We start from the raw sequence: 93,868 nt of genomic DNA, 5'->3' as shown, positions 1-93,868 counted from the left end.
AAGGTCAGCGGAGTGGTCCTTTCACCGGTCCAAGCGCCCGAACGGGCGCCGCGGCAAATGCCGCGAAGCCAGGCAAACCGGAGGCTTCGGCCCGGCGTTTCGGAGCCCGAACCGGATCAGTCCTTCGCCATCACCTTCACATAGGTCCCCGGCGCGTCGCCCAGCCCCGGATCGGCGGCTTGGCGGGCCGGGACCATCGCCTTGTCCTGCGCCAGGACCCAGCGCTGCCAATCCGGCCACCAGGACCCCGCCAGTTCCGTGGCCCCGGCGAACCATTCATCCGGCTCCGGCGGCAGGCTGGTGTTCACCCAGTGGCTGTACTTGCCCGAATCGGGCGGGTTCACCACGCCGGCGATGTGGCCGGACGCCGCCAGCACGAAGCGGGTCTTGCCACCGTAGATCTGGGTGCCGCGATAGGTGGATTTCCATGGGGCGATGTGGTCCTCCCGCGTCGAGATCATGTAGGTCGGCACCTTGATCTTCCGCAGGTCGAGCGGCACGCCGGCGAGCTCGATCGCACCCGGCTTCACCAGGTCGTTCTGCTGGTACATCCGCCGCAGGTAGAAGCTGTGCATCTTCGCCGGCATGCGGGTGCTGTCGTCGTTCCAGTACAGCAGGTCGAAGGGAAACGGCTCCTGCCCCATCAGGTAGTTGTTCACCACGAAGGACCAGATCAGGTCGTTGGCGCGCAGCATGTTGAAGGTGGTCGCCATCTCCCGGCCCTCGAGAAAGCCCTTCTTCGACATCTTCTCCTCGATGCCGAGCAGCTGTTCCTCGTCGATGAAGACGCCGAGTTCGCCGGCTTCCTCGAAATCCGTCATGGTGACGAAGTAGGTCGCGGTCTTGATCCGCGTGTCGCGCTTGCTGGCCATGTGCGCCAGCGTGCAGGCCAGCAGCGTGCCGCCCAGGCAATAGCCGATGGCGTTGACGGATTTCTCCCCCGTCGCGGCCTCGATTGCCTCCAGCGCCGCATAGGGGCCTTCGAGCATGTAGTCCTCGAACCCCTTGTCGGCGAGCGTCTCGTCCGGGTTGACCCAGGACACCACGAAGACGGTGTGGCCCTGTTCCACCGCCCAGCGGATGAAACTGTTCTTCGGGCGCAGGTCGAGGATGTAGAACTTGTTGATCCAGGGCGGCAGGATCAGCAGCGGCCGCTTCAGCACCTTCTCGGTGGTCGGCGTGTACTGGATCAGCTCCATCAGCGCGTTGCGGAACACCACCTTGCCCGGTGTCACCGCGATATTCTCGCCGACCTTGAACTTGCTGTCGTCGGTCATGCGGATGCGCAGGTTGCCCTTGCCGCGCTCGAGGTCCGCCAGCAGGTTGGACAGGCCCTTCAGCAGGTTCTCGCCACCTGTCTCCGCGGTGCGGCGCAGCACTTCCGGGTTGGTCATCAGGAAGTTGGAGGGGCTCATCGCGTCGACGAATTGCCGCGTGTAGAAATCCACCTTCTGCGCCGTCTTGTTGTCCAGGCCCTCCGCGCCCTGCACCACGTTGGTGAAGTAGCGGGCGGACAACAGGTAGGATTGGCGGATGAAGTCGAAGACCTCGTTCTCCCGCCACGCCTCATGCTTGAAGCGCTTGTCGCCCTTGGGCTCGTGGATCACCGGGTCGGTTGTCTCGCCGCCCATCATCCGGCGCGCGGTGTTCTGCCACAGCGTCAGGTAGTCCTGCCAGAAGCCGATCTGCGCCTGCACCAGACGGGCCGGATTCGCCATCAGGCGGGTGGTCATGTCGAGGAAGGCAGAGCCGATCTGCAACGGGTCCGGCCCGGTGGCGGGCGCGCCATCCGCCTGGCGCTTCAGGAAGTCACCGACGATGCGCTGGCCGCGTTCCGCGACGTCCGCCATGGTGCGGGAGACCATCTCAGGGTCGGGCAGGCGGAAAGCAGCCTTTTCGGGCTCGGCGCGGGCGCCGGTCGCCGCCTGCGCCGCCCTGGCGCGGGCCGAGCGAACATCCTCGGCGGCGGCATCCTGCCCCGCAGTCCTGTCCCGCTGTTCTGAACCCTGATCCTGCGCCATGCGCTTCCTGCCCCGCCCCATGCTGCCGTTCGTCGCCGGTCCGGGTGATCCTTCCCCCCGTTCCGACCGCCCGGGACGCTTTCGCCGGCGGGTGGTTCGGGGTAACCCCCTTGCGCAGACATTGGCGCGAAGGATTGGGAAGCCATGCACCCGCGCGTCGGACGCCACGGGAATTTGCTCGAGAGTAGGGTCCGCAGTCCTGCGGATCAAGCGGCCGGGGCGCTGCGGCGCAACGCAGGCCCGGTGCTGCTGGGCCCGGTGCTTCTGGGCCAGGTGCTGCTGGGCCAGGTGCTGCTGGGGCTGATGCTGGCCGGGTGCAGCGACGGCGTGCCGAGGGACGCCGACCCGCGCATCTGGTGGCGCAACCTGAGCGGCGGCTACCTGGATGGGCGGGAGCCGCCGCCGGGCCGCGACGCGCCCTATCCGAATCTGGCAACCGTGCCGCCGCGGCCGGTGCCACCGGATGCGGCGACGCGGGCCGCCATCACCGAGGCCCTGGCGGCGGACCGCCAGGGCTCGAGCGATGCGCTGATCGTGGCGCCCGTCGGCGCGCCGCAGGCCGGCACTGGCCTGCCCGGGGGCACCCGGCCGCCGGCGCCGCCGCGCCTGGCTGCCGTGCCGCCGATCCGGCTCGACCCGGAGCCGGCGCCTCGCCCCCAGGCCGCGCCGCGCGCGGTGCCGGCAGTGGTCGCGCCGGCCGCCGAGGCCGCGCCACCCCTGGCCGGCCCGCCCGCCGCCCCGGCGCCGAGCCTGCTGGCGCCACCCGCCGCCGCCCCGGACCTGTCCGGCCCACCGCCGGCGCCGGGGTCGGACCTGCTGGCGCCTCGCCGCGACTGAACCCTTGCGCTATCCTCAACACCCGCACCCAGCCCACGGACCCTGAGACCATGACCGAGGAGTTCCACCGCATCCGGCGCCTACCGCCCTACGTCTTCGCCGAGGTCAACTCGGCCAAGGCCAAGGCCCGCGCGGCGGCCGAGGACATCGTGGATCTCGGCATGGGCAATCCGGATTGCCCGACGCCGCCGCACATCGTGGCCAAGCTGGTGGAGGCGGTGGCCGACCCGCGCACGCATCGCTACAGCGCCTCCAAGGGCATCCCCGGACTGCGGAAGGCCCTCGCCGGCTACTACGACCGCCGCTTCAACGTGAAGCTGGATCCCGAGACGGAGGTGGTGGCGACGCTGGGCAGCAAGGAGGGCCTGGCGAACCTGGCCGCGGCCATCACCTCCCCGGGTGATACCATCCTGGTGCCGAACCCGTCCTACCCGATCCACCAGTTCGGCTTCGTGCTCGCCGGTGCTTCCGTGCGGTCGGTGCCCTGCACGCCGGATGACGAGATGCTGGCGGCGCTCGACCGTGCGGTGCGCCATTCCGTGCCGAAGCCGACGGCGCTGATCGTGAATTTCCCGTCGAACCCGACGGCGATGCTGGCGGACCTGTATTTCTACCGGAAGATCGTTGAGTTCGCGCGCAAGCACGAGATCTTCATCCTGTCCGACCTCGCCTATGCCGAAATCTACTTCGGCAGCAACGTGCCGCCTTCCATCCTGGAAGTGCCGGGGGCCAAGGACGTGGCGGTGGAATTCACCTCCATGTCGAAGACCTACAACATGCCGGGCTGGCGCATGGGCTTCGCCGCCGGCAATCCGCGGCTGGTCTCGGCGCTGACGCGGGTGAAGTCCTACCTGGACTATGGTGCCTTCGCGCCGATCCAGATCGCCGCCGCCGCCGCGCTGAACGGGCCACAGGATTGCGTGCAGGAGATGCGCGACCTGTACCGGGAGCGCCGGGACGTGATGGTGAAGGGTTTGGCCAGCGCAGGCTGGAAGGTGCCATCCCCGGAAGGGTCCATGTTCCTCTGGGCGCCGATCCCGGAGCGGTTCGCGCATCTCGGCAGCGTTGATTTCTCGAAGCTGCTGCTGGCCAAGGCGAAGGTCGCCGTGGCGCCCGGCATCGGCTTCGGCGAACACGGCGACGGCCATGTCCGCATTGCCCTGGTCGAGAACAGCCAGCGCATCCGGCAGGCCATGCGTGGTATCCGCAGCTTCCTGGCAGCCGACAATGCCGGCCCGGTGGATGCGCCCGCAGGTGCCGTGGACGCGGCCTAGTTCCTCCCCGACGCACCCCGCCGCGAAAGCCCTCTCCCCCGCCTGGGGGAGACGGTTGGGTGCGGGGGCCGCGCCGCCGTACATGGATGCAACTTTAATGACCAAGCCCCTCTCCATCGCCGTCGCCGGCCTCGGTACCGTCGGTGCCGGCGTCCTCGCGCTGCTGCGCGACAACGCCGCCACCATCACCGCCCGTGCAGGCCGCCCGCTGGCCGTCACTGCCGTATCCGCCCGCGACCGCACGCGCGACCGCGGCGTCTCGCTGTCCGGCCTCCGCTGGTACGAGGATCCGGTGGCGCTGGCGCATGACCCGCATGTGGATGTGGTGGTCGAGGCGATCGGCGGCAGCGAGGGCCAGGCGGCGGCCCTGGTGCGCGCGGCACTGGCAGCCGGCAAGCCGGTGGTCACCGCCAACAAGGCGCTGCTGGCGCTGCACGGCGCCGAACTGGCTGCAACCGCCGAGGCGCAGGGCGTGGCGCTGGGCTTCGAGGCGGCGGTGGCCGGCGGCATCCCGGTGATCAAGGCGATCCGCGAGGGTCTCGCCGCCAACGATATCTCCCGAATCACCGGCATCCTGAACGGCACCTGCAACTACATCCTGACCACGATGCGCGAGCGCGGCCGCGAATTCGCCGAGGCGCTGACCGAGGCGCAGAAGCTCGGCTACGCCGAGGCCGATCCGGCCTTCGACATCGACGGTGTCGATGCCGCGCACAAGCTGGCGATCCTGGCGGCGCTGGCCTTCGGCCGGCCGGTGGATTTCGCCGCCGTGCATGTGGAGGGCATACGGGAGATCTCCGCGCTGGACATCAAGCTGGCGGAGGAACTCGGCTACCGCATCAAGCTGCTCGGCATCGCGCGCCGCACGGATGCCGGGGTCGAGACGCGGGTGCATCCCTGCATGGTGCCGATCGCGCATCCCATCGCCCGCGTCGACGGCGTGTTCAACGCTGTGGTGGCGGAGGGTGATTTCTGCGGCCGCATCGTGCTGGAAGGCCGCGGTGCCGGGGCCGGGCCGACCGCCAGCGCGGTGGTCGCCGACCTGATCGACATCGCCCGCGACCGCCGCACGCCGGTCTGGGGCGTTGCGGGTGCGGCGCTGTCCCAGGTGCCGTCGGTGCCGATGGGCAAGCGGGTCGGCGCCTACTACCTGCGGCTGATGGTGGTGGACCGCCCCGGCGTCATCGCCGACGTCACCGCGGCACTTCGCGACCACCACATCAGCCTGGAATCCATGCTGCAGCGCGGCCGGGCGCCGGGCGAGGCGGTGCCGGTGGTGGTGACGACGCATGATTGCGAGGAGCAGCAGATGCGCGCCGCCATCGCCCGCATCCAGTCGCTGGAGGCGGTGGTGGAAAAGCCGGCGCTGATCCGGATCGAGGCGCTGTAGCTTTACAGCCGCGATGGGGCGGCCAGATGCGGGGGCATGATCCTGCGCCGCATCCTGTTCGCCATCCTCCTGCTCGGCCTTGCCGCCCCAGCCCGGGCGGAGCCCGCCTGGGACGTTCTGCGGGAGGGCGGCATCGTGCTGTTCCGGCATGCCCTGGCGCCGGGCGGCGGCGATCCGCCGGGCATGCGGCTCGGGGATTGCGCGACGCAACGCAACCTGAGCCCGGAGGGGCGCGCCCAGGCGGCGCGGATCGGGCAGGCATTCCGGGAGCGGGGCATCGTGGTGGGCGCCGTGCTCGCCTCCGGCTGGTGCCGGGCGCTGGAGACGGCGGACCTGGCCTTTCCGGGTCGCGCCGCCCGCGAACCCGACTTCGATTCCTTCTTCGCCGACCGCACCGCCGGCCCGGCGCAGACCGAGGCGGCGCGGCGACGGCTGCTGGCCTGGTCCGGCCCGGGGGCGCTGTTCGTCAGCACCCACCAGGTGAACATCACCGCCCTGACTGGCATCTTTCCGGCCTCCGGCGAGGGAATCGTCCTGGACCGGCGCGATGGTGCGTTGGTGGTGGTCGGCCGGATCAGGCCCTGACCGGGCCGCCGGTCACCACCCTGGTACCGCCAAGCCCCTTCCCGCCGGGCCTCGTTCCGGGCAACAAGACCCAGACGAACACGCCCGCCCGGAAGGAACGCCCGCCATGCCCGAGACCGATGCCCAGATGGACCGCCAGGTGCATGTCGACCGCAACCTGGCGCTGGAGCTGGTGCGGGTGACGGAGGCGGCGGGGCTGGCCGCCAGCCGCTGGATGGGCCGTGGCGACAAGAACGCCGCCGACGGCGCGGCGGTGGAGGCCATGCGCCGCGCCTTCGACACCGTCGCCATCTCCGGCACCGTGGTGATCGGCGAGGGTGAAATGGACGAGGCGCCGATGCTTTATATCGGCGAGAAGGTCGGGCTGTATGCCAACGCCCAGGGGCCGAACATCCCGGAGGTCGATATCGCGGTGGACCCGCTGGAGGGCACCACCATCACCGCCAAGGGCGGCCCCAACGCGATGGCCTGCGTTGCGCTGGCGCAGAAGGGCGGCTTCCTGCACGCTCCCGACGTCTACATGGACAAGATCGCGGTCGGACCGGGGCTGCCGGAGGGCGTGGTCCACCTGGATGCCTCGGTGGAGGAAAACCTGGCGAACCTGGCGAAGGCCAAGGGGCGCAGCATCAACGACCTGGTCGTCTGCCTGCTCGATCGCGACCGCCACAAGGAAATCGTCAAGCGCTGCCGCGCCGCCGGCGCCCGCATCATGATGATCCCGGATGGCGACGTCTCCGGCGTGGTGGCGGTGTCCCAGCTGGACACCGGCGTCGACATCTACCTCGGCAGCGGCGGTGCGCCGGAGGGCGTGCTGGCGGCCGCGGCGCTGCGCTGCATCGGCGGCCAGATGCAGGGCCGCCTGATCTTCGAAAGCGAGGACCAGATCCTGCGCGCCAGGGAAATGGGCATCACCGACGCCAGCCGGATCTACTCGATGACCGACATGGCGCAGGGCGACGTGATGTTCGCCGCCACCGGCGTCACCACCGGGCCGATGCTGCGCGGCGTGCGCGACTTCGGGAAGGGTGCCATCACCCATTCGATCGTCATGCGGTCCAAGTCCGGCACGGTCCGCTATGTCGAGGGGCACCACAACTTCGCGCTGAAGCCCGCGGCCTTCGCGGGGTGAGCGAAGCGGCGCTCATCCTGGGGGCACCTGGCGCGGAGGTTGCGCTGGGCGTGCAGCGCAGTGCGCTCGGCCGGCGCTGGATCTGGCGCCAGGGTGACGCGCGCACCGGCCTCGGCATCGCGCAGCGGCTGGAACTGCCGGAACTGGTCGGGCGGCTGCTGGCCGCGCGTGGCGTCGGGGTGGATGCGGCGGCGACGTTCCTGGAGCCGACGCTGCGGGCGCTGATGCCTGACCCCAGCACCCTGCGCGACATGGATGCGGCGGCCGCCCGCCTCGCCGATGCGGCGCAGCGTGGCGAACAGGTGGTGGTCTATGGCGACTACGATGTGGACGGGGCGTGCTCCGGCGCGCTGACCGTGCGCTTCCTGCGCGAACTCGGCGCGCAGGTGGTGCACTACGTGCCGGACCGGCTTTCCGAAGGCTACGGCCCCAACGCCGCTGCCATTGCGAAGCTGTGCGAGCGCGGCGCCACGCTGATCGTGACCGTGGATTGCGGTATCGCGGCGGAGGTGGCGCTGGAGGCGGCGGCGGGCCGCGCCGACATCGTCATCCTGGACCACCACAAGGCGGAAGGCCCGGTGCCACGGGTGCGGGCGGCGGTGAACCCGAACCGGCTGGATTGCAGCAGCGGCCTCGGCCATTTGTGCGCCGCCGGAGTCGCTTTCCTTGCCGCCGTCGCCACGGTGCGGGAGATGCGGCGGCGCGGCGCTTTCGCGACCCGCCCCGAGCCGAAGCTGCTGGAGTTGCTGGACCTGGTGGCGCTGGCGACCGTCTGCGACGTGATGCCGCTGGTCGGGCTGAACCGGGCGCTGGTGGCGCAGGGGCTGAAGGTGATGGCGCGGCGTGGCCGGGCCGGCATCGCCGCGCTGCTGGAAGTCGCGATGGCAAAGGACGCGCCGACGGCGCACACGCTGGGCTTCCTGCTCGGCCCGCGCATCAACGCGTCCGGCCGCATCGACGAGAGCGACCTCGGCCTGCGGCTGCTGCTGGAGGACGACCCGCTGGAGGCGCGCGCCATGGCGGAGCGACTCGATGCCGTGAACAAGCGCCGGCAGGAGGTGGAGGCGGATGTGCTGGCCGCGGCGCTCGCCGAATGCGAACGCCAGGCGCTGCACGGCCACCCGGTGCTGCTCGTGGTTGGCGAGGGCTGGCATCCCGGCGTGGTCGGCATTGTCGCCGGCCGGATGAAGGAGAAGTACAACCGCCCGGCCTGCGTCGCCGGCGCGGCGGCGGGCATCGCCAAGGGCTCCGGGCGCTCTGTCGCCGGGGTCGACCTCGGCGCCGCCATCATCGCGGCACGCCAGGCGGGGCTGCTGGAGACCGGTGGCGGGCACGCCATGGCGGCGGGATTTTCCTTCAAGGTGGCGCGGGAAGGGGAGTTTCATTCGTTCCTGGACGAGCGCCTGTCGCATGCGGCGGACCTGCCGGGGGCGGCGGATCTGGCGGTGGAGGGTGCGCTCGCGGTGCAGGGTGCGACGGTGGACGTCGCGTCCCAGATCGCGCGGCTGGCGCCCTTCGGGGCGGGCAACGAGGAACCTGTCTTCGTCGTCTCCCGTGCCCGGGTGGTGCGGGCGGACCGGGTGGGGAAGGAGGGCGGCACGATCCGCGCCTTCCTGGAAGGCGAGGGCGGCGGCGGCCGGCTGAAGGCGATCTGTTTCCGGGCGAAGGAAGGCCCGCTGGCAGCGGCGCTGCTGGGCGGCGGCTCGCTGCACCTGGCGGGGCATCTGCGGGCGGAAAGCTGGAACGACAGCGTGACGGCCAGCTTCCATGTGGTGGACGCCGCCCCGGTTGCGTGAAACCGGGCGGTAACAATGCCGGCCTTGAATGGCAGCCCCGCGGGGGCAACATCACGTCCCATGGAAACGCACCGATCCCCGCCCGTCCTCGACATGACGCCCGAGGGCGATTTCCGCCAGCCGCCGACCCCGCCGCGTCCCGGCAAGCTGGACCGCTTCCTGGGCCGCGTCGGCGGCGTGGCGATCCTGGTGGCGCTGGTCGCCGGCGGGCTGCTGCTGGCTTCGCTGGCCGTGGTGTTCGTCGGGTTGATCCTGCCGGTGCTGCTGGTGGCCGGGCTGATCGGCGCCGGGTCGCTGTGGTGGCGCATGCGCCGGGCGAAGCAGCAGGGCCGGCCTGTCTTCGTCGTGATGCGCCGCTGACGCGGGCGCCGTTCCGGGTCCAACCGGCCCGGCTCTACGAGGTTTCCGCGCGCGGCACGGCCTGGACCGAGGGTGACCCGGCCGAGGCCGCCGCGCGCCTGCGCCGGATGCGCTGGCTGTTCGGCATCGGCATCGTGGTGAACACGTTGACCTGGACGGCGGCCGGCGCGGCGCTGGTGGTGGGCGGCCAAGCCTGGGGCGCCGGCTTTGGGCTGCTGGCTGTGCTGACGGCGCCGCTGCTGGCCTTGCCGGCCTTGTCCGAGGCGGCGGCGCGGCACCGCGCGCGGCGGTCGCATCGGAACCGCCCGACCAATTTTCCGATGCGGTAGGGTCTCGTCAGGCGGCCGCCGCCATTGGCAGCGCGGCGTGTGCCTCCGCCAGCAGCCGGTAGGAGTCGCGGCGCGCCTCGGCATCGTGGCAGGGCGTTAGCACCGCGACCTCCTCCACTCCCTGCGCCGCGGCCATCTCCCGCAGCCGGGCCACCACCTGTTCCGGGGCGCCGACCAGGGCGCGGGCGCGCATGCGCTCGATGCGGGCGAGGTCGTCCGGCGTGTAGGGGTAGGCCTCGGCCTCCTCCAGGCTCGGCAGCGGCGGGTAGATGCCGCGGTCGCGCGACAGGCGCCAAAGGGCGCGGGACTGGAACTGGCGGATCGCCTCGGCTTCGGTCGAGGCGGTCAGGGCGAAGACGGCCAACGCACCCTTCGGCGCGGCGAGGCGGCCTGGCATGGCGGGATGCGGGCGGAAGCCTTCGCGGTACAGCGCCATGGCCTCCGCGCTGCCGCGGCCATCGGTGATGAAGTGGGCGAAGCAGTAGGGCAGGCCGAAATAGGCGGCGAGCTGCGCGCCGAAATCGGAACTGCCGAGGATCCAGACCTCCGGCCGCGTCGGGATCGCCGGGTTGGCGGTGACCATGCGGAAGGGGTGGCTTTCCGGCAGGCTATCGCCGAGCCAGCCCATCAGGTCCTGCACCAGTTGCGGGAAGCGGTCGGCCGCCTGCGCCGCATCCGGGTTCAGCGCATAGGCGGTGCGGCCATCCGAGCCCGGGGCGCGGCCGACGCCGAGGTCGATGCGGCCGGGCGCGATCGCCTCCAGCACCCGGAACTGCTCGGCGATCTTCAGGGCGGAGTAGTGCGGCAGCATGATGCCGGCCGTGCCGATTCGGATCCGCTGCGTGGTGGCGGCGATGGCGGCGACCAGGATTTCGGGCGCGGTGCCGGCATGGGAGGCGCTGTTGTGGTGTTCCGCCAGCCAGTAGCGGCGGTAGCCCCATTCATCAGCGAGCTTCGCCAGCGCCAGCGTTTCCCGGATCGCCTCGTCGGCGCCGCGGCCGGAGGCGATGGTGGACTGGTCGAGAATGGACAGGCTGAGCGGCATGATGGACCCTCCGAACCACCAAGGTGGGGCCTTCGCCCCATCGCGTCGAGGCTTTGGGTCGAGGTTCCGGATGACAGACGAGGACTTCATGCGCCACGCCATCGAGCTGTCCCGCCAGGGGATGGCGGATGGCGCCGGCGGGCCATTCGGCGCGGTGGTGGTACTGGACGGGCGGGTGGTGGCGGAGGGGTGGAACCAGGTCACCTCCACCAATGATCCGACCGCGCATGCGGAGGTGGTGGCGATCCGGCGGGCCTGCACCGCACTCGGGCGCTTCGACCTGCGCGGGGCCACGGTCTACACGAGCTGCGAGCCCTGCCCGATGTGCCTGGCGGCGCTGTACTGGTCGCGCTGCGACGCGGTGGTCTACGCGAATGACCGACAGCAGGCGGCGGCGATCGGCTTCGACGATGAGTTTCTGTACCGGGAAGTCGCAAAACCGATCGCAGCGCGCAGCTTGTCGATGAAGCGGCTGCTGGGGGCGGAGGCGGCGGAGGTTTTCGTCGAGTGGACCGAAAAGGCGGACCGCGTGGCCTACTGACGGGCGGACCTACCCCGCCACCCGCCCGAACACCGCCGTCAGCACCGCATACAGCACCCCGCCCACCAGGAAGCCTACCAGCGTCCCGTTCATCCGGACATACTGAAGGTCCTTGCCGACCCGCAGCTCGATCTTCTCCGTCACCGTCGCAGTATCCCAGTTCCGCACCACCCCCGCGATGAACTCCGAAAGTTGGCTGCGGGCGCGCGGCAGCAGGGCGATGAGGGCGCGTTCGGCGCCGCGGTTCAGGCGCAGGCGGGCGGCCTCGTCGCCCTCCAGCATGCTGCCGATATTGGCCAGCGCGGATTGCAGCGCCTGCACGGTGCGGCCGTTGGGGTTGGTGGCGTCGGCTTCCAGCGCGGTGCGCAGGCGGCCCCAGATGTCCATCAGCCAGCCGGCGACGGCGGGGTGGGCCACGGCCTCCCGCAGCGCGCGGCCGACGGCGGCGGCGCGTTCCGGGTCGGTTTCCAGCCGGTGGATCTCGGCACGGATCCAGGCCTCGAAGGCAGCGCGCAGGTCGCTGTCGCCGGGCTGCACGCGGTCCAGCTCCGCGTTCAGGGCGGACAGCACGCGGCGCGCGATGCCGGCACCGGCGAACCAGCCGACCAGGGCGCCGCCTTCCGCCCGCACCCGTGCGGCGATGGCGGCCTGCAACTGGTCCTCCTTCGCCGCCAGCACGGCCTTGAGCTGGCCGACGGCGAGGTCGAACACCTCCTGGTGCCGGCCGCCCTCGATCAGCGCTGTCATGGCACGGGCCAGGACGCGGGCGGCGCCGGGGCCGCCGGCTAGGCGCGGCAGCAGGCGGGCGAGCAGGCGCCGGGCGCGGCCATCCTCCAGGCTCGCCAGGATGCGGGGCAGCGAATTGGCCAGCGCCGCGGCGGCCGGCTGCACCGCCTCGGGGTCCGAGAAGAAGTCGCCCAGCACCCGGGCGAGATCCACCTTGGACAGCACCCGCGAGACCTCGGCCTCGGTGAAGACGTGGTTGGCGACGAAGCGGCCGAGCCCGGCGCCCAGCCGTTCCTTCTGCATCGGGATGATGGCGGTGTGCGGGATGGGCAGGCCGAGCGGGTGGCGGAACAGGGCCGTCACCGCGAACCAGTCGGCGATGCCGCCGACCACGCCGGCCTTGGCGGCGGCCTGCAACAGATCCGTGCCGTAGCCCGGCGGCAGGGCGTAGCTGCCCAGCAGCAGGCCGCCCATGCCGGCCAGCAGGCCGGTGGCAGCGGTACGGTGGCGGCGGAGGCCCCGGCGCAGGGCGTCGTCGGGGTCGAGTGGCGAGGGGGGAGGGGGGCTGTCCTGCATCAGGCGCGCAGGTAGTCCGCCGGGAGGGCTTTGCCCAGCACCTTCTCAACCGCTATAGGGATGCGACGTTATAAGGTAACCATGCGCATTCCGCTCTCTGATCCCCTCGCCCTGTCCTCCGGTGCCGGCGCCCGGCTTTTGCTGGCGCTCGGCGTGCTGGCGGGGCTGTGGGCGGCCGTTGCCTGGGCGTTGGCGGCATGAGGGGGCCTGGTTTGAGGGGACCGGCGGTCGAGCTTGCCGACCTGACGGCGACGCATCAGCGGCATCCGGCGGTGCATCACGTCTCCGCAAGCTTCGCTCCGGGTAGCCTGGCAGCGATCGTCGGGCCGAACGGGGCGGGCAAGACCACGCTGCTGCGCACCATCGCCGGGCTGCACAAGGTGGATGAAGGGCGGGTCGCCATTTCCGGCGTGAAGCCGCGCATCGCCCTGCTGCCGCAGCAATCCGGCATGGACCGGGGCTTTCCGATCCTGTGCCTGGATGTGGTGCTGCAGGGGCTGTGGTCCCGGCTCGGCGCCTTCCGCGGCACCGGCGCGGCGGACCGCGACCGGGCGCTGGCGGCGCTGGAGGCGGTGGGGTTGGGCGGATTTGCCCGACGCCCGGTCGGGGCGATGTCCGCCGGGCAGTTCCAGCGGCTGCTGTTCGCCCGGCTGCTGGTGCAGGACGCCGACCTGATCCTGCTGGATGAGCCGTTCAACGCCGTCGATGCCCGCACCGCCGCGGACCTGTTGGCCGTGCTGCGGCGCTGGCATGGCGAGGGCCGCACCGTGCTGGCGGTGCTGCACGACCTCGACCTGGTGCAGCGCGAATTCCCCGACTGCCTGCTGCTGGCGCGGGAGGCGATCGCCTGTGGACCGACGGCGGAGGTGCTGTCCGCCAGCAACCGCCTGCGCGCCCGCATGATGGCCGAGGCCTGGGACGAAGCCGCCCCCGCCTGCGCTGCCTGAGCCATGGATTGGCTGTTCGGCCCGTTCGTGGAATTCGGCTTCATGCGCCGGGCGCTGGTGGGCTGCCTGGCGCTGGCCGTGGCGGCGCCGCTGCTCGGCGTGTTCCTGATGCTGCGGCGCACCTCCCTGACGGCCGAGGTCCTGGCGCATGGTGTGACGCCGGGGATCGCGGCGGGGTTTCTCATCGCTGGGCTGTCGGTGCCGGCCATGTCGCTCGGTGGGCTGGTCGCAGGCCTGGCGGTGGCCGTGGGCGCCGGGGCGCTGTCGCGCGCGACGGGAGGCCGGGAGGATGCCTCCCTGACGGCGCTATACCTCATCGCGCTCGCGCTCGGCGTCACGCTGGTGTCGCTGCGCGGCGATACGGCGGACCTCACGCATCTGCTGTTCGGCCAGGTTCTCGGGGTGGATGATCCGGCGCTGCTGCTGATGGCGGGGGTGGCCACGCTGACCCTGCCGCTGCTGGCGCTGGCGTGGCGGCCGCTGGCGCTGGAATGCTTCGACCCGGGCTTCGCGCAGGCCGAGGGTGTGCGCGGCGGGCTGTGGCACGCGCTGTTCCTGGTGCTGGTGGTGCTGAACGTACTGGCCGCCTTCCAGGCCATGGGCACGCTGATGGCGGTGGGGCTGATGATGCTGCCGGCGGTGGCGTCGCGGCATTGGGCGCGGGAATTGTCTGGCCTGGCCTATGCCTCGGTCGGGCTGGCGGTGCTGTCCGCCGTGTTCGGGCTGCTGGCGAGCTACCACCTGGACCTGCCCTCCGGCCCCGCCATCGTGCTGACCGCGGGGGTGCTGTGGGTGGTGTCCGTGGTCGCGGGGCCGGTCGATGGGCTGCTGGTGCGCTGGCTGGCCCGGCCGCATCTGGCAGGCTGAGGCGTTCAGGCGGGTTGGGCTACGTCCCAATGTTCGGCGATGCGGCCATCGGTGACCCGGAAGACATCCACGATCGTGCTGCCGGCGGCGTCCGGCGCCGGAATCGCATGGACCTGCAACCAGACCAGGTCGCCCTCTGCCGCGCTGCGGACGATCCGGCTGCGTGCCTCGGGTCCCGTCGCGAGGATGCGGTTGAACAGGGTGGCGAATCGGGCGCGGCCATCCTCGGCCAGCAGGCGCCGGACCACGCCGAAGTCGCGGTGGATGAACGCGCCCTCATAGAATTCCACGACGAGCCGCCGGTTGCGTTCCTCCTGCACCGGGTCGCGGCCGGGCGCTGCGGCCTGGGCACGGGTGCCGGGGGCGGCGAGCAGGAAGGCCAGGGTGGCGAAGGCGGCGCGGCGGGGAAGGGTCATCACGAAAGGCTCCGGGCCAAGGGGCCCTGACCAATCGGTAGCATGGTCCAGCCCGCGTGCAGCGTAGCGCCGCGTGACCAATCGTAACGTCGCCTATTTCTTGGTCAGCCGGTCGAGCACGCCAAGCGCCACCGCGCCGGCCAGGAACATGCCGTGGATCGCCAGGCCCCACATCACCGCGCGGTCGTCGTAGTTGCCGATCTCCATGAAGATCTGCAGCAGGTGGATGGAGGAGATGGCAATGAGTGCCGAGGCCAGCTTGATCTTGAGGTTGCCGCGATCGATGTTCGCGACCCAGTTCACCCCCTCCGCATCCTCATGCCGGCCGAGGCGCGACACCAGGCTGTCGTAGGAGGAGATCATCACGGTGACGACCAGGGATGCGACCAGCGCCGCATCCAGCAGGTGCAGCAGCCCGAGCAGTTGCTGGTTGTCCGACCCGTCCAGCGCATTGCCGGCGTATTTCCAGAGCTTGACCACGAAGCCCACGCCGTAGATCGCCAGCGCGACCGCCAGGCCGAGGAAGAACAGCACCAGCATATGGCGGCTGGCGAGGATGGCTTTGTCGATGATGGACTGCATGTCACGCTCCACGATCGGCACGATTTGCCCCGTTGCGGGGCCGGAGGAAAGCATGACGATTCGTCGCATCGCGGAGGAACAGCGCCTGTCGGGCGCGGTGGTCGGGGGCGGGCTGGTCTGGCTGGCCGGGCAGGTGGCGGATGATCCCTCATTGGATGCCGAGGGCCAGACGGCGGACATCCTGGCGCAGATCGATGCGCTGCTGGCGGAGGCGGGGACGGACAAGCGGGCGCTGCTGAGCGTCACCATCGTGCTGGCGGATATCCGCGACGCGCCGGCGATGAACCGGGCCTGGGATGCGTGGCTGGATGCCGCGGCCAAGCCGGCGCGGATGACGATCGAGGCGGCGCTGGTCGATCCGCGCTGGAGGGTGGAGATCACCGGGGTGGCGCAGGCGCCGGGCTGAAGCATTTCAAGTCCGGCGTGCAACACGCCGCACGAGTCGGAAAACGCGCTCAACAGATCCCCCTCGACCGCGGCGGCCGGGGCAGGCATTTAGCGGGCAGCCTTGCCAGTGCCCGAGGGTGGCCGCGCGGCCGCCGCAATCGAGCGCAACAATTGCGACGAACGAGGAGTGCGCATGAACATCCTGCTGACCGGCGGCCTGGGTTTCATCGGTTCGGCCGTGGTCCGCCGCCTGATCGCCACCACGGATCATGTGGTGGTGAACGTGGACAAGGAGACCTACGCGGCGAGCCACGAGGCGCTGGACGGCGCGCGCGGCCATGCCCGCCATGTCCATGTGAAGGCCGACATCTGCGATGCGGAGGCGATGTCCGCGGTGCTCGCGCAATGGCAGCCGGAGGTGGTGATGCACCTGGCCGCCGAGAGCCATGTCGACCGCAGCATCGATGGCCCGGCCGAGTTCATCCGCACCAACGTGGTCGGCACCCAGGTGCTGCTGGAGGCGGCGCGGGCCTACTGGTCCGCCCTGCCGGAGGCCGCGAAGGCCAGGTTCCGGTTCCACCACATCTCGACCGACGAGGTGTTCGGCAGCCTGGAATCGGCGGAGGACAAGCCGTTCGACGAGCACACGCCGTACGACCCGCGCAGCCCCTATAGCGCGTCCAAGGCAGCGTCCGACCATCTGGTGCGGGCCTGGCAGCATACCTACGGGTTTCCGTCCTTCGTCTCCAACACCACGAACAACTACGGGCCGTGGCAATTTCCGGAGAAGCTGATCCCGCTGGTGTCGCTGAACGCGCTGCACGGGCAGCCACTGCCGGTGTACGGCGACGGGTCCAACATCCGCGACTGGATCCATGTGGAGGATCATGCGGAGGCGCTGTGCCTCGCCGCGCTGCACGCCGGCAAGCCCGGCGGCACCTACTGCATCGGGCCGCGGCAGGAACGCAGCAACCTTCAGGTCGTGCGCGCCATCTGCGCCGTGCTGGACCGGCTGCGGCCGGACCCGGCGGGGTCGCGGGAGCGGCTGATCACCTATGTGAAGGACCGGCCCGGCCACGATTTCCGCTACGCCATGGACCCGTCCGGCGCCGAAAAGGTCCTGGGCTGGACGGCGAAGTATGATTTCGAGAGCGGGCTGGAACACACGCTGCGCTGGTACCTGGACCACGAGGCCTGGTGGGGACCGATCCGGGCTGCGCGCTATTCCGGGCAGCGGCTCGGCAAGTCTGGCTAGACAAGACCGGCTAGGAAAGCAGAAGACCATGGACGGCTGGCGCGGCAAGCGCGTGTTGGTGACGGGCGGGGCGGGGTTCCTCGGCAGCGGGTTGTGCCATGCCCTGGCCGCGGAAGGCGCGCGCGTCGTCGCGCTGGACGTGATGGAGCCGGAGGGTGGCGCCAGCCCGCTGAACCTGGAGGGCAGCAACGTCATGCTGGTGCGCGGCGACATCCGCGACGCCGAACTGCACAGCCTGTGCCAGGGCATCGACGTGCTGTTCAACATGGCGGCGCAGACCAGCCACATGGGCGGCCAGCGCGACCCGGTCTCCGACATCGCGATCAACGCCGTGGCGCAGGTGCGGCTGATCGGCGTGATGCGGGAGGCGGCGCCGAAGGCGACCGTCGTGCATGCCTCCACAAGGCAGTTCTACGGCCGGCCGCAATACCTGCCGGTGGATGAGAAGCACACGGTGAACCCGCCGGACGCCAATGGCGTGTCGAAATGGGCCGGCGAACAGTACTGGCTGCTGGAGAACCGCGTGCATGGCCGCCCGGTGGTCTCCCTGCGGCTGACCAATTGCTACGGGCCGCGGCTGCGCATCAAGGATGCCAAGCAGACCTTCCTCGGCATCTGGATCCGCCGGGTGCTGGAGGGCGAGCCCTTCGAGGTCTGGGGCGGCGAGCAGCTGCGCGACCTGACCTACCTGGACGACGTGACCGACGCTTTCCTGCGCGCCGGCCTGCAGGCGAGCCGGCCGGAGGTGAATGGCCGCGTCTTCAACATCGGCGGCCCGCCGCCACTTTCGCTGACGGAACTGGCGGAGCGGCTGATCGCGGCCAATGGCGGCCAGGGCAGCTACGTGACCAGGACCTTCCCGGCGGACCGGGCGCAGATCGACATCGGCAGCTATGCCGCCGATGACCGTGCCTTCCGCGCCGCCACCGGCTGGTGGCCGCGCGTCGATGTGGATGAAGGGCTGCGTCGGTCGCTGGAATGGTACCGGCCGCGCCTTGCCGAATACGTGGCCTGAGGGAGGGCCGACAGATGAACGCGACCACCATCACCGTGCCGCAGGCCGACCCCGGCGCCGGCTACCGCGCCCATAAGGCGGAGATCGACGCCGCGGCGCTGCGCGCGCTCGGCTCCGGCTGGTACATCCTGGGCCAGGAAGGCGCTGCCTTCGAGAAGGAGTTTGCTGCCTGGCAGGGCGCGGCCCGCGCCGTCGGCTGCGCCAATGGCACGGACGCCCTGATGCTGACCCTGCGCGGCATGGGCATCGGCGCGGGCTGCACCGTCGTCACCGTGTCCCACACCGCGGTAGCCACCGTGGCGGCCATCGAGATGACGGGCGCGACCCCGCTGCTGGTCGATATCGACCCGGACACCATGACGATGGACCCGGACGAGCTTGTCGCGGTCCTGAACGACCCGCCGCCCGGCCTGCCGCCGATCCGCGCGATCATCCCGGTGCATCTGTACGGTCAGTCCTGTGACCTCGAACCCATGCTGGCGGCCTGCCGCGAGCACGGTGTGATGGTGATCGAGGATTGCTCGCAGGCGCATGGCGCGACGCTGGGCGGGCGCAAGGTCGGCACGATGGGGGATGCGGCGTGCTTTTCGCTGTACCCGACCAAGAACCTGGGCGCGCTCGGCGATGGCGGCGTGATGTCGACCGATGACGCGGCGCTGGCCGACCGCATCGGCGCCATCCGGCAATATGGCTGGAAGGAGCGCTACATCAGCGACACTGTCGGCGTGAACAGCCGGCTGGACGAGGTGCAGGCGGCCATCCTGCGGGTGCGGCTGACACATCTGGACGCCGCCAATGCGCGGCGTGGAGAAATCGCGGCACGCTACGACGCTGCGCTGGCCGATGGGCCCTATACGCCGCCGGTACGCCGGGCCGAGGCCGGCCATGTGTTCCACCAGTATGTGCTGCGCGTGACGGACCGCGCCGGGCTGATGGCGCGGCTGCGGGCGGAGGGGGTGGCGACCGCCATCCACTACCCGGCGCCGGTGCACCTGCAGCCGGCCTATCGCGGCCGCACGCCACTCGGCCCGGCCGGCTGCGCCGAGACGGCGCGGGCGGCGGGGGAGGTGATGAGCCTGCCGATGTTCCCGGAACTGACCGAGGCGCAGATCGACCACGTCTGCCGGGTACTGCGCGCGCTTTAGCGCAGGCTATCCGCCGCGCACGGGCACATCCTCCGGGCGCGGCGGCATCCATTCCATGTCCGGGTCCAGTGGATGGATCGGCCGCGGCACCTGCCGCCACGGCACGCGGGCGAGCACTACCGTGGTCAGGCCTGGCACATCGACCTCGATGATGCGGTCGTTGGGGAAAATGTCGTCGAAGCCGGCACGGAAATGGCCGCGCGACTTCACCACCAGGCTCCGCGCCGCGCGCAGGTCGACGCCCAACATCTCCAGCATCGCCGGTTCCGCCAGCTGCTTGCGCTGCGTCACCACGGCGACGCGCAGCCCGCCGATGCGCAGCAGCGCGGTGGGGCCGAGCGGGACCTGTCGGCCGGCATAGATGCCGCGGCGACCGATGCAATCGCCCTCCGACAATGCCTCCACCACCGCCTCAGCCTCCAGCCGGTGTGACAGGGGGTGGGTCTCGTCCCGGTTGAAGCGGGCGGTGAAACGGGCGCCGACGCCGAGCGCATGCGCCTCCGCCGCCAGGGCCGGGTCGTTGTGCATGCCGAGCACGGCACCCTGCACGCCGGCCTTCAGGAAGCCGTCGAGAATATAGGTGGTGTTGCCGCGGCCGCCGCCGCCGGGATTGTCGGCGACATCGGCGAACAGCAGCGACGGCCTCGCCGGGTCGCGCCCGGCCGCCAGGGCCATCGCCGTCGCGTCGGACAGGCTGGTGAGGTCGGTGACCCAGCGATGTCGGCTGTCCCAGATCCAGCCGGCGATCTCCGCCACCACCGCCTGCGCCCGGGCGGCATCCGTGCGGGTGGTGACAATGACGGAGAGTCCGTTCTTCGGCGTATCGCCGAGGGAGAAGCCGGACAGGATGGAGACGTTCAGGACCTCGTGGTCCAGGAAGCGCTGGCCGTAGGCGATGGCGTCGGCATAGGGGCCGGCGGCGGTGTTCTGGCTCGTCGCCGGCGGGATGAAGGGCAGTTTCGCGAAGGCCATCCGTGGCCGCATCCCGCCGAGCATGGCGCGCATCACCCCGGCGCATTCGGCCCCGCGCTCGGCCATGTCGACGTGCGGGTTGGTCAGGAACGACGAAAACATGTCGGCGTGCTGGGTCATGCGCCAGGAGATGTTGCCGTGCAGGTCCAGCGTCGCCAGCACCGGCACGCCTGGCCCGACGACGCCGCGCACCAGCTCCAGCACCGTGCCGTCCGGGTCCGCATCCTCCGTCGCCGTGGCGGCGCCGTGCAGGGCCAGGAACACGCCATCCAGCGGCAGCGCCGCGCGCAGCAGCGCCTCCAGCCGCGCCAGGTAGTCCTGGAACACCGGCTGGTCGATGGGGCCGGAGGCGCCGGCGCCGGCGGCGATGGTACAGATCGGCTGCCAGGGGCGGCCGGCATCCATGGCCCGGATGAAGCCGGTCAGGCCGGTCGGTCCGCGCGGGGCAGGCAGGGCGAGGTCCGCGGCAAGCGCGTCGCCCTCCAGCCAGCAGGTCGCCTCGAACTCCGCACGGCTGGCGACAGGGGCGTGGCCGTTGCTTTCCAGCATGAAGCCGCCCAGCGCGATGCGGGGGCCGTTCGCGGCTGAGGCGGTCATGCACGAATCCCTTGATGGTCCGGCGCCAGCATGGGGCGGCGTGGGCGCATTGCAAAACTCTGCTGGCGCGGGCGCCCTTCGCAGATGCAGCATGGCCGGCATGAACGATGCCTCCCCCGCCGCGCCCGCGGCCGATGCCACCGGCGATACCATCGCCGACCTGATGCTGCGCTTGCGTGAGGCGCGGGAGGCGGCGGCGACAGATCCCTTCGGCGATCCCGTCCTGCTGATCGCACTGGCGATCAGCCGGCGGCTGGATGATGGAAGGCTGGATGCGGGGTCGGTGGCGGCGCTGATCGCGCGCATCGCCGACACGGCGGCAGGGGAGCGCGCGCGCCGGCTGGCCGCCTATGTCGGGCTAGACCGCGGTGCCGGAACCCTGGATGCGCTGGCGGCGCGGCTGGTGCGGCCGGACCCGCAGGACAGCCCGGTGCCCTTCGCGACCTATCGCCAGGTGGTGGAGCGGCCGCGCTTCGCCGCGGTGTTCACGGCGCACCCTACCTTCTCGCTGCCACCGGCCACCGGGGCCGCGGTTGCCGCCGCGGCCGCCGGCGCCGAATTTCCCGCCGGGCTTTCGCACCGCCCTGCGACGCCGACCTTGACCGAGGAATTTGTCCAGGCCGTCGCCGCCATCGAGCGCGGGCGGGATGCGCTGGACGCGCTGAACGGCGCGCTGCTGCGGGCGGCGCGCGGCGTCTGGGGGGATCGGTGGCAGGCGCTGCTGCCGGCGCCGGTGATCCTGTCGAGTTGGGTCGGCTACGACACGGATGGCCGCACCGATATCGGCTGGTGGGACACGATCGGGCTGCGCCTGACCATGAAGCGGCTGCAGTTGCAGCGGCTGGCCACGCAGCTTGCTGCCATCGGCGACTGCGCCGCGCCGGTCGCCGCCCGCGTCGCGCAGGCGGAATCAGCCGTGGCGCGGCAGTTGGAGGCGCTGCCGCAGCAGCCGGCGCCGGAGGCGGTGCAGGCCTTCGCCGCCGTGCTGGTGGGCCAGCGCGACGCGGCGCTGACCTCGCCGCGGCCGGTGCTCGACCTGTTCCCGGAGGCGATGGCGCGGGCGCCCGACGAGGCGGCGCGCCTGGCGCTCGCCGTGGCGCGGGCGGGGCTTGCGGCACATGGGCTGGCCCTGGCGCATACCCATACCCGCCTCAACGCCTCGCAGATCCACAATGCGCTGCGGCAGCGGCTGGGGCTGACGGCATCGCCCGACGACATGGCGAGCCGGCGCGGGCTGCTGGCGGCGATGAACGCGGCGCTGGCTGAGGTTGTGACACAGCCGGTGGATTTCGGCGCGCTGCTGGCCGAGCAGGCCTCCGCCGTGCGGCTGATGATGACCGTGGCGCAGATCACCAAGCATGTGGATGCCAGCCAGCCGGTGCGCTTCCTGATCGCGGAGACCGAAAGCGGCTACACGCTGCTCGGCGCCCTGTGGCTGGCGAAGCGGCTCGGCATCGACCGGCTGATCGAGATCTCGCCGCTGTTCGAGACGGCGGAGGCGCTGGAGCGTGGCGACAAGGTGGTTGAGGAGGCGCTTCGAAGCCCCTTCTTCCGCGACTATCTGCGCGGTCAGGGCCGGCTGTGCCTGCAGTTCGGCTATTCCGACTCCGGCCGCTACGTCGGCCAGCTTCCGGCCAGCTACCTGGCGGAGCGCCTGAAGCTGCGGCTGGCGGACCAGTTGAAGCGGCACGGCCTGTCCGACATCGAGCTGGTGCTGTTCGATACGCATGGTGAGAGCATCGGCCGCGGCGGGCATCCGGACAGCCTGGCGGACCGGCTGGACTACCTCTCGCCGCCGCAGGCGCGGGCGGCGTTGCAGAAGGCCGGGCTGCGGCTGCGGGAGGAAAGCAGCTTCCAGGGCGGCGACGGCTACCTGCTGTTCGGCACGCCGGACCTGGCGGCGGCAACGGTGGCCCGCATCGCTGAGCACGCCTTCGCCACGCCATCGGCCGAGCCCGACCCGATCTATGCCGAGAGCGACTACGGCGCCGATTTCTTCGCCACGATCCGGCGGGAGATGCAGGTGCTGGTGGAGGACCCCGGCTACGCCGCGCTGCTCGGCGCCTTCGGGCCAGGGCTGCTGGACCGTACCGGGTCACGGCCGGCGGCGCGGCAATCCGACATGGGCGGGCCGGCGCGGATCACGCATCCCTCCCAGCTTCGTGCCATCCCGAACAACGCGATCCTGCACCAGATGGGCTGGCTGGCGAACACGCTGCACGGCATGGGCGCCGCGGCCGCAGCCAACCCGGACGCCTTCGCGGACATGCTGGCGCGCAGCCCGCGCTTCGCTCGCGCGGTGGCGATGGCGGCGCGGGCGGCGGCGAGTTCGGATCTCGGCGTGCTGAGGGCCGGGGTGGATACGCTGGATCCCGGCCCCTGGCTCGACCGCGCAGGCGCAACGACGCGGCCGGGGCGGCGGGAGGAGTTGATGGATGTGGCGGCGGCGCTGGAGCGGCTGGACCTGTCATCCGCCGTGCGCCGCATGTTCCGCCGGCTGCAGGCCGACCACCTGGCGCTGCGCGCAGCCTGGCCGGATCTGCCGAGGATGCCGGACCGCCTGGTGCTGCTGCACGCGCTACGCCTGGCGCTGATCCATCGCATCTGGCTGCTGGCCGTGCAGATCCCGGAATTCAGCCCGCGCCACGGCGCGACGCGGGAGGCGCTGGTGCGCGGCATTCTGCAACTGGATGTGGAGCGCGCGCTGGCGCTGCTGGCCGAGGTCTTCCCGGCGCGGCCTGACCCGGCGACGGGGCTGGACTTCCACGAGCCGGCGCCGGGCCCCGGGGCGGAGGGCGGTGGCGCCTCCTACGCCGCCGAGCATGCGGCGCTGTTCAAGCCGATGGCGGGGTTCTTCCAACTGGTGCGGGAATGCTCGGCGGCGATCGTGCACGAGGTCGGCGCCTTCGGGTGAACCGGCTGCGCCGCAGCCCGTTGAGGCCGCGGCAGGAGGGGCGGCCGCGATGAGCTATCTCCGCTTCGGCGCGATGATCCTGACATCGACTGTGGTGATGTTCGGGTTGATGTACCTGAACACCTACGCCATGGACCACGTCACCTTCAGCGAGACGCGGGCCTGGATGGCGCTGGTGATGGGCGGCGCCATGGCCATCATCATGCTGGCGTTCATGTGGGGCATGTACCGCAACCTCGCCGCCAACATCGGCATCCTGCTGGGCGGCGCGCTGGTCTTCGCCGGCGCGCTATGGCTGGTGCGGAGCCAGGCGACGGTGGACGAGGTCGCCTGGCTGCGCGCGATGATCCCGCACCATTCCATTGCCATCCTGACCAGCGAGCGGGCCGATTTGCGCGACCCACGGGTGCGCCGCCTGGCCGACACCATCATCGAGACGCAGCGGCGCGAGATCGAGGAGATGCGGGCGCTGATTGCGGAGCTGGAAGCGCGTGGCTGAGGTCAGGCGTTCTCGACCTCGCCGCCGCCCTCGACCCAGTCCTTGAAGCCGCCGAGGTTGCGGACATCGGCATAGCCCATGTCTTTCAGCGTCTTGCCGGCCAGGGCGGAGCGGCCGCCGGAGGCGCAGTAGACAATGATGGTCTTGGCGCGGTCGAACGCGGCGTCATGCAACGGCGAGTCCGGGTCGGCGCGGAACTCCAACAGCCCGCGGGAGACGGCCAGCGCGCCCTTGGCCTTGCCGGAGGCCTTCACCTCCGCCGCGTCGCGTACATCCAGCAGCACGGTCTGCGGCTGGGCGGCGAGGGTCTGGGCCTCGGCGGCGGAAATCCGCGGCACGGCGGCGTTGGCAGTGGCGAGCATGTCCTTGACGGTGGTGGGCATGGGCTGGTCCTCCGTTGGTGTGGCGGAAGCCGACAGTAGCGCGTCCGCCGTGGGTCAAAAGCCCAGGCAGGCGGGCGCCGTGGTCACCATCACGCTTTCCTGTCCGAAGCGGGACCGGTAGGCGGCGATGACCGGGGCCAGGCGGGCGTGGGCCTGGGCGGCGTCGGTGCCGGGGATGGCCACCACCAGCAGCTTGCTCCGCTCCCGCGCCACGGTGCCGGTGCGGCCGCGCCACTGGCCGGCGGCGTCCAGCACGGTGAGGCCATCGGGAAAGGCGGGCGTTACCACCTCGTCCAGGAAGCGGGTCCAGGCCGCGTCCGTCACCACCTCCGCGCCGTTGGCGTTGCGGCCGAAATAGCCCTCCAGCCTCGTCGCGCTGGCGAGGCCGGGCGGGCAGGCGGGGGGCGTGGCGGCGCAGGCGGCAGCCAGCAGGACCAGGGGCAGGTAGACAAGGCGCATGCCCACAGCCTACGCCGACCGTGCCGCGATGCGCAGCAGGGCGAAGGCGCCGAGCACGCCGACCGCCGCGATCGAAAGCGCCGCCTCCGCCCCCAGGGTCAGCAGCAGCGGCGCGAAGGCGGCAGGCGCCACGGCCATTGCGGTGGTGACCGGGGCCATGACCCGGCCGGCGACGACGGCGTAGCCATCCGTGCCGTGCAGCTCGATCAGGCAGGCCGGGCGCATCACGCTCATCAAGCCGGAGGCCAGGCCGTAGGCGAGCACGAAGACCGGTGCGGCGTAGACAATCCCCATCGGCACGACCAGCGGCAGCAGCAGCGCCAGCGGCATCAGCAGCAGGGCGGCGGAACAGACCGTCATCGCACGCAGCTTCGCGCCACCCAGCACATCCAGCGCCCGCGCGGCCACCTGCGCCGGCCCGACCAGCGCTGCCCACCAGATGGCGCTGGCGCGGTCGAGGCCCAGCGACTCCACCAGCAGCACCATGTTGGCCAGGATGGCGCTGCCGATCAGCACCTGGAGCGTGAATGCGGCCGACAGCCACCGCAGCCGCGGCGGCAGCTTCTGGGAGGGTGGCCGGGCCGGGCGCGGGCCACGCGGCTGGGCGGGGATGCAGAACAGGTGCAGCGGCAAAGCCACCAGGAGGTGGATGCCGGCGGAGGCCAGCACCGCGCCGCGCCAGCCATACGCCGCCTCCAGCGCCGCCAGCCCCGGCCAGGCGACGGCCGAGGCCATGCCGGACGCCAGCGCGAGCAACCCGAGGCGGCGACGCGCGCGGTCCGCGCCCATCGCGGCGAGGGCGGCGTTGGCGGCCTCGGTCAGGGCCAGGGCGCCGGCCACGCCCATGATCAGGCAGGCGACCAGCGCCTGGATCGCGGTGTGCGAGAAGGCCAGCAGCACCAGCCCCGCGGCGAATGCGGCGGACCCTGTCGCCATGGCGGGCCGCGCCCCGTGCCGGTCGATTGCCCGCCCGACCATCGGCGCCAGCAACCCGGCCAGGCCGAGCAGGATGGCGATGCCCGCGAAGCTGGTGCCGGGCGCCAGGCGCAGGTCGCGCTCCATCGCCGGGCCCAACACGCCGGGCAGGAAATAGGCGGTGCCCCAGCCGAGGATCTGCGTCGCGCCCAGCACCGCGACGACGACCCCGGGCGGCAGGATCACGCCGTGGTGGCCAGCAGCACCACCCCTGCCGAGATCAGGCCGATCGCCATGATCTTCGCGAGACCCAGGCTTTCGCCGAACATGCCCCAGCCGATCAGCGCGATGACGACATAGCTCGCCGCCGTGCAGGGCAGCGCGACGCTCATCGGGATCTTCCTCAGCGCGATGATGTAGAGCAGCGCCGCGCCGCCGTAGCAGCCGAGGCCGACGATGGTCTGCCAGCGGAAGAGTTGGTCGATGAACCCCGCCTCCGCCGCGACGGAACCGGAGGCGCCCGCCTTCAGCAGGATCTGCCCGACCAGGGAGGTGGTGATGGCCGCGGCCAGGGTGGCCCAGGCGGCGATCATGACCTTCGGCCTTCTGATGTCACGATATCCCGCACCACGCCCTGCGGCTTGCCGTTGGCCGAGAGGAAGGCGCGGCCGACGTATTCACCGAGCACGCCGAGGATCAGGAACTGCACGCCCGCGACCAGCAGCGTGACCGTCATCATCGAGGCCCAGCCAGAGGGGGTCTCGCCGCTCAACCCCTCGAACATCACGTAGCCGGCGGCGAAGATGCCCATGACGCCCATCACCGCCCCGGCCAGGATCGCCAGGCGCAGCGGCAGGACCGAGAAGTTGGTGGCGAGGTTCAGCCACAGCAGCACCAGGCGCTTCAGCGTGTAGTTGGAACGGCCCTCCGCGCGCGGCAGGTGCTTCACCTCGATGCTGTCGAGGCGCTGCGTCACCTGCATCAGCAGGCCGTCGACGTAAGGGTAGGGGCCGCTGTACTTCGCGACCTCCCGCACCGCCAGCGCGCTCATGCAGCGGAAGGAGGACAGGTACAGCCCCTTCGGCTTGTCCAGCAGCATGTCCGCCACGCCATTGGCGAAGCGGCTGCCGAGGTTGCGCCAGCCGTCGTGTTCCTTCACCGCGTAGCGTGTATAGACCACGTCCCAGCCGCCGAGGCGGGCGTGGTCGTACAGCCGCAGCACTTCCTCGGGCGGGTTCTGCAGATCGTCGTCCATGGTGATGACGAAGGCGCCGCGGGCCTGGCGCAGGCCGGACATGACCGCGTTGTGCTCGCCGAAATTCCGCGCATGCTCGATGTAGACCAGCGGCACGGTGGCGGTGGCGGCGAGCGCGCGGCAGACCTCGGCGGAATTGTCCGGGCTGCCGTCGTTCACCAGGATGATCTCGAGCCCGCCAGCCGGGCGGAGCACGGACAGCGCCTCGACCAGCGCGCCGACGGTGGCGGCGCCGCGATAGACGGGTACGACGATGGACAGGCCCACCGGCGTGTCGACCGGCGTGTCGGCCGGCGTCACGGAGAGCCCCTCGGCGGCGGGCAGGGCGTCGGTCACTTCGTGTTCTCCGTCAGGGCCGCGTGGCGATGACGAGGACGGAGCCACCGCCGGGCATCGGGATGCCGGAGGTGCCGATCCGCCGCTCGATCTCCGAGACGGCATGCAGGGTGGTGTCGATCCAGGGCGGGAAGCTGGTCACGTCGCTCGGCGCATCCGGGTTTCGGTGCAGCACCTTGCGTTGCAGCGCCATCAGCGGCAGCAGCAGGCCGTTCCAGTAGTTCGTGGCGATGGCCTGGAAGCCGGCCGCTTCCAGCAACGCGCGGGCGCTGGCGGCGGTGTAGCGGCGGGCGGTGTGCACGCGGGTATCATGCGCGCTGCGCAGCCATTCATAGGCCGGAAGGTTGAGGATCACCGTGCCACCGGGGCGCAGCACGCGGTGCAGTTCGGCCATGCCGCGCGCAGGGTCGACGCCGGCATGGCAGATGACGTCGATGCTGACGGCGGCGCCGAAGCTGGCATCCTCGAAGGGCAGGGTGTTGGCGTCGCCGGCGGCGACCGGCCAGCCGGATTTCCGGGCGGCGCGGTCGGCGGCTTCGGGATTGTATTCCAGGCCCATGGCCGGGCGGTCCGGCACCTGCTGCGCCAGGCGTTGCAGGAAGCCGCCGGTGCCGCAGCCGGCATCCAGCACCGGGCCAGGGGCACCGGGGCGGGCGCGCAGCGCATCGAGCACCCGGGCATGGGCGGCACGATACCACCACATGCCGTCCTCGGCGGCGTCCATCAGGGCGTATTCTGCGGGTTCCACGCAGCCCTTGTGACGGGCAAGCGCGGCGGCCGCAAGGCGGCCTCGCGGCGGGCGTGAGGCAGCCGCGCCTGCCGGCGCACGGGACAGCCGCGCCTGCCGGCGTACGGGACAGCCGCGCCTGCCGGCGTACGGGACAGCCGCGCCTGCCGGCGCACGGGACAGCCGCGCCTGCCGGCGTACGAGACAGCCGCGCCTGCCGGCGTACGGGACAGCCGCGCCTGCCGGCGTACGGGACAGCCGCGCCTGCCGGCGTACGAGACAGCCGCGCCTGCCGGCGCGAGGCAGCCATGCCGCATGGGCGCCGCAATGCGGTTGCACCATTCGCCCTGCGCGCCGAGGATGCCGCCCACCAGGCCCCGATGATGACCCCGAACCCCCAGAGCCGTCCGGTACCCGCCGAGATCCAGGCCGCCCCACACCCGTTCAGCCCGGCCGAGCCGAGGGTGCGGGCCCGCCTGCTGCGCGCGCTCGCCCTGCTGCCGGCGCTGGGCTTCGTGCTGATGGTCCTGGCGCCACCGCTCAATCACGACGTCGCCGCCATCCTGAACTTCGCCACGCGATGGGTGGGCGGGGAGGCGCTGTTCCGCGACCTGATCGACGTCAATCCGCCGCTGATCTTCGTCCTCACCGCCGTCCCGGCGCTGATCGACCGCTTCACGCCGCTGGACCCGGTGCAGTCCTGGCTGCTGTGCGTGCTGGCGTGCTGCGCGCTGTCCTGGCGCTTCTGCCTGCGGCTGCGGGAAGGCTGGGACGAGGGCGTTGTGGAACGCGCGGTGCTGGATGCGCTGATCCCGCTGGTCATCGTCATGGTCGCCTACGATGTCGGCCAGCGCGAGCATCTGATGGGACTGTTCGCGCTGCCCTACGCGTTGCTCGCGGCTCGGCGGGCGGAGGCGATGGCGACGCCGCGCGGCCTTGCCATCGCGGTCACGGTCGCGGCCGCGCTGGCCTTCGCGCTGAAGCCGCATTTCCTGGCGGTACCGGCGCTGGTCGAGGCGCTGGTGCTGCTGCGACGTGGTCCGGCGGCGGCCCTGCGGGACCGGCTGCCCTGGCTGATGGCCGGCATCTGGCTGATGTACCTGGCCAGCCTGCCGGTGTTCTTCCCGGACTACCTCGGCTTTGTCGTGCCGCTGGTGGTGGATTTCTACCTGTCCAATGGCGGCATTGGCTTGTTCGACGTGCTGCTGACCAACCAGCTCGGCCCGGCACTGTTCGCGCTGGCCGCGGCGCTGGCGCTGCTGGCATGGCCGGGTGCGGGGCCACGGGCGTGGATGCTGGGTTGCGTCGGCGTCGGCAGCTTCCTGTCCGCCTGGGTGCAGCACAAGGGCTGGTCCTACCACGTGGTGCCGATGGCCATGGCGACGGCGCTGATGGCGGGATGGGTGGCGGCGCGCTGGGTGGACCGCAACCTGCCGGCCGGACGGGCGCAGGCGGCGGCGCCGGGGCTGGCGCTGGCGGTGGTGGTGGCATTGTCCGTGGTGCATCTGCGCGGCGAAAGTCCGTGGCGGCAGATCTGGTACGGCGCGCTGGCGGAAGGCCGGCTGACCGCGGCGCTGAAGCGGGAGGTTGCGGGGGAACGCCTGCTGGTGCTCTCGCCGGACATCTATCCGGTCTATCCGGCGCTGAACTACGCCCGCGCCCGGTCCACCCTGCGGACCATGAACCTGTGGGTGCTGATCGGCGCCTACCAGGGGTGCCCCGAGGGCGTGCCGCGCTACCGCGAGCCGTCCGAGATGTCGCGGCCGGAATTCCTGGTATATCGGACGGTGGCGGAGGATTTCGCCCGTGCGCCGCCGGGCGGCGTGCTGGTCGCCAAGAACTCCGGCATCGCGCGCTGCGGGGCGGAGGATTTCGACCCGATCGCCTATTTCTCCCGCCACCCGGCCTTCGCCGAGACGTGGCGGCACTACACGCGGGTGGTGCACATGGACACCTACCGCCTTTACCTGCGCGAGGACTGATGTCGCACGAAGACTATGTCGGCCGTACCGAAACCCGCGAGGACCGCATCGACCCGCGCCTGCTGCGTGGCCTGGCGGCCACCCTGGGCCGGAAGGTGCCTACCGAACTGCCGCCGCTGTGGCACTGGATGCTGTTCCAGGACTGGGTGATGCCGGAGGGGATCGGGCCGGACGGCCACCCGAAACGCGGCGGCTTCCTGCCGCCGGTGCACGACCTGCCGCGCCGCATGTGGGCCGGCGGGCGGCTGCGCTTCCATCCGGTGGCGCTGCATGCGGATGACGAGGTGACACGCACCAGCACCATCCTGAAGGTGGAGGAGAAAGCCGGCGGATCGGGCCGGCTGGTCTTCGTCACCGTGGGGCACCTGCTGCACGGCCCGGCGGGCCTGGCGCTGGAGGAGGAGCAGGACATCGTCTATCGCGGGGCGGAGGGCAGCGCGGTAAAGCCTGGCGCGGCGGCGCCGGACTGGCCCGATGCGACCACCGTCACGGTGCTGCCGGATGCGGTGATGCTGTTCCGATATTCGGCGCTGACCGGCAACGGCCACCGAATCCACTATGACCATCCCTACGTCACGGGTGTGGAGGGCTATCCCGGCCTGGTTGTGCATGGCCCCTTGCAGGCGACGCTGATGGCGCAGCACGCGCTGGACAGCGCCTCCGGGAAGCGCCTGCACCGCTTCGCCTTCCGCGGCCGCCGCCCCGCCTTCGACGGCCGCGCGCTGACGGTGCTCGGCCGGGTGCAGGGCGAGCAGGTGATGCTCGAGACGCGCGACGACACCGGCGCCACCTGCATGCAGGCCGAGGCGGAACTGGCCGACGCAGTTGGCTGACCGACAACCCGCCGCGACGGCGGGGCGCGTCCTGCTGTCGCGGCTGCCCCTGGCGCAGGACACGCTGCGCGGCATCGGCATCATCGTCGCCGGCTATACGGTGATTTCGGCCGCGGATGCCGCGGTGAAGTGGGCGCTGCCGGAGGTTGGCGTTGCCGTCGCCATGATCTGGCGCGGCGTCTTCGGCATGCTGGCGATCGCGCTGCTGGTGCGCGGGCGCGGGCTGGCGCCGGTACGCAAGCCGCTGCTGGCGCTGCGGTCCTCGATGCACTGCATCGTCACGGTGGCGTTCTACCTGGCCTGGTTCAATGCGTTTCCGCTCGGGGCCTCCTACGCCGTGAATGCGGCGGCGCCGCTGATCATGACCGTGCTGGCGATTCCGCTGCTCGGGGAGAAGGTGGGCTGGCGGCGCTGGACGAGCACCTGCGTCGGCTTCGCCGGGGTGATGATCATCCTGCAACCCGGTGGCGAGTTGTGGCGGTGGGAGGCGGCGATGCTGCTGGCAGGTGCCGCGACGCTCGGGCTGACGCGGATCTGGACGCGGGTGCTGGCGGCGACCGACACGCCGCAGGCCATCGCTTTCTGGCTGCTGGCGGCGCATGTGCCGGTGGGGCTGCTGCTGCTGCCGGTGTTCCCGCCGCTCGGCCCGCTGGTGCCGCGGTGGGAGGTCTTTGTCTGCCTCGCCTTCCTCGGCATGGCGAATGGCTGCGCGCATTTGCTGTTCTCCCGCGCCTTCGCTATCGCGCCGGTGTCCGTGCTGGCGCCTTATGAATACACCACGTTGTTGTGGGGCGGGGTGCTGGGCTTCCTGATCTGGGCGGAGGTGCCGGCCTGGAACACCGTGGCGGGCGCCGTCGTCGTCATCGCGGCAGGGCTGTACAACCTGCACCGGGAACAGGTGCGGCGGCGCGAGGATCGCGCGGCGGGGCTTCGATAGTGGCCCTCAGGCACGACCCGAAGCGCGGCATGACCTTCATGCTGCTGGCCTGCGCGCTGTTCGCGGCGATGAGCGTGCTGGTGAAGGAACTCGGCGGGCGCATTCCCTTCACCGAAATCATGTTCTTTCGCAGCGCCTTCGCCCTGCCGGTTGTGATGATCATCGTCCTGCGCCTCACCGGGCTGCGCGGCGATGTCGCCGGCGTGCTGAGGACCAAGCGCTTCCCCGCGCATGTGCTGCGGGCGATGACGGGCACGGCGGCGCAGGCCTGTTCCTTCTACGCGCTGACGCTGCTGCCGCTGGCCGAGCATACCGCCCTGACCAACACCACGCCGCTGTTCGTCACGCTGCTGTCGATTCCGCTGCTGGGCGAGAAGGTCGGCATCCATCGGGGGGGCGCGGTGCTGGTGGGCTTCCTCGGCATCCTTGTCATCGCGCTGGGGCAGGGCGCCTTCACCGGGGATTTCGGCGGCGCGGCGCGCTGGGGAATGATTGCGGCGGTGGCGCATGGGATGTTCTCGGCGGGCACCACGATGCTGGTGCGGACGCTGTCGGGCAGCGAATCCTCGGCTACGATCGTGCTGTGGCAATCGCTGCTGATGACCTTCTTCACCCTGTTCGCCATGCCTTTTGCCTGGGTCTGGCCGGGGCCGTCCGACCTGGTGTTGCTGGTCCTGATCGGGCTGATCGGCGGCGCCGCCCAGGTGCTGTTGACGGAGGCCTGGGCCAGCGCGCAGGTGTCGTTCCTCGCACCCTATTCCTATTCGTCGCTGCTATGGGCGGTGCTGTTCGGATGGGCGGCCTTCGGCGACGTGCCGGGCGTCTCGACGCTGGGCGGCGCGGCGTTGATCGTGGTGGCGAGCCTGTACATCATGCGGCGCGAAATCCTGCTGGGGCGCAAGAAGCGATGAGCATTCCTTTCCTGCGCGAGGACGCGCTGCCGGTGGGCGTGGTGCAGCAGGTGGCGCCGGGCGTGCGCCGCATCCTGTGCGGCAATCCGGGGCCCTTCACCTGGCGCGGCACCAACACCTACCTGATAGGGCAGGGCCGTGTGGCGGTGCTGGACCCGGGGCCGGAGGATGCGGCGCATCTGGAGGCCATCCTGCGCGCCACGGCCGGCGAGGCGATCAGCCACATCCTGGTCAGCCACACGCATCGTGACCATTCGCCGGGCGTTGCGGCCTTGCAGGACGCGACAGGTGCGCCAAGCCACGGCTTCGGCCCGCACATGACCCCGCCGGACCAGGGCGGCGAGGGCGGCGACCACGGCTTCTCCCCGGATGTGACGCTGGCGGATGGCGCGGTGCTGGAGGAGTTCGGCCTGCACGCCATCCATACGCCCGGCCACTGCGCCAACCATCTGTGCCTGGCTCGGGAGGACGGCGTGATGTTCAGCGCCGACCATGTGATGAGCTGGTCGACAACCGTGGTCAGCCCGCCCGATGGCGACATGGCGGCCTATATGGAATCCCTGGCCAAGCTGGCGCAGCGGGAGGCGCATCTGTACCTGCCCGGCCACGGCCCGCCCTTGCCGAACCCGGCGCCCTTCGTCGCGGCTCTGGCGGCGCATCGTCTCGAACGCGAGGCGAAGGTGCTGGATGCGCTGCGTGCGGCGCGACGCGCGACGGCGCTGGACCTGGTGCCGGCGGTCTATGGCCCGGTGCTGGAGATGAAGCTGGTGCCGGCCGCGGCGCGCAGCCTGCTGGCGCATCTCATCAAGCTTGAGGCCGAGGGCGCGGCGGCGCGGGACGGGGAGGCGTTCGAGCCGCGCTGAGCTACTCGTCGCTCATCCGGTTGTCGTTGCCGCGATAGACGATTTTGGGCCGCGCCGCGCGCTGGTCCGGCGGCACCGTCAGCCACTCGGAAAACTCGTTCAGGATCATCGCGGTGATGTCGGCGAGCTTTGCCGCGCGCGCATCCGACAGCCTGTACCAGGCCAGGCCCTCCAGCTCGCCGGACCCACCTATCTCGCCGCGCACGGATTCGGCAGGCGCAATCAGGAAGCGGGCATCGAAGCGCATGCTGCGGCGGGTGGGCGTCACGGCGCGGCACAGGTAGTCGAGCGGCGCGAGGTCCGCGAGCAGGCGTTCGCCTTGCCGGTCGCCGAGCAGCAGGCCGGTTTCCTCGAACAACTCGCGCACGGCCGCAACGCCGAGAGCACGGGCGAGGGAGGGTGGCGCGCGATGGCCGAGCAGGGCCAGCGTCTCCGGCTTCAATTCGGACAGCACGCGCACGCGGTGGTCGCCGCGATCGACGCGGCCGCCCGGGAAGACCAGCACGCTCGGCATGAATTTGTGCTTGGCGTGGCGCATGCCCATCAGGATCTCGGGCTCGCCGGACCCTTGCCGCCAGACGATCAGGCTGGCGGCATGGCGCGGCTTTACCGCGCGCTTGCGCGGTGCCGGGACCAGGTCTCCGGTGCCGCCGGGGTTGTCGGCGGTTGCGTCAGCCAAGGTGGATGTCCTGGCTGGCGAGCCATTCGCGGAAATTCGCACGCTCCGGCACCGAAAGCTGGCGCGCGGCGTTGTCCGACCAGGTGCAGCCTTCCGGCTTCGGGCCGTGCACGTTCGGATAGCGCGGCTTGCCAGGCGGGCGGAGCGCGTCATAGGGGGGCAGGGCGGCGGCGAGGCCGCTGTCGTCGTAGGTCTCGCGGTGCACGACGACCGAGGGCGGCAGGCGCGGCGAGATCTCGTTGCGCGCGGCGGGAAAGCCGAGGGTCAGGCCGGCGAGCGGGAACACCCCTTCCGGCAGGCCGAACAGCTTCTGCACAAGATCGAGGTTGTTGCGGACATAGGAGATCGGGCAGGTGCCGAGGCCCACCGCCTCCGCCGCCATGACGCAGAAGCCGAGCGCCAGTGCCGCGTCGGCGGAGGCGTTCAGGAAGGTGTCGATGCTGTCATTGGCGTGGACGCGGCCGTGCTGCGCGCAGACCTGGCGGCCGCGGCGGATGTCGCCGCAAAACAGCAGCAGGATGGGTGCTTCCTTGATCCAGGGCATGGTGCCGATGGCATCCGCCACGGCGCAGATCTTCGCCGGGTCGCGTGTGACAAGGATGGAGTATTGCTGCAGGTCGGACTTCGCGGGCGCCGATTGCGCGCCGGCCAGCACCGCGTCCAGCAGCGCATCCGGCACCGGGTCCGGGCGGTAGCGGCGGGTCACGCGGCGGTCGAGCAGCATGGCGAGGCCGGCCGGGATTTCGGGCGGCGAGAAGGGCAGCGCGCCGTAGCGGGCGCGGATCAGGGCTTCGGCATCCATGGGGCGGCAGCCTGCCACGCGGTTCAGCCTCGCACCACCCAGGCATCGGCGACGGTCACGCCCTCGCCGGGGCGGCCGACGATCAGCGGGTTGATCTCCGCCTCCGCGATGCCGGTCAGGCGGGAGACGGCGACGACGGCAGCGGCCAGCGCCTCCAGGTCCCCTTTCGGCAGGTTGCGCCAGCCAGTCAGCGGCTTCAGGGCGCGGACCTCGGCGATCATCGCATGCGCCTCCGCCAGGTCCACCGGCGCCAGGCGAAGCGCCACGTCGCGATGCAGTTCGGACAGCACGCCGCCGGCGCCGAGCAGCACCACCGGGCCGACTTCGGGGTCCTGCCGGAAGCCGAGGATCGCCTCCGCCAGCCCCTTCGCCATCGGCTGCACCAGCAGGCCTGTGATGCGGGCGCCGGGTGCTGCGGCGGAGACGCGGGCGCGCATGGCGGCGGCGGCCTCACGCAGCGCAGCCTCGTCCGGGATGTTCAGGGCGACGCCGCCGACCTCCGTCTTGTGGGCGAGGTCGGGCGAGAGGATCTTCAGGGCAACGGGGTAGCGTAGCCCGTCCGGTGGCTTGTCCTGCATGATGGCGAAGGGGGAGGCGAGGCCGAGGGCGGCGAAGACCTCCCGTGCATCGGCCTCGTCGGGATAGTCGGGAAGCGCGATCGTGGGCGGCGTGGCGGGCTGGATCTCGCGCGGGGCCTGCCAGTTGCAGAAGGCGTTGATGCAGTCGGCCGCGGATTCGGCGGTGCGGAAGGCGGCGATGCCGGATTCCGCCAGCAGGCGAAGGGATGCCTCCGCCTGCGGGGCGAGGAAGGCGGCGACGGGCTTTCCTGGTGCCTTCGCGCCCTCGACGATGCCGCCAACGGCGTCTTTTGGTCGGAATTGCGCGGAACTGCCGACGACGGCCAGCACCAGGTCGGTGTCCTCCGCCGCCCGTAGCGCATCGAGTGCCGCCATGACACGATCGGGCCGCGTACCGGCCAGCGTCATGTCGAGCAGGCGCGAATGGGCGTTGAGGCTGGCGGCCTCCAGCTTCGCGGCGGCGGCCGCATCCGGCTTGCGCGCCTCGATGCCCAGCACGCCGAGCGCATCGACGGCAAGCGCGCCGCCGCCGCCCGTCGTCGTCATCACGCTGACCGCGCGGTGGGTGTGGGCCGGTGGGCGGCGGCCGGCGACCAGCAGCGGCAGTTCCAGCAGCGCCTCCAGCATCGTCACGCGCAGGATGCCATGGGCACGGAAGAACGCCTCCGCCGCTGCATCGCTGCCGGCGAGCGCGCCGGTGTGGCTGGTGGCGAGCTCGGCGCCGAAGGGGCTGCGGCCGAGTTTCAGCGCAACGATGGGTTTGCCGAGGTCGCGCGCCTTGCGGGCGGCGGTGGCGAGTTGCTCCGGCGCGCGGATCGCCTCCAGGAACAGCGCGACGACATCGACCTGCGGGTCGTCGAGCAGCAGGGAAGAAATTTCGCCCGCCGTCAGGTCGGCCTCGTTACCGGTGCCGATGAGGTGGGAAAAGCCCAGGCCGCGCGCCGCGCCGCGCGACAGCAGCGCGCCCATCATGGAGCCGGATTGCGAGACCAGCGCGACGCGGCCGGGCGGCAGCGCATCGGCTTCCAGTGCGGCGTTGGTGGTCAGCGCGGTGCGGGCGTGCGAGTTGACGATGCCCATGGAATTGGGGCCGAGCAGGCGGACGCCACCGGCCTGGGCGGCGGCGAGCACGCGCGCCTGCAGGGCAGCGCCCTGCGGCCCGGCTTCGGCGAAGCCATCGGCCAGGATGCAGGCGACAGGGATGCCGCGCGCCGCAACAGCCGTGACCTGCGCCTCGACGTTATCGGTGCCGAGCAGGATGTAGGCGAAGTCGATCTCGCCGGGGATGTCGGCGAGGGTGGCGTAGGCACGCTCGCCCAGCACCTCCGCCGCGCGCGGATTCACCGGGAACAGCTCGCCCGCAAAGCCGTGGCGGCGCAGGTAGCGCTGTGGGCGGGCGGTCAGGCGCTGCTCGTCGGCGGAGGCGCCGATGAGGGCGATGCGGCGCGGGTTCAGCAGCGCCTGGTTCAGTAGCGTTGGGGTGAGCGATGTCACTTGGGTGGCCGCTGGGAGAAGCTGCGGCCGAAGACACCCTCCGCGATGCGGTTCTTCATCATCTCGAGGCTGCCGCCGGCAATCATCCAGCCGCGCGTCTTGCGGACGCAGTATTCGATGAGAAGGTCCTGGCTGTAGCCGGTGCCGCCCATGATCTGCATGGATTCGTTGGAGGCCATCCAGCCGGCCTGGTTGCAGGCGTATTTCGCCAATGCCACGTCCTGCGGATCCGGCAGCCCGTCCTTGGCGCGGACCGCGGCGCGGTACAGCAGGAGCTGCGCGCTATCGAGCGCCACGCGCATTTCCGCGAACTTCCATTGCAGGCCCTGGAATTCCATCAGCGCGCGGCCGAACTGCTTGCGCTGTTCGGCATGCGCCTTGGCCTGGCGGAAGCAATATTCCCCCAGCGCCAATGCGCGGGTCGTGTTGCCGGCGCGTTCCACGTTGAAGCCGGCGATCTGCTTGCGGAAGCCGCCCTCGCCCAGCAGCACGTTTTCCGCCGGGATGAAGACGTTGTCGAAATACAGCGCGCACCAGGTCTCGCCGTTCATGTAGCGGCTGGGTTGGCCGAGTCGGAAGCCATCCATGCCGCGCTCGACGATGACGCTGCCGATGCCGTTCACGCCCGGTCCGAAGCGGCAGTAGATGACGAAGACGCCGGCATCTTCCGTGTTGGAGGTGAACACCTTGCCACCGTTGAGGCGGAAGCCGTTGCCGTCCTTCGTGCAGGTGGTCTTCAAATCGGTCAGCGCGCTGCCGGCATCGGGCTCGGTCATGCCGACGGCGGCGATGGTTTCGCCCTTCAGCAGCGGCGTGAAGTATTTCTCCTTCTGCCCCGGCGTCGCATATTCGGCGAAGGTACGAAAAGCGCCGAAATTGCCGGCCTGGAGCACGTCGGCGCTGCGTGGGCAGACATAGGCGATCTGTTCCATCGCCAGCACCGCGTCGAACAGTGTGCCGCCCTGGCCGCCGTCTTCCTCCGGCACCATGATGCCGAACAGGCCGTTCTCGGCCATCAGCCTGGCGACGTCCCAGGGAAAGCGCTCGTCATGCGCGCGCGGCAGGGCGTCCTTCGCCAGGTGCGCTTCCGCGAAGCGGCGCACGCTGTCCTGGAAGGCGACCTGTTCCTCGGTGAGGGAGAAATCCATCAGATCGGGTCCCAACCGAAGACGTCGCCGCTGCGATCCAGCGGCTGGAAGCTGGCGCGGAAGGCGGGGAGTGCGGTCTCGGCGATGGATTCCGGCGTCCAGCCCTCCCCGCGATGGGCGCTGCGGATCGGGCGCGGGTGGCTGAACAGGAACAGCTCATTGTGCCGGGCCGCGAAAATCTGGCCGGTGACGTCCTTCGCGGCGTCGCTGGCGAGGAAAACCGCGAGCGGCGCGTTCTTCTCCGGCGTCATCTGCTGCATCCGCGCGACGCGGGCCTTCTCGGCGTCCGTAGTCGCGGGGATCGAACTCGTCATGCGCGACCAGGCGAAGGGCGCGATGCAGTTGGAGCGCACGCCGAAGCGCTGCATGTCGAGCGCGATGGACTTGGAAAGCGCTGCCACGCCCAGCTTGGCAGCAGAGTAGTTCGCCTGGCCGAAATTGCCGATGAGGCCGGAGGTCGAGGTCATGTGCACATAGGCGCCGCTGCCTTGCTTCCGGAAATGTTCCGCGGCCGCGCGGCTGACGAAGAAGGACCCGTTGAGGTGGACGCCGACGACGGTCAGCCATTCCTCAGGCGACATCTTGTGGAAAATCTGATCCCGGAGAATGCCGGCATTGTTCACGACGATGTCGATGTGGCCGTAGGTGTCCACCGCCTGCGCCACGATGCGCTGGGCGCTAGACCAGTCCGCCACGCTGTCCGTGTTCACCACCGCCTGGCCGCCGCGCTGCGCGATGATGGCGACGGTCTGCTCACCGGGGGTTGCGCTGGTCGGGCCCTCGCCGGTCAGGCTGGCGCCAATGTCGTTGACCACGACGGAGGCACCGGCCAGCGCCATGGCCAGCGCGATCTCCCGCCCGATGCCGCCACCGGCCCCGGTGACGACGGCAACCTTGCCCTCGAGCATCATCTTCCTGCCTCCCGCTTGCGCATCTGCGTTCTAATGCGGTGCGATGGCAGCGTGAAGCCGGGTTGCCGCATCCTGTCATGCGCCTAGACTGATGCGGGAGTGCAAGGGGGACGCAGATTGGCCTTCGTGGAGCTGGACGGCGTCGGCATGACCTTTCGTGGCCGCACCGGGGCCTACGAGGCGGTGCGGGACTTCAACCTGGAGTTGGCGGAGGGCGAGTTCTTCTGCCTGCTCGGCACCTCCGGCTGTGGCAAGACCACGGTGATGAACATGCTGGCCGGCTTCGACGCGCCGACCTCCGGCCGCATCACGCTGGAAGGTCGCCCGGTGCGCGGGCCCGGTGCGGATCGGGGCGTTGTCTTCCAGGGGCATGACAGCCTGTATGACTGGCTGACGGCGCGCGACAACATCGCCTTCGGCCTGCGGCTGCGAGGCATGGGGCGGCGCGAGCGGCGCGAGGTGGCGGACCGCTTCCTGAACATGGTGGGGCTGACGGGGCAGGGCTCGAAGCATCCCTCTGAATTGTCGGGAGGCATGAAGCAGCGCATCCAGATCGCGCGTGCGCTGGCGAATGATCCGCACATGCTGCTGATGGATGAGCCCTTCGGCGCGCTGGATGCGATGACGCGCGCGGTGCTGCAGACCGAGCTTTCGCGGATCTGGTCGGAGAACCGCAAGACAGTTTTGTTCATCACGCACGACATCGAGGAGGCCTGCGCCCTGGCGACGCGGGTCGGGGTGATGAAGCGGGGGCCGGGCGGGACGCTGAAGGCGGTGGTGCCAGTCGACCTGCCGTATCCGCGAGACCGTACCTCGGACGCCTTCATGGCCAGCTTCCGGCAGGTGCACGCGCTGATCCATGAGGAGATCCATCCCCATGCATAGCCGCACCGCCACGGTCGCCGGCTACATCGTCGGCTTCGCGCTGCTGTTCCTGATCTGGCACCTGGCTTCCGTCTTCCTGGTGCGGTCGGTGCTGTTTCCCTCACCGATCCCGGTCTTCGAGCGCGGCTGGGTGCTGATCGAGGATGCACTGCTGCAGGAGGCCATCGTCGCCTCCATGCGGCGCATCATCCAGGGCTTCCTGCTGGGCAGCGCCATCGGCATCCCCATCGGGCTCGCCATCGGCAGCTTCCGGCCAGTGCGGCTGCTGCTGGAGCCGTGGACGGAGTTCTTCCGCTTCATCCCGGCGGTCGCAATGATCACCGTCTCCGTCATCTGGTTCGGCATCGGGGAGGAGAGCAAGATCTTCCTGATTGCGTATACCACCGTCTTCGTCGTGGTGATCGCGACCGCAGCAGGCGTCGGCGCGGTTGGGCGGGACAAGATCCGCGCGGCGCAATGCCTCGGAGCCAGCCGGTTGCAGGTGTTCGCGCTGGTCGCGCTGCCGGCGACGGTACCCTACATCCTGACGGGCATGCGGCTCGCCATGGCGAACGCCTTCGTCACCATCGTGGCGGCGGAACTGGTGGCCTCCAATGACGGGCTTGGCAAGATGCTGTGGGATGCGCGCCTGTTCATGCAGGTGGAGGACATCTTCGTCGCGCTGATCTCGCTCGGCCTGCTCGGTTTCGCGACCGACCGGGTGTTTCGGCTGTTGATTCGCGCCTTCGCCGGGCGCTTCAATCCGACCATGTGACAAACAGGGAGAACAAACATGCTTCGTCGTAACCTGCTGGCTGCCGGGGCCACCGTGCTCGCAGCGCCCGCCTTCGCGCAGAACGCGCCGATCAAGATGACCATCGCCACTGGCGTCGACCCCTCCTTTGCGCCCTACTATGTGGCGCGGGAGGGTGGGTTCTTCACGCGCAACGGGCTGGACTGCACCGTGAATACCGGGCCGTCGGGATCCGCGATGGTGGCCTTCCTGATCGGCAACCAGATCAATTCCGCCTATGGCGCCGAACAGGCCGGCGTGTCCGCACACCTGGTCGACCCGAACGTGGTGGCGGTGGCGGAGGGCACGGCGCTGCTGCGCTGGATCAGCGTGCTCGGCCGCAACATCGAGAACATGGAAGGTCTGAAGGGCAAGAAGGTCGGCGTCGCCCGCGGCACCGGCAGCGAGACCTTCTGGCTGTCCGTTGTCGCCAAGCTGAACCTGAACCCTGCGGATTATACGATCGTCAACGTTGAGGCGCCGGAGATGGTGGCGGCGCTGGAGCGTGGCAACATCGATGCCTTCGCGGTGTGGGAGCCTTGGCCGACGCGCGCCATGCGTGCCATCCCGAATACCAAGATCCTCGTCTCCAACGAACAGATCCAGATCGTCCGCAACTTCGTCTACATGAACAAGGCCTGGGCGCAGTCCAACGCCGAAGCGACGACGCGGCTCATGCGGTCCCTGGTCCAGGCGCAGGAATACATCGCGAGCAACCCGACCGAGGCGGCGGCGCAGGTGGCGCGCTTCCTGCGGCAGGACCGCGCCTTCATCGCCGAGCTGATGACGAAGGTGGAGTACAAGATGAACCTGACGCCGGACAGCGTCGGCAACATCCAGCTCGCCATCGACCAGCTGCGCGGCATGAACCGGCTGTCGAAGGAAGTGACGCCGGCGGAGGTAATCTGGAAGGATCCGCTGGCTGCCGCCGCGCCGGGGCGCGTGATGATCTGAGCGAAGCGGAGGGGGCCCGTGCCCCCTCCGGCTGCTGGCTACTTCTCGGCGGCGGCGATGATCCCGCCGGCAAGGCTGGCCGGGATGCGGTTGGTCCAGCGGCCGCAATCCACCTGCGTGACGAAGTCCAGAACGGCCCGGTTGAAGGCGTCTGGGTCTTCCAGGTTCATGGTGTGCCCGCATTTCGGCATCACCAGCAGCGCGCTGCTCTTGATCGTGCGCTTCAGGTAGATGGATGCCTCCAGCGTCGGGTCGTCCTCGTCGCCGGCTATCACCAGCGTCGGCACCGTCATGGCGCGGAACTGGGCCTCCAGGTCGAACAGGCTGGGCCTGCGGCGCTGCACGCCATTCATCGTCAGGGCGGAGCCCTCGGTGCTGTGCTCGCAGAGCTGCTGCTGGAACTCGGCGTAGCCGCGCGGGTCCTTCTCCTCGAACACCAGGCGGGTTGGGCCGCGGCTGTAGGTCAGGCCGAACTTGTCCATGCCCTCGGCGCGAATGCGGGCGATGGCGGCGTCGGTCTCGGCATGGAACTGCGCGGTTTTGCCGGGGGCGGCGCCGTAGCCGACGCCGGCGGCGACCAGGCTGCGGGCCAGGCCGGCGTGGCGCAGGCCCAGGTGCAGCGTGGCGAAGCCGCCCATGGACAGGCCGACGACATGGCTCGGGCCGAGACCCAGGCCCTGGATGACGGCGGCGATGTCGTCCGTCGCGCGGTCCTGGCTGTACTTTGCGGGGTCACTCGGGACGTCCGAGGGCGGATAGCCGCGGGCGGCATAGGCGATGCAGCGGTAGCGGCGAGAAAAGAAGCGCAGCTGCGGCTCCCAGGCCCGGTGGTCGCCGGCATATTCGTGGACGAACACCATGGGCGTGCCGGACCCGGCTTCCTCGTAGTGCAGGGTCACCCCATCATCGGTGCGCAAGGTCGGCATGGATTGTTCCCGGTGTGGTTTGCAGGATCGTGCCGCCCGAATCCCGCCGCGGCAAGCCGCCCGGCGCCTTGACACTTCAGGGGGGCAGGCGCATCTGCAATCCGGACCTTGCTGGTCCCCTATCCAGGGCAAGGGAGCGTTTTCCGCGTGTTGCGGGTTTCGAAATTCACCGATTACGCCGTGGTGGTGCTGTCCCGGCTGGAGGCGGAAGGCGGGGTGCAGACCGCGCCTGGCCTCGCCGCCGGCACCGGCATCGCCGAGCCCACGGTGGCCAAGGTGCTGAAGATGCTGGCGCAGGCCGGGCTGGTGGAAGGCCTGCGGGGTGCCCGCGGCGGCTACCGCCTGCTGCGGCCGCTGGACAGCCTGGGCCTATCCGAGGTGATCGTGGCGATGGATGGGCCGATCGCCCTCACCGCCTGCGTCGATGGCGGTTTCGGACTGTGCGAGGCAGAGAATACCTGCCCCGTTCGTGGCCGCTGGGATCCGGTGAATGCCGCAATCCGCGGTGCGCTTTCCGCGATCATGGTCAGCGAGATCGCCTCTCCGCTTCCGGCCCGTCGTGCCGTGCCTGTCCTCGTCGCCGAGTAGGATATACCAAGATGGCAGCCGTTACCGAAACCATCGAAGCCGTTCAGGCCGTCGCGGACTCCGGCTACAAGTGGGGTTTCGAGACCGATATCGAGATGGACTTCGCGCCGAAGGGGCTGAACGAGGACATCGTTCGCTTCATCAGCGCGAAGAAGAAGGAGCCCGCCTGGCTGCTGGAATGGCGGCTGAAGGCGTATCGTCATTGGCTGACCATGGACGTGCCGCACTGGGCCGCCGTCAGCCATCCGCCGATCGACTTCCAGGACGCGTTCTACTACGCGGCGCCGAAGCAGGGGCCGAAGTCGCTGGACGAGGTCGATCCGGAGCTGCTGAAGACCTACGCCAAGCTCGGCATTCCGCTCAAGGAGCAGGCGATCCTCGCGGGTGTCGAGGGCGCGGGTGATACGCCGGCGGAGGGACGGATGCCGGTTGCCGTCGATGCGGTGTTCGACAGCGTCTCCGTCGCAACCTCGTACAAGGAGCGGCTGGCGAAGGACGGGATCGTGTTCTGCGCGATCAGCGAGGCGGTGCATGCGCATCCGGAGCTGATCAAGCAGTACCTCGGCTCCGTCGTGCCGCAGGGCGACAACTACTATGCGGCGCTGAACAGCGCGGTCTTCACGGATGGCAGCTTTGTCTACATCCCGAAGGGCGTGCGCTGCCCGATGGAGCTGTCTACCTACTTCCGCATCAATGCGAAGAGCACCGGGCAATTCGAGCGCACGCTGATCATCGCCGACGAGGGCAGCACGGTCTCCTACCTCGAGGGCTGCACGGCACCGATGCGGGACGAAAACCAGCTGCATGCGGCGGTGGTCGAGCTGGTGGCGCTCGATGACGCCAGCATCAAGTACAGCACGGTGCAGAACTGGTACCCCGGCGATGCCGAGGGCAAGGGCGGCATCTACAACTTCGTCACCAAGCGGGCGGCCTGCCGTGGCAAGCGCAGCAAGGTATCCTGGACGCAGGTGGAGACCGGTTCGGCCATCACCTGGAAATATCCATCCTGCCTGCTGATTGGCGATGACAGCGTCGGCGAGTTCTATTCGGTGGCGATCACCAACAACCGCCAGCAGGCGGATACCGGCACCAAGATGTTCCACATCGGCGCGCGCACGCGCAGCACGATCGTGAGCAAGGGCATCTCCGCCGGGCATGGCCAGAACACCTATCGCGGCCTGGTGAAGATCAGCCCGAAGGCGTCCGGCGCGCGCAACTTCACGCAGTGCGACTCGCTTCTCATCGGTGACCAGTGCGGGGCGCATACCGTGCCCTACATCGAGAATCGCTGCATGACGGCGAAGGTGGAGCATGAGGCGACGACCAGCCGGATCGCGGAGGACCAGCTGTTCTACTGCCGGTCCCGCGGCCTGACGCAGGAAGACGCTGTCGGCATGATCGTCAACGGCTTCTGCCGCGAGGTGCTGAAGGAGTTGCCGATGGAATTCGCGGTGGAAGCTCAGAAGCTGCTGCAGATCAGCCTTGAAGGATCGGTGGGTTAATCATGTTGAAGATCGAAAATCTGCACGCGACGGTCGATGGCAAGCAGATCCTCAACGGCCTCAACCTGACCATTCCGGCGGGTGAGGTCCATGCGATCATGGGGCCGAACGGCTCCGGGAAGTCAACGCTGTCCTACGTGCTCGCGGGCCGTGACGGCTATGAGGTGACGGAAGGCTCCGTCACCTTCGGCGACATCGACCTGCTGGCGATGGAACCGGAGGAACGCGCCGTGGCCGGCGTGTTCCTGGCCTTCCAGGCGCCGGTGGAGCTGCCGGGCGTGGGCAACGCCAACTTCCTGCGCACGGCGCTGAACGCGGTACGCCGCGCGAAGGGCGAGAGCGAGATCGACGCGATGCAGTTCCTCAAGCTGGCGCGGGCCCGCATGAAGGTGCTGAACATGTCGGACGACATGCTGAAGCGGCCGGTGAATGTGGGCTTCTCCGGCGGCGAGAAGAAGCGCAACGAGATGCTGCAGATGGCGCTGCTGTCGCCGCGGCTGGCGCTGCTGGACGAGACTGACAGCGGGCTTGACATCGATGCGCTGAAGCTGGTGTCGGACACGGTGAACAGCCTGCGCGGGCCGGACTTCTCCGCGCTGGTCATCACCCACTACCAGCGGCTGCTGAACCATATCGTCCCGGATGCGGTGCACGTCCTGTCGGGTGGGCGCATCATCAAGTCGGGCGGACCGGAACTGGCGCAGGAGCTGGAGAAGTCCGGCTACGGCGCGATCCAGGCGGCCGCCGCATGACCGCCGTGACCAGCACCGGGCCCGCCGCCTTCCTCGGGCGGCATGAAGGGCTGCGCGGCCGGATGCCGGGCGCATCCCTGCCGTGGGTGGAGGCGCTGCGTGACCGCAGCGCGGAGGCCTTCCGCGTGCAGGGCTTCCCGACGCGCCGCGTCGAGGCGTGGAAGTACACCGATCTTGCGCCGGTCTCCGCCACCGTGTTCGGCGAGCCGCTGACCGGCGTGGATGATGCCCTGGCGCTGCCGCCGGCAACTCGGCCGCGCGCCGTGTTCATCGATGGGCGGTTCCGTGCGGACCTCTCGACGCTGGAGGGACTGGCCTACACGGCGGAGAACCTCGCCTGGGCGCTGCCGGAGCTTGAGCCGCGCCTGGGTGCTTTGGCACGGCCGGAGGAGCATTCGCTGGCGGCGCTGAACGGGATGCTGTTCGAGGACGGCTTGGTCATCACCGTGCCGGACGGCGTGGCGGCCGGCGTTCTGGAGCTGGTGTCCTTCGCCACCGAGAGCGATCGCGCGCCGGCCTTCCACCCGCGCCACCTGGTGCGGCTGGGTGCCGGTGCCTCGCTGACCCTGGTGGAGACGGCAGCGGGGCCGACCCGCGCGCGCTACCTGCACAACCCGGTCTTCGAGATCGAGGTGGCCGAGGGGGCGCGGATGAGCCACGGGCGGCTGCAGCAGGAGGGGCGGGAGGCGTTCTTCCTGTCGACCGTCTATGCCCGCGTGCAGGCCGGCGGCACCTATGACAACTTCACGCTGAACGCGGGTGCGAAGCTGGCGCGCAACGAGATTCATGTGGCGCTGTGCGGCCCGAAAGCCGAATGCCACATGAACGGCGCGCAGCTTCTGGCCGATGGGCAGCACGCGGATACGACGACGGCGCTGGACCACGCGGCGCCGGATTGTTCGTCCCGCCAGACCTACAAGACGGTACTGTCCGGCAAGTCCCGCGGCGTGTTCCAGGGCAAGATCCTGGTGCGGCAGGTGGCGCAGAAGACCGACGGCTACCAGATGAACCAGGCGCTGCTGCTTTCGCCGGAAGCCGAGATCGACAGCAAGCCGCAGCTGGAGATCTACGCCGACGACGTGAAGTGCAGCCACGGCGCCACGGTGGGCGAGCTGGATGCGGAGCAGATCTTCTTCCTGCGCTCCCGCGGCATTCCGCTGGAACAGGCGCGCGCCATCCTGGTCGAGGCGTTCCTGGTCGAGGCGGTGGACGCCGTCGCCGACGAACACATTCGCGAGGCGCTGTCGGGTGCCGTCACCGGCTGGTGGCAGCGCCAGGGCATCGCTGGCGGGATCGAGGCTGCGTGATGGACGGGCACATGTCGCCGCTGCTGAACCTGGACCGGGTGCGGGCGGATTTTCCGATCCTGTCGGAGACGGTGCGCGGCAAGCCCTTCACCTTCCTCGACAGCGGCGCTTCGGCGCAAAAGCCGCGGCAGGTGATCGGGGCCATGGTGCGGATGATGGAGACGGCCTACGCCAACGTCCATCGCGGCGCCTACCACATGAGCGAGCAGGCGACCGAGGCGTATGAAGCCGCGCGTGGCGCTGTCGCCGCTTTCCTGAATGCCGGCGACGTGCGGGAGATCATCTTCACCGGCAGCAGCACCAACGCCATCAACCTGGTGGCGCACAGCTACGGGCGTGGCGTGATGCAGCCGGGCCAGGCGGTGGTGATCTCGGAGATGGAGCATCATGCCAACATCGTGCCATGGCAGATGCTGCGCGATGCCCATGGCGTGGAACTGCGCGTGACGCGGATCACCGATGCCGGGGAACTGGACCTCGACGACCTCGCGGCGAAGCTGGCGGACGGTAAGGTCGGGCTGGTCGCGGTCACGCACATGTCGAATGTGCTCGGTACGGTGACGCCGGCGGCGCAGATCGCGCGCATGGCGCATGAGGCTGGTGCCAAGGTGCTGTTCGACGGCAGCCAGGCGGTGGTGCACCGGCGCGTGGACGTCCGCGAGATCGATGCCGATTTCTACGTCTTCACCGGGCACAAGCTGTACGGCCCGACCGGCATCGGCGTGCTCTACGCCAAGGGTGCGTTGCAGCAGGCGATGCCGCCCTTCCTGGGCGGCGGCGACATGATCGCCGAGGTGTCCTTCGAGCGCAGCGTCTGGGCGCCCTATCCCGCCAAGTTCGAGGCCGGCACGCCGCCGATCATCGAGGCGATCGGGCTGCACGCCGCGATCGACTACGTGAACGGCATCGGCATGGCGGCGATCGAGGCGCATGAGCGAGCGCTGGTCGACCGCGCCATGGCCCGGTTGCCGCAGATCGAGGGCGTGACGCTGCTCGGCCGTGCGCAGGACCGTGGCGGTGTCTTCGCCTTCGCCATCGACACCGCCCATGCGCACGACGTGGCGACGCTGCTGGACCGTGCCGGCATCGCGGTCCGCTCCGGCCGCCACTGCGCGGAGCCGCTGCATGCACGCTTCGATGTGGAGAGCACCTGCCGCGCCTCCTTCGGCCTCTACACCACGCCGGCGGAGGTCGACCTGCTGGCCGATGCGCTGGGCCAGGCGCGGGAGTTCTTCCGATGAGTGGTGGCCTGTTCGACGACCTGCGCGACCTGTACCAGGAGGTCATCCTGGACCACGGCCGCAAGCCGCGGAATTTCCGGCGGCTGGACAATGCGGACCGGACCGCGCGCGGCGACAACCCGATGTGCGGCGACCGCATGGAATTGTTCGTAAAACTGGCGCCGGATGGCTATATCGAGGATGCGGCGTTCGAGGGTCGTGGCTGCGCGATTTCCATGGCCAGCGCCTCGCTGATGACGGACACCGTCAAGGGCAAGACGCAGGCGCAGGCGCGGCTGATGGGTGAGAATTTCAGGGCCCTGGCCATGACGGGCGTGTGCCCGGACTGCGGCGGGGAGATTGCGGAAGACATGGAGCGCCTGGCGCCCCTTTCGGGCGTGCATGACTTTCCGAGCCGGGTGAAATGCGCGACCCTCGCCTGGCATACGCTGAACGCCGCCCTCGATGGCGGCGCGAAGGAGGCGAGCAGTGAGTGAAGCACCTGCGCCGGTGCATGGCGCCTGGACCCCGGAAGGTGGCACCGAGCCACCCGTGCGGGTCAACGAGGATGCGGTGATCTCGGTCCTGAAGACCGTGTTCGACCCGGAAATCCCCGTCGACATTTATGAACTCGGCCTGATCTACGCTGTCGAGATCGGCGACGAGGGGCATGTGAAGGTGGAGATGACGCTGACCACGCCATCCTGCCCCTCGGCGCAGGAATTGCCGGCGCAGGCGGAGGAAGCGGTGCGCGCCGTGCCTGGCGTCACCGATGTCACCGTCGAAGTGGTCTGGGATCCGCCTTGGGATCCGGGCCGGATGAGCGAAGACGCGCGCCTCGCGCTGAACATGTACTGAAGGGGGATGCCCCGATGAGCACGACCACCGCACCCCGTCCGAAGCGCGCCCTGCCGCCGCTGATGGGCCTTTCGGATGCCGCGGCCGAACGGCTGCGCGCGCTGTACGCCGCGGGCGAGGCCGGCAAGACGCTGCGCATCGCGGTGAAGACCAAGGGCTGTTCCGGAATGGCCTACGACCTGTCCTGGGTCGATGGGCCGGGACCGGGCGACGAGGTCGTGACGGACAAGGGCGTTACCGTGGTGGTCGACCGCAAGGCGACGCTGTTCCTGATCGGCACGGTGATGGACTACGAGGTGAAGGACATGTCCGCCGGATTCACCTTCACCAATCCGAATGAGAAGGGCCGCTGTGGCTGCGGCGAGAGTTTCCACGTCTGACCGGGCTGCCGGCATCGATGATACAATTCCGGAAGGCCTCCAGGCGACGCGGCGGGGGTTGATGCGTGGGATGGGCCCCCGAGGCCGGATGGCCGCATCTGGCAGCGGCACAGTGGAGCGATCCGCCTGACCTGACAGACTCGTTGGCGAACACCTTCGGATCGCATTTGGACTTATGGCCACAAGCCGGCGCCATTCGCTGACGGCAATCCGCCGCAAGCAAGGGCACGGCCTCGGCCGTCGGCCCGGTGGTGACCACGAGCAGCGCGGTGCTGCCGGATGCGTTGCGGCCGCTGCTGGCCAAACCGGAGGCTGAAGCACGCCAAGTCCCGCCGACCCTCGTGCAGGATTGGGTTGCGCGCGAATTTGCGATCAGCGGGACGCATCGCCCGGCGGAATGGAGTGCCGTCGACATCTACCTCGCGCTGCCGCGTCTCGGCGGCGATGGCTGGCGCGGCATCGATCGTGACACCGGCGAGGCGACGGTCGAGGTCACGACGCGCGGCTGGGTTCCCTACCTCAACGACCTGCACAAGGGCCGCGACATCGGCCTCGCCTGGCGCTGGTTCATCGACGTCTTTGCCGCGGCCTGCCTGCTGTTCTGCGGCACCGGGCTGCTGCTGCTGCACCTGCATGTGGGCGGGCGGCCGGCGACATGGCCGCTGGCAGGCCTCGGGCTCGTGGTGCCGCTGATACTGGCGATCCTGTTCATCCATTGACGAGGCGGTCCATGCGCATCCTGCCCCTTCTCTTTGCCCTCGCCGCCACGCCGGTCGCGGCGGCGGAGCTTCGCCGCTAGGTCGCGGAGGGTGCGGCCATCCTGGTCTGCGGCAGCCGGGCCGGCATGTCCACCGGCGTGCAGGCGGCGCTGGTGGAGGTGCTGGACGAGGCGGAGGTGCGGTCGCTGACGCGAGCCGGCAGATACCGGCGCGACGTCTATTGAGGCGGCGCATCCCACAGCACGCCGCGGTCGATCCGGTCCAGCCGGGTGCAGCCGGTCAGCGCCATCGCGATCTCGAGCTCCGTGCGCAGGATCTTCAGCACATGCGCAACGCCGACCGGCCCGCCGACCGCGAGCCCGTGGATCTGTGGCCGGCCCAGCAGCACCGCGTGTGCGCCGAGCGCCAGTGCCTTCAGCACATCCGTGCCGCGTCGGATGCCGCCATCCAGCAGCAGCGGCAATCGACCTCCGACGGCGTCGGCAATGCGCGGCAGCGCCGTGATGCTGGCCGGCAGCGTATCCAGGCTACGGCCGCCGTGGTTCGAGACGATGATACCGTCCATGCCCTCCGCAACGGCACGCTGCGCATCGGCGGGCGACATGATGCCCTTCAGCAGCAGCGGCAGGCGCGTCAGTGACCGCAGCCAGGCGATGTCCTTCCAACTCGGCGCGGCGTCCAGCAGACCGCGGAACACGTCGCTTTCAGCAAGGCCAGCACGGCTGGGTGGCGTCGGCGGCAGGCCACGCAGGTTGGCGGCCTCGATGCCGGGCGGCAGCGCGAATCCGGCGCGCTGTTCGCGGTTGCGCGTCGCGGCTGGCGCATCGACGGTGACGACGATGGCGCGGTAGCCCGCGGCCTCGGCGCGCCGCAGCAGGGCTTCGGTGAAACTGCGGTCGTGCTGGATGTAGAGCTGGAACCACAGAGGCGCGGCGGTGGATGCGGCGATCGCCTCCAGCGTCGTGCTGGCCTGGCTGCTGACCACCATCGTCGCCCCCATCGCGGCGGCGCCGAAGGCGGCGGCCAATTCGCCGTCCGGGTGGACCAGGCGGTGGAAGGCGACGGGGGCGAGCAGGATGGGGTAGTCCATCGGCTGGCCGAACAGGGTCAGGCGCGTTTCCGCGCCCTGCATCTCCGCCAGCACGCGCGTTTGCAGCAGCAGGTCGCCGAAGGCGGCCTGGTTGGCGCGCAGCGTGCTTTCATCCGCGCTTCCGCCGGCGAAATAGGCCCAGGCTTTGTCGTCCATGCGCTGTCGCGCGGCAGCCTCGTAATCGCTGAGCGCGACGATGTCCGGCGGGATGGGTGGCGCCGCATACATCCTGCCTGTCTCCCGATGCGCGATGACCTCGCCAGCAATGCAGGGATCTTCGCTGCGCGAGGTCCGGCTGTAGCGGAGGGCCGAGGCACGTCGCAAGCCGCGCGGCGGCGCGGCCCGCGCGACACAACCGGCCTGCATTGGACGAGTGTCGACAATTCAGCGGCGGGCGGGATTGCGGTCATCGACGAATCGCGATTAAGAATGACTCGCAATTAAATGTCCTTTCCGATTAGCGAGGCGACCATGACCCGACGCACCCACCTGCTCTCCGAAGTCTCCGGCCTCGCGCTGACCGCTGGCCTCGCCCTGGCCATGGCCGGCGCCGTGCGGGCGCAGGTGCCGCCGCAGCCGGCGGAGGCGCAGCAGAGCCTTGCGCCGATGCTGACGCTGCCGGGGATCAGCGTCGAGGGTCAGCAGCCCGCCAACACGCTGCGTCGCCAGACCGGCATCGCCCGTCTGCCCGGCACGGTGCAGGACACGCCGCAGACGATCAACGTGATCCCGCGCGAGGTTCTGGAACAGCAGAACGTCACCACGCTGGAACAGGCGCTGCGCAACGTGCCCGGCATCACCTCCGCAATCGGCGAGGGCAATGGCGGCGTCAACGGCGATTCGCTGCGCATTCGCGGCTTCTTCGCGCAGAACGACGTCTATGTGGACGGGCTGCGCGACTTCGGCTCCTACACCCGCGACGCCTTCAACTACGAGAGCGTCGCCGTGCTGAAGGGCCCCTCCGGTACCACCTTCGGGCAGAGCACCGCCGGCGGCGCGATCAACGTCACCACGCGGCTGCCGCATCTCGGCAATTCCTACAGTGCCAGCGCCACCGGCGGCATGGGGCCGCTGTACCGCGGCACCGTCGACGTCAACCAGCAGGTCGGCGACACCTCCGCCGTCCGACTGAACCTGATGGGCCAGCGCAGCGAAATGGTGGACCGGGACGAGGTGGAATCGCGGCGCTGGGGGATCGCGCCGTCCTTCGCGCTCGGCCTCGGCACCGATACCACCTTCACCTTCGACTACCTGCATTTCGAGGATGACCGCGTCCCCGATTTCGGCGTCCCGCTGGCCACTGCCCCCGGCCGCTCGGTCGCCCGGCCGGTGACCGAATACGGCGTCCGCCGCGGCAACTGGTACGGCTTCGACCTGGACCGCGACGACGTGGTGGTGGATCGCGCCACGGCGCGCCTGCGCCACCAGGCGAGTGATTGGCTGACGCTATACAACGATACGCGCGTCACCTTCGTCACGCGCGACTTCGCGGCCTCCCCGCTCAGTTGCGACGCCGCCTGCAACCAGAACCTGTTCGACGGCAACCCGCGTACCATTCCGACCGTGACAGCCGGCGGCGGCGGAAGCCCGTTCCACCAGGAAACCATCGCGTTGCAGAACGTGACCACGGCGCAGGCCCGCTTCACCACCGGCATCTTCCGGCACGAGGCGACGGTCGGTGTCGATGCCTGGATCCAGAACGACGAGCGCACCGGCTCCAGCTACAATCGCGGCCGATCCGCCGTCAGCCTGCTGGACCCCAGCCACTCCGCGGCCGGCTACAGCGTGATGCCCGGAAGCGGCGCCAATGTGCGAGAGACCGACCAGCGGCATCTCGGCGCCTTCCTGACGGAGCGGGTCTGGCTGACGCCGCAGCTTTCGCTGATCGGCGGCCTGCGTATCAGCAACTACGACGTCGACTACAAGACCTATGGCGCATCGACCGCGCCGACGACGGTCAGTTCCAACGATACCTTCATCGACCCGCGCGCCAGCATCGTCTTCGAACCGACGCCCAGCCAGACCTACTACTTTTCCTACGCCACTTCGACGACGCCGCCTGGCGCCTTCATCACGACACAGCCCGCCACCTTCAACGCGGCCAACAGCACGCTGGAGCCGGAGCGGAACCGCATTTTCGAGGTCGGCGCGCGGGCCAGCCTGCTGAACGACCGTCTCGGCCTGTATGGCGCGCTGTTCCACTCGGAGAAGGGCAACGCGACGGAGACCGACCCGGTGAGCGGAACCACCACGCAATCGGGCGACGAACAGCGCATCCAGGGCGTCGAACTGGGCGTCACCGGCCGCATCACGCCCAACTGGTCGGTGAACGCGAACTACACCTACCTCGACAGCGAGACGACGAAATCCACCACGGCCGCCAATCAGGGGGGGCGCGTACCCTATGTGGCGGAACATGCCGCCTCGTTGTGGTCGACCTACGAGGCATTCCGCGACACGCCCTACAACCTGACCCTCGGCGGCGGCGTGACCTATCGCAGCCAGGCCTTCCTGAACGCGGCGAATACCGCGGAGGTGCCGGCGAACTTCACGCTTGACGCGCTGGTCTCGCATCGCTTCGGCGAACAGAGCCGCTGGCGTGCCTCGGTCAACGGCTACAACCTGACCAATGAGTTGAACTATGACGGGCTGTTCGGCAATCGCGTGGTGCCGGCTGCGGGCCGTACGGTGCTGCTGACGCTGGCCGTGACGTACTGAGGCACGAGGACAATGCTGATCCGCATCCCGCAGGTGCTGACGAGGGAGGAGGTGGCGCATTGCCGCCGCATCCTCGACGGTACGCCATGGCAGGACGGCCGCGCCACCGCCGGCGAGCAATCGGCCAAGGTGAAGCTGAACCTGCAGGTGCCGGAGAACGCGCCGGCTGCGCGCGAGTTGGGCGAGGTGGTCCTGCGTGCACTCGGCCGCCATCCCACCTTCAATTCCGGCGCGCTGCCGTTCCGCGTCTATCCGCCGATGTTCAACCGCTACGACATCGGCATGAAGTTCGATCCACATGTCGACAACGCCATCCGCCTGGTGCCCGGCACGGGCGGGATGCGGATGCGGGCGGATGTCTCCTCGACGCTGTTCCTGACGGACCCCGATGCGTATGACGGTGGTGAGTTGGTGATCGATGACACCTATGGCAGCCACGCCGTGAAGCTGCCGGCGGGCGACATGGTGCTGTATCCCGCAACCAGCCTGCACCGCGTCACGCCGATCACGCGCGGCAGCCGCTGGAGTTCCTTCTTCTGGACCCAGTCCATGGTCAAGGACGACGGCAAGCGCGCCTTCCTGTACGACATGGACATGGCGATCATCGGCCTGCGCAAGACTCTGCCGGACGACCACCCCAGTGTCGTCGCGCTGACGTCCGGCTACCACAACCTGCTGCGCCGCTGGACGGAGATCTAGGATCGGCACCAGGTGGTTGTCCCACCGGACCTGCCTGAGCCAGTCTCCCGGCATGCGACACGTTCGCCGCCGGCGCGGCCGCGACGCCGCAGCCATCCGGTACCGCGCAGCGTGCCACAGGTCCTCCATTGTCGCGGTGAAGCGTCCTGTGGCGGCCACGAAGTCGGCGAGGCCCGGCAGGATGTGCGCCCCCACCGTGCGGCGCACCGCCAGAAGCCGCGCGGCCTCCACGCCGGGTTCCTGCGCCATGGCCGCGACAGGGAACATCGCGGCCGCCACAAGGAAAAGGCGTCGGTGCATCTACAGGCTCTCCAGGAATGCGATCAGCGCGGCACGATCCGCGGGCGACAGTGCGGCCACGGCATCCCGCGCGCCCTGTGCTTCCCCGCCATGCCAGAGGATCGCTTCGATCAGGCTGCGCGCGCGGCCGTCATGCAGAGGTTGCGTGTGGCCGCTGACCGCCTGGGTGCGGCCGAGGCCCCAGAGCGGCGGCGTGCGCCATTCACGTCCATCGGACGCGCCTTCGGGCCGGTTGTCGGCCAGGCCTTCGCCCATGTCGTGCAGCAGCAGGTCGGAATAGGGCCAGATGCGCTGGTTGGAATGCTCCGGCCGGCCCGGCACCGCGCCGGTGGTGAAGCTCGGCCTGTGGCAGGCGGCGCACCCGGCTTCGCGGAACAGGGCGCGGCCGTGCGGCGCCTCCGGCGCCGGCGTCGCACGGCCGGGGCACTGCCAGGTTGCGGGCGTAGAACACCACCAGGTCGAACAGCCGCGCATCGACCTCCGGCTGTCCCGGCCCGGGAGAACCATCCGGTGCGGCGCGGCATCCCGCCTGCGCCGTGGTGCATTCGCCGTGATGCGCCGGGTTGATGTGGGTGGACAGGCCCATATCGGCGGCGAAGGCATCCGCCACCTGGTCCTCCATCGTCGGGGCCTGCGCCTTCCAGCAGAAGCGGCCGAGCGAGGCGGTGCCGCGATGGCCGCTCCAGACCCGCGCAACGCGGCCCGAGACGCCATTGCTGTCGCGATCCTCCGGATCGGCGCCGGCCGCGATGTCGGCTTCCGGGATCGCCTCCAGCAGGCCGAGCCCGATCATCGGCGGCGCCGTGCGCGGCGACAGCATCAGGCCGGGCACCGGCGCACCGTAGGCCCAGTCCTCGATGCGCCAGGTGGGGCGGCGCAGATGCACGATCTCGCCGCCGGCCAGCGTCACCTGTTGCTCGGTCCAGTCTATTTCCACGCGCGCCTCGGCCGGATGGCCGGCGAGGCCGAAAGTTTGTAGGTGCAGCCCGTAGGTCGGCTCCGGGTCCGCCGGCAGCCAGCCCGCGGCGGCACGGACAGCCGCAGCAGCAGGGAGGAGGCCGGCTCGCCAGCCTCCGGCGGCCGGCCGCGGCCGTCGCGCATTTGGCAGGACTGGCAGCCGCGCGCATTGTAGATTGGCCCCAGCCCATCGGCATTGCGCGTGGAGGCTGGCGCCGCGACCCACAGCCGGCGGAACACGGCGTCCCCGACCTTGAAGTCCAGGAGCCGCTCGAAGGGCAGGGAGGTGGAGGGCAGGGAGAAGGCGGTGGCACCCTGCGCATTGCGCGCGGTGGCCGAGCCGCCCGGCAGCAGTTCCGCAGGATCGGGCCGATCTGCGCCGCCGGCGAGGCCTGTGGCGGCGCCGGCCAGCACCGCCGCGGCTGCCAGCGTGATCCGGCGCCGCATCGCTACCAGGGGCGCCGCACCGAGCCGGGGTTGTCCAGGCTGTCCGAGCCTTCGATCGAGATGTCCAGGCGCAGCGCGCCGACGATGCGCTCGGTGGTGCGGGTCTGCTGCAGCAGCGCGTCGATGCCGGCCTGCAAGGCGGCGTTACCGGCCGAGTTGCCCTCGCCGAGCATCTGGTCGTAGGCCTCCGCCGTCTCGGCCCGGGTCTTGATGGCCAGGAAGGCGGCGAGCGTCGCGTCGAGCCGCGCGCGCATCTCCCGCCCCAGCGCGGGCACCGCGGCCTGCACGAGATCCGCCATCGCGGGGCCACGCCGCCCGGTGCCCAGTTCGCCACCATCGCCGCCAATTCCGCCACCAGCATGCCGGTGACGGTGGTGAGGTAGGTGCCGCGGCGTTCGGTGTTGCCGCCGGTCGCGTCCCTGCCGCGGGCGTAATCCGTCCCGGGACGGTTGCCGGCGCCCGGACCGGTGCGGTTCAGGTCCTGGCCCCAGAGCAGGAACTCGATGGCGTGCCAGCCAATGGTGACATTCGCCTCGACGCCGCCGATCTCGTGCGGCCGGCCCAGCACATCGGCGGTGATGGTGGAGACACCGATGGTCTCGCCGGCATGGGTGATTTCGGTCGAGGCAATGATGTTGGCGGTTTAGAGCGCGTTCTCGTCGTTGCTGTCGCCGTAGCGATCCAAGGCGACGTTGTCGATCAGGCCCTCATCCAGCGGCCAGGCATTCACCCGGCCCTCCCACTCATCGACGATCGGGTTGCCGAAGCGGAAGGCCTCGGTCTGCTGGTAGGGCACCCGCGACGCGATCCAGGCTTCCCGCGCCGCGACCAGCGATGCCTCCGACGGTTGCGCGACAAGCCGAGCCACCGCGGTCTGCAAGAGCCGGGCGCCGGCCAGCGCGTCGCCATGCATCGCCTGGGCCAGGTCGGCATAGTGTGCCAGCACCGCGCGCTTCGTCGGCACCGGCTGCGCCAGGGCCATGCCCGGCAGCAGGGGAGTGGCGAGCAGGGCGAGCAGGCTGCGGCGCCTTGGCATGGTCGTGCGATCTCCGAACGGTCGGGCTCCGCAGGGTCGGGCTCCGAAGGGTCGGGCGCCAGAGCCGACGAGCCCGGACGGGCCGGGCCTTACATCCGGCCTCGGGGCGGTAGCGATAATGCGAATGGCTTGCATTTGCAGATCACAGGCGCGGCTGTTTCCCCTGTCCGCGGCTATCGCCCGATCTGCTCCGCATGATCTTCCCCCGCCCGACCTGATGATCAGCCTGGCTCGAGAGCCTGCCGTCGCGCGGAAGAAGGCCGGTGGGCCGGTCGCGGAATTCCGGGTGACCGGCCGGCGGCTGGGGGTGGTCCGCGCTCGACGCCGATGACGCGGGCGGCGTGGGGCCCGCTCCGCGGCCGCAACCGCAGGCGGCGGCGGCCGCGCCGGCTGGCAATCGCGCAGACTGCCCGCGGCTTCGCCTGCGCCATCGCGGGGCACTGCATGTGCAGCGCGCATTCCATGACCAGGTCGCCAGTGGCCGCAAGCGTGTCGACGACCCGGAACCCGGCCTTGGCATACAGCGCGATGGCGCCCGCATTGCCCGGCACGACGATCAGGCGCACCCGACGACAGCCGGGGGTGGCGGAGAGGGCGGCCAAAACCCGCGCCAGGATGCTGCGGCCGAGGCCCTTGCCCTGGTGCGCGCGGGCCAGAATGAACCATCCGAGCCACCAGCAGGTGGTATCGCGCCGGTCCGGATGCACAACGTAGAAGCCGACAAGGCAGCCTTCCGCCTGAATGCCGACCAGCGAATGCCAAGGGCCCTGGCGAACGGCGCCCAGGATGTCCGAAAGCGGACCGAGATAGTCTTCGACCTGCGTTGCATCCAGGTCCATCTGGCTGACGAGATTGAGCCGGTTCTTGCCGATCCGGCTGTAGTCGAGGGCTTTCCGAGCCCGGAGGGAAGGCATGTGATCCTGCTACGGTTGTGTTCACGACGAGGATTGGCACAGTGACCGCCGGAAAAGGCGGCCGCTGCGACAGTCACGAACCGGCGATCAGGCCAGTCCGACCAACGTCGTCGATGCATTAGATGGCATTTCGAGCTGCCGCTGCAAATCAAGGCACTGGCCGACGGCATGTGACAGAACGGATAATTCCTGGAAACTGAGGCGTTTTACGGGCTAATCCGAAATCGGACTTCCGGGAACAAGAACGCCGCTTCCCAAGCCCGCAACCAAAAATATTTTTTCCGGTTAGTCTGGGCCGCGCAACGCTGGCGCTCGATGAACGGGCCGGTTGCTGGCCTGATGGTGTAACGATGTGGCAGGGTCCGCCGTGCTCACTGGCGGCGTCCGCCCCAACTGGAGGAAACAACATGATCTTCAATCGGCGATCCGCGCTTGGCCTGATGCTGGCCGCGCCTGCCGTTGCGCCGGGCCTGGCCCGTGCGCAGGACAGTTGGCCGACGCGCCCGATCGTCCTGGTCTCCGGCTATGCGCCGGGCGGCCTGACGGATGTGATGACACGGCTGATCGCGGCGCGCATGTCGCGTGAGCTCGGCCAGCCCATCGTGGTCGAGAACCGGCCGGGCGGGGCCACGGCCATCGCCTCCACCGCCGTCGCGCAGGCGAGGCCGGACGGCTACATGCTGTTGATGGGCGCCTCCTCGCTCGCCATCAACCCGGCGCTGCAGCCGAACCTGACGCCGAAGGAGCCGCTGCGGGAGTTGGTGCCGGTCGGCATGGGCTATCGCAGCGCCTTCGTGCTGCATGTCCACCCGGACGTGCCCGCGCGCAGCACGGCGGAGTTCATTGCCCATGCCAAGGCCAATCCGGGCAAGGTGAATTTCGGCAGTTCCGGCACCGGGGCCGTGAACCACCTGTGCCTGGAGCTGTTCCGAAACCGCGCCGGCATCGACGTGGCCCACATCCCGTATCGCGGCGGCGCCCCGGCGCTGATCGACCTGCAGGCCGGGCGCATCCAGGCGATGTTCGCAGCGGCGCTCGAGGCGATTCCGGCGATCCGGGACAACCGCACCCGGGCGCTCGCAGTGTCCTCCGCCGCGCGGCTGCCGCTGCTGCCGGAGGTGCCACCGGTGGCAGAGACGCTGCCCGGCTTCGACGCGGTGTTCTGGCAGGGGATGTTCGCGCCGGTCGGCACGCCGGAGCCGGTCCTGGCCCGGCTGTCCGCCGCGTTGCGCGCCACGACCGAGGACGCGGAGGTGCGCGAGCGCATGGCGGCGCAGGGTGTCGCTGCCGAGACCGGGGATGCCGCGAAGCTGCGCCAGGTGCTGGTCGAGGATACGGAGATGTGGGGCCGGCTGATCCGCGAGGCAAACATCCGGCCGGAGTAGCGCCGGCTCCTGCCACGGGAATTTCCCTGGCGACATGACGGTGATCCGGGAACACTCCCGGTTCACCGTCGAGGCCTGCCATGTCCATCGATCTCGCCGCCCCGCCACCGCGCGCCGTGCTGCATCCGCGCCCGGAGCAGACCTTCCCGACCCTGACGGCCGCGGAGATCGATCGGCTGCGCCGCTTCGGGGCGTTGCGGCATTATGCTGAAGGGGAATTCCTGTTCGAGGCCGGCAAGCCGGGACCGGGCATGTTCGTCGTGCTGTCCGGCCAGGTCGTCATCACGCAGCGCGACGGGCTCGGCCATGTCACGCCGGTGGTGGAACAGGGGCCGGGGCATTTCCTGGCGGAGGTCGGGCAATTGTCCGGCAACCCGGCGTTGGTCGATGGCGTGGCGGAAGGCGCGGTCGAGGTGCTGCTGATTCCGCCGGAGGGGCTGCGCGCCGCGCTGGTGGCGGAGGCGGAACTCGGCGAGCGGATCATGCGGGCGCTGATCCTGCGCCGCGTCAGCTTGATCCGCAGCGGCGCTGGCGGCCCGACCCTGATCGCGCGCAGCGGGTCGCTCGACCTGGTGCGGCTTCAGGGGTTCCTGGCCCGCAACGGCTGGCCGCACCAGTTGCTGACGCCGGACTCGGATGCGGGCGTCATCGAGATCGTGGCGCGCTACGCGCCTGCGGAGGCCGACTGGCCGCTGGTCGTCTGCCCGGATGGCTCGGTGCTGCGCAATCCGGAGGAGACGGAGTTGGCCCGCTGCCTCGGCATGCTGCGCGCCCCGGCGCGGCCGGATGCCTATGACGTGGCGGTGGTCGGCGCCGGTCCGGCGGGGCTGGCGGCGGCGGTGTATGCGGCCTCGGAGGGCCTGTCGGTGGTGGTGCTGGACCAGCGCGCCTATGGCGGCCAGGCCGGGGCCAGCGCGCGGATCGAGAACTACTTCGGCTTCCCGACCGGCATCTCGGGCCACGCCCTGACCTCCCGCGCCTTCGTGCAGGCGCAGAAATTCGGCGTGGAGATGATGATTCCGGCGGAGGCCGCAGGGCTGTCTCCGCGTTCGGCGGACGGCAGCTACGCCATCGAGCTTGCAGGAGGCGAGGCAATCCGGGCCCGCACCGTCGTCATCGCCAGCGGTGCGCGCTACCGGCGGCCATCAATTCCGCGACTGGCGGAGTTCGAGGGGCGCGGCGTCTGGTACTGGGCCTCTCCGGTCGAGGCGAAGCTGTGCGCCGGGGACGAGGTGGTGCTGGTCGGCGGCGGCAATTCGGCTGGGCAGGCGGCGGTGTATCTCTCGGCGCATGCGGCGAAGGTGCGGATGCTGGTGCGGGGCACGGGGCTGGCCGCCAGCATGTCCCGCTACCTGATCGACCGCATCGAAGCCGCCGGCAACATCGAGTTGCTGTGCGAGACCGAGATCGTGGAACTGGGTGGTGTCGCGCAGTCCGGGCTGGAGTCGGTGGTCTGGCAGAACCGGCGGACGGGCGAGCCGACGCGCGCAGAGGTCCGGCACGTCTTCCTGTTCGTCGGCGCGGACCCGGCGACGAGCTGGCTGCAAGGGTCCGGCATCGCGCTGGACCGCGCGGGCTTCGTGACCACCGGTGCTGGGACCACGGGCGGCGGCACGCTGGCAACCAGCCTGCCCGGCGTATTCGCGATCGGCGATGTCCGCTCCGGCTCCGTCAAGCGGGTCGGCGGGGCGATCGGCGAGGGGGCGGGCGTGGTGCCGCTGCTGCATGCGACGCTCGCGCCTGCGTAACTGACCCGGTTGCCCTCACACTGCATCGTGCGCTCCGCCACCAAACCGACGACCCGCTTCCGGGGTTAAGCCGCTTGACAGGCGCGTCGCGCGCCTTGCGGCAAAGTTCGTTGAGCGGGGAGGTTGGCGTGCAGTTGAGGAGACGACCGGCCCCAGGGCCGCGGATGCGGGCCGGCCTGGCGCTCGGGATCGCCGCCTTGCTGCCGTTCAGCCTGGCAGGTGGGCTACTGGCGCTGTCGCAGCCGGCACCCGTCCCGCAGGTGGCGCATGCTCAGGCCCCCGCACCCGAGGTCGCGCCGATGGCGGTGTCGACCCAGCCTCCTGCTGCACCGCCTGTCGCGATGGCCGCGGCGCCCGAACCCGTGCCCTATCCGCCGCCGCCCGCGCCGGAAGTCGGGCCGAGCGCTGACCTTCCGGCGCCGCCTGCCGAGATCGTCCGCGCCCTGTTCCAGGCGTCGCGCGCCACGGGGGCCGACCCGGCGCTGCTGCTGGCGCTGGCCTGGCGGGAAAGCAGCTTCGACCGCAAGGCCGAGAACCGCCAATCGACCGCGCTCGGACTGATGCAGTTCACCGAGGACACTTGGCTGGAGACGGTGCGGGATTTCGGGCCGCAGCACGGGCTGGCAGCACAGGCTCGCGCCATCGTCACGGATCGGCAGACCGGCCGGATTTCGGTGCGGGACGAGCGCAGCCGGCGCTACCTGCTGGCGCTGCGCACCAATGCGCGGCTCTCGGCGGTGCTGGCGGCGGCACGGCTGGTGGCGGAGGCGCCGGCGCTGGAGGCGGCGCTGGGACGGCCGCTGACGCCGGTGGACCTGTACGCGGTGCATTTCCTCGGGCGGACGGGCGCGCGTCGCTTCCTGGCCGAGATGGATCGGGCGCCAGGGCAGGCGGTGGTGCGGGTGGTCAGCGCGGATGGGCTGGCGCGCAACCGCAACGTCTTCATCGGGCCGGATGGCGCCAGCCGCCGCCTGGGCGATGTGCACGCGACCTTCGCGATGGCGATCCAGGACCAGCGCGCGCTGCATGGCCGCCTGTTCGCCAATGCCGGCGGCACTTCCGCCGGCTGACCGTTGCCCGCGTGAACCGCCACGCGCAGACTGTCCGCATCACACGACGAGGGATGGAACGGATGGCTGAGCCCCTGGTGTTTTCCGGGACGGTGGAATGGTCCGGCGAGAATCCGGGCATTTCGCTTAAGCAGGACCCGGACGGTCCCTTCATCACCCTGGCCTCCTTCTTCCGCGTGGTGCTGTCGCCGCTTGGGCGAGGCCACGCGCTGGTGCTGCTGCAATCGCCGCAGGAGGCCGCGCCGCCGCCGGAGCGCGCCAATGTCTGCCTGACGGACAATGAGCCGCTCGCGCGCTGGCTGATCTCCGACTACGTCGCGCATTTCGGCGCCTGGCGCGGGCTGCCCGGGTTGCAGGGCCTCCAGTACCGCAAGCTCGACAGCGTCGAGACCGATGGCGACGCCATCTCCCGCTATGGCGAGACGGTGCGGGCGGGCGACATGACCGTGGCGCTGGACTGGTCCGGCCTCGGCGCACCGTTCTGCTTCGCCTTCGGCCCGGCGCAGTCGGCGACCGGAAAGCACCACATGCCGAGCCTGTTCGTCGGCTGCGAGACGGCGACTGTCACCGTGAACGGAAAGCGGCTGCCGGGCGCGCCCATACCGCGGGAGGTTGCTGGGCAGCGGATCAGCACCGCGATGCTGGCATTTTCGGAAACCTGGATCCGCGCCTGAACGCTCACCCGGGCCGCAGCGCCTGGGTCCAGAGCGCCTCGGCCGCGACCCGGTCCCAGGCATAGGTCATCGGCACCATCGCGGTGCCGGCCCAGACGGCGTGCTGGTCCGCATAGTGCGGGCTGCCGGGGTGGCCGGAGGCGCCGTGGAAGACCGACCAGCGGCTGTTCTCCCAGGCGCCGACATCGAAGGCGTAGCGGGACAGCGCGCCGTAGCTGGCCGCATTGCCGCCAGCGGCGAAGAAGCCGGTGGCCAGAACCGTGTCCATGTCACCGCCGATCGGCAGCGCCGGCGGGTCCAGCAATCGCGCCCAGTCCGGGAATTGCGGCGAGAGCGGATGCGCGAGGGTGGGCCGGTGCACCTCGCCCCACGGGCGCGTCGGTGCAGGGGCGGCGTGGTGCAGTGCCTGCTGCATCGCCTCCGCCCAGTCGATACCGCCCAGCAGGCTGGCATCCTCCGCCCGCAACAGTGCCGGCAGCATCCACCAGAGCTGGTTGGCGGGCGGCACGCCGGGGGAGACCGCCAGCAGCTTGTCTCCGGCCAGCGCGCCAAGGCCGCTGCGCGAGCCCAGTATGGCGGTCAGGGCGCGGCGGAAGGTGACGTAGGCGGCCGGTGCGGCAGCGCCCGGCTCCATCCGGCCATCCCACGCCAGCAGTTGCGCCTGCAGGGCCGCGGCGGCCGGGTCGGCGGGTGCGGGCAGGCGGGCCAGGTGGTCGCGGATCAGCAGCGCGTTTTCGGACAGGGTGTCGCCGTGCAGGCTGGCAGCACCCTCCACGCTGCGGGCCTCCGGTGCTGCGCGCAGCCGGGCCAGGATGCGGCGGGCGCGGTAGGGCGGGTGGCAATCGGTGCAGAGGTAGTCCGGCCCGTCATCGGGTGCGACGCGGTTGTTGGCGGTGACGATCAGGCCCTCCGGCGGGTCCATCACGCGCGGCATCTCCTCATGCGAGATCATGCCCTGCCAGTCATGCGCCGCGATCCAGCCGGGCACCGGCAGCCAGCCATTCTCGCGCGGGCGGCGTGGCACCAGGGCGCGGATCTGGTGTCCGATGTGGCCCTCGGTGTCGCCGGCGACCAGATTGTGGTCGATCAGGCCCCAGCCGCGCGTCGCCTCGAACAGGGCATCCACGTCGGGCGCGGCCAGCATGCGCGGCAGGCAGTCGAAGGACAGGTCCGTCTCGGCGAACTGCACGGATTTTAGGGCGAGCGCGGTGCCGGTAGCGGGGTCGCCGACGATGACCGGGCCGTGGCCGGTTTCCACCACCTCGAAGTCGCGCGAAGCGCCGCCGCGGATGGCAATGCTCTCCCGTCGCCGCTGCACCGGCGCCCAGCCATCGGGCGCGCGGGTGTGGGTGGCGTCGGCGTCGAAGCGTTCGACATACAAATCGTGGATGTCGACGAAGGCGTGGGTGACGCAGTAGGCGACCTGGCCGTTATGCGCGAAATGCGGAAAACCGGGCACGCCCGGCACGGTCAGGCCGATGACGTCGAAATCCGCGCAGGCCACGTGCCCCTGGGCGTACATGTTCGGCATCTCGAACACCCGGTGCGGGTCGCCGGCCACCACCGGGCGGCCGCTGGCGGATTGCGCCGGGGCGACGGCCCAGTTGTTGCTGCCGCCGCCGGTGGCATCGACCGATTCGCTGCCCAGCAAGGCCAGGATGGCCGGGCGTAGCGCCGCAAGGTCAGCGGCCGCCCGCAGCGCCTCCGCGCCCGGCGGCACCAGCACCAGGTCCTGGCCGCCATCGTCGTAGCGCAGCTTCGAGAGGTTCTCCGCGCCGACCACCGGCAGGGCGGCGGCGCGCCACAGCTTGAACCAGACGGAGCCCATCAGCAGGCCGAGGCGGCGCATCACCGCGATGGCGTGCCAGCCCTCCCAGCGTTCCGGCACGGCGTCGAGCAGGGTGTACTCGATCGGGTTCGGCGCACCCGAGTCGAGGAAGGCGTTGATGCCGGCGGCATAGGCTTCCAGCATGTCCCGCGCGGCCTGGCCGATTGCGGCAAAGTCCCGCCGGCTGGCCGCTTCCACGCCGAGTCGCCGGGCCAGGATGTCACCCTCCGCCGCAGGTGCGCCCAGCCACTCGGCGGCGCGGCCGAGCGCGCGGCGGCGGTTCAGCTCCATCTGGAACAGCCGGTCCTGGGCATGGACGAAGCCCTGGGCGCGGAAGGCGTCCGTGGCGGCTCCCTCCGCGCGGATGTGCGGGATGCCCCAGCGGTCGCGCAGCACGGTGACGGGCGCGGCGAGGCCGGGCAGGGGCAGCGTGCCGTCGAGCCGGGGCAGGGCGGCACGCAGCGCATCGGCATCGGGCATTGGCGGGGTCTCCGGTGTTGCGGTCGACTGGATATATCAAATACCTTGGGGCGATGAGCGCAAGCGTCCCCTCCGAGATCGGCACCCTGTCCCCCATCGGCCGCGAAAATCTGACCGGGCGGGTCTATGCCGAGATGCGGGCCGCGCTGATGGAAGGCCGGATGCAGCCTGGCCAGCGCCTGAAGATCCGCGAACTGGCGTTGCAGCTCGGCGTGTCCGAGACCCCGGTGCGGGAGGCGGTGATGCAGCTGGTGCGGGAACGCGCGCTGCGCATGGAACAGGCCAAGGCCATCACCGTCGCCGGGCTGACCCTGGCGCAGTACCAGGAGTTGCGCCTGGTGCGCTCGGCGCTGGAGGGCCTGGCGGCGGAGGCGGCGGCGGACCGCATGGCGCCCGCCGAGATCCGGGACCTGGAGCGCGCCCATGCCGAGCTGGTGCGGGCCGAAGCAGCGGGCGAGGCGGCGCTCGCGATCCGCGCCAATTGGCGCTTCCACCACGGGCTTTATCGCGCCGCGGCGATGCCGGAACTGCTGGCGGTGATCGAGGGCATCTGGCTGCGCAACGGCCCGATGCTGAACTACCTGTATCCGCATGCGCGCCCGACCTACCCCGGCCGGCACCGCCACCTGGATATCCTCGATGGCCTGCGGGCACGCGATGCGGCTGCGACGCGGGCAGCGGTGCAGGCGGATATGGTCGAAGGCGGCGAAGGCCTGCTGCGCCATCTGCGCGAGCTGGAACGCACGGCGCCCGGCAAAATGAGGACCGCATGAAGCAGCAGGCACTTTCCACCGTCACGCCATGGTTCCGGCTGGAGGTCGAGGACGCGGATTGGGCGGCGGAGGACCCAGCCGATTTGGCGCGCTGGATGGAACAGCTTCTGCTGATCCGGCGCTTCGAGGAGAAGATCCTCGACCTGCACGGCGCCGGGCTGATCCACGGGCCGGCACATGCCTCGATCGGGCAGGAGGCCGGGGCAGTCGGCGCGCTGTCGGTGCTCGGCACCGCGGACAAGATCAACGGCACGCACCGCGCGCATCACCAGATCCTGGCCAAGCTGCTGAATGCCGCCACGGCGGAGGGCTACGATCCGCGTCGGGACGAGGTGCCGCAGGCGGCGCGCGACCAGGTGCGGCGGACGATGGCGGAGATCATGGGTCTGGCGCAGGGCTTCAACGGTGGCCGCGGCGGGTCCATGCACATGCGGATCGCGGAAGCCGGCGTGGTGGGATCCTCCGCCATCATCGGCGGCAACGTGCCGCATGCGGTGGGCTACGGCCTGGCCGACAAGGTGCTGGGGCGGGACGACGTCTCCGTGGCGTTCTTCGGCGACGGCACGCTGATGGCGGGGCAGACGCTCGAGGCGATCAATCTGGCGGCGCTGTACCGGCTGCCGGTGGTGTTCTTCCTGGAGAACAACTTCTACGCCGTCTCCACCCATGTCGAGGACCAGACACGGGAGACGCGGCTGACGACGCGCGGCGCGATGCTCGGCGTGCCGTCGGTGGAATGCGACGGGATGGACCTGCTGGCGGTGCGGCGCGCGATGCAGTGGGCGCGGCGGACCATCGCCGAGACCGGCGGGCCGGTCTTCGTCGAGGCGATCTGCTACCGCTTCCTGCACCAGTCGGGGCCCCTGCTCGGCAGCCAGTTCGGCTACCGCGACAAGGCGGAGGAAGAGGCCTGGCGCGCCCGTGACCCGCTGGCGACGCTGCCGCCGATCCTGGAACGGCTGGGCGTGCTGAACGCGGCCGGGATGGCGGCGCTGGAGGCGCGGGTGCGGCAGGTCGTGGAGGACGCGGCGGCGGCATTGGTCGAGACCGCGCCCGGCGCCAATGCGCAGCAGCTTCGCCCAGGCCTGCTGCCGCGGGTGGAGGAGATCGACCACGGGATCCGCGGCGACCTGTCCGAGTTGCGCGGCCTGACGGTGCGGGAAGCACCGTCCATGTCGGCGGCGGCGACGGCGCCGAAAAAATATATCGAGGCGATCGCGGATTGCCTGCTGCACAACATGGAACGCGACAAGCGCATCGTGCTGATCGGGGAGGACATCCACCGGCTGCGCGGCGGCGTCTCCGGTTCGTCGAAGGGCGTGATGGAGAAGTTCCCGGAACGCGTCTTCGCCACGCCGATCTGCGAGAACGGTTTTACGGGCATGGCGCTCGGCGCGGCGCTGTGCGGCTTGCGGCCGGTGGTGGACATCATGTTCGGCGACTTCACCATCGTCGCCGCCGACCAGATGTTCAACGGCATCGGCAAGTTCGCGCACATGTTCGGCGGCGGCTTCGGCATTCCGCTTGTGGTGCGGGCGCGGGTTTCACCTGCGGCGGGCTATGGTTCGCAGCATTCGATGGACCCGTCGGGGCTGTTCGCGGCCTATCCGGGTTGGCGCATCCTGCATCCCTCGACGCCGCACGACTATGTCGGCCTGATGAACGCGGCGCTGGCCTGCGAGGACCCCGTGCTGATGATCGAGCACCAGGGACTGTTCCAGACCAGCGGCCAGGTGCCGGTTGACCTCGACTACATCGTGCCCTTCGGCCGCGCGCGCCTGGTGCGGCCAGGGCGCGCCTGCACCGTGCTGACCTATGGAGTCATGGTGGCGGAATCCGAGGCGGCAGTGGCCAGCACCGGTATCGACGCCGAGATCATCGACCTGCGCTGTCTGGACCTGGAAGGCATGGACTGGCCCATGATCGAGGCCAGCATCCAACGCACCAACCGCGTGCTCATCGCGGAACAGACCGCGCATGGCACGGCGCATGGCGCGCGCTGGGTGGATGAGATCCAGGCGCGCTGCTTCGACTGGCTGGATGCGGAGATCGTCCGGATCAGCGGCAGTCGCGCTGCCCCGGTCGTCTCCCGCCCGTTGAACGAGGCGGCGCTGGCCGGGGCCGCGAAGGTCGCGGAGGGCCTGCGCCGCCTGATGCGTTAGTTGGCGGCGCGCAGACCCTGCACGCGGATCAGCCCATCCGGCACCAGTCGCAGGCCGCTGATGGCCGCTGTGGTGCCGAAGAAGCTCGCGGGGTGCCAGAGGTAGATGTAGGGCCGGTCGCGCAGCAGAACCTGCATCGCCTCGCCATAGGCGGCGAGGCGCGCGGCGGGGTCGACGCTGGTGCGACCGAAGCGCAGCGCGGCGTCGGCGGCCTCGCTGCAGTACTTGCCGCCGTTCAGCGTCTGGCCGCAGGCGTTGAAGCCCCACAGATTGCCGTCGATGTCGGTGCGGCCGGACCAGGCGATGATCAGCATCTCGAAGTCGCCGGCGGTCCAGTTGCGCAGCAGCGTCGCCACCTCGATCACCTGGATCTCCAGCGTGATGCCCGCTTCGGCGGCCATCGCCTGCACCACCTCCGCCGCCTGGATGTATTCGGTGGTGTTGGGGACGGAGAACTTGATGCGCACGCGCTCCTGCCCGACCTCCCGCAGCAGGGCACGGGCGCGGGCAAGGTCGCGGCCGGGGACGGGCAGGGCGGCGATGTGGTGCGGATGGCCTGGTGGCGTGGACTGGTTGCCAGGGCGGTAAAGGCCTTCGAAGGCGACGCGGTTCAGGATCTCGCGGTCGATGGACAGTTCCAGCGCCTCCCGCACCCGCGGGTCCTGGCCGAGTGGGTTCTGCGCGCCGTTGCCGTTGGCGACGTTGATGGCGAGGTAGACGGAGGCGAGCGACGGACCCTCCAGCAGCTTCACGCGGCTGTCGCGGCGCAGGGTCGAGACGTCCGAGGGATTCACGCGCTCGATCACGTCGAGCGTGCCGGATCGCAGGTTGGCGGCGCGGACGGTGGTGTCGGGAATCGGGCGATAGACAACGCGGTCGAAATACAGCGTGCCGGAATTCCAGTAGCCGGGAAAACGGTCCAGCTCGATGCGGTCCTGCGGCACGCGGCGGGTCAGTCGGTAGGGGCCGGCGCAGGCCGGCTGCGCCTGGAAATCGGCGCCCAGAACAGTCGCCTGGCGCGGCGAGACCAGCATCCCGGCGCGGTCCGACAGCGCGGCGAGCAGCGGCGCGAAGGGTTCGGACAGGCGGATGCGGACCTGCATCGGGCCGGCGACCTCCACCGCCGTCACCGGGCCAAGTTCGCCGCGGCGGGTGGAGCCCTGGGCGTTGATGTGGCGGTTCAGGCCGGCGACGGCGGCCTCCGCATCCAGCGCGGCGCCGTCATGGAAGGTGACGCCCGGCCGCAGGGTCAGCAGCAGCGCGCGGCCATCTTCTTCCCACGCCCAGGCGGTGGCGAGCTGCGGCACCAGCGCGCCCTTCTCATCCACCTCGATCAGCTTGTCGCACATCGCCATGAAGACCTGCCGGGCCGCGACGCTGCGGGACAGCGTCGGGTCCAGCACATCGGGGTCGGAGGCGATGCCGATGCGCAGGGTCTGCGCGCCGGCAGGCAGCGCCAGGGTGAGGGACAGGGCGGCGGCGAGGAATGGTCGCATGTCGTCTTCTCCGGGTGTCCAACCGCATCCTGACCTGTTTTGTCCCGCTGTCACCATATGATATATCGCAGGTAGCCCAAGGGAGCGCCCGATGCCCGAATCCCCGAACACCGTCATCCACCTCGACCCCGACGCGATGCTGCGGGGGCGCGCGCGGCGGGTCATCCCCGGCGGGCTGTGGGGGCATTTAAATGCCGCAAGGCTGCCGGAGGGCTACCCGCAGTACTACGCCCGCGCCGAAGGCTGCCGGCTGTGGGACGTGAACGGGCGGGAGGTCGTGGACTTCATGTCCTCCTGGGGGCCCATCGTGCTGGGCCACCACCACCCAGCGGTGGAACAGGCGGCGCGGCGGCAGGCCGACCTCGGCGACTGCATGAACGGCCCGGCGCCGGTGCTGGTGGAACTGGCGGAGCGGCTGGTCGGGCTGATCGCCCACGCCGATTGGTGCCTGCTCGCGAAGAACGGCACCGATGCCACCACCGCCTGCGTCACTATCGCCCGTGCCGCCACCGGCCGCCGCAAGGTGCTGGTGGCGCGCGGGTCGTACCATGGCGCGGTGCCGTGGTGCTCGCCGTCGCTCGCCGGGGTGACGGCGGAGGACCGGGCGCATCTCGTCTCCTACGACTACAACGACATCGCCTCGGTCGAGGCGGCAGTGGCGGAGGCCAAGGGGGACATGGCGGCCATCCTGGTCACCGCCTTCCGGCACGACATGGCCTTGCCGCTGGAACTGCCCGACCCGGCCTTCGCCCAGGCCCTGCGGACCATCTGCGACCAGCAGGGCGCGGCGCTGGTGGTGGACGATGTGCGCGCCGGCTTCCGGCTGCACATGGCCGGGTCGTGGGAGACGGTGGGCGTGCGGCCGGACCTGTCCGCATGGAGCAAGGCCATCGCGAACGGCCATCCGCTGGCCGCCGTGACCGGCGCGGAATGGCTGCGCCAAGCCGCGACGCAGGTCTTCACCACCGGGTCCTTCTGGTGCGGTGCGGTGCCGATGGCGGCGGCGCTGGCGACGCTGGGCGAACTGGAACGGATCGATGGTCCCGCCACCATGGCGGCGATGGGCCAGCGGCTGCGGGACGGCCTGGACGCGCTGGCCGCGCGGCACGGCGTGCCGATCCGCCAGAGCGGGCCGCCGCAGATGCCGCTGGTGCTGTTCGAAGGCGATGCCGGCTTCCGGCTTGGCGATGCCTTCTGTTCCGCGGCGCTGGCGGCGGGCGCCTATTTCCACCCGCGCCACAACATGTTCCTGAACTGCGCCCATACGGAGGCCGACATCGACCGCGGATTACAGGCGGCCGATGCGGGCTTCGCGGCGGTTGCCCGCTTAGGCTAAACCCCCGGCGGCCGGTGCTGCGCCCAGGGGCGGTCCTGTTCCAGGATGGCGCCGAGGCGCAGCAGCGACATGTCGGCGCCCCACGGCCCGACCAGTTGCACGCCCGTCGGCAGCCCGTCCTTGGCGAAGCCGGAGGGGATGGTCAGCGCCGGATGGCCGGTCAGGTTGAAGGGGTACATGGCGCTGGTCCAGCCCTGGCGGGTGATGCCGCAGGCCTCGCCCTCGATCTCGATCTGGCCATCGGCGGCGTCGAAATCCGCCGGCAGGGCCGTGCGCGTCAGGGTCGGCGTCACCAGGATGTCGAAGCGCCCGAACAGGTCCTGGATGGCGCGGAACAGCCGGGTGCGGGCGAACTGCGCCTGGCGGAACTGCGTCAGGCTGAAGCCGGAGCCGCGTTCCATGAAGGCCAGCAGCACCGGGTCCATCTGGTTGTGCCACTGCGCCAGATGCGGCGTGCAGGCGACGAAGAAGCCGGCCTGGTACATCACGCGGCCCTCGAACTCGATCCAGTCGATCGCGTCCGTCACCTCCTCCACATGCGCGCCGCGCACGGCGAGGGCGTCGAGGGAAGCAAGGGTGTTGGCCTCCACCTCCGCCTGGACCTTGGGGTTGCAGCAGCGCGCGATGTAGCCGACGCGCAGGCCGTGCAGGTCGTTGCCGATCAGGCCAGGCGGGACGGGGGCCAGGCCCGGGCCGCGCAGGCTCTGGGCGTCGCGGTCGCTGGGGCCGGCGATGACGGACAGCATCACCGCGGCGTCGTTGACCGTGCGGGTCATCGGGCCGGCATAGACGTTGTTCGCGAAAGTGTCGGCGGAGGTCTCCCACGGCACGGTGCCGAGCGTCGCCTTCAGCCCGACGATGCCGCAGGCGGCGGCCGGAATGCGGACGGAGCCCGCGCCATCCGTGCCGAGGCCGAGCGGCCCCAGCCCCGCCGCCACCGCCGCGGCACCGCCGCCGGAGGAGCCGCCGGTGGTGCGCGACAGATCCCAGGGGTTGCGCGTGGTGCCGAAGCTGGGGCCGTCCGTGATGCCCTTGTGGCCGAATTCCGGCATCGTGGTCTTGCCGACCAGGATGCCGCCCGCCGCCTTCAGCCGCGCCGCCGTGGCATCGTCCCGCGTCGGCACGTTGGTGGCGAAGATCGCGGAGCCATGCGTGGTCAGCACATCCGCGGTATCGACCTGGTCCTTGATGTGGACAGGCACGCCATGCAGTGGGCCGAGCGCGCCCCCGTCCATCACCGCCTGTTCGGCACGGCGCGCCGCGGCCATGGCATCCTCCGCCAGCACGGTGACGAAGCAGTTCAGGCGCGGCTGTTCGCGTGCGACGCCGTCCAGCACCGCCCGCGTCAGCTCCACCGGCGACAGGGCGCGGCGGCGGATCAGCGCGGCGGCGCGGGTGGCGGGCATGAAGCGGAGCTCGGTGTCATCCATCGCGGCGTTTCCTCTCTTGCGCAGGAGCCTCGGCACGGCTCATGCTGGCATAGGATATATCGAACGGCGAGGGAGCCAACCCATGTCCTCAACCCTGATCGGCCGCCGCGGCGTTCTGGCTGCCGGCTCTGTGCTCGCCGCCAGCGGCATCATCCGGCCGCCCGGCGCGCGGGCCGCGACGCAGCTGAACCTGGTGCTGGAGTCGGAGGTCGTGATCCTCGACCCCTACATGACCACGGCCGCCATCACCCGGACCTTCGGCTTTCACATCTTCGACACGCTGTTCGCCATGGACGGCCAGGGCCGCATCCAGCCGCAGATGGTGGAGGGCTACACGACCTCCGCCGACCGGCTGACGTGGAGTTTCACCCTCAGGCCTGGGATGAAGTTCCATGACGGGCAGGCGGTGACCTCGGCGGACGTCGTGGCTTCGCTGAACCGCTGGATGCCGAAGGATGCGCTGGGTCGCATGCTGCGGGAGGCGCATGCCAGCCTGACGGCGAAGGGCGCGCTGGGCTTCGAACTGGTGCTGAAGAAGCCGTTCCCGCTGGTGCTGGACGTGCTCGGCAAGCCAAATGCGCCGGTGCCCTTCATCCTGCCGGAGCGTATTGCACGCACGCCGGGCGATGCGCGCATCACGGAGATCATCGGCTCCGGCCCGTTCCGCTTCCGCCCGGACCAGTACCGGCCCGGCAACTACATGGTGCTGGAGAAGTTCGCCGACTACGTGCCGCGCAGCGAAGCGCCGGACTTCCTTTCCGGTGGCAAGGTGGTGAAGGTGGACAGCCTTTCGCTGCGCGTGATGCCGGACCAGGCGACGGGTGCAACCGCGCTGCTGGCGAACGAGATCGACTACCAGCAATACGTGCCCTTCGACTGGATCCCGCGCCTGGAACGCTCGCGCGACATCAGGCTGCTGTCGCTCGGTGGGCTGCACCAGTTCCAGGGCAATTTCCGCCTCAACCATGCGGCGCCGCCCTTCGATGACCCCGCCGTGCGGCGCGTGCTGTGGAAGCTGGTGGACCAGAACACGGTGCTACAGGCGATCGGCGTGCCGCAGCGCTTCCGCGCGCCGCAATGCACCTCCTTCTGGATGTGCGATGCCCCCTACAGCACTGATGCGGGGGCGGAGGGTGCGAAGTTCTCCATCACGGAAGCAAAGGCGGAACTGGCCAAGACCAGCTATCGCGGCCAGCCGGTGCAGTTCCTGCAGGTTGCGGGCTCCATCTCCCAGACCGCGGCACAGGTGCTGGTGCAGAACATGAAGGAGGCCGGCTTCACCGTCGACGAGCAGCAGATGGATTGGGGCACCGTCCTGGCGCGCCGTGCGCGGCGGGACGGCTGGAGCATGTTCGCCGTGTATTCCAACGGCGTCGACATGCTGACACCCCTGACGCATTTCTACGTCGCCAACACCTGCGCCGACTATCCCGGATGGTCCTGCGACGAGCGCATCCCGCGCCTGACGCAGGATTTCGCCAATGCCGAGACGCCGGCGGAACGCCAGCGCCTGACGGCGGAAATCCAGCGCCTGGCCTATGAGCTGACGCCGAGCGTGATGTGGGGCCAGTTCACCATCCCGGCGGCCTATCGCACCTCTCTGAAGGGGCTGATGGAATCCTCGTTCCCGATCTTCTGGAACGTCGAGAGGGCCTGAGCCGGCCGCCTTGCCTGCCCCGGCCCCGCACCCTAGCTTCCGGGCGGCGTCGGGGAGGATGATGTGCAGGAACTCGGGCAGGTAGCCGGCAAGCGCGCGCTGGTCACGGGCGCATCCTCCGGCCTCGGCGCGCATTTCGGCGAGCTTCTGGCCTCGCGCGGGGCGGAGGTGGTGCTGGCGGCGCGGCGGCTGGCGGCGCTGGAGGAAGTTGCCGCACGCATCCGGGCGGCGGGCGGCACCTGCACGACCCTGCAACTGGACATGATGGCGCTGGATACGGCGCAGGTTGAGGGCGGCTTCGACATCCTGGTGAACAACGCCGGCATCGTGCGCGAAGCTTCGGCGCTCGACCTCGACGAGGCGGCCTGGGATGCGGTGGTGGATACCAATCTCAAGGGCATGTTCTTCCTGGCGCAGGCGGTGGCGCGCGGGATGCGGGAGAGGGGCGGCGGGACGATCGTCAACATCGCCTCCATCCTCGGGCTGCGGCAGGCGGGCGGGGTGCTGCCCTATGCGGTGTCGAAGGCGGGCGTCATCCAGATGACGAAGTCGCTGGCACTGGAATGGGCGCGGCACGGCATCCGCGTGAACGCCATCGCACCCGGCTACATCGAGACGGATCTGAACCGCGAGTTCTGGCAATCGGCAGGGGGGCTGGCGATGATCAAGCGCATTCCGCAGCGGCGGCTCGGGCAGCTTGCGGATCTCGACGGGCCGCTGCTGCTGCTGGCCTCCGACGCATCCCGCTACATGACGGGCGCGACGCTGGTGGTGGATGGCGGGCATCTGGTGTCCAGCCTGTGACGACGCCCCGCGCCGTGGAGATTGCCACTCGAATCGAGGCCTTCGTGCGCGATGTGGTGTTCCCGTATGAACGCGATTCGCGCTGCGGACCGCATGGGCCGAGTGAGGAACTGGTGCGCGAACTGCGCGCGAAGGCGCGCGCGGCCGGGCTGCTGACGCCGCACATCCTGCCGGGGGGGCTCCACCTGACGCAGGTGGAAACCGCGACGGTGTTGAAGAAATCGGGCCTCTCGCCGCTCGGGCCTGTCGCGGTGAACACCGCGGCGCCGGATGAGGGCAACATGTTCCTGCTCGGCCGCATCGCAACGCCGGAGCAGAAACGGCGCTTCCTGGAGCCGCTGGTGGCCGGTGCGCGATCCGCCTTCTTCATGACGGAACCGGCGGCGGAAGGCGGCGCGGGGTCCGATCCTTCCATGCTGAAGACCACCGCCGTGCGCAACAACAGCGGCTGGGTCGTAAACGGCCGCAAGGCTTTCATCACGGGAGCACAGGGCGCCGAAGTCGGCATCGTCATGGCGCGCAGCACGCCGGAGGGCGCGCGCGTCGGCGCGACCATGTTCCTGGTGGATCTGCCGCATCCGGCGATCCGGATCGAGCGCATCCTCGACACCATCGACAGCTCCATGCCCGGAGGCCACGCCATCGTCGCCATCGAGGACCTGCGGCTGGAGGACAGCCAGGTGCTGGGTGAGGTGGATGAGGGCTTTCGCTACGCGCAGATCCGGCTGGCCCCGGCGCGGCTTTCGCACTGCATGCGCTGGCATGGTGCGGCGACGCGGGCGCAGGAGATCGCGGTGGACTACGCCGTGAAGCGCGAGGCCTTCGGCAAGAAGCTGATCGACCATGAGGGCGTCGGCTTCATGCTGGCCGAGAACGTCATCGAGTTGCAGCAGGCCTCGCTGATGATCGACTGGTGCGCCGGCGTGCTGGACAGCGGTGCGCCGGGCACGGCGGAAAGCTCCATCGCCAAGGTCGCGGTTTCCGAGGCGCTGTACCGTATCGCCGACCGCTGCGTGCAGGTGCTGGGCGGCACCGGGGTTTCCGGCGATACCGTGGTGGAGCAGGTGCTGCGGGAGACGCGCGCCTTCCGCATCTATGACGGGCCGACCGAAGTGCACAAATGGTCGATCGCCAAGGGCATCAAGCGCGCGGCACTGGCGGGGCGCGCTTAAGCGGGCTCCTTCACCTCCGTCAGGTTTTCCTGCAGCAGGCCGGCGCCGGTCGGCGTCCAGCCATTCTCCGGCGTCAGCAGCGGGTCGAGGCAGAGGATCTCCTCGAACTCGTTCACCGCGTCGATCTCGGTACCCATCGCGATGTTCGTCACCTTCTCCAGGATGAATTCAAGCACCACCGGCACCTGGTGTTCCTCCATCAGCGCATGGGCGCGGGCGAAGGCGTCCTTGAACTCGTTGGGTGACCTCACACGGATCGCCTTGCAGCCAAGGCCCTCCGCCACCGCCACATGGTCGACGCCATAGCCGGGCACGGCGTCCGGGTCGTCCACCGCGTTGATGTTCTCGAACGCCAGCGAGACCTCGAAATCCATCTGGAAGCCACGCTGCGCCTGGCGGATCAGGCCGAGGTAGCTGTTGTTCACCACCACATGCAGGTAGGGCAGCTTGTGCTGCGCGCCGGCGGCGAGTTCCTCGATCAGGAACTGGAAGTCGTAGTCGCCGGAAAGTGCCACGATGCGCCGCGCCGGGTCCGCCGCGCGTACGCCGAGGGCCGCGGGCAGCGTCCAGCCGAGCGGGCCGGCCTGGCCGCAGTTGATCCAGTTGCGCGGCTCATACACCCGCAGCATCTGCGCGCCCATGATCTGCGAATTGCCGATGGTGGTGACGAAGCAGGTGTCGCGACCGGCCTGTTCCAGCATCTCCTCGAACACGCGCTGTGGCTTCAGCGGCACGTCGTCGAAATGCGTCCGGCGCAGCATGGTGCGCTTGCGATGCGCGCATTGCGCGGCCCAGGCGGTGCGGTCGCGCAGCGTGCCGGCGGCACGCATTTCCTCCGCCACCTGCACGAACAGCGAAAGCGCGGCGCGGGCGTCGGAGACGATGCCGAGGTCGGGGCCGAAGACACGGCCGATCTGCGTCGGCTCGATGTCCACATGCACGAAGCGGCGGCCGGCGGTGTATTTCTCGATGCTGCCGGTGTGGCGGTTGGCCCAGCGGTTGCCGATGCCCAGCACGAAGTCGGATTGCAGGAAGGTGGCGTTGCCGTAGCGGTGGCTGGTCTGCAGCCCGACCATGCCGGCCATCAGCGGATGGTCGTCCGGGATGCTGCCCCAGCCCATCAGCGTCGGGATCACCGGGATGCCGGTGATCTCGGCGAAGCGCACCAGCTCCGCGCAGGCATCGGCGTTGATGATGCCGCCGCCGGCGACGATCAGCGGGCGCTCCGCCGATTGCAGCATGGCGATCGCCTTCTCCACCTGGCGGCGGCTTGCGGCGGGCTTGTAGGCGGGCAGGGGCTCGTAGCTGTCGATGTCGAACTCGATCTCGCCAAGCTGGACATCCACAGGCAGGTCGACCAGCACCGGGCCGGGGCGGCCACTGCGCATCAGGTGAAAGGCCTGCTGCAGCACCTGGGGCACCAGCGCAGGCTCACGCACCGTCACCGCCCACTTCGTCACGGGCTTGGCGATGGATTCGATGTCGACCGCCTGGAAATCCTCCTTGTGCAGCTTGGCGCGCGGCGCCTGGCCGGTGATGCACAGGATCGGCAGGCTGTCGGCCTGCGCGGTGTAGAGGCCGGTGATCATGTCCGTGCCGGCGGGGCCGGATGTTCCGATGCAGACGCCGATGTTGCCCGGCTTCGCGCGGGTGTAGCCATCCGCCATGTGGGAGGCACCTTCGACGTGGCGCGCCAGGATGTGGCGTATGGAACCGCGCGACCGCATCGCGGAATAGAAGGGGTTGATCGCGGCACCGGGCACGCCGAAGGCGCAGCTCACGCCCTCCCGCTCCAGCACCAGCACCGCCGCATCCACTGCCCGTATCCGTGCCATGATCGTTGTTCCGTTCTTCCTGGACGCGGCAGCAATGACGGCTTCAGCAGGATATTTCAATTTTTTCGAAAGTGTTTTCCGGAATCTGATCGGATAAGACAAGTCCCTGCGTTTGCGAGGTTTTTTGTTTTCCACCGGGCGTATGAGGTCCAGACTGGAAAAAACTTCCGGAGGATCGTGCCGTGGCCGCAGTGAAATCCCGCCGTCGCGGACGGCCGCGGCTGGCGCCCGCGGAAGCGGATGAGGCGCCGCTGCAATCGCTGGACCGCGCCATTGCGCTGCTGGCGGCGCTGGCGCAGTCCGATGGCGTCACGCTGACCGAACTGGCGTCGCGCGCCGGCCTGCCGATGTCGACCGCCTTCCGCATCCTCGGCACGCTGCAACGCCGCGGCCTCGCCGAATGTGACGCGGGGACCCAGTCGTGGTCCGTGGGTGTGGAGACCTTCCGCATCGGCAGCGCCTTCCTGCGCCGCCGCAAGCTGGTGGACCGGGCGCGGGACGCGATGCAGGGGCTGGTGGCGCAATGCGGCGAGACGGCGAACCTGGCGGTGGCGGAGGAGGATGGCGTGGTCTTCGTCAGTCAGGTCGAGACGCATGAGACGATCCGCGCCTTCTTCCGGCCCGGCACGCGCGCGCTGTTCCATGCCAGCGGCATCGGCAAGGCCATCCTGGCGCATCGCACGCCGGCGCAGGTGGCGGCGAGCCTGAAGCGCGGTGGGCTGCCGCGCTTCACCGAACACACGCTGGTCGCGCTGCCGGCGCTGCTCACGGACCTGGTGCAGGTGCGCCAGCGCGGCTACGCGATTGATGACGAGGAGCGCAACCTGGGCATGCGCTGCGTCGGCGCCGCCATCTTCAACGAGTTCGGCGAGGCCATCGCGGGCCTCTCGGTCTCCGGCCCCTCCGTCCGCATCACGCCGGAGGCGCTGCCCCGCTTTGGGCCGCTGGTGCGCCAAGCCGCCGACGTGGTGACGCACGCCATTGCCGGGCGGCAGCCGGGAACGGTGGCCTGAGGCTGCCGTCCTCCCGCAGGTTCAGCGCGGCGCGTGTCCCGACTGATCCCCCGCGTGATCTCCGCCCAACGGATCAACGGGCCCGCCGCCTGGCTGCGATCGACACCCTGGCTCGTTGCCGTGGACGCCATTTCACGCCGGGCAGCAGCGGTGCCGGGTCGCGCCTTGGTTTTGGTTCGAGCAGCGCGAGGTACTCCTCGGGCGTCTCGTCCTTCGGCCTGTAGCGACGCAGCCGAGGCAGGCTATCGGGAGGTGGCCGCGACGTGCTGGCGGAAGCGCGGCATCACCTCCTCCGCCAGGCGATGCATCGTCTCCTGCTCCCACGCCCGGTTGGGGCCGCTCCAGTCGAGGCCGGCCATCAGCACGTGGTCGAACGGCCCCGCGCGCTCCCGCAGCGCCACCAGCCGGTCGAGCACCGTCCGCGCCGAGCCGGCGATGACGCAATCCGCGATGATCGCCTCCAGCGTCACCGCCTCGTCGGGCGTCTCGGCGCGCGGCTTCAGGGTCGTCAGCATGCCGGCGCGTCGGGCCAGGATCGACAGGTAGTGGAAATAGTACCGGTTGGCGGAGGCGGCATCGAAGATGCGATCCTGCGCTTCGGCATCGGTGTCGGCGATGCAGAAATTGCGGGCGATCCGCCACTCGGCGCCCGCCACCTCGCGGCCCTTGGCAGCCAGCGCCGTGCGCAGCGTATGCCCATGCCCCTCCAGGATGCGTTCCGCGACGAAGTTCGCGGAGACCACGCCCCAGCCACGCTCGGCTGCCATGCGGACGCCGAAGCTGTCGGCGCTGCGCGCGGTGATCGCGATTGGCGGGTGGGGCCGGCTGAACGGCTTCGGCATGGCACCGATGCCGAATTCCGGGATCACCGCCTGGCTGATCCGGGCGGACCAGGTCGGACCCTCGATGGCGTAGGGCGGGTCCTGGCGCCAGATCTCCAGGATGATGTCGATCGCCTCCAGCATGCGCCTGCCGCGCTGCATCGCATCGGTGTTGCCGAACAATTCCCAGTCGGACGGCAGGCCGCCCGGGCCGATCCCCAGGATCAGGCGGCCTTCGGTCATGTGGTCGAACTGCGCCACCTCGGCGGCGACCATGGCCGGGTGGTGGTTCGGCAGGTTGATCACGCCGGTGGCGAAGGTCAGCCGCGTCCGCGGCGCCAGCGTGGCCATGAACATCAGCGGTGATGCGATCGGCTCCGAGGTCGCTGAGAAATGCTCGCCGACCCAGAGTTCCTCGAAGCCGAGCCGGTCGGCGAGCAGGGATTTCTCCGTGTCCTCGGCCAGCGTCTCGTGCATCGGCCGCTCGGGTGGATGCAGCGGCATCATGAACAGGCCGAGGCGCATCGTGTGTTCCTTGTGCTGTCTGCGGCGCCGCTACAGGCTGAGTCGGCCGATCGCGCCACCCATCGCCGACCATCGGGACCGACAGGTCCGTTCGCCCCAGATGCCGCTGCTGCATGCCGCGTTGCCCTGTCCTGCCACGATGATGCTGGGCCATGCCCGGTGGAGGGGCAAGCGGGCGCAGGCGTCACCCCCGCTGCTGCGCCCGTGCCCGTGGGCCAGGCAGGCCGCCCTGGTCCGCGGTGAACCGGCCGATGAGGCGATGGCGGCCACCCGGGTGCCAGAGGCGCGCGAAGGTGACCGGCACCTCCCCATTCCAGGTCCGGCGCTCCACCACCAGCGCCGGCTCGCCCGCCTCCATGCCCAGCCAGCGGGCGATGCGGGGCGGGGTGCGCGTGGCGAGGATCGCGTGCTCGGCCTCGGTCCAGGCGATGTGGTCCAGCAGCCAGCGGCCGGGCGGGGTGGCGGCGAAGCGCTCGGCTGCGGCGGCGGGCGCGGCGGCCAGGTGGATGCGCCGTTCCTCCAGCTGCACGGGCGCGCCATCGGCCAGGTGGCGGGTGGTCAGCGCGAGCAGCGGCGCACCTTCCTGGACGGTCAGCGCGGCGGCGTCGGCCACGGTTGCGGGGCGGGTCGCGCGGTAGAGGATGTCATGCGCATGGGTGCCGCCGGCGGCTGCGATCTCGGCGCCGATGTCCCAGATCTCGAACACCGCCCGGCCGCGCGCCTCGGGGCTGGCGATGGTGCCGGCGCGGCGGTTGCGGCGCACCAGCCCTTCCGAGGCGAGCTGCGCGATGGCGCGATGCACCGTCATCCGCGACGCGCCGAACAGCGCCATCAGCTCGGCCTCGGGCGGAATGCGCCCGCCGGGCGGGATGCGGCCGGAAAGGATGGCCTGGGCCACGGCGCGGCGGATCTGCCCGTGCATCGGCCCCTGGCCGTCCAGGGTGAAGTCGCTCATGCCGCCAGGATGCGGGCAAGGGCAGCGGCCACGCGCGCCTCGGCGGCGGCACGAAGCGGGTGGCGCCCCGCCTCCACCACGCGCCGACCGCGCACCAGCACGTCGCGGATCGGCGATGTTCGGCTGGCGAAGACCAGCGCGTCCAGCCACCGGTCGCCATCCCGCGCCGCGAGCGCCGGGTGCGCGGGGTCCAGCAGCAGCAGGTCGGCCCAGGCGCCCGGGGTGATCCCGGCCGGGCCGGCGGCCAGGGCCTGCGTGCCGCCCGCCAGCGCAGCCTGCCACAGCGTGCCGGCCGTGGAGGCGCCGCGCGGGGCCAGGGCGTTGCGGGTGCGGTGCGCCAGGCGCTGCGCGTATTCCATGGTGCGGAGCTCATCGGCCGCGCCGATCAGGATGTTGCTGTCGGTGCCGATCCCGAAGCGGCCGGCGGCGTCGCGATAGGGCAGGGCGGCGAAGATGCCGTCGCCGAGATTGCTCTCCGTCACGGGGCACAGGCCCACCACCGCGCCGGCCCGTGCCAACGCGGCCAGTTCCTGCGGTGTGCCGTGGGTGGAATGGATAAGGCACCAGCGCGCGTCGAGGCCCACGGAATTGAGCAGGGCCGCGATGGGCGGCTGGCCCAGGATGGCGCGGCAGGCCTCCACCTCCTTCACCTGTTCCGCCGCATGGATGTGCAGCGGCTCCCCGGCGCGGAGCATGGCGGTGATGTCGTGGATCTCCTCGAAGGTGGCGGCGCGCAGGGAATGGGGCGCGGCGCCGAATGTCGCGCCTTCCAGGCCCGCGATCGCGCGGCGGCTGCCCTCCAGCAGGCGGGCGAAGCCGTCGCGGTCGTTCAGGAAGCGGCGCTGGCCGGGCAGGGGCGGCGCGCCGCCGGCCTCCCCATGCGCGTAGAAGCAGGGCAGCAGGGTGAGCTGGATGCCGGTGGCCTGCGCCGCGGCGGCGATCCGCTCCGCCATCTCGGCCGGGTTGGCGTAGGGGCGGCCCTCGGGATCGTGGTGCAGGTAGTGGAATTCGCCGACGCGGGTGAAGCCGCCCTCCAGCATTTCGGCATAGGCGAGGGTGGCGATGGCCTCCACGTCGTCAGGCGTGAGATGGGCGAGGAAGCGGTACATCACCTCGCGCCAGGTCCAGAAGCTGTCCTCGGCCGGCCCGGCCTGTTCCGCCAGGCCCGCCATGCCGCGCTGGAACGCGTGGGAATGCAGGTTGGGCAGGCCGGGAATGGCGATCGCGTCGTGGCGCTCGCCGCCCTCGCTTTCCGGCCTGACACCGGCGATGCGGCCGGCATCGTCCAGCGTGACCAGCACATCCCGCCGCCAGCCTTCGGGCAGCAGGGCGTGGGCGAAAAGCAGCTTGCGCATCGGTCCGCTCCGAAGCAGATTATGTATATACATTAACGCCGAGGCCAGAGCATAAACGCTGGCACGATCACCGCAAGGACACGCGCATGGCGGGCCTCCCGGCCGATCTGCTGTTCGAGGGCGCAAGGCTGGCCACCATGGCCGGGCCGGGGCTCGGCGTGGTCGAGGATGGGGTGCTGGCGGTGCGCGACGGGCGCATCGTCTATGCCGGGACGCGGGACACCGCGCCCGCCTTCGAGGCAGCGCATCGCGTGCCCTGTGACGGTCTTTGGATCACGCCCGGCCTGGTGGATTGCCACACGCATCTGGTCTTCGCGGGCGACCGGTCGGAGGAATTCGCGCGGCGCCTGGCCGGCGAAAGCTACGCCGAGATCGCCCGCGGCGGCGGCGGCATCGCCTCCACCGTGCGCGCCACCCGCGCGGCGGATGAGGCGACGCTGCTGGCGCTGGGCCTGAAGCGGCTGGATGCGCTGCTGGCCGAGGGTGTCACCACCATCGAGGTCAAGTCCGGCTACGGGCTGGACGAGGAGACCGAGCGCCGGCAGTTGCGCGTGGCGCGCGCGCTGGGCGCACATCGCGCCGTGGCGGTGCGCACCACCTATCTGGGCGCGCATGCCGTGCCACCGGGCGGCGACCGTGCGGCGTATCTCGACCTGGTCTGCGATCGCATGATCCCGGCGCTGGCCGCAGAGGGCCTGGCGGATGCGGTGGATGTGTTCCAGGAGGGCATCGCATTCTCCGCCCAGGAGTGCACGCGCGTCTTCTCCGCCGCCCGCGCCGCGGGCCTGCCGGTGAAATCCCATGCCGAGCAGCTCAGCGACAGCGGCGGCGCCGCGCTGGCCGCGCGCTTCGGTGCGCTCTCGGCGGATCACCTCGAATACTGCTCGGCCGAAGGGGCTGCGGCCATGGCGCAGGCGGGCACCGTCGCGGTGCTGCTGCCCGGCGCCTTCCTGATGCTGAACGAGGCACGGAAGCCGCCCATCGCCAGCTTCCGAGCAGCGGGCGTGAGGCTTGCGGTGGCGACGGATCTCAATCCCGGCTCCTCGCCCATCGCCTCGCTGCGCGTCTCTGCCACGCTGGCCTGCGTGTTGTTCGGCATGACGGTGGAGGAGGCCTGGCGCGGCATGACCATCAATGCGGCCCATGCGCTGGGTTTGCAGGATAGGGTCGGCAGCCTGGAGCCGGGCAAGCGCGCCGACCTCGCCATCTGGTCGGTGGATCACCTGGCGCAGGTGGTGGCGCAGATCGGGCCTTCGCCGTTGCAGGCGCGCTGTCACGGGGGGGTGCTGGCATGACGCTGGTTGCGGGCGCGGTGACGCTGGCCCAGTGGCGGGCGGTGCTGGATGGGGCGACGACGCCGCTGGATGCGGGCGCGCGGCCCGCGGTGGACCGCGCCGCCGCTGCGGTGGCGCGCGTGATCACGGCGGGCGAGACCGCCTATGGCGTCAATACGGGCTTCGGCAAGCTGGCGTCCGTGCGGATCGGCAATGCAGACCTCGCGTCGTTGCAGCGCAACCTGATCCTGTCGCATGCCTGTGGCGTGGGTGTGCCGCTGCCGGCGCCGGTGGTGCGGCTGGTCATGGCGATGAAGGCGGCGTCGCTCGCCCGCGGTGCCTCCGGCGTGCGGTGGAAGGTGGTGCAACTGATCGAGGCGATGCGGGCGCGCGACGTGCTGCCGCTGATCCCGGCCAAGGGATCGGTCGGCGCCTCGGGCGACCTGGCGCCGCTCGCGCACATGACGGCGGCGATGCTGGGGGAGGGCGCGGTGCTGCCGAATGTCCCGGCCGCGCGCGCCCTGGCGCGGGCCGGGCTGGAGCCCATCGCCCTCGGCCCGAAGGAGGGGCTGGCGCTGATCAACGGCACACAGGTCTCGACGGCGCTCGCCCTGGCCGGGCTGTTCGCGGCGCAACGCGTGTTGCAGGCCGCGCTGGTGTCGGGCGCGCTGACGGTGGATGCGCTGCGCGGCTCCGACACGCCCTTCGATGCGCGCATCCACGCGCTGCGCGGCCATCCGGGGCAGCGCGACGTGGCCGCGGCGCTGCGTGGCCTGCTGGCGGGCAGTGCGATCCGCGAAAGCCATCGCCAGGGCGATGACCGCGTGCAGGACCCGTATTCGCTGCGCTGCCAGCCGCAGGTGATCGGCGCGGGGTTGGAGGTGCTGCGCTTCGCCGCCCGTACGCTGGCGACCGAGGCCAATGCCGTCACCGACAATCCGCTGGTGATGGAGGATGGGTCCATCCTGTCGGGCGGGAATTTCCATGCGGAGCCGGTGGCCTTCGCCGCTGACCAGATCGCGCTGGTCCTCGCCGAGATCGGTAATCTGGCGGAACGCCGCATCGCGCTGCTGGTGGACCCGGTGATGTCCGGGCTGCCGGCCTTCCTGGCGCGCGACGCGGGGCTGAATTCCGGGTTGATGATCGCGCAGGTGACGGCTGCCGCGTTGGCATCCGAGAACAAGCAGCGCGCGGCGCCGGCCTCCGTGGACAGCATCCCGACCTCGGCGAACCAGGAGGATCATGTCTCGATGGCGACGCACGCCGCGTATCGCCTGCTGGAGATGGCGGAGAACGCCGCCACGATCATCGGCATCGAGGCCATGGCGGCGGCGGAGGCGCTGGAACATCGCCGCCCGCTGACTTCCTCCGCGCCGCTGGAGGCTGCGCACGCCGCCATCCGCCGGTGCATCCCACCGCTGCTGGCCGACCGCTTCCTGGCGCCCGACATCGCCGCCGCCACCGCGCTGGTGCGCGAAGGCACGCTGGCCGCCGCCGCCGCCCACCCCCTGCCCGAGCTGGACACTGACGCATGAGTCGCATGGCCAACAGCCGCATCGTTACCGCCCCGCACGGCCCGGAGCTGACCTGCAAGAGCTGGGCGGCCGAGGCAGCCATGCGGATGCTGATGAACAACCTGGACCCGGAGGTCGCCGAGCGGCCGCAGGAGCTGGTGGTCTATGGCGGCATCGGCCGCGCGGCGCGCGACTGGGACAGCTTCGACCGCATCGTCGGCAGCCTGAAGGGGCTGGAGCCGGACGAGACGCTGCTGGTGCAGTCGGGCAAGCCGGTCGGCGTGTTCCGCACGACGGAGGACGGGCCGCGCGTGTTGATCGCGAATTCGAACCTGGTGCCGCATTGGGCGACCTGGGAAAAATTCCACGAGCTCGATCGCCTGGGGTTGATGATGTACGGCCAGATGACGGCCGGTTCGTGGATCTACATCGGCAGCCAGGGAATCGTGCAGGGCACCTACGAGACCTTCGCCGAGGTCGGCCGCCAGCATTACGGCGGCACGCTGGCCGGGCGCTGGGTGCTGACGGGTGGGTTGGGCGGCATGGGCGGTGCGCAGCCGCTGGCGGCGACCATGGCGGGCGCCTCCATGCTGGCGGTTGAATGCCAGCCCTCCCGCATCGAGATGCGGCTGCGCACCCGCTACCTCGACACCCAGGCAGCCACGCTGGATGAGGCGCTGGCGATGATCGAGGCCGCGCGCACCGCGGGCCGTGCAACCTCCGTCGGCCTGCTGGGCAATGCCGCGGAGGTGTTCCCCGAGATCCTGCGCCGCGGCATCCGCCCCGACGTCGTCACCGACCAGACCAGCGCGCATGACCCGCTGAACGGCTACCTGCCGGCCGGCTGGACACTGGCCGAATGGGAGGAACGGCGCGAGCGTGACCCCGATGGCGTGGTGCAGGCGGCCAAGCGCTCCATGGCCGCGCATGTGGAGGCGATGCTGGGCTTCCATCGCCTGGGCATCCCCACGCTCGACTATGGTAACAACATCCGGCAGATGGCGCAGGAGGCGGGCGTCACGGATGCCTTCGACTTCCCGGGCTTCGTGCCCGCCTATATCCGCCCGCTGTTCTGCCGCGGCATCGGCCCATTCCGGTGGGCGGCTTTGTCCGGCGACCCGCAGGATATCGTGCGCACCGATGCGAAGGTGCGGGAACTGATGCCGGACGACGCCAATCTGCATCGCTGGCTGGACATGGCGGCCCAGCGCATCGCTTTCCAGGGCCTGCCTGCGCGGATCTGCTGGGTGGGGCTGGGGGACCGGCATCGCCTGGGCCTGGCTTTCAACGAGATGGTGGCGAAGGGCGAGCTCAAGGCGCCCATCGTCATCGGGCGCGACCATCTGGACAGCGGCTCCGTCGCATCGCCCAACCGGGAGACCGAGGCGATGCGCGATGGCTCCGATGCCGTGTCGGACTGGCCGCTGCTGAATGCGCTGCTGAACACCGCCTCCGGCGCCTCCTGGGTCTCGCTGCATCATGGCGGCGGCGTGGGGATGGGCTTCTCGCAGCATGCGGGCATGGTGATCGTGGCCGATGGCACGGAGGCGGCGGCGAAGCGCCTGGCCCGCGTGCTGTGGAACGACCCCGGCACGGGCGTCATGCGTCATGCCGATGCTGGCTATGAATTGGCCATCGAGCACGCCCGCCGCACAGGATTGAAGCTGCCCGCGCTTGGGATCGGGATGTGAGCCGCGCAGCCCGCTTTACAGCGCGCGGGCGCATCCACAGCATGAACCGGCAGGAATGGGACTGACCCGAATGGACCAGGCGACCGCACCGGACCCCGAGGCCCAGGCCTTCGCAGAGGATGGCGCCATTCTGCTGCGCGGCGCCTTCGCCGGATGGGTCGAGCCGCTTCGCGCCGGTATCGAGATGCTGATGGCAGCCCCCGGCCCGTATGAGCGCAGCTACACGCCGAAGGATGGCAGCGCGCGCTTCTTCCAGGACCTGTGCAACTGGCAGCGCATCCCGGAATTTCGCGCCTTCGTCGAGCAGGGGCCGGGAGCCGCCCTCGCACGGCGCCTGACGGGCAGCATCGGCGTGCGCTTCTTCCACGACCATGTCCTGGTGAAGGAACCGGGCACCAGCCTGGTCACGCCCTGGCACCAGGATTCGCCGTATTACTGCGTGGAGGCGGAGCAATGCGTCAGCTTCTGGATCCCACTCGACCCCGTCTCCCGCGACGTCACGCTGGAATGCGTGGCGGGCAGCCATCTCTGGACCAAGGCCCTGAAGCCCAAACGCTTCGACGGCACCGACCTGTACGAGGGCGATGACCGCGAGGAGATGCCCGACATCAACGCGGAGCGTGACCGGCACCGCATCCTGGGCTGGGAGATGCAGCCGGGGGATGCGGTGGCGTTCCACTACCGCACCATGCACGGCGCGCCGGCCAACACCTCCCCGCAGCGGCGGCGGCGCGTGTTCTCCGCGCGCTGGGTCGGCGACGACGCGGTGTTCCGTGATCGCGGCGGCCGCGGCTCCCCGCCGCTGCGTCACCTGACGCTGGCCGATGGCGCGCCGCTCGACGGCGACGAGTTTCCCCGGTTCACCTGAGACCAAGACACGAGAGGCAGAGACGACAATGCAGAGACGCATGATGCTCGGTTCGGCTGCGGCCGCGACCCTCGCGACTCCGGCGCTGAGCCAGGGCCGCATCGAGTGGCGCATGGTCACCATCTGGCCGCGCAACCTGCCCGGCCCGGGCGTGGCGGCGCAGCGCTGCGCCGACCGCATCGGGCAGATGTCGGGCGGCCGGCTGACGGTGCGCCTGTTCGCTGCCGGCGAGGTGGTGCCGCCGGCCGGCGCCTTCGACGCGGTGGCGGCGGGCACGGCCGATCTGTACCATGGCGTGCCGTCCTTCTGGATTTCCAAATCCCCCGGCATCGGCTTCTTCGGCAGCTTCCCCTTCGGCCTTACGGCCTATGAGCGCCAGGGCTGGATGCTGCATGGCGGCGGCCAGGCCATGTATGACGAGATGTATGCCCGCTTCGGCGTGAAGGGCTTCATCGTCGGCGACAGCGGCCCGCAATGGATGGGCTTCTTCAAGCGCGAGATGAACAGCCTCGAGGATTTCCGCGGCCTGCGCTACCGCACCGCGGGCCTGGGCGGGGAGATGTTCCGCCGCGCCGGCGCCTCCGTCGTCTCGCTGCCGGCTGGGCAGATCTTCGCCGCGCTGCAATCCGGCACGATCGACGCGGCGGAGTTCGTCGGTCCCTTTTCGGACCTGCCGCTCGGCCTACACCAGGTGGCCAAGAACTACTATTTCCCGGGCGTGCAGGAGCCTTCCTCGGCCGAGGAAATCGGCATCAACATGGGCAAGTGGAACGCCCTGCCGGATGACCTCAAGGCCATCGTGCGCTTCTGCGCCCTGTCGCTGCACGAGGAGACCACCACCGAGTACGACGTGCGCCACCCGATCGCGCTGAACGAGCTGGTGACGCGCCACGGCGTGGTGGTGCGGGAGGTGCCGCGCGACATGCTGGTCGCCTTCGGCAATATCGCGGGCGAACTGCTGGCCGAGTTGCGCGCCCACCAGGACCCGCTGGTGAAGCGCATCGCCGACAGCTACGCGGAATTCCGCAACCGCAGCGCCGCCTACATGCTGCAATCCTACGCGGGCAACTTCAATTCGCGCGCTCTGCCGATCCGCTGGGGCTGACACGCTTGCGCCTCCTGCTCCGCGTCGCCGATGCGCATGACGCCGTGACCAGTCGCCTGGCGCAGGGCGTCAAGTGGCTGGCGCTGGCCGTGGTGCTGGTGCAGTTCATCGTCGTGGTGCTGCGCTACGCCTACGGCTCCTCCTTCGTCTGGATGCAGGAGAGCGTCATCTACGTCCACGCCACTCTGTTCATGCTGGCCATCGGCTATACCTGGCTGGTGGACCAGCATGTGCGCGTCGACGTGTTCTACGCGGGCTGGACGGTGCGGCGGCAGGCGGCGGTGGATTTGGCCTGCGTGGTCCTGGCCGCATTGCCCTTCTGCGCGCTGGTGATCTGGGCTTCCTATGACTACGCGCTGCGGTCCTGGATGCAGGATGAGGGACCGATGGCCCTGGGCGGCGTGCCCTTCGTGCCGGCGCTGAAATCGCTCATCCCCGTCATGGGCGTGCTGCTGGGGTTGCAGGCCATCTCGGTCGCCATCCGCTGCGTCGCCGTGCTGACCGGCGATGCACCCACGCATTTCCCGCACCGCCAGCGGCAAGGTGACGCATGAGCACCGCCGCCATCGGGCAGGTCCTGGACCTGCTCATGTTCGCCTCGCTGTGCGCGCTCATCCTCACCGGGATTCCGGTGGTGTTCCTGCTGGTGGGCTGCGCCATCGTCTTCGGCACGCTCGGCATCCTGTTCGGCGTGTTCGATACCTTCCTGCTCGGTGCGCTGGCGCAGCGCATCTTCGGCACGATGACGGGCGAGACGCTGGTCGCCATTCCGCTTTTCGTCTTCATGGGCATCATGCTCGAACGCTCCCGCATCGCGGAGGAACTGCTGGAGGCGATGGGGCGGCTTTTCGGCACGGTGCGCGGGGGGCTTGCGATCAGCGTCTCCGTCGTCGGTGCGCTGCTCGCGGCCTCGACCGGCATCGTGGGGGCGACCGTCGTCACCATGGGGCTGATCGCGTTGCCGGCGATGCTGCGGCGGGGATATGACAAGCGCTTCGCCTGCGGCACGGTCTGCGCTGCCGGCACGCTCGGTCAGATCATCCCGCCCTCCACTGTCATGGTCATCCTGGGCGAGGTGATTTCCGCCGCCTATCAGCAGGCGCAGCTCGCGCAGGGCATGTTTTCCGTGCAGACCGTCTCGGTCGGGCAGCTCTTCGCGGGATCCATGGTGCCTGGCCTGATGCTGGTGGGGCTCTATATCCTGTACCAGTTCGTCCTGTGCCTGCTGCGGCCCGAGATGGGTCCGGCCATGCCGCCCGAGGAAGCCGAGGGCATCACCACCGCGCAGATCCTGCGCGCGCTGCTGCCGCCCATCATCCTCGTGATCGCGGTGCTGGGGTCCATCCTGGCCGGCGTCGCCACGCCGACCGAGGCGGCGGCGGTCGGGGCCATCGGCGCGACGCTGCTGGCGGGGCTGCGCCAGGAGGGCGGTCGCCGCTGGCCGATCTGGTTGGCGGGCCTTTCGGCCGTGGCGCTGGTCGCGCTGGGCCTGATGTTCGACATGCGCCTCGGCCGGCAGGCGCCGCCGCTGGCCGACCGCATCGCCATCGGCGTCGCCGGGTTGCTGGTGGTGGTGCTGGCGGCGGGGGTCGCGCTGGCCCTGTGGCGCACCTTCCGCGGCGGCGTGCTGGGCCAGGTCTCGCACAGCACCATGACGATCACGGCGATGATCTTCGCCACCCTGATCGGCGCAACGCTGTTCTCGCTGGTGTTCCGCGGGCTCGGCGGCGACGAGACGGTGAAGGAACTGCTCGCTCTGATCCCCGGCGGGCCGACGGGCGCGCTGGTCGCCGTGATGATGCTGATTTTCCTGATGGGCTTCTTCCTCGACTTCGTGGAGATCACCATCATCGTCGTGCCCATCGTTGGGCCGGTGCTGCTGGCCATGGGGATCGACCCCATTTGGCTGGCCGTGCTGATCGCGCTGAACCTGCAGACCTCCTTCCTCACGCCGCCCTTCGGCTTCTCCCTGTTCTATCTTGGCGGGGTGGTGCCGCGCGGGGTCGGCACCGCCGACATCTATCGCGGCGTGGTTCCCTATGTGTGCCTGCAATTGCTGGCGATTGGCCTGGTGATGGCCTTTCGGGCGCTGGCGACCTGGCTGCCCGCGCTGCTGTTCTGATCAGGTCCGGGAGGAGCGGGCGACGCCGGGTGCAACGTCAGACCCCCGCCATTCGAGCCTCGGCGGGGACATTGTGGAAGAAGCAGTCTGGGCAGTTTCCGGTTCTCCGCGGGTGCAGCGCCTTGGGAGGGCGGCTGATCCCGTGGCTCTGCATGGTCTGCTGCCGGTTCCACGGGTTCGGAGGTGCGCCTGAACCGGTGAAGCTTGGGCATCACCTGGTCATTGCCGGGCAAGGCATGCCGCGGGCTTCTGTCGGTCTTCCGCATCCAGCGCCGCAGAACGCTCTTCGCGATATCGAGGTCGCGCCGGCGGCGACGCACGTCGTTCAGTGAGGCGCCCTGACGCACCGCAAGCGCCACCTCGCTGCGAGTCCGATGTTCACAACACCGTTCCAAGGATCAACGTCCGTATCCTTTTCCAAGGCGATCAATGACGCTGAGAGGTCTGGAGCGAGGCAGATTAGCCGCTTGGCTGCGCGCATGTAGCTCATGCAGAACGACCTCGCCACCGGACGCACGCTGCAGGGTCAGCTGCCGCCTGAAAAGCTCCCGTGATCCTGGATGCTGCCCGATGAGCACGATGCTGGACTGGGTAAGACCTTCGGCAATCAAGCGCAGCATGAGATCGGCCGAGGACGGGTCGAGCGTATCCGTCGCATTTCCCAGCACGATCCAGCGCGGACGCAGAAGAAGGATCCGCGCGAAAGACAAGCGCTGAACCTCCGCCGGGCTGAGGATATGCGTCCAGTCGGCCACTTCGTCCAACCGTGGCGCAAGCGATGCGAGGCCGACGCCGGACAGGGTGGCTCTTAGCGTCGCATCGTCGTGACAATCTGCCGCCTGCGGAAAGGCAAGCGCCTGGCGCAGGGATCCTTGCGGCAGGAAAGGCCATGGACCGACTGCGATCATGTCACTGTCGACGGGCAGCTCGACTTGGCCGCGCCCCCAGGGCCAGATGCCAGCCAGGACCCGGAACAGCGCGGTCGTCGCCTCGGGGTCGCCATCAACCAGCACGCGCTCGCCCGGCCCAATCGTCAGCGAGAGATCGGACAACATCGCAGTCCCGTCGGCGGCGGCGACCCACAGTTCCCGCACGCTGATCGGCGATGCCGGTGCGCGGTTCAGCTGAATTGCAGTCTCCCCCGTGCGTGCAGCGTCCGCGGTGGCGGTGCGGACCGCCTCGTCAAGTAACAGGACGCGTTCCACCGAAGCCCGCCAGCCAGCGATCGCTGCCAGATTGTCGACAGGCCAGGACAAGGCTGCCGTGACCTGCTGGAACGCCTGCCCCGACTGCACGAGGCGACCAAGCGAAAGCGTGCCCTCAAGGAACCGTGGCACGCCGACAAGAACGGGAAGCACGCTGGCGAGGGCGACATAGCCCGATGAGAAGGCCATCAGCCGGGCCAGACCCACGGACTGCTCGCGCCAGGATCGTGCCATGGTCTCGAAGACGCCCCTCAGCCGCGTGCGTTCCTGAGGTTCACCGCGCGCGACAGCGATAGGCTCTCCACGCTCATGGGATCGCACAAGGCTGAAGCGGAATTCGGCCTCCCGTGTCTGCCGTGTATCGGTTGCGCGCACGAGCGGGCGGCCCAGCAGGTAGGCGACAACCGCGCCGGCACCGGCATAGCCGAACGCCAGGACGACGAGGTGGCCGGGCACGTCCATACCTGCAATACGGACCCACCCTGAGAGGGACCAAAGGATGCCGATGAAGGTCACCAGCAGAAGCACGCAGTAGAACAAGGTGCTGACAAGATCGACTGCCGCCTCGGTCGCGATCCGGATATCCTCGGCAATGCGCCCGTCCGGATTGGCGTGGTCGCCTGGGATACGGTCGGCCTGATAGTGCCGCGCATCCTTCATCCAGTCTCCGATGACCCGCGCCGTTAGCCAGCGCCGCCAGTCAAACTGTAGCCACCGGCGAACCGCCAGATGCGCCGTGTTGGTCGCCATCGTGCCCAGCAGAATGAGGACGAAAATTCCGATTTGGCTGGTGGCGCGGGATGTCGAGCGTCGTTCCAACGCATCGAATAGGTCGGCCGTCCAAATGTTCAGCCTGATCACCAATGCAACTTGGGCGACCACGAGGAGTGCGAGCATCAAGCCCAGCAAGCGCGGCCGCCAGCGCTGCCGCTCTGTCCAATAGGGCCCCGCAAGCCTGACGAAGTCGCGGAAGAACCGCCTCGTCCGACTGAATTCGACGGTGCGGTTCATGGCTCCCTGCACCCATTCTCATTTCCGCCCAGGCTGGACCAAGACGACGTGAAACGGAAGCGGCGCTGTAGACGACCGTGCCGACAATCCTTCCAGCTCCAACGTCAAGGCCATGAC

General features: G+C 70.1%; 85 protein-coding genes and 2 pseudogenes. 54 read left to right on the top strand and 33 right to left on the bottom strand.

The genetic code is table 11. From position 1 onward, the window contains the following. Window positions 1-116: 116 nt before the first annotated feature. Complete coding sequence (locus ACLF3G_RS24640; protein ID WP_430672049.1) at window positions 117-1,865, bottom strand: PHA/PHB synthase family protein; 1,749 nt, start codon at window positions 1,863-1,865, stop codon at window positions 117-119. 399 nt (window positions 1,866-2,264) lie between these two features. Between ACLF3G_RS24640 and ACLF3G_RS24635 the strand changes: the two genes are divergently transcribed. The 8 genes from ACLF3G_RS24635 to ACLF3G_RS24600 all read left to right on the top strand — a co-directional run bounded on the left by ACLF3G_RS24635 (window position 2,265) and on the right by ACLF3G_RS24600 (window position 9,721). Next, window positions 2,265-2,858 (top strand): hypothetical protein, encoded by a 594-nt coding sequence (locus tag ACLF3G_RS24635; RefSeq protein WP_430672043.1) that lies wholly within the window; start codon window positions 2,265-2,267, stop codon window positions 2,856-2,858. A gap of 50 nt (window positions 2,859-2,908) precedes the next feature. Beyond that, window positions 2,909-4,132 carry an LL-diaminopimelate aminotransferase gene (locus tag ACLF3G_RS24630; protein ID WP_430672042.1) on the top strand — a complete coding sequence of 408 codons (1,224 nt, stop codon included), beginning with the start codon at window positions 2,909-2,911 and terminating at the stop codon, window positions 4,130-4,132. A gap of 97 nt (window positions 4,133-4,229) precedes the next feature. After that, the gene (locus tag ACLF3G_RS24625; protein ID WP_430672041.1) at window positions 4,230-5,522 is read left to right on the top strand and encodes a homoserine dehydrogenase; all 1,293 of its coding nucleotides are present in this window, start codon (window positions 4,230-4,232) and stop codon (window positions 5,520-5,522) included. A gap of 36 nt (window positions 5,523-5,558) precedes the next feature. Then, entirely contained in the window at window positions 5,559-6,107 is a 549-nt protein-coding gene (locus ACLF3G_RS24620; protein WP_430672040.1) for a histidine phosphatase family protein, read from the top strand. 106 nt (window positions 6,108-6,213) lie between these two features. Next, the gene (gene glpX, locus ACLF3G_RS24615; protein WP_430672039.1) at window positions 6,214-7,236 is read left to right on the top strand and encodes a class II fructose-bisphosphatase; all 1,023 of its coding nucleotides are present in this window, start codon (window positions 6,214-6,216) and stop codon (window positions 7,234-7,236) included. Next, complete coding sequence (recJ, locus tag ACLF3G_RS24610; RefSeq protein ID WP_430672038.1) at window positions 7,233-9,032, top strand: single-stranded-DNA-specific exonuclease RecJ; 1,800 nt, start codon at window positions 7,233-7,235, stop codon at window positions 9,030-9,032. Before glpX ends, recJ begins: the two co-directional genes overlap by 4 nt. A gap of 60 nt (window positions 9,033-9,092) precedes the next feature. Next, on the top strand, window positions 9,093-9,392 hold the full coding sequence (locus tag ACLF3G_RS24605) for a hypothetical protein (protein ID WP_430672037.1): 300 nt from the start codon (window positions 9,093-9,095) through the stop codon (window positions 9,390-9,392). After that, window positions 9,332-9,721, top strand: coding sequence for a hypothetical protein (locus tag ACLF3G_RS24600; RefSeq protein ID WP_430672036.1), 390 nt, complete (start codon window positions 9,332-9,334; stop codon window positions 9,719-9,721). The genes ACLF3G_RS24605 and ACLF3G_RS24600 overlap by 61 nt, the downstream gene beginning before the upstream one ends. 7 nt (window positions 9,722-9,728) lie before the next feature. Here ACLF3G_RS24600 and ACLF3G_RS24595 read toward each other — a convergent pair whose 3' ends face one another. Continuing rightward, entirely contained in the window at window positions 9,729-10,766 is a 1,038-nt protein-coding gene (locus tag ACLF3G_RS24595; protein ID WP_430672035.1) for an LLM class flavin-dependent oxidoreductase, read from the bottom strand. 70 nt (window positions 10,767-10,836) lie between these two features. Between ACLF3G_RS24595 and ACLF3G_RS24590 the strand changes: the two genes are divergently transcribed. Beyond that, entirely contained in the window at window positions 10,837-11,307 is a 471-nt protein-coding gene (locus ACLF3G_RS24590) for a nucleoside deaminase (protein WP_430672034.1), read from the top strand. Window positions 11,308-11,316: 9 nt separating this feature from the next. On the opposite strand, the gene ACLF3G_RS24585 is transcribed toward ACLF3G_RS24590, so the two are convergent. Next, window positions 11,317-12,609 carry a DUF445 domain-containing protein gene (locus ACLF3G_RS24585; protein WP_430672033.1) on the bottom strand — a complete coding sequence of 431 codons (1,293 nt, stop codon included), beginning with the start codon at window positions 12,607-12,609 and terminating at the stop codon, window positions 11,317-11,319. 212 nt (window positions 12,610-12,821) lie between these two features. Here ACLF3G_RS24585 and ACLF3G_RS24580 point away from each other — a divergent pair, with 212 nt between their 5' ends. Next, window positions 12,822-13,556, top strand: coding sequence for a metal ABC transporter ATP-binding protein (locus ACLF3G_RS24580; RefSeq protein ID WP_430672032.1), 735 nt, complete (start codon window positions 12,822-12,824; stop codon window positions 13,554-13,556). Between the two features lie 3 nt (window positions 13,557-13,559). After that, complete coding sequence (locus tag ACLF3G_RS24575) at window positions 13,560-14,423, top strand: metal ABC transporter permease (protein ID WP_430672031.1); 864 nt, start codon at window positions 13,560-13,562, stop codon at window positions 14,421-14,423. Window positions 14,424-14,428: 5 nt separating this feature from the next. Here ACLF3G_RS24575 and ACLF3G_RS24570 read toward each other — a convergent pair whose 3' ends face one another. Both ACLF3G_RS24570 and ACLF3G_RS24565 read right to left on the bottom strand, forming a co-directional pair. After that, window positions 14,429-14,839: a nuclear transport factor 2 family protein gene (locus tag ACLF3G_RS24570; protein ID WP_430672030.1), complete on the bottom strand. Its 411-nt coding sequence runs from the start codon at window positions 14,837-14,839 to the stop codon at window positions 14,429-14,431. A 93-nt stretch (window positions 14,840-14,932) separates the two neighbouring features. Next, a complete protein-coding gene (locus ACLF3G_RS24565) occupies window positions 14,933-15,421 on the bottom strand; it encodes a YqhA family protein (protein WP_430672029.1) in 489 nt (162 codons plus the stop codon). A gap of 52 nt (window positions 15,422-15,473) precedes the next feature. On the opposite strand from ACLF3G_RS24565, the gene ACLF3G_RS24560 reads away from it, so the two are divergent. From ACLF3G_RS24560 to ACLF3G_RS24545, 4 genes are all read left to right on the top strand, one after another. Then, a complete protein-coding gene (locus ACLF3G_RS24560; RefSeq protein ID WP_430672048.1) occupies window positions 15,474-15,827 on the top strand; it encodes a RidA family protein in 354 nt (117 codons plus the stop codon). Between the two features lie 174 nt (window positions 15,828-16,001). After that, window positions 16,002-17,063 (top strand): dTDP-glucose 4,6-dehydratase, encoded by a 1,062-nt coding sequence (gene rfbB / locus ACLF3G_RS24555; protein WP_430672028.1) that lies wholly within the window; start codon window positions 16,002-16,004, stop codon window positions 17,061-17,063. Between the two features lie 28 nt (window positions 17,064-17,091). Then, the gene (locus tag ACLF3G_RS24550) at window positions 17,092-18,078 is read left to right on the top strand and encodes an NAD-dependent epimerase/dehydratase family protein (RefSeq protein ID WP_430672027.1); all 987 of its coding nucleotides are present in this window, start codon (window positions 17,092-17,094) and stop codon (window positions 18,076-18,078) included. Window positions 18,079-18,092: 14 nt separating this feature from the next. Continuing rightward, window positions 18,093-19,223 (top strand): DegT/DnrJ/EryC1/StrS family aminotransferase, encoded by a 1,131-nt coding sequence (locus ACLF3G_RS24545; protein WP_430672026.1) that lies wholly within the window; start codon window positions 18,093-18,095, stop codon window positions 19,221-19,223. Between the two features lie 6 nt (window positions 19,224-19,229). Here ACLF3G_RS24545 and ACLF3G_RS24540 read toward each other — a convergent pair whose 3' ends face one another. Beyond that, on the bottom strand, window positions 19,230-20,792 hold the full coding sequence (locus ACLF3G_RS24540) for a M81 family metallopeptidase (protein ID WP_430672025.1): 1,563 nt from the start codon (window positions 20,790-20,792) through the stop codon (window positions 19,230-19,232). A gap of 100 nt (window positions 20,793-20,892) precedes the next feature. Here ACLF3G_RS24540 and ACLF3G_RS24535 point away from each other — a divergent pair, with 100 nt between their 5' ends. After that, the gene (locus ACLF3G_RS24535; protein ID WP_430672024.1) at window positions 20,893-23,706 is read left to right on the top strand and encodes a phosphoenolpyruvate carboxylase; all 2,814 of its coding nucleotides are present in this window, start codon (window positions 20,893-20,895) and stop codon (window positions 23,704-23,706) included. Window positions 23,707-23,755: 49 nt separating this feature from the next. Beyond that, the gene (locus tag ACLF3G_RS24530; protein ID WP_430672023.1) at window positions 23,756-24,205 is read left to right on the top strand and encodes a DUF305 domain-containing protein; all 450 of its coding nucleotides are present in this window, start codon (window positions 23,756-23,758) and stop codon (window positions 24,203-24,205) included. Window positions 24,206-24,207: 2 nt separating this feature from the next. On the opposite strand, the gene ACLF3G_RS24525 is transcribed toward ACLF3G_RS24530, so the two are convergent. Genes ACLF3G_RS24525 through ACLF3G_RS24500 form a run of 6 tightly spaced genes read right to left on the bottom strand, consistent with a single transcriptional unit; the run spans window position 24,208 to window position 28,301 of the window. Then, window positions 24,208-24,588 carry a rhodanese-like domain-containing protein gene (locus tag ACLF3G_RS24525; protein ID WP_430672022.1) on the bottom strand — a complete coding sequence of 127 codons (381 nt, stop codon included), beginning with the start codon at window positions 24,586-24,588 and terminating at the stop codon, window positions 24,208-24,210. Between the two features lie 54 nt (window positions 24,589-24,642). Next, the gene (locus ACLF3G_RS24520) at window positions 24,643-25,047 is read right to left on the bottom strand and encodes a DUF3574 domain-containing protein (RefSeq protein WP_430672021.1); all 405 of its coding nucleotides are present in this window, start codon (window positions 25,045-25,047) and stop codon (window positions 24,643-24,645) included. Between the two features lie 9 nt (window positions 25,048-25,056). Next, window positions 25,057-26,208 carry an MFS transporter gene (locus ACLF3G_RS24515; protein ID WP_430672020.1) on the bottom strand — a complete coding sequence of 384 codons (1,152 nt, stop codon included), beginning with the start codon at window positions 26,206-26,208 and terminating at the stop codon, window positions 25,057-25,059. After that, window positions 26,205-26,555: a DMT family transporter gene (locus ACLF3G_RS24510; RefSeq protein WP_430672019.1), complete on the bottom strand. Its 351-nt coding sequence runs from the start codon at window positions 26,553-26,555 to the stop codon at window positions 26,205-26,207. Before ACLF3G_RS24510 ends, ACLF3G_RS24515 begins: the two co-directional genes overlap by 4 nt. Next, entirely contained in the window at window positions 26,552-27,553 is a 1,002-nt protein-coding gene (locus ACLF3G_RS24505; protein ID WP_430672018.1) for a glycosyltransferase family 2 protein, read from the bottom strand. Before ACLF3G_RS24505 ends, ACLF3G_RS24510 begins: the two co-directional genes overlap by 4 nt. A gap of 13 nt (window positions 27,554-27,566) precedes the next feature. Next, the gene (locus tag ACLF3G_RS24500; protein WP_430672017.1) at window positions 27,567-28,301 is read right to left on the bottom strand and encodes a class I SAM-dependent methyltransferase; all 735 of its coding nucleotides are present in this window, start codon (window positions 28,299-28,301) and stop codon (window positions 27,567-27,569) included. Between the two features lie 359 nt (window positions 28,302-28,660). On the opposite strand from ACLF3G_RS24500, the gene ACLF3G_RS24495 reads away from it, so the two are divergent. From ACLF3G_RS24495 to ACLF3G_RS24475, 5 genes are read left to right on the top strand one after another with little or no spacing between them, the layout of a single operon-like run. Next, the gene (locus ACLF3G_RS24495; RefSeq protein WP_430672016.1) at window positions 28,661-30,262 is read left to right on the top strand and encodes a hypothetical protein; all 1,602 of its coding nucleotides are present in this window, start codon (window positions 28,661-28,663) and stop codon (window positions 30,260-30,262) included. Further along, window positions 30,262-31,095 carry an FAS1-like dehydratase domain-containing protein gene (locus ACLF3G_RS24490; RefSeq protein WP_430672015.1) on the top strand — a complete coding sequence of 278 codons (834 nt, stop codon included), beginning with the start codon at window positions 30,262-30,264 and terminating at the stop codon, window positions 31,093-31,095. Before ACLF3G_RS24495 ends, ACLF3G_RS24490 begins: the two co-directional genes overlap by 1 nt. Further along, on the top strand, window positions 31,088-32,032 hold the full coding sequence (locus tag ACLF3G_RS24485; protein WP_430672014.1) for a DMT family transporter: 945 nt from the start codon (window positions 31,088-31,090) through the stop codon (window positions 32,030-32,032). The genes ACLF3G_RS24490 and ACLF3G_RS24485 overlap by 8 nt, the downstream gene beginning before the upstream one ends. Beyond that, window positions 32,032-32,943 carry a DMT family transporter gene (locus tag ACLF3G_RS24480; protein ID WP_430672013.1) on the top strand — a complete coding sequence of 304 codons (912 nt, stop codon included), beginning with the start codon at window positions 32,032-32,034 and terminating at the stop codon, window positions 32,941-32,943. The genes ACLF3G_RS24485 and ACLF3G_RS24480 overlap by 1 nt, the downstream gene beginning before the upstream one ends. Continuing rightward, the gene (locus ACLF3G_RS24475; protein WP_430672012.1) at window positions 32,940-33,806 is read left to right on the top strand and encodes an MBL fold metallo-hydrolase; all 867 of its coding nucleotides are present in this window, start codon (window positions 32,940-32,942) and stop codon (window positions 33,804-33,806) included. The genes ACLF3G_RS24480 and ACLF3G_RS24475 overlap by 4 nt, the downstream gene beginning before the upstream one ends. Window position 33,807: 1 nt before the next feature. Here the strand turns inward: ACLF3G_RS24475 and ACLF3G_RS24470 are convergent, their stop codons facing one another. From ACLF3G_RS24470 to ACLF3G_RS24450, 5 genes are read right to left on the bottom strand one after another with little or no spacing between them, the layout of a single operon-like run. After that, the gene (locus ACLF3G_RS24470; RefSeq protein ID WP_430672011.1) at window positions 33,808-34,485 is read right to left on the bottom strand and encodes an NUDIX hydrolase; all 678 of its coding nucleotides are present in this window, start codon (window positions 34,483-34,485) and stop codon (window positions 33,808-33,810) included. Then, a complete protein-coding gene (locus ACLF3G_RS24465) occupies window positions 34,478-35,287 on the bottom strand; it encodes a nitroreductase family protein (protein WP_430672010.1) in 810 nt (269 codons plus the stop codon). Before ACLF3G_RS24465 ends, ACLF3G_RS24470 begins: the two co-directional genes overlap by 8 nt. 23 nt (window positions 35,288-35,310) lie before the next feature. Then, window positions 35,311-37,359, bottom strand: a complete 2,049-nt coding sequence (locus ACLF3G_RS24460; RefSeq protein ID WP_430672009.1) for an acetate--CoA ligase family protein — start codon at window positions 37,357-37,359, stop codon at window positions 35,311-35,313. Then, a complete protein-coding gene (locus ACLF3G_RS24455; RefSeq protein WP_430672008.1) occupies window positions 37,356-38,507 on the bottom strand; it encodes an acyl-CoA dehydrogenase family protein in 1,152 nt (383 codons plus the stop codon). Before ACLF3G_RS24455 ends, ACLF3G_RS24460 begins: the two co-directional genes overlap by 4 nt. Further along, window positions 38,507-39,418, bottom strand: a complete 912-nt coding sequence (locus ACLF3G_RS24450) for an SDR family oxidoreductase (protein ID WP_430672007.1) — start codon at window positions 39,416-39,418, stop codon at window positions 38,507-38,509. The genes ACLF3G_RS24455 and ACLF3G_RS24450 overlap by 1 nt, the downstream gene beginning before the upstream one ends. A gap of 126 nt (window positions 39,419-39,544) precedes the next feature. Between ACLF3G_RS24450 and ACLF3G_RS24445 the strand changes: the two genes are divergently transcribed. Genes ACLF3G_RS24445 through ACLF3G_RS24435 form a run of 3 tightly spaced genes read left to right on the top strand, consistent with a single transcriptional unit; the run spans window position 39,545 to window position 42,029 of the window. Further along, window positions 39,545-40,303 carry an ABC transporter ATP-binding protein gene (locus ACLF3G_RS24445; protein WP_430672047.1) on the top strand — a complete coding sequence of 253 codons (759 nt, stop codon included), beginning with the start codon at window positions 39,545-39,547 and terminating at the stop codon, window positions 40,301-40,303. Further along, entirely contained in the window at window positions 40,296-41,057 is a 762-nt protein-coding gene (locus ACLF3G_RS24440; protein ID WP_430672006.1) for an ABC transporter permease, read from the top strand. The genes ACLF3G_RS24445 and ACLF3G_RS24440 overlap by 8 nt, the downstream gene beginning before the upstream one ends. 18 nt (window positions 41,058-41,075) lie before the next feature. Continuing rightward, window positions 41,076-42,029 carry an ABC transporter substrate-binding protein gene (locus tag ACLF3G_RS24435; protein ID WP_430672005.1) on the top strand — a complete coding sequence of 318 codons (954 nt, stop codon included), beginning with the start codon at window positions 41,076-41,078 and terminating at the stop codon, window positions 42,027-42,029. 38 nt (window positions 42,030-42,067) lie between these two features. On the opposite strand, the gene ACLF3G_RS24430 is transcribed toward ACLF3G_RS24435, so the two are convergent. Further along, complete coding sequence (locus ACLF3G_RS24430; protein WP_430672004.1) at window positions 42,068-42,955, bottom strand: alpha/beta fold hydrolase; 888 nt, start codon at window positions 42,953-42,955, stop codon at window positions 42,068-42,070. 147 nt (window positions 42,956-43,102) lie between these two features. Between ACLF3G_RS24430 and ACLF3G_RS24425 the strand changes: the two genes are divergently transcribed. From ACLF3G_RS24425 to ACLF3G_RS24385, 9 genes are all read left to right on the top strand, one after another. Further along, complete coding sequence (locus ACLF3G_RS24425; protein WP_430672003.1) at window positions 43,103-43,543, top strand: SUF system Fe-S cluster assembly regulator; 441 nt, start codon at window positions 43,103-43,105, stop codon at window positions 43,541-43,543. An 11-nt stretch (window positions 43,544-43,554) separates the two neighbouring features. Beyond that, window positions 43,555-45,045 carry a Fe-S cluster assembly protein SufB gene (sufB, locus tag ACLF3G_RS24420; RefSeq protein ID WP_430672002.1) on the top strand — a complete coding sequence of 497 codons (1,491 nt, stop codon included), beginning with the start codon at window positions 43,555-43,557 and terminating at the stop codon, window positions 45,043-45,045. A gap of 2 nt (window positions 45,046-45,047) precedes the next feature. Then, a complete protein-coding gene (gene sufC, locus ACLF3G_RS24415) occupies window positions 45,048-45,797 on the top strand; it encodes a Fe-S cluster assembly ATPase SufC (protein WP_430672001.1) in 750 nt (249 codons plus the stop codon). Next, window positions 45,794-47,104 carry a Fe-S cluster assembly protein SufD gene (gene sufD / locus ACLF3G_RS24410; RefSeq protein WP_430672000.1) on the top strand — a complete coding sequence of 437 codons (1,311 nt, stop codon included), beginning with the start codon at window positions 45,794-45,796 and terminating at the stop codon, window positions 47,102-47,104. The genes sufC and sufD overlap by 4 nt, the downstream gene beginning before the upstream one ends. Next, on the top strand, window positions 47,104-48,345 hold the full coding sequence (locus tag ACLF3G_RS24405; RefSeq protein WP_430671999.1) for an aminotransferase class V-fold PLP-dependent enzyme: 1,242 nt from the start codon (window positions 47,104-47,106) through the stop codon (window positions 48,343-48,345). The genes sufD and ACLF3G_RS24405 overlap by 1 nt, the downstream gene beginning before the upstream one ends. Then, on the top strand, window positions 48,342-48,821 hold the full coding sequence (sufU, locus tag ACLF3G_RS24400) for a Fe-S cluster assembly sulfur transfer protein SufU (RefSeq protein ID WP_430671998.1): 480 nt from the start codon (window positions 48,342-48,344) through the stop codon (window positions 48,819-48,821). Before ACLF3G_RS24405 ends, sufU begins: the two co-directional genes overlap by 4 nt. Next, complete coding sequence (locus ACLF3G_RS24395) at window positions 48,790-49,182, top strand: SUF system Fe-S cluster assembly protein (protein WP_430671997.1); 393 nt, start codon at window positions 48,790-48,792, stop codon at window positions 49,180-49,182. The genes sufU and ACLF3G_RS24395 overlap by 32 nt, the downstream gene beginning before the upstream one ends. A gap of 14 nt (window positions 49,183-49,196) precedes the next feature. After that, a complete protein-coding gene (locus ACLF3G_RS24390) occupies window positions 49,197-49,562 on the top strand; it encodes a HesB/IscA family protein (RefSeq protein ID WP_430671996.1) in 366 nt (121 codons plus the stop codon). A gap of 251 nt (window positions 49,563-49,813) precedes the next feature. Beyond that, entirely contained in the window at window positions 49,814-50,281 is a 468-nt protein-coding gene (locus ACLF3G_RS24385) for a PepSY-associated TM helix domain-containing protein (RefSeq protein WP_430671995.1), read from the top strand. A gap of 217 nt (window positions 50,282-50,498) precedes the next feature. Here the strand turns inward: ACLF3G_RS24385 and ACLF3G_RS24380 are convergent, their stop codons facing one another. Next, entirely contained in the window at window positions 50,499-51,599 is a 1,101-nt protein-coding gene (locus ACLF3G_RS24380) for an alpha-hydroxy acid oxidase (RefSeq protein ID WP_430671994.1), read from the bottom strand. Window positions 51,600-51,842: 243 nt separating this feature from the next. Between ACLF3G_RS24380 and ACLF3G_RS24375 the strand changes: the two genes are divergently transcribed. Together ACLF3G_RS24375 and ACLF3G_RS24370 are read left to right on the top strand one after the other, a co-directional pair. Further along, on the top strand, window positions 51,843-54,089 hold the full coding sequence (locus tag ACLF3G_RS24375) for a TonB-dependent receptor (protein ID WP_430671993.1): 2,247 nt from the start codon (window positions 51,843-51,845) through the stop codon (window positions 54,087-54,089). Between the two features lie 12 nt (window positions 54,090-54,101). Further along, window positions 54,102-54,788 carry a Fe2+-dependent dioxygenase gene (locus tag ACLF3G_RS24370; RefSeq protein ID WP_430671992.1) on the top strand — a complete coding sequence of 229 codons (687 nt, stop codon included), beginning with the start codon at window positions 54,102-54,104 and terminating at the stop codon, window positions 54,786-54,788. A gap of 300 nt (window positions 54,789-55,088) precedes the next feature. On the opposite strand, the gene ACLF3G_RS24365 is transcribed toward ACLF3G_RS24370, so the two are convergent. The 6 genes and pseudogenes from ACLF3G_RS24365 to ACLF3G_RS24340 form a co-directional block, all read right to left on the bottom strand. Beyond that, on the bottom strand, window positions 55,089-55,562 hold the full coding sequence (locus ACLF3G_RS24365) for a di-heme oxidoredictase family protein (RefSeq protein ID WP_430672046.1): 474 nt from the start codon (window positions 55,560-55,562) through the stop codon (window positions 55,089-55,091). 4 nt (window positions 55,563-55,566) lie between these two features. Continuing rightward, window positions 55,567-55,974, bottom strand: a pseudogene (locus tag ACLF3G_RS24360) (di-heme oxidoredictase family protein); the annotation flags it as partial. A gap of 41 nt (window positions 55,975-56,015) precedes the next feature. Then, window positions 56,016-56,492, bottom strand: coding sequence for a di-heme oxidoredictase family protein (locus ACLF3G_RS24355; protein ID WP_430671991.1), 477 nt, complete (start codon window positions 56,490-56,492; stop codon window positions 56,016-56,018). Between the two features lie 2 nt (window positions 56,493-56,494). Then, window positions 56,495-56,818, bottom strand: a complete 324-nt coding sequence (locus tag ACLF3G_RS24350) for an imelysin family protein (RefSeq protein WP_430672045.1) — start codon at window positions 56,816-56,818, stop codon at window positions 56,495-56,497. Window positions 56,819-56,872: 54 nt separating this feature from the next. Then, window positions 56,873-57,405 (bottom strand): annotated as a pseudogene (locus ACLF3G_RS24345) (imelysin family protein); the annotation flags it as partial. A 344-nt stretch (window positions 57,406-57,749) separates the two neighbouring features. Further along, window positions 57,750-58,442: a GNAT family N-acetyltransferase gene (locus tag ACLF3G_RS24340; protein WP_430671990.1), complete on the bottom strand. Its 693-nt coding sequence runs from the start codon at window positions 58,440-58,442 to the stop codon at window positions 57,750-57,752. A 407-nt stretch (window positions 58,443-58,849) separates the two neighbouring features. Between ACLF3G_RS24340 and ACLF3G_RS24335 the strand changes: the two genes are divergently transcribed. The 4 genes from ACLF3G_RS24335 to ACLF3G_RS24320 all read left to right on the top strand — a co-directional run bounded on the left by ACLF3G_RS24335 (window position 58,850) and on the right by ACLF3G_RS24320 (window position 63,319). Continuing rightward, window positions 58,850-59,827, top strand: a complete 978-nt coding sequence (locus ACLF3G_RS24335; RefSeq protein WP_430671989.1) for a Bug family tripartite tricarboxylate transporter substrate binding protein — start codon at window positions 58,850-58,852, stop codon at window positions 59,825-59,827. 80 nt (window positions 59,828-59,907) lie between these two features. Beyond that, window positions 59,908-61,575 carry an FAD-dependent oxidoreductase gene (locus ACLF3G_RS24330; RefSeq protein WP_430671988.1) on the top strand — a complete coding sequence of 556 codons (1,668 nt, stop codon included), beginning with the start codon at window positions 59,908-59,910 and terminating at the stop codon, window positions 61,573-61,575. Between the two features lie 164 nt (window positions 61,576-61,739). Further along, entirely contained in the window at window positions 61,740-62,645 is a 906-nt protein-coding gene (locus tag ACLF3G_RS24325; protein ID WP_430671987.1) for a transglycosylase SLT domain-containing protein, read from the top strand. Between the two features lie 62 nt (window positions 62,646-62,707). Then, a complete protein-coding gene (locus tag ACLF3G_RS24320; protein ID WP_430671986.1) occupies window positions 62,708-63,319 on the top strand; it encodes a hypothetical protein in 612 nt (203 codons plus the stop codon). 4 nt (window positions 63,320-63,323) lie between these two features. Here the strand turns inward: ACLF3G_RS24320 and ACLF3G_RS24315 are convergent, their stop codons facing one another. Beyond that, window positions 63,324-65,627: a penicillin acylase family protein gene (locus ACLF3G_RS24315; RefSeq protein ID WP_430671985.1), complete on the bottom strand. Its 2,304-nt coding sequence runs from the start codon at window positions 65,625-65,627 to the stop codon at window positions 63,324-63,326. A gap of 53 nt (window positions 65,628-65,680) precedes the next feature. On the opposite strand from ACLF3G_RS24315, the gene ACLF3G_RS24310 reads away from it, so the two are divergent. Then, window positions 65,681-66,400: a GntR family transcriptional regulator gene (locus ACLF3G_RS24310; protein WP_430671984.1), complete on the top strand. Its 720-nt coding sequence runs from the start codon at window positions 65,681-65,683 to the stop codon at window positions 66,398-66,400. Beyond that, on the top strand, window positions 66,397-68,562 hold the full coding sequence (locus tag ACLF3G_RS24305; protein ID WP_430671983.1) for an alpha-ketoacid dehydrogenase subunit alpha/beta: 2,166 nt from the start codon (window positions 66,397-66,399) through the stop codon (window positions 68,560-68,562). Before ACLF3G_RS24310 ends, ACLF3G_RS24305 begins: the two co-directional genes overlap by 4 nt. Here the strand turns inward: ACLF3G_RS24305 and ACLF3G_RS24300 are convergent. Next, window positions 68,559-70,058 carry an ABC transporter substrate-binding protein gene (locus ACLF3G_RS24300; RefSeq protein ID WP_430671982.1) on the bottom strand — a complete coding sequence of 500 codons (1,500 nt, stop codon included), beginning with the start codon at window positions 70,056-70,058 and terminating at the stop codon, window positions 68,559-68,561. The genes ACLF3G_RS24305 and ACLF3G_RS24300 overlap by 4 nt on opposite strands. 91 nt (window positions 70,059-70,149) lie before the next feature. Here ACLF3G_RS24300 and ACLF3G_RS24295 point away from each other — a divergent pair, with 91 nt between their 5' ends. After that, window positions 70,150-71,394 carry an aminotransferase class III-fold pyridoxal phosphate-dependent enzyme gene (locus ACLF3G_RS24295; RefSeq protein ID WP_430671981.1) on the top strand — a complete coding sequence of 415 codons (1,245 nt, stop codon included), beginning with the start codon at window positions 70,150-70,152 and terminating at the stop codon, window positions 71,392-71,394. On the opposite strand, the gene ACLF3G_RS24290 is transcribed toward ACLF3G_RS24295, so the two are convergent. After that, entirely contained in the window at window positions 71,391-72,824 is a 1,434-nt protein-coding gene (locus ACLF3G_RS24290; RefSeq protein WP_430671980.1) for an amidase, read from the bottom strand. The genes ACLF3G_RS24295 and ACLF3G_RS24290 overlap by 4 nt on opposite strands. An 82-nt stretch (window positions 72,825-72,906) precedes the next feature. Here ACLF3G_RS24290 and ACLF3G_RS24285 point away from each other — a divergent pair, with 82 nt between their 5' ends. The 3 genes from ACLF3G_RS24285 to ACLF3G_RS24275 all read left to right on the top strand — a co-directional run bounded on the left by ACLF3G_RS24285 (window position 72,907) and on the right by ACLF3G_RS24275 (window position 76,457). Then, entirely contained in the window at window positions 72,907-74,481 is a 1,575-nt protein-coding gene (locus ACLF3G_RS24285) for an ABC transporter substrate-binding protein (RefSeq protein ID WP_430671979.1), read from the top strand. Between the two features lie 63 nt (window positions 74,482-74,544). Beyond that, entirely contained in the window at window positions 74,545-75,285 is a 741-nt protein-coding gene (locus tag ACLF3G_RS24280) for an SDR family NAD(P)-dependent oxidoreductase (protein ID WP_430671978.1), read from the top strand. Beyond that, a complete protein-coding gene (locus ACLF3G_RS24275; protein ID WP_430671977.1) occupies window positions 75,282-76,457 on the top strand; it encodes an acyl-CoA dehydrogenase family protein in 1,176 nt (391 codons plus the stop codon). Before ACLF3G_RS24280 ends, ACLF3G_RS24275 begins: the two co-directional genes overlap by 4 nt. Here the strand turns inward: ACLF3G_RS24275 and gcl are convergent. Next, window positions 76,454-78,292 (bottom strand): glyoxylate carboligase, encoded by a 1,839-nt coding sequence (gcl, locus tag ACLF3G_RS24270; RefSeq protein ID WP_430671976.1) that lies wholly within the window; start codon window positions 78,290-78,292, stop codon window positions 76,454-76,456. The two genes, ACLF3G_RS24275 and gcl, sit on opposite strands and share 4 nt — an antisense overlap. A 182-nt stretch (window positions 78,293-78,474) precedes the next feature. Here gcl and bhcR point away from each other — a divergent pair, with 182 nt between their 5' ends. Continuing rightward, window positions 78,475-79,305, top strand: a complete 831-nt coding sequence (bhcR, locus tag ACLF3G_RS24265) for an HTH-type transcriptional regulator BhcR (protein WP_430671975.1) — start codon at window positions 78,475-78,477, stop codon at window positions 79,303-79,305. Between the two features lie 242 nt (window positions 79,306-79,547). On the opposite strand, the gene ACLF3G_RS24260 is transcribed toward bhcR, so the two are convergent. The 3 genes from ACLF3G_RS24260 to ACLF3G_RS24250 form a co-directional block, all read right to left on the bottom strand. Further along, window positions 79,548-80,651: an LLM class flavin-dependent oxidoreductase gene (locus ACLF3G_RS24260; RefSeq protein ID WP_430671974.1), complete on the bottom strand. Its 1,104-nt coding sequence runs from the start codon at window positions 80,649-80,651 to the stop codon at window positions 79,548-79,550. A 184-nt stretch (window positions 80,652-80,835) separates the two neighbouring features. Next, window positions 80,836-81,606 (bottom strand): UTRA domain-containing protein, encoded by a 771-nt coding sequence (locus ACLF3G_RS24255; RefSeq protein ID WP_430671973.1) that lies wholly within the window; start codon window positions 81,604-81,606, stop codon window positions 80,836-80,838. After that, window positions 81,603-82,961: a formimidoylglutamate deiminase gene (locus ACLF3G_RS24250; protein WP_430671972.1), complete on the bottom strand. Its 1,359-nt coding sequence runs from the start codon at window positions 82,959-82,961 to the stop codon at window positions 81,603-81,605. Before ACLF3G_RS24250 ends, ACLF3G_RS24255 begins: the two co-directional genes overlap by 4 nt. An 86-nt stretch (window positions 82,962-83,047) precedes the next feature. On the opposite strand from ACLF3G_RS24250, the gene hutI reads away from it, so the two are divergent. From hutI to ACLF3G_RS24215, 7 genes are read left to right on the top strand one after another with little or no spacing between them, the layout of a single operon-like run. Beyond that, window positions 83,048-84,256 carry an imidazolonepropionase gene (gene hutI, locus ACLF3G_RS24245; RefSeq protein WP_430671971.1) on the top strand — a complete coding sequence of 403 codons (1,209 nt, stop codon included), beginning with the start codon at window positions 83,048-83,050 and terminating at the stop codon, window positions 84,254-84,256. Beyond that, the gene (hutH, locus tag ACLF3G_RS24240) at window positions 84,253-85,770 is read left to right on the top strand and encodes a histidine ammonia-lyase (RefSeq protein WP_430671970.1); all 1,518 of its coding nucleotides are present in this window, start codon (window positions 84,253-84,255) and stop codon (window positions 85,768-85,770) included. Before hutI ends, hutH begins: the two co-directional genes overlap by 4 nt. A gap of 5 nt (window positions 85,771-85,775) precedes the next feature. After that, window positions 85,776-87,440: a urocanate hydratase gene (gene hutU, locus ACLF3G_RS24235; RefSeq protein ID WP_430672044.1), complete on the top strand. Its 1,665-nt coding sequence runs from the start codon at window positions 85,776-85,778 to the stop codon at window positions 87,438-87,440. Window positions 87,441-87,495: 55 nt separating this feature from the next. After that, entirely contained in the window at window positions 87,496-88,308 is an 813-nt protein-coding gene (locus ACLF3G_RS24230; RefSeq protein ID WP_430671969.1) for a phytanoyl-CoA dioxygenase family protein, read from the top strand. 40 nt (window positions 88,309-88,348) lie between these two features. Further along, window positions 88,349-89,413 carry a TRAP transporter substrate-binding protein gene (locus ACLF3G_RS24225; RefSeq protein WP_430671968.1) on the top strand — a complete coding sequence of 355 codons (1,065 nt, stop codon included), beginning with the start codon at window positions 88,349-88,351 and terminating at the stop codon, window positions 89,411-89,413. A 5-nt stretch (window positions 89,414-89,418) separates the two neighbouring features. Beyond that, window positions 89,419-89,967, top strand: a complete 549-nt coding sequence (locus ACLF3G_RS24220; protein ID WP_430671967.1) for a TRAP transporter small permease subunit — start codon at window positions 89,419-89,421, stop codon at window positions 89,965-89,967. After that, window positions 89,964-91,535: a TRAP transporter large permease gene (locus ACLF3G_RS24215; protein WP_430671966.1), complete on the top strand. Its 1,572-nt coding sequence runs from the start codon at window positions 89,964-89,966 to the stop codon at window positions 91,533-91,535. Before ACLF3G_RS24220 ends, ACLF3G_RS24215 begins: the two co-directional genes overlap by 4 nt. Before the next feature lie 398 nt (window positions 91,536-91,933). On the opposite strand, the gene ACLF3G_RS24210 is transcribed toward ACLF3G_RS24215, so the two are convergent. Next, window positions 91,934-93,751 carry an ABC transporter ATP-binding protein/permease gene (locus tag ACLF3G_RS24210; protein WP_430671965.1) on the bottom strand — a complete coding sequence of 606 codons (1,818 nt, stop codon included), beginning with the start codon at window positions 93,749-93,751 and terminating at the stop codon, window positions 91,934-91,936. Window positions 93,752-93,868: the final 117 nt, after the last annotated feature.

It is taken from the genome of Falsiroseomonas sp. HC035, assembly GCF_050563525.1.
In the GTDB taxonomy this organism is placed as follows: domain Bacteria; phylum Pseudomonadota; class Alphaproteobacteria; order Acetobacterales; family Acetobacteraceae; genus Falsiroseomonas.
Note: the sequence above shows the minus strand (reverse complement) of the source record. Positions and strands in the feature narration are given on the sequence as shown.

What these genes read in the sequence shown, in the direction of transcription:
- ACLF3G_RS24640 (WP_430672049.1), bottom strand. Translation starts at nt 1,865, where the DNA reads ATGGTCTCCCGCACCATGGCGGACGTCGCGGAACGCGGCCAGCGCATC.
- ACLF3G_RS24630 (WP_430672042.1), top strand. Translation starts at nt 2,909, where the DNA reads ATGACCGAGGAGTTCCACCGCATCCGGCGCCTACCGCCCTACGTCTTC.
- ACLF3G_RS24625 (WP_430672041.1), top strand. Translation starts at nt 4,230, where the DNA reads ATGACCAAGCCCCTCTCCATCGCCGTCGCCGGCCTCGGTACCGTCGGT.
- ACLF3G_RS24620 (WP_430672040.1), top strand. Translation starts at nt 5,559, where the DNA reads ATGATCCTGCGCCGCATCCTGTTCGCCATCCTCCTGCTCGGCCTTGCC.
- glpX (WP_430672039.1), top strand. Translation starts at nt 6,214, where the DNA reads ATGCCCGAGACCGATGCCCAGATGGACCGCCAGGTGCATGTCGACCGC.
- ACLF3G_RS24605 (WP_430672037.1), top strand. Translation starts at nt 9,093, where the DNA reads ATGGAAACGCACCGATCCCCGCCCGTCCTCGACATGACGCCCGAGGGC.
- ACLF3G_RS24595 (WP_430672035.1), bottom strand. Translation starts at nt 10,766, where the DNA reads ATGCCGCTCAGCCTGTCCATTCTCGACCAGTCCACCATCGCCTCCGGC.
- ACLF3G_RS24590 (WP_430672034.1), top strand. Translation starts at nt 10,837, where the DNA reads ATGACAGACGAGGACTTCATGCGCCACGCCATCGAGCTGTCCCGCCAG.
- ACLF3G_RS24585 (WP_430672033.1), bottom strand. Translation starts at nt 12,609, where the DNA reads ATGCAGGACAGCCCCCCTCCCCCCTCGCCACTCGACCCCGACGACGCC.
- ACLF3G_RS24575 (WP_430672031.1), top strand. Translation starts at nt 13,560, where the DNA reads ATGGATTGGCTGTTCGGCCCGTTCGTGGAATTCGGCTTCATGCGCCGG.
- ACLF3G_RS24570 (WP_430672030.1), bottom strand. Translation starts at nt 14,839, where the DNA reads ATGACCCTTCCCCGCCGCGCCGCCTTCGCCACCCTGGCCTTCCTGCTC.
- ACLF3G_RS24565 (WP_430672029.1), bottom strand. Translation starts at nt 15,421, where the DNA reads ATGCAGTCCATCATCGACAAAGCCATCCTCGCCAGCCGCCATATGCTG.
- ACLF3G_RS24560 (WP_430672048.1), top strand. Translation starts at nt 15,474, where the DNA reads ATGACGATTCGTCGCATCGCGGAGGAACAGCGCCTGTCGGGCGCGGTG.
- rfbB (WP_430672028.1), top strand. Translation starts at nt 16,002, where the DNA reads ATGAACATCCTGCTGACCGGCGGCCTGGGTTTCATCGGTTCGGCCGTG.
- ACLF3G_RS24550 (WP_430672027.1), top strand. Translation starts at nt 17,092, where the DNA reads ATGGACGGCTGGCGCGGCAAGCGCGTGTTGGTGACGGGCGGGGCGGGG.
- ACLF3G_RS24545 (WP_430672026.1), top strand. Translation starts at nt 18,093, where the DNA reads ATGAACGCGACCACCATCACCGTGCCGCAGGCCGACCCCGGCGCCGGC.
- ACLF3G_RS24540 (WP_430672025.1), bottom strand. Translation starts at nt 20,792, where the DNA reads ATGACCGCCTCAGCCGCGAACGGCCCCCGCATCGCGCTGGGCGGCTTC.
- ACLF3G_RS24535 (WP_430672024.1), top strand. Translation starts at nt 20,893, where the DNA reads ATGAACGATGCCTCCCCCGCCGCGCCCGCGGCCGATGCCACCGGCGAT.
- ACLF3G_RS24530 (WP_430672023.1), top strand. Translation starts at nt 23,756, where the DNA reads ATGAGCTATCTCCGCTTCGGCGCGATGATCCTGACATCGACTGTGGTG.
- ACLF3G_RS24525 (WP_430672022.1), bottom strand. Translation starts at nt 24,588, where the DNA reads ATGCCCACCACCGTCAAGGACATGCTCGCCACTGCCAACGCCGCCGTG.
- ACLF3G_RS24520 (WP_430672021.1), bottom strand. Translation starts at nt 25,047, where the DNA reads ATGCGCCTTGTCTACCTGCCCCTGGTCCTGCTGGCTGCCGCCTGCGCC.
- ACLF3G_RS24510 (WP_430672019.1), bottom strand. Translation starts at nt 26,555, where the DNA reads ATGATCGCCGCCTGGGCCACCCTGGCCGCGGCCATCACCACCTCCCTG.
- ACLF3G_RS24495 (WP_430672016.1), top strand. Translation starts at nt 28,661, where the DNA reads ATGATGACCCCGAACCCCCAGAGCCGTCCGGTACCCGCCGAGATCCAG.
- ACLF3G_RS24490 (WP_430672015.1), top strand. Translation starts at nt 30,262, where the DNA reads ATGTCGCACGAAGACTATGTCGGCCGTACCGAAACCCGCGAGGACCGC.
- ACLF3G_RS24475 (WP_430672012.1), top strand. Translation starts at nt 32,940, where the DNA reads ATGAGCATTCCTTTCCTGCGCGAGGACGCGCTGCCGGTGGGCGTGGTG.
- ACLF3G_RS24465 (WP_430672010.1), bottom strand. Translation starts at nt 35,287, where the DNA reads ATGGATGCCGAAGCCCTGATCCGCGCCCGCTACGGCGCGCTGCCCTTC.
- ACLF3G_RS24455 (WP_430672008.1), bottom strand. Translation starts at nt 38,507, where the DNA reads ATGGATTTCTCCCTCACCGAGGAACAGGTCGCCTTCCAGGACAGCGTG.
- ACLF3G_RS24450 (WP_430672007.1), bottom strand. Translation starts at nt 39,418, where the DNA reads ATGATGCTCGAGGGCAAGGTTGCCGTCGTCACCGGGGCCGGTGGCGGC.
- ACLF3G_RS24440 (WP_430672006.1), top strand. Translation starts at nt 40,296, where the DNA reads ATGCATAGCCGCACCGCCACGGTCGCCGGCTACATCGTCGGCTTCGCG.
- ACLF3G_RS24435 (WP_430672005.1), top strand. Translation starts at nt 41,076, where the DNA reads ATGCTTCGTCGTAACCTGCTGGCTGCCGGGGCCACCGTGCTCGCAGCG.
- ACLF3G_RS24430 (WP_430672004.1), bottom strand. Translation starts at nt 42,955, where the DNA reads ATGCCGACCTTGCGCACCGATGATGGGGTGACCCTGCACTACGAGGAA.
- sufB (WP_430672002.1), top strand. Translation starts at nt 43,555, where the DNA reads ATGGCAGCCGTTACCGAAACCATCGAAGCCGTTCAGGCCGTCGCGGAC.
- sufC (WP_430672001.1), top strand. Translation starts at nt 45,048, where the DNA reads ATGTTGAAGATCGAAAATCTGCACGCGACGGTCGATGGCAAGCAGATC.
- sufD (WP_430672000.1), top strand. Translation starts at nt 45,794, where the DNA reads ATGACCGCCGTGACCAGCACCGGGCCCGCCGCCTTCCTCGGGCGGCAT.
- ACLF3G_RS24405 (WP_430671999.1), top strand. Translation starts at nt 47,104, where the DNA reads ATGGACGGGCACATGTCGCCGCTGCTGAACCTGGACCGGGTGCGGGCG.
- sufU (WP_430671998.1), top strand. Translation starts at nt 48,342, where the DNA reads ATGAGTGGTGGCCTGTTCGACGACCTGCGCGACCTGTACCAGGAGGTC.
- ACLF3G_RS24395 (WP_430671997.1), top strand. Translation starts at nt 48,790, where the DNA reads ATGGCGGCGCGAAGGAGGCGAGCAGTGAGTGAAGCACCTGCGCCGGTG.
- ACLF3G_RS24390 (WP_430671996.1), top strand. Translation starts at nt 49,197, where the DNA reads ATGAGCACGACCACCGCACCCCGTCCGAAGCGCGCCCTGCCGCCGCTG.
- ACLF3G_RS24380 (WP_430671994.1), bottom strand. Translation starts at nt 51,599, where the DNA reads ATGTATGCGGCGCCACCCATCCCGCCGGACATCGTCGCGCTCAGCGAT.
- ACLF3G_RS24375 (WP_430671993.1), top strand. Translation starts at nt 51,843, where the DNA reads ATGACCCGACGCACCCACCTGCTCTCCGAAGTCTCCGGCCTCGCGCTG.
- ACLF3G_RS24370 (WP_430671992.1), top strand. Translation starts at nt 54,102, where the DNA reads ATGCTGATCCGCATCCCGCAGGTGCTGACGAGGGAGGAGGTGGCGCAT.
- ACLF3G_RS24365 (WP_430672046.1), bottom strand. Translation starts at nt 55,562, where the DNA reads ATGCGCGGCTGTTCGACCTGGTGGTGTTCTACGCCCGCAACCTGGCAG.
- ACLF3G_RS24355 (WP_430671991.1), bottom strand. Translation starts at nt 56,492, where the DNA reads ATGCGGCGCCGGATCACGCTGGCAGCCGCGGCGGTGCTGGCCGGCGCC.
- ACLF3G_RS24340 (WP_430671990.1), bottom strand. Translation starts at nt 58,442, where the DNA reads ATGCCTTCCCTCCGGGCTCGGAAAGCCCTCGACTACAGCCGGATCGGC.
- ACLF3G_RS24335 (WP_430671989.1), top strand. Translation starts at nt 58,850, where the DNA reads ATGATCTTCAATCGGCGATCCGCGCTTGGCCTGATGCTGGCCGCGCCT.
- ACLF3G_RS24330 (WP_430671988.1), top strand. Translation starts at nt 59,908, where the DNA reads ATGTCCATCGATCTCGCCGCCCCGCCACCGCGCGCCGTGCTGCATCCG.
- ACLF3G_RS24325 (WP_430671987.1), top strand. Translation starts at nt 61,740, where the DNA reads ATGCGGGCCGGCCTGGCGCTCGGGATCGCCGCCTTGCTGCCGTTCAGC.
- ACLF3G_RS24320 (WP_430671986.1), top strand. Translation starts at nt 62,708, where the DNA reads ATGGCTGAGCCCCTGGTGTTTTCCGGGACGGTGGAATGGTCCGGCGAG.
- ACLF3G_RS24315 (WP_430671985.1), bottom strand. Translation starts at nt 65,627, where the DNA reads ATGCCCGATGCCGATGCGCTGCGTGCCGCCCTGCCCCGGCTCGACGGC.
- ACLF3G_RS24310 (WP_430671984.1), top strand. Translation starts at nt 65,681, where the DNA reads ATGAGCGCAAGCGTCCCCTCCGAGATCGGCACCCTGTCCCCCATCGGC.
- ACLF3G_RS24305 (WP_430671983.1), top strand. Translation starts at nt 66,397, where the DNA reads ATGAAGCAGCAGGCACTTTCCACCGTCACGCCATGGTTCCGGCTGGAG.
- ACLF3G_RS24300 (WP_430671982.1), bottom strand. Translation starts at nt 70,058, where the DNA reads ATGCGACCATTCCTCGCCGCCGCCCTGTCCCTCACCCTGGCGCTGCCT.
- ACLF3G_RS24295 (WP_430671981.1), top strand. Translation starts at nt 70,150, where the DNA reads ATGCCCGAATCCCCGAACACCGTCATCCACCTCGACCCCGACGCGATG.
- ACLF3G_RS24290 (WP_430671980.1), bottom strand. Translation starts at nt 72,824, where the DNA reads ATGGATGACACCGAGCTCCGCTTCATGCCCGCCACCCGCGCCGCCGCG.
- ACLF3G_RS24285 (WP_430671979.1), top strand. Translation starts at nt 72,907, where the DNA reads ATGTCCTCAACCCTGATCGGCCGCCGCGGCGTTCTGGCTGCCGGCTCT.
- gcl (WP_430671976.1), bottom strand. Translation starts at nt 78,292, where the DNA reads ATGGCACGGATACGGGCAGTGGATGCGGCGGTGCTGGTGCTGGAGCGG.
- ACLF3G_RS24260 (WP_430671974.1), bottom strand. Translation starts at nt 80,651, where the DNA reads ATGCGCCTCGGCCTGTTCATGATGCCGCTGCATCCACCCGAGCGGCCG.
- ACLF3G_RS24255 (WP_430671973.1), bottom strand. Translation starts at nt 81,606, where the DNA reads ATGAGCGACTTCACCCTGGACGGCCAGGGGCCGATGCACGGGCAGATC.
- ACLF3G_RS24250 (WP_430671972.1), bottom strand. Translation starts at nt 82,961, where the DNA reads ATGCGCAAGCTGCTTTTCGCCCACGCCCTGCTGCCCGAAGGCTGGCGG.
- hutI (WP_430671971.1), top strand. Translation starts at nt 83,048, where the DNA reads ATGGCGGGCCTCCCGGCCGATCTGCTGTTCGAGGGCGCAAGGCTGGCC.
- hutH (WP_430671970.1), top strand. Translation starts at nt 84,253, where the DNA reads ATGACGCTGGTTGCGGGCGCGGTGACGCTGGCCCAGTGGCGGGCGGTG.
- hutU (WP_430672044.1), top strand. Translation starts at nt 85,776, where the DNA reads ATGGCCAACAGCCGCATCGTTACCGCCCCGCACGGCCCGGAGCTGACC.
- ACLF3G_RS24230 (WP_430671969.1), top strand. Translation starts at nt 87,496, where the DNA reads ATGGGACTGACCCGAATGGACCAGGCGACCGCACCGGACCCCGAGGCC.
- ACLF3G_RS24225 (WP_430671968.1), top strand. Translation starts at nt 88,349, where the DNA reads ATGATGCTCGGTTCGGCTGCGGCCGCGACCCTCGCGACTCCGGCGCTG.
- ACLF3G_RS24215 (WP_430671966.1), top strand. Translation starts at nt 89,964, where the DNA reads ATGAGCACCGCCGCCATCGGGCAGGTCCTGGACCTGCTCATGTTCGCC.
- ACLF3G_RS24210 (WP_430671965.1), bottom strand. Translation starts at nt 93,751, where the DNA reads ATGAACCGCACCGTCGAATTCAGTCGGACGAGGCGGTTCTTCCGCGAC.